111 protein-coding genes and 3 pseudogenes (1 of these 114 only partly in view) are annotated in these 113,894 nt (G+C 56.2%); 69 read left to right on the plus strand and 45 right to left on the minus strand.

What is annotated here, in order from left to right:
- Positions 1 to 73 precede the first annotated feature (73 nt).
- The 9 genes and pseudogenes from H8K03_22015 to H8K03_22055 all read left to right on the plus strand — a co-directional run bounded on the left by H8K03_22015 (position 74) and on the right by H8K03_22055 (position 7,205).
- Positions 74 to 583: a hypothetical protein gene (locus tag H8K03_22015; GenBank protein ID UVT22754.1), complete on the plus strand. Its 510-nt coding sequence runs from the start codon at positions 74 to 76 to the stop codon at positions 581 to 583.
- 136 nt (positions 584 to 719) lie between these two features.
- Positions 720 to 1,619 carry a DUF3179 domain-containing protein gene (locus H8K03_22020; protein UVT22830.1) on the plus strand — a complete coding sequence of 300 codons (900 nt, stop codon included), beginning with the start codon at positions 720 to 722 and terminating at the stop codon, positions 1,617 to 1,619.
- 247 nt (positions 1,620 to 1,866) lie between these two features.
- A complete protein-coding gene (locus H8K03_22025) occupies positions 1,867 to 2,547 on the plus strand; it encodes a tetratricopeptide repeat protein (protein UVT22755.1) in 681 nt (226 codons plus the stop codon).
- A gap of 79 nt (positions 2,548 to 2,626) precedes the next feature.
- Positions 2,627 to 3,353: pseudogene (locus tag H8K03_22030) on the plus strand (NAD(P)H-hydrate epimerase).
- Positions 3,354 to 3,512: 159 nt separating this feature from the next.
- Positions 3,513 to 4,166, plus strand: a complete 654-nt coding sequence (locus H8K03_22035; GenBank protein ID UVT22756.1) for an acyloxyacyl hydrolase — start codon at positions 3,513 to 3,515, stop codon at positions 4,164 to 4,166.
- 16 nt (positions 4,167 to 4,182) lie between these two features.
- Positions 4,183 to 4,959, plus strand: coding sequence for a TVP38/TMEM64 family protein (locus tag H8K03_22040; GenBank protein ID UVT22757.1), 777 nt, complete (start codon positions 4,183 to 4,185; stop codon positions 4,957 to 4,959).
- 268 nt (positions 4,960 to 5,227) lie between these two features.
- Positions 5,228 to 5,428 carry a DUF2934 domain-containing protein gene (locus tag H8K03_22045; protein UVT22758.1) on the plus strand — a complete coding sequence of 67 codons (201 nt, stop codon included), beginning with the start codon at positions 5,228 to 5,230 and terminating at the stop codon, positions 5,426 to 5,428.
- Positions 5,429 to 5,632: 204 nt separating this feature from the next.
- A complete protein-coding gene (locus H8K03_22050; GenBank protein ID UVT22759.1) occupies positions 5,633 to 5,935 on the plus strand; it encodes a hypothetical protein in 303 nt (100 codons plus the stop codon).
- Between the two features lie 172 nt (positions 5,936 to 6,107).
- Entirely contained in the window at positions 6,108 to 7,205 is a 1,098-nt protein-coding gene (locus tag H8K03_22055) for a transporter (GenBank protein ID UVT22760.1), read from the plus strand.
- Positions 7,206 to 7,302: 97 nt separating this feature from the next.
- On the opposite strand, the gene H8K03_22060 is transcribed toward H8K03_22055, so the two are convergent.
- A complete protein-coding gene (locus H8K03_22060) occupies positions 7,303 to 8,004 on the minus strand; it encodes a Crp/Fnr family transcriptional regulator (GenBank protein ID UVT22761.1) in 702 nt (233 codons plus the stop codon).
- A gap of 383 nt (positions 8,005 to 8,387) precedes the next feature.
- Between H8K03_22060 and H8K03_22065 the strand changes: the two genes are divergently transcribed.
- The 3 genes from H8K03_22065 (at position 8,388) to H8K03_22075 (ending at position 11,570) form a co-directional block, all read left to right on the plus strand.
- Positions 8,388 to 9,116: a TVP38/TMEM64 family protein gene (locus tag H8K03_22065; protein UVT22831.1), complete on the plus strand. Its 729-nt coding sequence runs from the start codon at positions 8,388 to 8,390 to the stop codon at positions 9,114 to 9,116.
- 76 nt (positions 9,117 to 9,192) lie between these two features.
- Positions 9,193 to 10,746, plus strand: coding sequence for a mercuric reductase (locus H8K03_22070; protein UVT22832.1), 1,554 nt, complete (start codon positions 9,193 to 9,195; stop codon positions 10,744 to 10,746).
- A gap of 113 nt (positions 10,747 to 10,859) precedes the next feature.
- Complete coding sequence (locus H8K03_22075) at positions 10,860 to 11,570, plus strand: DUF3047 domain-containing protein (protein UVT22833.1); 711 nt, start codon at positions 10,860 to 10,862, stop codon at positions 11,568 to 11,570.
- Positions 11,571 to 11,626: 56 nt separating this feature from the next.
- On the opposite strand, the gene H8K03_22080 is transcribed toward H8K03_22075, so the two are convergent.
- On the minus strand, positions 11,627 to 12,067 hold the full coding sequence (locus H8K03_22080) for a helix-turn-helix transcriptional regulator (GenBank protein UVT22762.1): 441 nt from the start codon (positions 12,065 to 12,067) through the stop codon (positions 11,627 to 11,629).
- A gap of 118 nt (positions 12,068 to 12,185) precedes the next feature.
- Between H8K03_22080 and H8K03_22085 the strand changes: the two genes are divergently transcribed.
- The 9 genes from H8K03_22085 to H8K03_22125 all read left to right on the plus strand — a co-directional run bounded on the left by H8K03_22085 (position 12,186) and on the right by H8K03_22125 (position 18,084).
- Positions 12,186 to 12,611: a DUF1761 domain-containing protein gene (locus H8K03_22085; protein UVT22763.1), complete on the plus strand. Its 426-nt coding sequence runs from the start codon at positions 12,186 to 12,188 to the stop codon at positions 12,609 to 12,611.
- Positions 12,601 to 12,921 (plus strand): TfoX/Sxy family protein, encoded by a 321-nt coding sequence (locus H8K03_22090; protein ID UVT22764.1) that lies wholly within the window; start codon positions 12,601 to 12,603, stop codon positions 12,919 to 12,921. Before H8K03_22085 ends, H8K03_22090 begins: the two co-directional genes overlap by 11 nt.
- A 257-nt stretch (positions 12,922 to 13,178) precedes the next feature.
- A complete protein-coding gene (locus tag H8K03_22095; protein ID UVT22765.1) occupies positions 13,179 to 13,496 on the plus strand; it encodes an SRPBCC family protein in 318 nt (105 codons plus the stop codon).
- 374 nt (positions 13,497 to 13,870) lie between these two features.
- Positions 13,871 to 14,449 carry a TetR/AcrR family transcriptional regulator gene (locus H8K03_22100; GenBank protein UVT22766.1) on the plus strand — a complete coding sequence of 193 codons (579 nt, stop codon included), beginning with the start codon at positions 13,871 to 13,873 and terminating at the stop codon, positions 14,447 to 14,449.
- A gap of 81 nt (positions 14,450 to 14,530) precedes the next feature.
- Positions 14,531 to 15,400: a hypothetical protein gene (locus tag H8K03_22105; GenBank protein ID UVT22767.1), complete on the plus strand. Its 870-nt coding sequence runs from the start codon at positions 14,531 to 14,533 to the stop codon at positions 15,398 to 15,400.
- 79 nt (positions 15,401 to 15,479) lie between these two features.
- Entirely contained in the window at positions 15,480 to 16,040 is a 561-nt protein-coding gene (locus tag H8K03_22110; GenBank protein ID UVT22768.1) for a carboxymuconolactone decarboxylase family protein, read from the plus strand.
- 79 nt (positions 16,041 to 16,119) lie between these two features.
- Positions 16,120 to 16,800 carry a DUF2461 domain-containing protein gene (locus H8K03_22115; GenBank protein UVT22769.1) on the plus strand — a complete coding sequence of 227 codons (681 nt, stop codon included), beginning with the start codon at positions 16,120 to 16,122 and terminating at the stop codon, positions 16,798 to 16,800.
- Positions 16,801 to 17,195: 395 nt separating this feature from the next.
- Complete coding sequence (locus tag H8K03_22120) at positions 17,196 to 17,798, plus strand: hypothetical protein (GenBank protein UVT22770.1); 603 nt, start codon at positions 17,196 to 17,198, stop codon at positions 17,796 to 17,798.
- Between the two features lie 64 nt (positions 17,799 to 17,862).
- Positions 17,863 to 18,084, plus strand: coding sequence for a DUF2892 domain-containing protein (locus H8K03_22125; GenBank protein ID UVT22771.1), 222 nt, complete (start codon positions 17,863 to 17,865; stop codon positions 18,082 to 18,084).
- A 194-nt stretch (positions 18,085 to 18,278) separates the two neighbouring features.
- On the opposite strand, the gene H8K03_22130 is transcribed toward H8K03_22125, so the two are convergent.
- The 4 genes from H8K03_22130 to H8K03_22145 are packed head-to-tail and all read right to left on the minus strand — an operon-like array spanning position 18,279 to position 20,758.
- The gene (locus tag H8K03_22130; protein ID UVT22834.1) at positions 18,279 to 18,761 is read right to left on the minus strand and encodes a DoxX family protein; all 483 of its coding nucleotides are present in this window, start codon (positions 18,759 to 18,761) and stop codon (positions 18,279 to 18,281) included.
- A 47-nt stretch (positions 18,762 to 18,808) separates the two neighbouring features.
- Positions 18,809 to 19,585, minus strand: a complete 777-nt coding sequence (locus H8K03_22135) for a putative DNA-binding domain-containing protein (GenBank protein UVT22772.1) — start codon at positions 19,583 to 19,585, stop codon at positions 18,809 to 18,811.
- Positions 19,569 to 20,414, minus strand: a complete 846-nt coding sequence (locus H8K03_22140; GenBank protein ID UVT22773.1) for a DUF692 domain-containing protein — start codon at positions 20,412 to 20,414, stop codon at positions 19,569 to 19,571. The genes H8K03_22135 and H8K03_22140 overlap by 17 nt, the downstream gene beginning before the upstream one ends.
- Before the next feature lie 11 nt (positions 20,415 to 20,425).
- Positions 20,426 to 20,758, minus strand: a complete 333-nt coding sequence (locus H8K03_22145; protein ID UVT22774.1) for a DUF2282 domain-containing protein — start codon at positions 20,756 to 20,758, stop codon at positions 20,426 to 20,428.
- Between the two features lie 361 nt (positions 20,759 to 21,119).
- On the opposite strand from H8K03_22145, the gene H8K03_22150 reads away from it, so the two are divergent.
- Positions 21,120 to 21,932 (plus strand): sterol desaturase family protein, encoded by an 813-nt coding sequence (locus H8K03_22150; GenBank protein ID UVT22775.1) that lies wholly within the window; start codon positions 21,120 to 21,122, stop codon positions 21,930 to 21,932.
- Positions 21,933 to 22,023: 91 nt separating this feature from the next.
- On the opposite strand, the gene H8K03_22155 is transcribed toward H8K03_22150, so the two are convergent.
- From H8K03_22155 to H8K03_22180, 6 genes are all read right to left on the minus strand, one after another.
- On the minus strand, positions 22,024 to 22,791 hold the full coding sequence (locus H8K03_22155) for an SDR family oxidoreductase (protein UVT22776.1): 768 nt from the start codon (positions 22,789 to 22,791) through the stop codon (positions 22,024 to 22,026).
- A 164-nt stretch (positions 22,792 to 22,955) separates the two neighbouring features.
- Positions 22,956 to 24,203, minus strand: a complete 1,248-nt coding sequence (locus tag H8K03_22160; GenBank protein ID UVT22835.1) for an ABC transporter substrate-binding protein — start codon at positions 24,201 to 24,203, stop codon at positions 22,956 to 22,958.
- Between the two features lie 99 nt (positions 24,204 to 24,302).
- The gene (locus H8K03_22165; protein ID UVT22836.1) at positions 24,303 to 24,902 is read right to left on the minus strand and encodes a pyridoxamine 5'-phosphate oxidase family protein; all 600 of its coding nucleotides are present in this window, start codon (positions 24,900 to 24,902) and stop codon (positions 24,303 to 24,305) included.
- Positions 24,903 to 24,974: 72 nt separating this feature from the next.
- Complete coding sequence (locus H8K03_22170; GenBank protein ID UVT22777.1) at positions 24,975 to 25,349, minus strand: DsrE family protein; 375 nt, start codon at positions 25,347 to 25,349, stop codon at positions 24,975 to 24,977.
- A 44-nt stretch (positions 25,350 to 25,393) separates the two neighbouring features.
- Positions 25,394 to 26,197 (minus strand): isochorismatase family protein, encoded by an 804-nt coding sequence (locus H8K03_22175; protein UVT22778.1) that lies wholly within the window; start codon positions 26,195 to 26,197, stop codon positions 25,394 to 25,396.
- 63 nt (positions 26,198 to 26,260) lie between these two features.
- Entirely contained in the window at positions 26,261 to 26,830 is a 570-nt protein-coding gene (locus tag H8K03_22180; GenBank protein UVT22779.1) for a carboxymuconolactone decarboxylase family protein, read from the minus strand.
- A gap of 239 nt (positions 26,831 to 27,069) precedes the next feature.
- Here H8K03_22180 and H8K03_22185 point away from each other — a divergent pair, with 239 nt between their 5' ends.
- A complete protein-coding gene (locus H8K03_22185; protein ID UVT22837.1) occupies positions 27,070 to 28,641 on the plus strand; it encodes a sigma 54-interacting transcriptional regulator in 1,572 nt (523 codons plus the stop codon).
- Positions 28,642 to 28,710: 69 nt separating this feature from the next.
- Here the strand turns inward: H8K03_22185 and H8K03_22190 are convergent, their stop codons facing one another.
- The 4 genes from H8K03_22190 to H8K03_22205 all read right to left on the minus strand — a co-directional run bounded on the left by H8K03_22190 (position 28,711) and on the right by H8K03_22205 (position 30,048).
- Complete coding sequence (locus tag H8K03_22190; protein ID UVT22780.1) at positions 28,711 to 29,274, minus strand: carboxymuconolactone decarboxylase family protein; 564 nt, start codon at positions 29,272 to 29,274, stop codon at positions 28,711 to 28,713.
- 28 nt (positions 29,275 to 29,302) lie between these two features.
- Positions 29,303 to 29,524 carry a 4-oxalocrotonate tautomerase family protein gene (locus H8K03_22195; GenBank protein ID UVT22781.1) on the minus strand — a complete coding sequence of 74 codons (222 nt, stop codon included), beginning with the start codon at positions 29,522 to 29,524 and terminating at the stop codon, positions 29,303 to 29,305.
- Between the two features lie 83 nt (positions 29,525 to 29,607).
- A complete protein-coding gene (locus H8K03_22200; protein UVT22782.1) occupies positions 29,608 to 29,805 on the minus strand; it encodes a hypothetical protein in 198 nt (65 codons plus the stop codon).
- Positions 29,806 to 29,835: 30 nt separating this feature from the next.
- Positions 29,836 to 30,048: a hypothetical protein gene (locus H8K03_22205; protein UVT22783.1), complete on the minus strand. Its 213-nt coding sequence runs from the start codon at positions 30,046 to 30,048 to the stop codon at positions 29,836 to 29,838.
- Between the two features lie 252 nt (positions 30,049 to 30,300).
- Here H8K03_22205 and H8K03_22210 point away from each other — a divergent pair, with 252 nt between their 5' ends.
- Positions 30,301 to 30,657, plus strand: coding sequence for a DsrE family protein (locus H8K03_22210; GenBank protein UVT22784.1), 357 nt, complete (start codon positions 30,301 to 30,303; stop codon positions 30,655 to 30,657).
- Positions 30,658 to 30,692: 35 nt separating this feature from the next.
- On the opposite strand, the gene H8K03_22215 is transcribed toward H8K03_22210, so the two are convergent.
- The 9 genes from H8K03_22215 to H8K03_22255 form a co-directional block, all read right to left on the minus strand.
- Positions 30,693 to 33,785 (minus strand): efflux RND transporter permease subunit, encoded by a 3,093-nt coding sequence (locus H8K03_22215; protein UVT22785.1) that lies wholly within the window; start codon positions 33,783 to 33,785, stop codon positions 30,693 to 30,695.
- Positions 33,786 to 33,836: 51 nt separating this feature from the next.
- Positions 33,837 to 35,564 (minus strand): efflux RND transporter periplasmic adaptor subunit, encoded by a 1,728-nt coding sequence (locus tag H8K03_22220; GenBank protein UVT22786.1) that lies wholly within the window; start codon positions 35,562 to 35,564, stop codon positions 33,837 to 33,839.
- Between the two features lie 16 nt (positions 35,565 to 35,580).
- Entirely contained in the window at positions 35,581 to 36,870 is a 1,290-nt protein-coding gene (locus tag H8K03_22225; protein ID UVT22787.1) for a TolC family protein, read from the minus strand.
- Between the two features lie 147 nt (positions 36,871 to 37,017).
- Positions 37,018 to 37,392, minus strand: a complete 375-nt coding sequence (locus tag H8K03_22230; GenBank protein UVT22788.1) for a hypothetical protein — start codon at positions 37,390 to 37,392, stop codon at positions 37,018 to 37,020.
- A gap of 44 nt (positions 37,393 to 37,436) precedes the next feature.
- Positions 37,437 to 37,976: a hypothetical protein gene (locus tag H8K03_22235; protein ID UVT22789.1), complete on the minus strand. Its 540-nt coding sequence runs from the start codon at positions 37,974 to 37,976 to the stop codon at positions 37,437 to 37,439.
- Positions 37,973 to 38,377: a carboxymuconolactone decarboxylase family protein gene (locus tag H8K03_22240; GenBank protein UVT22790.1), complete on the minus strand. Its 405-nt coding sequence runs from the start codon at positions 38,375 to 38,377 to the stop codon at positions 37,973 to 37,975. The genes H8K03_22235 and H8K03_22240 overlap by 4 nt, the downstream gene beginning before the upstream one ends.
- 47 nt (positions 38,378 to 38,424) lie before the next feature.
- On the minus strand, positions 38,425 to 38,778 hold the full coding sequence (locus H8K03_22245) for a heavy-metal-associated domain-containing protein (protein ID UVT22791.1): 354 nt from the start codon (positions 38,776 to 38,778) through the stop codon (positions 38,425 to 38,427).
- Positions 38,779 to 38,873: 95 nt separating this feature from the next.
- A complete protein-coding gene (locus H8K03_22250; protein ID UVT22792.1) occupies positions 38,874 to 39,263 on the minus strand; it encodes a mercury transporter MerT in 390 nt (129 codons plus the stop codon).
- A gap of 105 nt (positions 39,264 to 39,368) precedes the next feature.
- Positions 39,369 to 39,809: a heavy metal-responsive transcriptional regulator gene (locus H8K03_22255; protein ID UVT22793.1), complete on the minus strand. Its 441-nt coding sequence runs from the start codon at positions 39,807 to 39,809 to the stop codon at positions 39,369 to 39,371.
- Positions 39,810 to 40,086: 277 nt separating this feature from the next.
- Here H8K03_22255 and H8K03_22260 point away from each other — a divergent pair, with 277 nt between their 5' ends.
- The 9 genes from H8K03_22260 (at position 40,087) to H8K03_22300 (ending at position 47,452) form a co-directional block, all read left to right on the plus strand.
- Positions 40,087 to 41,274: a methyltransferase domain-containing protein gene (locus H8K03_22260; protein ID UVT22794.1), complete on the plus strand. Its 1,188-nt coding sequence runs from the start codon at positions 40,087 to 40,089 to the stop codon at positions 41,272 to 41,274.
- Positions 41,274 to 41,642 (plus strand): winged helix-turn-helix transcriptional regulator, encoded by a 369-nt coding sequence (locus H8K03_22265; GenBank protein UVT22795.1) that lies wholly within the window; start codon positions 41,274 to 41,276, stop codon positions 41,640 to 41,642. Before H8K03_22260 ends, H8K03_22265 begins: the two co-directional genes overlap by 1 nt.
- A gap of 44 nt (positions 41,643 to 41,686) precedes the next feature.
- Entirely contained in the window at positions 41,687 to 42,724 is a 1,038-nt protein-coding gene (gene arsS / locus H8K03_22270) for an arsenosugar biosynthesis radical SAM protein ArsS (GenBank protein ID UVT22796.1), read from the plus strand.
- A 35-nt stretch (positions 42,725 to 42,759) separates the two neighbouring features.
- Entirely contained in the window at positions 42,760 to 43,608 is an 849-nt protein-coding gene (locus H8K03_22275) for a phosphate ABC transporter substrate-binding protein (GenBank protein ID UVT22797.1), read from the plus strand.
- Complete coding sequence (gene pstC, locus H8K03_22280) at positions 43,565 to 44,443, plus strand: phosphate ABC transporter permease subunit PstC (GenBank protein ID UVT22798.1); 879 nt, start codon at positions 43,565 to 43,567, stop codon at positions 44,441 to 44,443. Before H8K03_22275 ends, pstC begins: the two co-directional genes overlap by 44 nt.
- A complete protein-coding gene (pstA, locus tag H8K03_22285; GenBank protein UVT22799.1) occupies positions 44,436 to 45,299 on the plus strand; it encodes a phosphate ABC transporter permease PstA in 864 nt (287 codons plus the stop codon). Before pstC ends, pstA begins: the two co-directional genes overlap by 8 nt.
- On the plus strand, positions 45,299 to 46,135 hold the full coding sequence (locus tag H8K03_22290) for a phosphate ABC transporter ATP-binding protein (protein ID UVT22838.1): 837 nt from the start codon (positions 45,299 to 45,301) through the stop codon (positions 46,133 to 46,135). Before pstA ends, H8K03_22290 begins: the two co-directional genes overlap by 1 nt.
- 117 nt (positions 46,136 to 46,252) lie before the next feature.
- Positions 46,253 to 46,975 carry a winged helix-turn-helix transcriptional regulator gene (locus tag H8K03_22295; GenBank protein UVT22800.1) on the plus strand — a complete coding sequence of 241 codons (723 nt, stop codon included), beginning with the start codon at positions 46,253 to 46,255 and terminating at the stop codon, positions 46,973 to 46,975.
- Between the two features lie 87 nt (positions 46,976 to 47,062).
- Positions 47,063 to 47,452 carry an inorganic phosphate transporter gene (locus H8K03_22300; protein ID UVT22801.1) on the plus strand — a complete coding sequence of 130 codons (390 nt, stop codon included), beginning with the start codon at positions 47,063 to 47,065 and terminating at the stop codon, positions 47,450 to 47,452.
- A gap of 259 nt (positions 47,453 to 47,711) precedes the next feature.
- Here the strand turns inward: H8K03_22300 and H8K03_22305 are convergent, their stop codons facing one another.
- Genes H8K03_22305 through H8K03_22325 form a run of 5 tightly spaced genes read right to left on the minus strand, consistent with a single transcriptional unit; the run spans position 47,712 to position 51,193 of the window.
- Positions 47,712 to 48,434 (minus strand): hypothetical protein, encoded by a 723-nt coding sequence (locus tag H8K03_22305; GenBank protein UVT22802.1) that lies wholly within the window; start codon positions 48,432 to 48,434, stop codon positions 47,712 to 47,714.
- Positions 48,435 to 48,445: 11 nt separating this feature from the next.
- Positions 48,446 to 49,336: a nucleotidyltransferase gene (locus H8K03_22310; protein ID UVT22803.1), complete on the minus strand. Its 891-nt coding sequence runs from the start codon at positions 49,334 to 49,336 to the stop codon at positions 48,446 to 48,448.
- A 6-nt stretch (positions 49,337 to 49,342) separates the two neighbouring features.
- A complete protein-coding gene (locus H8K03_22315; GenBank protein UVT22804.1) occupies positions 49,343 to 49,849 on the minus strand; it encodes a hypothetical protein in 507 nt (168 codons plus the stop codon).
- 1 nt (position 49,850) lies between these two features.
- Entirely contained in the window at positions 49,851 to 50,318 is a 468-nt protein-coding gene (locus H8K03_22320; protein ID UVT22805.1) for a hypothetical protein, read from the minus strand.
- Positions 50,315 to 51,193, minus strand: a complete 879-nt coding sequence (locus H8K03_22325; GenBank protein UVT22806.1) for an AAA family ATPase — start codon at positions 51,191 to 51,193, stop codon at positions 50,315 to 50,317. Before H8K03_22325 ends, H8K03_22320 begins: the two co-directional genes overlap by 4 nt.
- A gap of 112 nt (positions 51,194 to 51,305) precedes the next feature.
- Here H8K03_22325 and H8K03_22330 point away from each other — a divergent pair, with 112 nt between their 5' ends.
- Together H8K03_22330 and H8K03_22335 are read left to right on the plus strand one after the other, a co-directional pair.
- Positions 51,306 to 52,403: an ImmA/IrrE family metallo-endopeptidase gene (locus tag H8K03_22330; protein ID UVT22807.1), complete on the plus strand. Its 1,098-nt coding sequence runs from the start codon at positions 51,306 to 51,308 to the stop codon at positions 52,401 to 52,403.
- Positions 52,384 to 52,893, plus strand: coding sequence for a hypothetical protein (locus tag H8K03_22335; protein UVT22808.1), 510 nt, complete (start codon positions 52,384 to 52,386; stop codon positions 52,891 to 52,893). Before H8K03_22330 ends, H8K03_22335 begins: the two co-directional genes overlap by 20 nt.
- A 137-nt stretch (positions 52,894 to 53,030) precedes the next feature.
- Here the strand turns inward: H8K03_22335 and H8K03_22340 are convergent, their stop codons facing one another.
- Complete coding sequence (locus H8K03_22340; protein ID UVT22809.1) at positions 53,031 to 53,459, minus strand: Tn3 family transposase; 429 nt, start codon at positions 53,457 to 53,459, stop codon at positions 53,031 to 53,033.
- Between H8K03_22340 and H8K03_22345 the strand changes: the two genes are divergently transcribed.
- The 13 genes from H8K03_22345 to H8K03_22405 all read left to right on the plus strand — a co-directional run bounded on the left by H8K03_22345 (position 53,458) and on the right by H8K03_22405 (position 77,290).
- A complete protein-coding gene (locus H8K03_22345) occupies positions 53,458 to 54,441 on the plus strand; it encodes a WYL domain-containing protein (GenBank protein ID UVT22810.1) in 984 nt (327 codons plus the stop codon). The two genes, H8K03_22340 and H8K03_22345, sit on opposite strands and share 2 nt — an antisense overlap.
- 129 nt (positions 54,442 to 54,570) lie before the next feature.
- Complete coding sequence (locus H8K03_22350; protein UVT22839.1) at positions 54,571 to 55,035, plus strand: hypothetical protein; 465 nt, start codon at positions 54,571 to 54,573, stop codon at positions 55,033 to 55,035.
- A gap of 2 nt (positions 55,036 to 55,037) precedes the next feature.
- Complete coding sequence (locus H8K03_22355) at positions 55,038 to 55,238, plus strand: hypothetical protein (GenBank protein ID UVT22811.1); 201 nt, start codon at positions 55,038 to 55,040, stop codon at positions 55,236 to 55,238.
- 356 nt (positions 55,239 to 55,594) lie between these two features.
- A complete protein-coding gene (locus tag H8K03_22360; protein ID UVT22812.1) occupies positions 55,595 to 58,225 on the plus strand; it encodes a PD-(D/E)XK nuclease family protein in 2,631 nt (876 codons plus the stop codon).
- Between the two features lie 3 nt (positions 58,226 to 58,228).
- Entirely contained in the window at positions 58,229 to 61,372 is a 3,144-nt protein-coding gene (locus tag H8K03_22365; protein ID UVT22813.1) for a UvrD-helicase domain-containing protein, read from the plus strand.
- 311 nt (positions 61,373 to 61,683) lie between these two features.
- Entirely contained in the window at positions 61,684 to 62,298 is a 615-nt protein-coding gene (locus H8K03_22370) for a DUF1819 family protein (GenBank protein UVT22814.1), read from the plus strand.
- Positions 62,295 to 62,909 carry a DUF1788 domain-containing protein gene (locus H8K03_22375; GenBank protein ID UVT22815.1) on the plus strand — a complete coding sequence of 205 codons (615 nt, stop codon included), beginning with the start codon at positions 62,295 to 62,297 and terminating at the stop codon, positions 62,907 to 62,909. Before H8K03_22370 ends, H8K03_22375 begins: the two co-directional genes overlap by 4 nt.
- 12 nt (positions 62,910 to 62,921) lie before the next feature.
- Positions 62,922 to 66,503, plus strand: coding sequence for a BREX system P-loop protein BrxC (brxC, locus tag H8K03_22380; protein ID UVT22816.1), 3,582 nt, complete (start codon positions 62,922 to 62,924; stop codon positions 66,501 to 66,503).
- Positions 66,504 to 66,526: 23 nt separating this feature from the next.
- Positions 66,527 to 70,045 carry a BREX-1 system adenine-specific DNA-methyltransferase PglX gene (gene pglX, locus H8K03_22385; GenBank protein UVT22817.1) on the plus strand — a complete coding sequence of 1,173 codons (3,519 nt, stop codon included), beginning with the start codon at positions 66,527 to 66,529 and terminating at the stop codon, positions 70,043 to 70,045.
- Positions 70,045 to 72,675 carry a BREX-1 system phosphatase PglZ type A gene (gene pglZ / locus H8K03_22390; protein ID UVT22818.1) on the plus strand — a complete coding sequence of 877 codons (2,631 nt, stop codon included), beginning with the start codon at positions 70,045 to 70,047 and terminating at the stop codon, positions 72,673 to 72,675. Before pglX ends, pglZ begins: the two co-directional genes overlap by 1 nt.
- Positions 72,665 to 74,713: a protease Lon-related BREX system protein BrxL gene (brxL, locus tag H8K03_22395; protein UVT22819.1), complete on the plus strand. Its 2,049-nt coding sequence runs from the start codon at positions 72,665 to 72,667 to the stop codon at positions 74,711 to 74,713. The genes pglZ and brxL overlap by 11 nt, the downstream gene beginning before the upstream one ends.
- A gap of 104 nt (positions 74,714 to 74,817) precedes the next feature.
- Positions 74,818 to 75,237, plus strand: a complete 420-nt coding sequence (locus tag H8K03_22400; protein ID UVT22820.1) for a hypothetical protein — start codon at positions 74,818 to 74,820, stop codon at positions 75,235 to 75,237.
- Positions 75,238 to 75,853: 616 nt separating this feature from the next.
- Positions 75,854 to 77,290: an IS1182 family transposase gene (locus tag H8K03_22405; protein UVT22821.1), complete on the plus strand. Its 1,437-nt coding sequence runs from the start codon at positions 75,854 to 75,856 to the stop codon at positions 77,288 to 77,290.
- 189 nt (positions 77,291 to 77,479) lie between these two features.
- Here the strand turns inward: H8K03_22405 and H8K03_22410 are convergent, their stop codons facing one another.
- The 7 genes from H8K03_22410 to H8K03_22440 all read right to left on the minus strand — a co-directional run bounded on the left by H8K03_22410 (position 77,480) and on the right by H8K03_22440 (position 84,936).
- Entirely contained in the window at positions 77,480 to 79,318 is a 1,839-nt protein-coding gene (locus tag H8K03_22410; protein ID UVT22822.1) for a DUF262 domain-containing protein, read from the minus strand.
- 123 nt (positions 79,319 to 79,441) lie between these two features.
- Positions 79,442 to 80,044, minus strand: a complete 603-nt coding sequence (locus tag H8K03_22415) for a Fic family protein (GenBank protein UVT22579.1) — start codon at positions 80,042 to 80,044, stop codon at positions 79,442 to 79,444.
- Complete coding sequence (locus tag H8K03_22420) at positions 80,041 to 80,376, minus strand: hypothetical protein (GenBank protein UVT22580.1); 336 nt, start codon at positions 80,374 to 80,376, stop codon at positions 80,041 to 80,043. The genes H8K03_22415 and H8K03_22420 overlap by 4 nt, the downstream gene beginning before the upstream one ends.
- Before the next feature lie 423 nt (positions 80,377 to 80,799).
- Entirely contained in the window at positions 80,800 to 81,885 is a 1,086-nt protein-coding gene (locus tag H8K03_22425) for a DUF3800 domain-containing protein (GenBank protein UVT22840.1), read from the minus strand.
- 331 nt (positions 81,886 to 82,216) lie between these two features.
- Positions 82,217 to 83,788, minus strand: coding sequence for an SAM-dependent DNA methyltransferase (locus H8K03_22430; protein UVT22841.1), 1,572 nt, complete (start codon positions 83,786 to 83,788; stop codon positions 82,217 to 82,219).
- 2 nt (positions 83,789 to 83,790) lie between these two features.
- Entirely contained in the window at positions 83,791 to 84,753 is a 963-nt protein-coding gene (locus tag H8K03_22435) for a XamI family restriction endonuclease (protein UVT22581.1), read from the minus strand.
- A 6-nt stretch (positions 84,754 to 84,759) separates the two neighbouring features.
- On the minus strand, positions 84,760 to 84,936 hold the full coding sequence (locus H8K03_22440) for a hypothetical protein (protein UVT22582.1): 177 nt from the start codon (positions 84,934 to 84,936) through the stop codon (positions 84,760 to 84,762).
- Positions 84,937 to 85,086: 150 nt separating this feature from the next.
- On the opposite strand from H8K03_22440, the gene H8K03_22445 reads away from it, so the two are divergent.
- The 4 genes from H8K03_22445 to H8K03_22460 all read left to right on the plus strand — a co-directional run bounded on the left by H8K03_22445 (position 85,087) and on the right by H8K03_22460 (position 92,249).
- Positions 85,087 to 86,550: a toll/interleukin-1 receptor domain-containing protein gene (locus H8K03_22445; protein ID UVT22583.1), complete on the plus strand. Its 1,464-nt coding sequence runs from the start codon at positions 85,087 to 85,089 to the stop codon at positions 86,548 to 86,550.
- Positions 86,547 to 88,076, plus strand: a complete 1,530-nt coding sequence (locus tag H8K03_22450; protein UVT22584.1) for a hypothetical protein — start codon at positions 86,547 to 86,549, stop codon at positions 88,074 to 88,076. Before H8K03_22445 ends, H8K03_22450 begins: the two co-directional genes overlap by 4 nt.
- A 331-nt stretch (positions 88,077 to 88,407) precedes the next feature.
- Positions 88,408 to 90,396: an AAA family ATPase gene (locus H8K03_22455; GenBank protein UVT22585.1), complete on the plus strand. Its 1,989-nt coding sequence runs from the start codon at positions 88,408 to 88,410 to the stop codon at positions 90,394 to 90,396.
- Positions 90,393 to 92,249 (plus strand): ATP-dependent helicase, encoded by a 1,857-nt coding sequence (locus tag H8K03_22460; protein ID UVT22586.1) that lies wholly within the window; start codon positions 90,393 to 90,395, stop codon positions 92,247 to 92,249. The genes H8K03_22455 and H8K03_22460 overlap by 4 nt, the downstream gene beginning before the upstream one ends.
- A gap of 27 nt (positions 92,250 to 92,276) precedes the next feature.
- On the opposite strand, the pseudogene H8K03_22465 reads toward H8K03_22460, so the two are convergent.
- Positions 92,277 to 93,425, minus strand: a pseudogene (locus H8K03_22465) (IS3 family transposase).
- 291 nt (positions 93,426 to 93,716) lie between these two features.
- Between H8K03_22465 and H8K03_22470 the strand changes: the two are divergent.
- The 3 genes from H8K03_22470 to H8K03_22480 all read left to right on the plus strand — a co-directional run bounded on the left by H8K03_22470 (position 93,717) and on the right by H8K03_22480 (position 95,468).
- A complete protein-coding gene (locus tag H8K03_22470; protein UVT22587.1) occupies positions 93,717 to 94,292 on the plus strand; it encodes a tyrosine-type recombinase/integrase in 576 nt (191 codons plus the stop codon).
- A gap of 373 nt (positions 94,293 to 94,665) precedes the next feature.
- Complete coding sequence (locus H8K03_22475; GenBank protein UVT22588.1) at positions 94,666 to 94,944, plus strand: DUF1778 domain-containing protein; 279 nt, start codon at positions 94,666 to 94,668, stop codon at positions 94,942 to 94,944.
- On the plus strand, positions 94,941 to 95,468 hold the full coding sequence (locus tag H8K03_22480; GenBank protein ID UVT22589.1) for a GNAT family N-acetyltransferase: 528 nt from the start codon (positions 94,941 to 94,943) through the stop codon (positions 95,466 to 95,468). The genes H8K03_22475 and H8K03_22480 overlap by 4 nt, the downstream gene beginning before the upstream one ends.
- A 284-nt stretch (positions 95,469 to 95,752) precedes the next feature.
- Here the strand turns inward: H8K03_22480 and H8K03_22485 are convergent, their stop codons facing one another.
- Positions 95,753 to 96,943, minus strand: a complete 1,191-nt coding sequence (locus H8K03_22485) for an ATP-binding protein (GenBank protein UVT22842.1) — start codon at positions 96,941 to 96,943, stop codon at positions 95,753 to 95,755.
- A gap of 260 nt (positions 96,944 to 97,203) precedes the next feature.
- The gene (locus H8K03_22490) at positions 97,204 to 97,497 is read right to left on the minus strand and encodes a helix-turn-helix domain-containing protein (protein UVT22590.1); all 294 of its coding nucleotides are present in this window, start codon (positions 97,495 to 97,497) and stop codon (positions 97,204 to 97,206) included.
- A 577-nt stretch (positions 97,498 to 98,074) separates the two neighbouring features.
- Between H8K03_22490 and H8K03_22495 the strand changes: the two are divergent.
- A pseudogene (locus H8K03_22495) lies at positions 98,075 to 99,289 on the plus strand (IS256 family transposase).
- 149 nt (positions 99,290 to 99,438) lie between these two features.
- On the opposite strand, the gene H8K03_22500 reads toward H8K03_22495, so the two are convergent.
- Both H8K03_22500 and H8K03_22505 read right to left on the minus strand, forming a co-directional pair.
- On the minus strand, positions 99,439 to 99,609 hold the full coding sequence (locus tag H8K03_22500; protein UVT22591.1) for a hypothetical protein: 171 nt from the start codon (positions 99,607 to 99,609) through the stop codon (positions 99,439 to 99,441).
- An 8-nt stretch (positions 99,610 to 99,617) separates the two neighbouring features.
- Entirely contained in the window at positions 99,618 to 100,790 is a 1,173-nt protein-coding gene (locus tag H8K03_22505; GenBank protein ID UVT22592.1) for a hypothetical protein, read from the minus strand.
- A 211-nt stretch (positions 100,791 to 101,001) separates the two neighbouring features.
- Between H8K03_22505 and H8K03_22510 the strand changes: the two genes are divergently transcribed.
- The 5 genes from H8K03_22510 to H8K03_22530 all read left to right on the plus strand — a co-directional run bounded on the left by H8K03_22510 (position 101,002) and on the right by H8K03_22530 (position 104,751).
- Complete coding sequence (locus tag H8K03_22510) at positions 101,002 to 101,964, plus strand: tyrosine-type recombinase/integrase (protein UVT22593.1); 963 nt, start codon at positions 101,002 to 101,004, stop codon at positions 101,962 to 101,964.
- 195 nt (positions 101,965 to 102,159) lie between these two features.
- Positions 102,160 to 102,717 (plus strand): DNA repair protein RadC, encoded by a 558-nt coding sequence (radC, locus tag H8K03_22515; protein UVT22594.1) that lies wholly within the window; start codon positions 102,160 to 102,162, stop codon positions 102,715 to 102,717.
- 43 nt (positions 102,718 to 102,760) lie between these two features.
- Entirely contained in the window at positions 102,761 to 103,522 is a 762-nt protein-coding gene (locus H8K03_22520) for a zinc-ribbon domain-containing protein (protein UVT22595.1), read from the plus strand.
- A gap of 109 nt (positions 103,523 to 103,631) precedes the next feature.
- On the plus strand, positions 103,632 to 104,351 hold the full coding sequence (locus H8K03_22525; protein UVT22596.1) for a hypothetical protein: 720 nt from the start codon (positions 103,632 to 103,634) through the stop codon (positions 104,349 to 104,351).
- Positions 104,352 to 104,463: 112 nt separating this feature from the next.
- The gene (locus H8K03_22530; protein ID UVT22597.1) at positions 104,464 to 104,751 is read left to right on the plus strand and encodes an HU family DNA-binding protein; all 288 of its coding nucleotides are present in this window, start codon (positions 104,464 to 104,466) and stop codon (positions 104,749 to 104,751) included.
- Positions 104,752 to 105,494: 743 nt separating this feature from the next.
- Here the strand turns inward: H8K03_22530 and H8K03_22535 are convergent.
- Positions 105,495 to 106,409, minus strand: a complete 915-nt coding sequence (locus tag H8K03_22535) for a nucleotidyl transferase AbiEii/AbiGii toxin family protein (GenBank protein ID UVT22598.1) — start codon at positions 106,407 to 106,409, stop codon at positions 105,495 to 105,497.
- Positions 106,409 to 107,017, minus strand: coding sequence for a type IV toxin-antitoxin system AbiEi family antitoxin domain-containing protein (locus tag H8K03_22540; protein UVT22599.1), 609 nt, complete (start codon positions 107,015 to 107,017; stop codon positions 106,409 to 106,411). Before H8K03_22540 ends, H8K03_22535 begins: the two co-directional genes overlap by 1 nt.
- A gap of 909 nt (positions 107,018 to 107,926) precedes the next feature.
- Here H8K03_22540 and H8K03_22545 point away from each other — a divergent pair.
- The 8 genes from H8K03_22545 to H8K03_22580 all read left to right on the plus strand — a co-directional run.
- Positions 107,927 to 108,451 (plus strand): hypothetical protein, encoded by a 525-nt coding sequence (locus H8K03_22545; GenBank protein UVT22600.1) that lies wholly within the window; start codon positions 107,927 to 107,929, stop codon positions 108,449 to 108,451.
- Between the two features lie 25 nt (positions 108,452 to 108,476).
- A complete protein-coding gene (locus tag H8K03_22550) occupies positions 108,477 to 108,932 on the plus strand; it encodes a hypothetical protein (protein ID UVT22601.1) in 456 nt (151 codons plus the stop codon).
- 2 nt (positions 108,933 to 108,934) lie between these two features.
- Positions 108,935 to 109,123, plus strand: coding sequence for a DUF2997 domain-containing protein (locus H8K03_22555; GenBank protein ID UVT22602.1), 189 nt, complete (start codon positions 108,935 to 108,937; stop codon positions 109,121 to 109,123).
- A gap of 486 nt (positions 109,124 to 109,609) precedes the next feature.
- Positions 109,610 to 109,966: a hypothetical protein gene (locus tag H8K03_22560; GenBank protein UVT22603.1), complete on the plus strand. Its 357-nt coding sequence runs from the start codon at positions 109,610 to 109,612 to the stop codon at positions 109,964 to 109,966.
- Between the two features lie 114 nt (positions 109,967 to 110,080).
- On the plus strand, positions 110,081 to 110,467 hold the full coding sequence (gene ssb / locus H8K03_22565) for a single-stranded DNA-binding protein (GenBank protein UVT22604.1): 387 nt from the start codon (positions 110,081 to 110,083) through the stop codon (positions 110,465 to 110,467).
- 696 nt (positions 110,468 to 111,163) lie between these two features.
- Positions 111,164 to 111,994 carry a hypothetical protein gene (locus tag H8K03_22570; GenBank protein UVT22605.1) on the plus strand — a complete coding sequence of 277 codons (831 nt, stop codon included), beginning with the start codon at positions 111,164 to 111,166 and terminating at the stop codon, positions 111,992 to 111,994.
- A 275-nt stretch (positions 111,995 to 112,269) separates the two neighbouring features.
- Positions 112,270 to 112,632, plus strand: a complete 363-nt coding sequence (locus tag H8K03_22575) for a hypothetical protein (protein UVT22606.1) — start codon at positions 112,270 to 112,272, stop codon at positions 112,630 to 112,632.
- A 52-nt stretch (positions 112,633 to 112,684) separates the two neighbouring features.
- Positions 112,685 to 113,894 carry the 5' portion of a hypothetical protein gene (locus H8K03_22580; protein UVT22607.1) on the plus strand. It continues 404 nt past the right edge of the window, so only the first 1,210 of its 1,614 coding nucleotides appear in the window; the start codon lies at positions 112,685 to 112,687; the stop codon falls past the right edge of the window.

A 113,894-nucleotide genomic window follows, 5' to 3' on the forward strand; every position in this document is an offset into this window, starting at 1 on the left:
GGTGTGCCGAAGAAAGAGTGGTTACTCCGAAAAGTAGGGGAGTGGACTCAGCTAGACCAGTAAAAGGTTTGCGATGACCGGTGTACCCCTTCATGTGGCGAAGGCTATGGTACAACACAGCACAACGACCGAACACGCTGAGCGAGCTGAATGCGGTGCTGAACGATCCCGCCGCCTGGCCGCTGAGACAGTCCTCGTAGACATTACCGAGACCTTCGGCATTTCGTTTGTTCCCGACTTGTTTGCCGCGCTTCAGGCGAGACCAGCCTATCTCGAGGCGGCCTGGGAACTATTCAGGGACGACGTCGACCTTGATGTCCTCGATGCTCGAACCAGGCGAATCGTGGCATTGGCCATCACCACAAATGCGAGTGGACTATACCAGATCGCCGCACTACCACATGCCTTCTGTCTGAGTGCTGTGGGCCCTCGGAGATGCGAGGCCATTGTGTCGACGATTCGAATTGTTCAAACCTTTGACCGATATCTGTCCGACCGTGTGCCTCTTCACAACACCCCTGCAACGATACTATCGGGAACGATGACCGTGCTCACTTCTCCTGCTCTGAGACGACCGATATGAGCCACGTATTCAGCTGGCAGATCGCAGTGCACTTATGACTTTCGCGTCGCCCGTGAACACGACCTGGTGGCACCGTCTCACCTCTCCGCAGTGGCGCTGGGTGCTGCTTCTCGCAGGTGGTGCCCTGTTGATCCTCATGGCCTGGCTGGGATTCAGAAAGATCCCGACCACCACCTTTGATCTGTCACGCCACAGCGTTCCACTGGACCAGTTCGTTGACGGGGGGCCTGGGAAGGACGGCATACCGGCCATCCTGACTCCTAAGTTCATCTCGGGCTCAGATTCCACATTTCTCCGTGACGACGACCGAGTGCTCGGACTCACAGCAGGCTCGGAGGCCAAGGCGTATCCGATAAAAATCCTCAATTGGCATGAAATCGTCAACGACATGATCGGGGGGAAGGCCGTCGTCGTTACCTATTGCCCCCTCTGTGGCACCGGCATGGCCTTCGAGGCTGAGGTGCAGGGACGGAGACATACCTTCGGCGTCTCCGGCCTGCTCTATCAAAGCGATCTGCTCATGTACGACCATCAGACGGAGAGCCTCTGGTCGCAAGTCGGCATGCATGCCGTTTCCGGACCGCTGACGGGAGAGAAGCTCAGGCCGATGTTCATAGAACATACGATCTGGAGGGACTGGCGCACCGCTCATCCCTCTACCGTCGTCCTCTCGGCACGAACCGGGTCGTTCCACAACTACGATCGCGATCCTTACGCAGGGTATGGCGAAAGCTCCGAGCTGTTTTTCGACATTACCCATGTCGATTCCCGCTACCACCCCAAGGAATGGGTGGTCGGTCTCGAGATTGATGGCGTCACTAAAGCCTATCCCTTTCTGGAACTGAACAAGGTGTCGTCACCCGTGGCCGACCAGGTGAACGGACAGCGAGTGACCGTACGTTACAACGCAGCGTCTCGCAGCGCCTCGGTGGTCGACGAACAGGGGAAGCCAATCCTCTCCGTGATGGCCTTCTGGTTCGCATGGTACGCGTTTCATCCGGACACACAGGTATTCACTTCTTACTATGCGGGTTAGGGACACTGCTCAAACGACGTCCGGAGCAGACACCAGCGATCACCCCGTGTATCAATCAGACGATCAGCCATTATGTCCTTTGTCATGTGAACGGAGTGAGAAATCTTGAAACGGGAGTGCAGAACAGATTTCTGCTGGTCGAAACGGCACAGAACAAAAGTCATTGTTTCCACTGCGGAATCCGGGATTATTTAGCAACTCGAAGAAATCTGGCTTAGTTCAGGCAGGTGACCGACAGGAGTTCGATATGATGAAACTTCACATTGTTGCATCGGCGTTTGCGGGACTGTCTCTGATCAGTGTCGGGTGTGCAACCCGCTTGGACATATCAAGCCCCGACCAACTCGTGACTCAGCGTGGGGAGACAAACGTCATCTACAGCCCACACGAAGTAGCCAACTTACATAACAAACTGGGGGCGCTGCTGTTTTTGCTGGGAGATCTCCCCAAAGCCTCCGAGGAGCTTCGAACGGCGATTCGACTCGATCCGAAAAGCCCTACCCCACATAATTATTTTGGGATGGTCCTGTATGTCCAAGGGAATTACGTTGGTGCTATTGGGGAGTTCTCCACCGCCGTCCGTTTGAGCCCGAACAATGCCGTAGCCAAGAGCAATCTCGGGTTCGCCTTGTTCGAACATGGGGAATTGGAGTCTGCCATCGTGCAATGGCAGACCGCAGTGAGCCAGGATGCTTCCATTGCCAGTGCCTGGGCTGGCCTGGGGCTAGGATGCTTCTCCTCTGGCTCCGTCGACAAGGGACTCCAAAACTACCGCCAGGCGATTCGCCTGGATCCTAGCTATGGGGATGTGAATTATCTTCGGCTCGTTCGTCGTTGGAACGGAGGGCTACTGAGGGGTGCTGTTGCCATTATGCATCTCCTAGAGACGCGACAGACAATCTCTGCGGAAACGGCGGTCTCTGAATGACACGAGCTTGGGGAATCTTCATCCTGATCATCGGCGCGCAGCTGCTGGTCTATACAGAATGACGGTCACAACGAACACCATGCGATTCTTCACGGACACGGGAGTCGAAGTTCCCGCGGTGACGGCGGAGCAGATGCGGGAAGGGGACCGCCTCGCCAGCGAAGCGACCGGACCCAACCTGTTTCAAATGATGGAGAACGCCGGGCGCAACCTGGCGCTGCTCGCCATCGCGCATCGTCGTGCTGACTGGGAGTGGAGGCAATGGCGGAGGAGGAATCTGCGCCGCTCGCCACCTGGCCAATCACGGTATCAACGTCAGACTCTGCCTCGCTGAGCCTGACCGCCTTGAAGATGTTCCGGCATTTCAACGAACAATCTTCCGGTCCACACAGGGCAGAGAAATCGACGACGCCTCCTTGAGCGCGGAACCGGTCGATCTGATCCTCGACGGCCTGATCAGATACGGACTCCGTTCCGCCCCAAGAAGTCCGGTCGCTGACTTGATTCGGTGGTCGAACGGCACGGGCATGCCGATTCTGGCGCTCGACGTGCCGTCGGGATTGGACGCTACAACCGGTCACAGGCCTGGAGACTGTATCCAGCCCCATTGGACCATGACGCTGGCTCTCCCCAAGACCGGTCTGCTGCCTGAACGAACTGGACAGCTCTTCCTAGCTGACATCGGCATTCCAGAGCAGACGTATCGTCGTCTGGGATGGTCCTATGTCAATCCGTTCGCAAAGGGTTTTTGGGTTCCGTTGATCTGCCGGTCATGCCCGCCCGTGCCGGACTCGGCTCAATCCTGACCACACCTGCTCTGTAAGACACATCACAGACCTGCGACATGAATGTGCCGTACCATGCCATCATCCAATGAGGGATAAAAAGTAGGCGTGAATGGCCATGCGAATGAAGACCCTGTTGTATGGGTGGAGCTACGTTGTGGCTGCGCAAGGAGCGTAATAATGCTGAGACATGAGCGGCGTCGACAAATCGGCGTCTTGTTATCCATAGTGACATTCGTCGTCGTTACATGCGGTGTCGAGAGCCGTGTAGCGAGCGCGCAATCTTCCTTCGAAGCGCACGATGTGATGACCAAAGGCACGGTAGAAATCGGCGGGGCGCTGGGCTATGCGCAGGGCACGACCGTCGTTGGAAACGGCCCCTCCGCGAACCGGAGCGCCGTCTTTGTGATGCCGCGTCTCGGGGTGGTCTTGACCGATCCCCTGGGAACCGGCTGGTGGCAAGGCAACGTCGAATTCTTAGTTCAACCCGTGTTCGCACGCTTTACCGAACCGTTTGCGGCGGAAGCGGCAGGAGGGTCGTTCCTCCTGAAATACAATTTTCTGTCGTTTGGGCGATGGGTGCCGTTCTGGGATGTCGGCGCGGGCATGATCTGGACCAATTTGGCGCCGCGGATTCCTGAACAGAGCACACAGTTCGAGTTCATCTTGGAGACCGGCCCGGGGGTGCATTATTTTGTGACGGACCGGATCACCTGGACCATGGGCGTGCGGTTGCACCATATCTCTAATTCGAATCTCGGTGACCGAAATACCGGGATCAACGGAGTGCTGCCCTATGTCGGGCTTTCATTCTTCACACCTGGGCTCTTTTGACGGAAGGGGAGACCGCATGGCGGCCACAAGAACCGGTTGGCTGAAACTCGGAGCACTTCTCGCCGTCCTGGTCGGCATCTACGCGGTGGCATCCTGGCTTGATCTCGGAGAACTGCTGAAGCCTGAGCAAGTAGCCGACCAGCTACGCACAGCCGGCCCCTTCGGACCGCTCTTGTTCATGGCGCTGATGACGACCTCTGTTGTCATCAGCCCGCTTCCCGATCTCCCCCTGGTTATCGCTGCTGGCGCCACTTTCGGAACGATACTGGGAACAACCTACTCCGTCATCGGTGCAGAGATCGGCGCGATTGCGAGCTTTCTCATCGGACGCACGTTGGGGCAGGAGATCCTCACCAAACTGCTGCGGACCAATGTTGTATTTTGCGAACGATGTTCGGACCGCCATCTGGCGATCTTTGTTCTGCTGGCCCGGCTGGTCCCGCTCTTCTCGTTCGACGTGATCAGTTACGGCGCCGGCTTGACGAACATGTCCCTCCGGACCTTCGCCCTGGTTACTTTCGTGGGGATGATTCCGCCGACGTTCGCGCTGACCTATGCCGGCAGTCAAGTGATTTCAGGCGCGTGGCTGATGATTCTGTCGGGGACGGCCATGGTGACGGTGATGCTGCTCCTGCCGAAGCTGGTGCTCCGCTACCCCACGGCGCGCTGGGTTCGTTTGCTGCGCGGCGACATGCCGGTGGCGGCTCACGTCCATCTTGCACCCGGCCAGCCGGGATGTCCTGTTGTAGACGGTGCCCCACGATGCGATTCCTGTGGGGGACCACTGACCTAGGGGTGTCAGTGGTCTTGGTTTCTGCTTTATCCAACAATCCTGACCGTGCTCGCCGCCGTCACCACTTCCCCGCAATGCAGGCCCTGCTCTCAACAGCCATCGATTCGGCACGCTTCTCTATCATCCGCCTCGCCTCAGCCCCTGGGCCCTACCATGGTGCAATCTCTCGATGATTGTGAGGTACCTTACAGCCAGCAGATTGAAAAGGCTGGTAAAAGGACGGGTAAGCTGGAACATTCGGTCCACCTTACACAAAGAAGGAGGGTGTATGAGCAAAAAGAAAAAAGAAGCCAACAAAGGAAACTCGTCCGAGACAAACCGTGAGGCAGCGCAAGAAGACATCCGCGCTCTCGCCTACCAGCTCTTTTGTGAACACGGATGTGAACATGGACACGATGTGGAGCATTGGTTGGAGGCCGAACGACGGATACTCACACGGGATCAAGGAAATGGAGAAGGAATCTCGTAGCTCTTCGCTCCACTAGACAATACCCGCGCCACTCCTTCCCAGCTCTTGCATGGGGGTGCTAATAGGTTGGGGCTGGTTGCAAACTGTAATCCACCTCACAGTTCTTTTCTTCCATCTCTCGTAGAACGGCGCCAGAAACGACAAGAAGCCGATGGATGCCCTTATCGTGGATACGGCTTCTTTGACTGAGGAACCTCTCCGTCTATGTGCGCTCCATTCCGATTGCCTCTCATGATCGTGCTGGCAGGGGTGCTGTTCGCCTCGACCGTCTTGGTCGGCCCTCACCTGATCGTGCACGAGTTCGAGCACGGGAACCATCACTCGAACAGCCATTCGAATTCTCTCTGTGCCTGGTTCTGTGCAGCCGGTCAGGCCATGAATACCTCCTTCTCCCTGGCCGGCGCTCAGCTTGCAGAGGCAGCGGTTCTCGACTGCAACCATCCGCCCCCAAGGCGGAATGTCCCACCGTCTCACTCGTTCACCCGAGGACCGCCCTCCGAGGCCTGACCGGTTTCAGCAACAGATCGTTCGTCAGCCCGAGTGCGACCTCGCGTGGACTGGTATCCGTGCCCCTGGCACGTCCACCCAGGGAGGATCACGGGCGGGCGCTCTCGTCATTCTCTCGGGACGTCTTCGTTTCGGCGGAAGACGCGAACCGACCATTGAAGGAGCTCGTACCATGCGATTGACTCGACACGTGTCATTTCTTTTCTTCCTGGCACTCCTCACCGTGTTTCTCCGATCGGAGGCGCTGGCCTCCTGTGGCGCCGTGAGCTGCTTTGTGGTGATCGGAGCACAGCAACAGGTCCCGCAACAAGGCGTGCTGACGGTGAGTGGGATCTACAACTATACTCCGATGCGGTTGCTGAGCGGCGCCACAGGGATTATTCCGGCGGCGGATCAGGCGCAGCAACGGTTGATTCTAGATCACCACCAGGAAATTCGAACCATCACCCAGACCTATACGCTCGACTTGAACTATGGCCTCACGGACCGGCTTGCTCTTCAAATGACCGTGCCCTATCTCAAGCGAACGCATCTGCACATCGATGGGCTCGGCGAGTCGGCAACGGAGGCCGGCGAGCCCGTCAACTTTTCAGATAACGGCTTCGGCGACGTGCGGATCACGGCCAAGTACAATGTGTTGCCGGCGCTTCGCCACGCTATCGTCATGGGGTTCGGCCTGGAATTACCGACCGGAGACACCCAAGCACGGGACAGCTCAGGGCAGATTTTGGAATCCCCGGGGCAACTGGGGCGTGGCCAGGTTGGTCTCATCGGTTCGATGTACCAAACCTATGAGCTGATTCCCCACCGGTTGAGCCAGTTCGCCTTCGCCAGCTATCGCCATACCTTCCGCAATCGGGATGGGTATCAGTTTGGAGACGAATATCAGTTCAATGCCGGCGTGAATCTGGTCACGACCCCCTGGCTGGTGTTGTCTCAGCAATTCAACTTCCGTTATCTCACGCACGACAACGTCACGGCCAATCTGGAGCAATCGGCCGCACCGTTTTCAGGGGAGGAACCGATCGTGATTGACTCCCGCGTCCTCGATCGACGAGTCCCGAATACCGGATCGACCTACTTGGCCTATACGCCAGGATTCCAACTCGATATTGGACAACTCTTCAACTCTCGATATACGGAAGCGACCTCATTGTATTTTATGGCCCAAATTCCCTTGGCACGGGATGCCAACAACAACCTTGCGCAGGGAACCAGTTTTGTCTTTGGCATGACCCGTTCGGTTCAACTTGTGAAACCGAAATCCTAGGCTTGGGCAACGGGTCTAGGTCCTTGCAGGTGATGGGAACAGCGTCTGATCCCATCGCCCGCAAGAAGCCGGCTGACTGAAGGGCGGAAGACAATGGTCAGGAAGCGAGGCGAGAAAGTGTGTCTGGTTTCAGAAGGGTGATCGTTCGTCCGTCCATCTGGATGAGCCTTTGATCCCGAAACTGTCCGATGATGGTGCTCACGGTTTCGCGGCTACAGCCGATCAGGTTCGCCATTTCTTGGTGGGTCAACTTTGCCTTCAGGCGAATCCCCTGCTGGTCTGTCACGCCATCGGTCTTGCTCAACTCTAATAGGAGATGGGCCAAACGCGCCGGGACATCCCGAAAGACGAGGTCTTCGACGCGGCTCTGGATTTTTCTCAGCCGTAGGCCGATAAGCTTGGTCAACTTCACCGTTACGTTCGGACGCATCGCTAGATACTGGTCGAAGTCTTTGCGTGGGATCACGCAAATCAGTGTGTCATCAAGGGCCTCCGCTGAGGTCGAGCGGGGGGTATCTTCCAACACCTCCAACTCACCGAAGACTTCGCCAGGCTCCAGGATTTCAAACGTGACCTCTTTCCCGTTTGGCGCCGTGTTGGCAATTTTGACGCGTCCCTTTTTCAGCAAATACACACTGCTGCTCGGATCACCGGGAAGATAGAGAGGCTGCCGTTTCTTGACTTCCTCCATACGCGTAATCTTCTCCATCTCTTGCATGTCAGACGAAGAGATCCCGTCGAACAAGCGAATGTGCTTGAGGTACCACAGCTTATTCGTGGATGAGGAAGGCTGTTCCATGTGCTCTACCGCCGGTTCAGACCGAAAGTCTAATGATTTCACCTACCATAAGGCAAGACATCTCTTGATGCCACAGTCCTTCGGTGGCATCGTCTGTTCGAAAAGGGTCTGTCATCTACCTGACACATTCGTGCGAAAGAACAACGACATCGTGCCGTGTGATGGGGCTGTTCTCCTGGCCGTCCTCAACCTATCACACTGTGAACTGGCTCACAGAATCTCAACGGCACGTCGGTTATTGTGAAGTCATGTTGAGAGGTGATACTTCCGGAAAGCCTGATGTGCAGGAGAACCTCCATCAGGTTTCGCTCAGCCACACGAAGGGAGTCCAGTCCATGGAAACACAGTGCGTAGACGAGCCTCAGAATGACACACCCCATCCGATGCCCCCTTTGAATCAGGGCACGTTACCCGTTACGCCCGCTAAGGCGCATCCTTCGGGCAAGGTGATCATCGCTCTGGTGATCGGACTGGCCATCGGGGCGTTCTTCTATTTTGATCTTGGACGGTTCTTATCGTTAGCTGCCCTGAAAGACAATCGGAACCATCTGCTGGCATTTACGGACTCGAATTATGTCGCAGCGGTCGGTATCTTCATTGTCGCCTATGCGATCGTCACCGGCTTATCGCTGCCTGGTGCGGTCATTCTCACGTTGGCTGGAGGGTTCGCGTTCGGTGCCGTCCTTGGTACGCTGTTCGTCAATCTCGGGGCGACAACCGGCGCCACCCTGGCGTTTCTGACCGCACGGTATGTGTTGCGGGACACCGTGGAGCAGAAGTTCGGGAACTCGCTGAGACCGTTCCAAGAAGGCTTCGCCAAGAATGCGTTCAGCTACCTGCTGACCCTCCGGCTAATTCCACTCTTTCCGTTCTTCGTGGTCAACCTCGTATCCGGGCTGACTCGCGTCAGCGCGGGAACCTATATCGGAGCCACCGCGCTCGGCATTATTCCTGGTTCCTTCGTCTATGCCTATGCGGGACGCCAACTCGGCACCATCAACTCACTGAAGGAAATCGCATCGCCCAATGTCATCGGCGCCTTTATCCTCTTGGGACTGCTGGCCCTCGTGCCGGTCGTCTATAAAAGGTTTGCGACCAAACCGGCGTCATGAAGAGGTCATCGATCAACCGATAACTTATAACAAATGGGGCTACGCGATGATGAAGCCTGTCTCAGAAACCGTTGCAATGAGTGCGCATGGACAGTCGTTGGTTCTTCCCCATGACGAGTACAACCAGCAGCTCGTCACCAATGTGCATCCTGCCGATTGGGTCAACCCAGAGCCGACCGGTCGCTACAACATGGTGGTCATTGGAGCCGGCACGGCGGGACTCATCACAGCGGTCGTTGCGGCAAGCCTGGGGGCCAAAGTTGCGTTGATCGAAAAGCATCTCATGGGCGGAGACTGTCTGAATGTGGGATGTGTGCCGTCGAAAGGGGTGATCCGAGCCGCCAGGGCCTGGGCCGACCTCCGGAAAGCAACGGAATTCGGTCTGCATATCCCAGCCGGCGTGACATATGACTTCGGCGCAGTCATGGCGCGCATGAGAAAGTTGCGCGCGCGGATCAGTCACAACGATTCAGCTCATCGCTATACCACACTCGGCGTGGACATCTACATCGGCAGCGGGCGCTTTCCCGGTCCCGATACCATCCAAGTCGAAGGACCGGCGGGTGATCGGACCCTGACGTTTGTGAAAGCCGCCGTCTGCACCGGCGCACGAGCATCGGCTCCTCCAACACCCGGACTGCAGGAAGCTGGCTACCTCACGAACGAAACCGTCTTCTCTCTAACTGAGTTGCCACAGCGAATCGGTGTGATCGGAGCCGGTCCCATCGGATGCGAACTGGCCCAGTCGTTCGCCCGCTTTGGAAGTCAGGTCTATTTGATCGAGGCGGCCCATGGCATCATGCCGAACGAGGACCGCGACGCGGCGGACCTTGTCGAGCACCAGATAGTGCGTGATGGAGTGAAGCTGCTGTGTTGTGGAAAACAGTTGCAGGTCGGAAAGACCGAGGGCGGCAAACGCCTAACGGTCGGGTCGCATGGCCAGCAGTACGATGTGACCGTCGACGAAATTCTTGTCGGGGTCGGACGCACACCGAACGTGGAGGGGATTGGGTTGCAAGCAGCGGGAGTCGCCTATGACAAGAACGGGATCACGGTGAACGCGCGATTGCAAACGACGAACCCCAAGATCTTTGCGGCCGGCGATGTCTGTTCACGCTACAAGTTTACCCATGCAGCCGATGCCATGGCACAGATCGTCATCCAGAATGCGTTGTTTCCTCATCCGTTTGGGTTGGGCTACGCCAGTGTCGACTCGCTCGTCATGCCCTGGTGCACGTTCACTGAACCGGAAGTCGCCCATGTCGGGATGTACGAGCAGGATGCAAAAGAGAAAGGCATCGAAGTCGAAACCTACACCTACAAGCTCGACGAGGTTGATCGGGCGATCCTGGACGGAGAGGACGAAGGCTTTGCGCGGATTCACATCGAAAAGGGGACCGATACGATCCTTGGCGCGACGATCGTGGCCAGCCATGCCGGCGACATGATCAGCGAATTTGCCGTCGCCATGAAGGCAGGAGCAGGGGCCAAGACAATCGCGGCGACCATCCATCCTTATCCCACACAGGCTGAGGTTACCAAGAAAGTCGTCAATCTCTGGCGAAAAGCGCATTTCACGCAGAGGACCAAAGATCTCTTGATCAAATTGTTTACCTGGATGCGGCGATAGCGTGGCGTACCGTGAACAAGGATGTTTCACTTCATCACGTGAAAAGGATTCACCCTATGGCACCGTCTATTTCTTCCGTGCTCGTCGGTCTCGCGTCGTTCGTGGTGGTCGGGATGATCCTCGGCGATCCGAACCGGCTACAAGCCGGATCCTCCGCCACCGTAGAGGTCGGTCCCTTTTCGACCACTGCTCCGAGTGGACCCTGGCCGGACGGCTGGAAACCACTCACCTTTCCCAAAATTCCCCAACACACGACCTATAGCCTGGTACGCGATGGGGAGCGCGTCGCCGTCAAAGCCGCCAGTCATGCCTCCTCGTCGGGGTACACGAAAGAAATTCTGATCGATCCGAAGGAATATCCCATCCTCCAATGGCAGTGGAAAGTGTTGAACACCTTGAACGCCGGCAATGTGGCGAAGAAAGAGGGCGATGATTATCCAGCCCGCATCTACGTCACCTTTCAATATGACAGCGCGAAAGTAGGCCTCTTTGGCAAGGCGAAATACGAAGCGGCCAAACTCATCTATGGGCGCTATCCACCGCTCGGCGCCCTCAATTATATCTGGGAGAGTCGGGCGCCGGTGGGGACGGCGGTGCCCAACCCCTACACCGAGCAAGTGCACATGATTGTGGTGGAAAGCGGGCCGACCAAGCTCAATACCTGGATGACTGAAGAGCGCAACGTCTATGACGACTACAAACGGGCATTTGGAGACGAGCCGCCGATGATTTCCGGTATTGCCATCATGACGGATACTGACAACACTGGCGAATTTGCAGAAGCCTACTATGGAGACATCGTGCTCAAGAAACTGTCTCCCTGATCTGCAGCGTGTTCTTCTGCTGTTTCTTTAGCTGCGAATGGCATGTCACACCGGAACTACTTCGACTCTTTGGGCTGTTTGGCTCGTAACTGAGCAAGCGTTTCTTGTATCACGGCTGATCGATCAGACTTCAGCCGATCAATGAAGGCCTTGGGGGCTGCGGACTTCGGGTCATACGTGGCTCCCCAAAGAATTACCTCAAGGAGCACCGGTAACAGATCCTCCCCTTTGTTCGTCAGCTGATAGAGATACTTCTTCTGATCCTTCGGATCGACCCGTTTGGACACAATCCCCTCAGACTCAAGACGACTGAGTCGATCGGCGAGCACATTGGTCGCAATACCTTCGCCTGAGTCCAAGAACTCGCCATAGTACCGTTTCCCCATAAAGATCAGATCGCGAATGATCAGCAACGTCCACCGATCTCCGAGGACATCGAGAGTGAACGCGATCGGACATCCAGTGTGTCGGCACTTCTTGGATGACGGTTTAGGCATGGCCTCCACCGCAACCATATACTTGCAAAACACAAGTAATGGTGCTACCCTCCCAATACTTGCAGTTAACAAGTAATCTGTCAACGGCGTTCTCGCTCCACACAACAGAGGAGGGCTTATGACGAGGACATTTCTGTTGGCCACATTTGTCTATGCAGCGATCACGCTCGTTTTGGGCATGACATGGCATTTCATCCTGTTTAAAGATCTCTATGACAGCTTGGGGATCTACAATCGGCAGGAGCCGATCATCCCGCTGGGATTTACCTCCATGCTCCTTCAAGGCTTGATCATCGCCTATCTTTACCCATCGTTTAACAAGGGTGGTCACCCGATCGGCCAGGGGATCAAATTCGCGCTGCTGATGGGTCTGTTCATGTTCAGTGTCTCGACACTGGCGAACGCAGCGAAGATTCACGTCGCCTCCATGTCCACGTGGCTGATGGTGCAGACTGCCTTTCACCTCATTCAATTCACAGTTGTCGGGGTTGGGATTGGGCTGATTTACGGTCCTGCCCCACGGGAGCACGCACATGGCCTTTGATCAGGATCTGGCCATGCGCGTTCGTCGACTCCTGGAGAAACAGGATGGGATTTCAGAGCGAAAGATGTTTGGTGGGCTGGCGTTCTTGCTGAAGGGGAAAATGTTCTGTGGTGTGCTCGGTCACGATCTCGTCGCGCGGCTTGGAGCTGAGCAAGCGCAATCGGCATTGAAACGATCGTATGTGCGGCCAATGGATTTCACCGGACGCCCTATGAAGGGATATGTCTATGTGGTCCCCGACGGGTTAAAGACGGATCGCGCACTCCAGACCTTTCTCCGTCACGCCATTCGCTTTACCTCTTCCTTGTAGAGAATGAACGGGCTTCCGATAGAAGGGGCATAGCCTGGCATCGGTGAGACGTTCAAGCCGGCCTATTTCAGGGAGCGGAAGGAGGTGGCAATGCTGGATTTGTCACTAGTCCTTCATCGGCAGCCAGTCCCTTCCCTTCCCTCTCATCGGACCGTTGCGGGGAGTGGAATGATCGTTCCGCAACAAGGACCCGGCAGACGCGTGATTGGAATTGGTCGAGGTGTTCTTCAACGAGTGGGAAAAAACGGAGGGATCAAATGAGTGAACACTCTGAAACCTGGGTCGTACAAGGGGCAGACGAGATCGTCATCAACGTGGCTCCTGATCACATCTGGGGTATCCTTGGACACTCGCAACTCCTTCCGCAGTGGATGCCTGCGGTACAGCATACCAATGGTCACCATGAGTCTCTTGGAACGGTACGAAGATGCGACGTAAACCTTGAGGGGCAGTGTGGACATGTTGTTGAACGGTGCGTCGCATATGAAAAACCGCACCGGTTGGGTTGGCTCATGATCGAAGATTCTCTCGGTGTTTCCAGATGCTCAAACACTTTAGGTTCGACTTCGCGCTGAAGCCGGTAGACCCCCAGAGGACTGACCTCGTCCATACGTCCTACTTCGAGCCGCAGAATTAGTTTGCCCGCATGATGATTGCGCTCATGATTCGTAAGAAGTTTCAATCCTTGCGGCAAGAAGTCTTGATAAACATCAAGCGGCTTGCCGAAACAGGACAAGCGTAACCCACGGCCATGAGGAGTTGAACATGAGCCATTTTGGGGTAAGGAGAAATAGGCGCAGTCACTTGAACTGGCATTATGGCGGAACGTTCCTTGATGGAAGATCTCAGAGAGCCTCAGTCCTGTCCGCAATCTTGGGGACGGTGCACCGAGAAGCCTCCTTCGACGGAAGGCTTGCAATACTAGAACGATCATTGTATATTGTGCCCCATGGGACGGACCAAAGAATATGATCGGCGGGGCGTGTTGAACCGGGCGATCTCCGTGTTCTGGAAGAAGGGCTTTGAAGCCACATCGATGAGTGAACTCATCAAGACAACGGGGCTGAATAGCGCCAGCCTGTACAAAGAGTTTGGAAGCAAGGATGGGTTGTACGAAACTGCTCTGGAGGAATATCGCCAACAGGAGCTTGAGCCCTTCATTAGACCGCTGATCGACGAGCCGAACATGCAGGGCATCGAGACCTTCTTGCAAGGCGTGATCAAGAATGCCACGAACCCTGATTTTAACGGTTGTCTCATGATGAATACCCTTGTCGAGAAGGAAGTGGTCAGCACGGGAGCCGTCAGGCGTGTGGAGAAGTTTTGCACCAGGTTGGAAACCATCCTTGAAGGGGCCATACGTGCCGCGCAGAAAGCAGGTGAGATCCCGGCTAAGAAAGATCCGGTGGCGCTCGCACACTATCTCCTTTGTCTGATCCAAGGCATGGTGCTGTATGGACGGGTCGAGGATCATAAGCCGCACATCGAAGCGGTCATAAGGACCGTCAAGCAGACGCTTATGGCATAACTTTTTTTGCCACAATATAGAACGATCGTTCTACTATATAGGTATTTCCACATCACACTTCACCGCCCGACGGAGGTTCTTATGAGAAGGGGTATTACGACATGTCTCATCCTGGCCGTAGGCATTCTGTCTGGTTGTCTCGCTGATATCAGGCCAGATTCCCTCAAATCGACTACGAGGCTTGACGCCGACGCACGCGGGCGACAACTCCTAACGGAAGTGATCACCGCGCACGGAGGCCTCGATCGCTGGAAGCAGGCCAAGACGGTGGAAGTGACGGCGCGGGACCATTGGGAGCATTGGATGGGAAGGCTGATGTTCATGCCGCAGAAGGAGAGCGGACAGTTGATGCGTTGGCAAACGAGTCTCGGGGGGGACCAGGTGTCTATCGAAATGCAGGAGGGCCCCAACAAGGGTGAGAAATGGGTGATGCAGGACTGGCCCCTGTATCGAGCCGCCCTTGGCGATCAGCCTGACTATGGAGCCGGGAAGAAGATTCATTTCTATGTTGCCACGATGAATTATGCACTGCAGCTGCCGTTCCGGAGCGCCAATGCTGAGGTCATCCGCTATGGAGGGCAAGGCTCGCTACGGGGGAAACGATATGACCTGATCTACACCACCTGGCATACGGCAGAGCCGCAGAAAGACACGAATCAGTATGTCCTCTGGGTCGATCCCCTGACCCATGAACTTGCCTACCTCCAATTGACCGATCGCGAGCTGATGAAGGGAGCTGCCGGCATGATGGGATTCAGCGACTGGAAAATGATCGATGGGCTCAAAGTTCCGTCTCAGATCACGTCCTACCACAATGCGGAAAAGAACGTCGTGCTGCATGACCTGCGCATCGAGTCCGTGGTGTTTGGCGTTGACCTGCCCCGTGAGGCACAGGCGAGCGCGCCTGCCTCGATCTCAAACGAATTTGGCGAGAGGAAGACACGCTTTTGAATGGCTTGCGCGATGTGAGAAGCACCATGATCGCGTTATGCGTGTCTGGACCTGCTGAAATAGAAAAGGAGAGCCAGGTATGAGTCTCTTTACGAAACACACGGATGCAACTGCGCCGAAGGGCGCAGCCGCAGTGCTGGCAAAAGCAAAGGATCGATACGGATTTATCCCCAATCTCGCCGCCACCCTCGCGGAGAGTCCGGTGACGCTCGACGCTGTGCTGAATCTGAGCGGTGCGTTCGATAAGACCTCGTTCACAGAGGCCGAGCGGCAAGTCATCCTGATCACGAGCAGCGTGGTGAACGGCTGTAACTATTGCAAGACCGTCCATGCCGCGCTGGGTCGAAAGGCGGGAATCGATGACACGACACTGAAGGCGCTTGTAGCACTCGCTCCGCTTTCTGACGCAAGACTTAATGCGCTGCGGGATTTCACCAAAGCGATGGTCGAGCAGCGAGGCCGGATTCACGAGCAGCGAGTCCGGCAGTTTCTCGATGCTGGCTATACGAACGCGCAAGTGTTCGAAGTGGTGATGGGAGTCGCCCTCAAGACGTTAACCAATTACAGCAATCATCTGACGGGTACTCACCCGAATCCCGAGTTTGTGGCAATGGCCGAACCGGGCGAGAAAGTGGCGTGATTCTTTGGAGGGAGACTTTTCTGGTCCCTTCATTCAGTACGTGATCGAGACACGTTGAGTCTTAGAACGTGAGGACAAGATGCCGACAAACCAGACGGGATTTCTGGGGTTCCCGAAAGAAACCTTCTCATTTCTTTCCAACTTGTCGTCTAATAATCGGAAAGCCTGGTTTGATGCGAACAAGGATCGATTCCGACGCGTGGTCGAACAACCGGTGCAGGAATTCGTTTCTGCCCTGTGCGCTTGCCTGATTCATACGTTCAAGGACATCAAGCATCTGGAAGGCAAGGTCTTCCGGATCCATCGAGATATTCGGTTCAGCAAGGACAAGAGGCCCTATAAGACCCACATTGGCATTCGCTTCAGCAACAATGCCTCGAAGAACTGCATGGCGCCATTTTTCTATGTTCAGCTGGAGGCAGAGAAGCTTCTCTTTGCTATTGGGCAAAAGGAGTTCGAAGGTACTACCCTAGATCGGTATCGTGCGGCGGTGATGGATACTGAAACGGGCCGAGTCCTCGATGCTGTGGTGAAGAAGATGCGACGCGACGGTGCAAGTTTTCAAGGAGAACCGTTGCAGAAGGTGCCTCGAGGATACCCCACCGACCACGTCAGAGCCGATCTCTTGCAGCTCAAAGGCCTATACGTCGAGAATTGTCTGCCTGTAACCACACAGGTTTATGGCCCGGAATTTATGGGAATGTGCCTTGATCAGTTTGCGAAAGGAAAGCCGCTGTACGATTGGTTGAAAGCACTTTGAATATCGCTTAACCGTGCATCGGCGGACTTTCGAAGGCAACACAGCAGGGAGATCCTTGTGATACAGAGCAAGGGAGAAGCCGCTATGTTCAGCGTCCTGGCAGGTCTAGCCTTCCTGTTCATGGTTGGCACGGCATCCAGCGAAGAATTCCGAACAGATGATCCGCTGAAAGCGTTTGTGTACGGAGAATATCCACTTGGCGATGATTACTTTATAAAGGGGAACGCTGACACACAACTATTCCGGTGTATCCTAACGAAAGCAACAGATGGATTTGAAGGCATCGCGCTGTCGGAAGTTTCGATCTGGGGGTATCGAGGACCGTGGGAGATATTCCGGAAAGAACCAACGGGTTCATATCTATATGCGGGGACGGACCATTTGAGGAGCACTGCATGTCTCGAGTCATGCCAATCAAACACCTACCTACGAACCGGTCAGTGTCAGTGGCGGCGCGGGTGGCCTCAGCAGTAGCCATTGGTTGCCTCGTGGCTGCCGGAATTCTTGAGTGCTCGGAGCGGAGCTACCAGTTGTTCATGGCATCCCATGACGCCATTCGTCCGGGCATGACCATGGGCGAAGTATTTGGTTCCGGTTTAGCCGACTACATGGTCGACATGGGGGTCAAAAACGTGCCGGGCGCAACGCAGCCTGAGAATCAGCCGGCCAGCGCAGCCTGCAAGCGACATGTGCTCGACGTAACTTATGTGGCGGGTTTCCCTGCTTCCCCAGTGTTCCGGATCCGGCTCTATTGCAACATGAACGAACCATCGGCTGGACAGGTTATCCCAGAACATTCGTTCAAGACCAAGCAGGAGTTTCTAGAGGCGCTCGACTCGATGTACGCTTCTTGGGCAAAATATATGGAATTCAGAATCGAGTCGCCTCCCTTGGAGGCATTTGGAGCTTATGACCACTATCTCTTTACCACCGATCAGCAAGGACGGGTCGCTACGGTGTCACCCATCCTTCTGGCTCAATCCAAGAAGCAACAATAACAACCTTCTCCTATTGAATTGAAACGTGCAATCATCAACGGAGAGCTTTACGGGAGGATGGATCATGAACCACACCAAGAGACGAATCCACGATGGGATCGTCGGGGCGGTGATCACCCTTGGTATCACATTGGGCTATAGCCTGCATCCGGCTTGGCTATTCCTACCTGGCGCGATCGGAGTCACTCTGATTCAGAGCGCATTCACCGGGTTCTGCCCCGTGCATTTCCTGCTGGAGAAGGCCTGTGCGCCGGAAACAGAAGCCGGCGGCCTCCGAGGCATGTAGAGGCAAGCACCCGAGGACCCGTGTGACACTCAGTCCGAAGGAACTCCCTAGACCCATTAGTTGCCTCCCACGGAACTACTTGAGCTTAGACGTGGTCCGAGGATCCAGCCCACCCAACCTTCCCTGTTTCACACGTAGCCTGCCCGGTTATCCCTACATGGCAAGCCCACCTTCCTCTCTGCGTCCGATGCATTCTAGACACGGTGAGGAGCAGTCTGTTCGGAAAGATCGGACTCGGTATTGCTCTTCGAGTGCCGACGTCGAATGAGGTGGCTCAACAGCCTGTCGGCGGAGAGCAGTCCTGGTCCATGTAGGACGAAATATAGGAACAAAATCCCGACATAGAACGCTTCTTGGAGCGCAGCATCAGACAATTGTCCGTACGAGATTGAAGCGACGATATTGAGGCCGAACAGCGAGAGGGCTGCCCACCGACCTGCCAGGCCGATGGCCAGCAGGAACGAGCCGCCCAATTCAACGGCGGTGGCCACGTAAGCGGCCATCTCCGGCGACAGCAACGGCACATCGTAGACCATGGTGAAGAGCATCACCGTGGACATCCAACTGGAGAGCTTGACCATCCCGCCCTTCCAGAAGATATGCGCCAGGTACAGACGGACGGACAAGTCGAAGAACGGGAGCAAGGCCTCCAGCCCCCAGACCAATCGACCGTACATCAGAGCAGCACGATTGACCGTCCATGCAAAGAATCCGTCGTCCTCTTTCATAAGCGCACCTCCGTCTCAATGCTGCTCAGCAGGCCTAGCGCGAGGACGGATGCCATGAAGCGATTGAAGTCAAACCGGGGATCGCACTGTGTGGCGATCTGCTCGATCTCGGCCACGGTCTTTCGATCGGCCATGGCTTCGACCAACCGGTAGTCGAGATCAGCGAGCGTTTCCACGCGGATTCTCCCTTCGGCCCTTACGACCACGACGCAGGTTTCCTCGTCCGGCAGCGGCAGGTCGACTCCGATGTCCGTCGGAGCGTCCGGTTGCAATGCCACCCACACGCGTTGGATCGGCAAGGAGAATCGATGCAGTCGCACAGCCGCGTTCAGACGGAACGTCACGTCCGACGGATCGGCCGATGCGATGGCATCGAGTTGGTTATGGGAGAGCGGTGGAGCATCGGCAGCCTGATACGCTTCATGGCAGGCCCATTCCAGTCGTACCAATTCGATCAACAGGGGAGAAAGCTGCAACTCGCTGAGAAACGCGGGAAAGTGGCACCCGTAGAGAAACAGATCACCGGTGGTCGAGGGAGAGCACCTGACATAGCCTCTCGCCAGGATGTGGAAATAGGCGTCGCCGATGAACCGACGCAGCACCGGGTAGGTGATCGTGAGCGTGTGGACGTAATTGTTCCTGATGAGTCGTCGGTAGAGGGCCAGGCTTCGCCGGGCCATCCTATCCAGTACCAGCTCCGCCGCGACTGGAGATGACGTCCCTTCCGAAATCGATGCCGCGAACGCGTGCTGGAGTTCACGCAGTGAGGACATGACAGGCTCCTACAACGGCATCGGCGTGGATGGCTTGTTCCACTAGCACCGAGAGCGGGGGGAGATTCGTATCCCATTCAATCAGCGTCGGACGCGGACCGACGTGGTGGATGGTCCACTCATAGAGACTCCAGACTTCCGGATAGACGGGCTGGCCATGCGTATCGACCAGGACACGCCCGGACTGATCGAAGCCGGCCAGATGGATTTCGTGCACCGCCTCGCGCGGCAGCGCATCCAGAAATTTTACAGGATCCAGATGGAAGTTCACGGCATTGACATAGACATTGTTGAGATCCAGCAGAATCCCACAGCCAGTTCGCCTGACGACTTCGGCCATGAACTCACCCTCCGGGATTGTGGAACCCCGCCATGTCAGGTACCGGGTGATGTTTTCGATCAGGAGGGTCCGTTGCAAGACAGTCTGAACTTCGTCAATCCGTGAACAGACATGTTTCAGGCTTTCCTCGGTCGAGGGCAAAGGGAGTAGCTCGTTCAGGAAACGCCCCCCAACGGAACTCCATGACAGATGTTCGGAGACAAACGTCGGTGCGAATCGATCGATCAAGAGTTTGAACTTACCCAGATGGGCGCGGTCGATCGGATCGGTGGAACCCAACGAGAGCCCGACTCCGTGAAAACTCAATGGGTAGTTGGCTCGAATCCGCTCAAGGATGCGGAGCGCGACGCCTCCCTCGCCAAAATAGTTCTCCGGATGGGTCTCCATCCAGGCCACTGGCGGCGGCGATTCCAATATCTCGCGATAGTGATGCGACCGCAGTCCGATCCCGGCTCGAGCCGGGATCGGGGCGGAAGATTGAAAAGACATCGGGTGTCGTCCTACATCTTCTTCATGTCTTCTTTCATCTTGGCCATGTCTTCTTTCGTGATTGTCAGCACGGTGCTCTTCGCAACCTTGGCGCACAAGCCTTTCGGCAGGAACACATACGAATCAGGCTCGTTGTCGCTCTTGGCCATGCCTGCACAAGAATGGAGACTGGTTCTGACGGCACAGTCGTTCATGCCCGCCTTCGCGACCCCGCCGCACGCTTCCCACCCAGCCGGCAGTTGTGGGGCCTTGGGCTCGGCGTTGGCAGCCTGGGTCCCGGCAAAACTCAAGGCAATCAACAAGGCTGAATGGATCACGGCGTTCTTCTTTGTCTTCGCGTTCATGTGATACTCCTGTTAAAAGTGTTTTGTTGACACGGCTCTCTTGTTGACCTCGCGCACCTGCTCTCCGTCCAACCGTACGTCACCACAGGCTTATCGAGTTCCCTCCTTTCTGCAATACGAGAATATCGTATTCCCGACCGAGTGTGGTTTCACGGCACAGTGGCACACTCACATCCTACTGATCGAGCGAATACCCCGCTGTGAGGCAGCTTACAGTTCGGAAAAAGAGTCGAGCGATTAGTTCTCTTGATTCGAACTGCTCCGTCCGCCTGAATCCATTCCCCGTTTCATGCCTCTGACTTCCTAGAACGGGTGGATGATCGCCTGGTGCGTAGAGTGTGATCGGGAGGAGGGGAAACCGATGGAGTCTGTGGATCTCATTCGGATTGGATCGTACGTGTCCGTCCTCGGGGTGATGGCGACGTGGGAAGTGTTGGCGCCGCGGCGGAAGCTGACGGCATCAAAGCTCTGTCGTTGGGGCGGCAATCTGACGATCGTGGTCTTGAATACAGTCCTCGCCCGTCTGCTGTTCATGGGCGGTGTCGTGACAACAGCGGCGATGGCGCAGGACCATAGCTGGGGACTCTTGAACTGGGTCGAAGGGCCGGCCTGGCTCGAACTCGCCCTGGCGATTGTAGCCCTCGATTTCATCATCTATTGGCAGCATCAGGTCTTCCATAACGTGCCGATCCTGTGGCGCTTTCACATGATGCATCACTCCGATCTGGATCTGGATGTGTCCAGTGGGGTGCGTTTTCACCCGGTGGAGATCATCATCTCGACGGGAATGAAGGCCCTGTCAGTACTCGTGCTGGGAGTGGCTCCGCTTGCGGTCGTGATCTTCGAGATCGTCCTCAACAGCACAGCCCTGTTCAACCACAGCAATGTCCGAATGCCTGTAGCCCTCGATCGGATGCTCCGGTGGTTCATCGTCACGCCGGACATGCATCGGATTCATCATTCGACGGATGTACGAGAAACCAACAGCAACTACGGATTCAACGTGCCCTGGTGGGATCGCCTGTTCGGCACCTATTGCCCCCAACCGGCCTTGGGGCAGACGGGCATGACGATCGGCCTGGAGCATCTCGGTCCGCCGGTCTGTCTGAACCTGTTCATGATGCTCCGCTTCCCATTCGTGACGCAGTTAGGGCGTGATACAACCCGCACATAATCGTGACTACTGTTCAGGCCGGCATCACTGCTGGAGGGAAAATACCAGTGAGTTCTCCAGTCCGAACAGGGTCCTTCTTTCCCGCCGCTGATTAGTTGCGTCCCGCCATCACACCGCCGTCGACATCCCAAATCGCCCCGGTCACCCACGCAGCATCGTCGCTCAGTAAAAACTGGATGACCCGCGCCACGTCGTCAGGCGTCCCAATCCGGCCGAGTGGGTGAAACCCGTTGAAGGAGGCCAACGTCTCGTCGACTTGACTTGGCTCGATGAACGCCTGGTAAATCGGAGTGTGTACCACGGCCGGTGACACGGCATTGACACGGATGTTGTGGCCCGCCAGCTCCATCGCCATGTGTTGGGTGAGCGCATGCAGTCCTGCCTTGGCCATCGAATAGGCAGAGGACGGCGTTGCCTTAATCGCTTGTCGCGCCCACATGGATCCGATATGCACGATCGAGCCACCGCCGTTGGCCGCCATGTTCGTGGCGACAGCTTGCGAAATGAAGAAGAGGGCTCGATTGAGATCCAAATATCTATTATAGTCTTCGTGTGTATGTTCGAGGAATGGGGTGGGCTTGAAGTACCCTGCCGCATTCACCAGATATTTGATATGGCGGCTGTGGTGCTCGGCAAACGCAATAATACGCCGGACATCGTCCGGTGCGTACAAGTCAGCGAGGATTCCTTCAACGGTCCCGAGCGCCGACAGCTCGCGTAGCGCCGTTTTCAGTTTATCTTGCGACTTGCCGACCATCGCGACGGGGATGTGACATTCCAATACGCGCTTCGCGGTGGCAAGCCCGATTCCGCTGGAGCCTCCTACAATGAGGGCGATGGGGTGATTCGACGGTTCCATTGATAACCTCCCGTGAATAGAGTCTCAGTCAAGAGGCAACTCGAGACCGTGACGTACGATGCATGATGGACTGCTAAACCACGAGGGAGTTGAACACATGGCAATTCCGACCTGTTCTTGTTCGCCCCTCCTTTGAGGTGTGGATGCATCGTCATAATGGGAGCTCACGCCACCCAACAGCCCGGCTGATTGGGCGTGCCTGCAACCGCCTCGCCCGGGACTGTGGCCAGCAGTTGGTAGTGGCCCAGGCCCAGCTCCTTACCATAGGCTTTCCCCACGAGCACGTCCTGCACATGTTGGTGATCCGAGGCGCGGAAGTAGGAGCGGCCCTCCTTCAGCCCGTCGAACTCATGGCCCTCCAGCGCCCTGATGACCGCCTGCGTGTCGGTCGTGCCGGCCCGTTGGATCGCTTCCAGAATCTGCGTCATCGCCGCATAGCCGTGGTAGCAGCGGGAGGTCGGAGTATGTTGATACTTGTCGATCACCCCTTGGATAAATCGTCGAGAGCTGTCGCTCGGGACTTTCGGGTCCCAGATCAACCCCCAAATCCCCGCGTTGTGGGCATAGCCGAGCGGGCGGCCAATCTGTTCGCCGCTGATCATTCCACCGACACCGATGTGCTCTTTGGCTAACCCTGCTGTTGTGTAGGCCTTCAGCGCGTGAACTAGATCCCAGCCGTAGAGATTCAGAATCACGGCGCTGGGGTTTGCAGATTTGGCTTGAGCCAACGGTGCGGCGAAGTCGGTGGACCCGAAGGGTGTGCTGACCGAGCCAAGCACGTCGCCCCCTGCGGCCAGGAGGGTGTCGGCCATGGCCTGTTCTGCGGCCCGCCCGTCCATCGTCTCAGCCGTAACCATGAACCAGCGATTCCCGTAGGTCTTCACGAGATGGGGCGTGATGGCCCTGGACAACATCCGGGCACTCGGCATGAAGACGAACGTGTGCGAGTTGCACCCGGCCCCTGTCAGCTCCTGCACATGCGCGCCGGTCACCATGAAGAGCGTATTCTCCTTCTTGGCCAGGTCAGAAACGGCGAGTGCGACCTCTCCATTGAAGGTGCCCATGAGGACATCCACGCGGTCTTCCTTGATAAACGTGGTGGCGGCTTTCAATGCGGTCTGAACGTTCGAGGCGTCGTCGGCTTCCAGAATCGCGATCTGACGTCCTAACACCCCGCCATCCTTGTTGAAGCGATCCACTGCCACGGTCGCCCCATGAACGTCGTGGACCGAGGAGGTGTTATAGGGGCCGGACAGCGGGTCGAGGATGCCGATCTTGATGGATTCGCCTGCGTAAGCGACGCGTGGTCCGGGTGGCAGTCCCAACCCCTGCGCGGCTAGATTGCCGAACGCGAGTGTGCCGCCGGTCGCCGCCGCCAGCTGCAAAAATTGCCTGCGAGACATCGTATCCATGGGTCATCGCTCTGATTGTGAGGCGCGGTTGTGTACGCATGCAGAACCTGTATATGCCAGCCCGCCCGGATCACAAGCGGGCTGTCGCGCCGGTGCCGTTCATGTGTTATGGGCTCGCAGTTGCGTCTCGAGTTCGAGTATCCGCTTTCGCAGCGGCTCTGCCAGTTCTTCGACCTCACCAATCGAGTAGCGGGGTGTGATGTATTTCGGGCAGTTCCAGTCGAACGAGACGACATCGATAAAGACCAGGCGCTCCACGCTCGACCGCATGGTCGAATCGGCGATCTGCGCGACGAGTTCCAAATGGAGGCGGGCGTCCTCGACGCGGGCATGACCAAGGATTTTCAGCCGCGCGCGGTTCTTGTAGTCCATGAGAAACAACGCGACGCGGTCGTTCACGGAGACGTTGCCGGTCGTGAGCAATTGCCGATTTCCTTTGTAATCGGCGAACGCCAGAGTTGTTTCGTCGATGACTCGCACAAATCCCTGAGGGCCCCCGCGATGCTGGATGTAGGGCCATCCGCTTTCGCTGATGGACCCCAGATAGAAGCTGTCTCGCGTCGCAATGAACTCGACCTCGGCCTGGCTGAGCGGGTCCCGTTCGGGTGCGCCGGTGATCACGCCCGTGCGCCCATAATACTGCTTCTGTGCGCGGCACACTGAATCCGTAAACATCAGATCGAGATATTTTGTTGCCATCATTTTCCCCCTTGCAGGTATCAGCCCTCTGGCGGCCAAGAGTCCGCTCCTGGCCGCCTCACAGAGCGAGTCTCAAAATACGATCGTCTGCCACCCGTCCGCCATATATTGGCGCAGGCTCAAGAGTCCGGACGTTCCGGCTAGGGCATTGTCTTTCTTCAGCGGCACACCGCACGCCTCCACACCGTCTTTGGCCCCAAAGACATCTGCGCATCCGCAGGAGGCACCCTGCACGACGTCACGCACCGCGTTATAGAGGCCGTTGGCCGGGTGCGTCAGCTTCGTAAGTTCCGCCGGCCACCGCGTGCCGGCACCGTTGAACATCACGGCCACCTCGTCTCCCTTCTGTTTGCTTTCGGCTGCGAGCGCCAGCGCGTTAAAGACTCGCCCGAGCGCTTCCTCTGAGCCGCTCTTCGGATCCGACACGATAATGATGGCTGTTTTCATGGGTTCTCCTTGGTTAGAGATGGTGAGACTATTGATGCGAATCATTACTTGAGCGCCGAGAGAATCTTGACCGTCTGCGCTGTGCTCCATACATCACTTGCAATCAAGCGGAAGTTCACAAATGCCGCTTCATAGCCATCGAACCCTGGCAGCTTGGCGGCTGCCGTGGCATCGGTGACCACGACGACCGCGAATCCCTGTTCCAGCAGTTCGCGCAGATGCGATTCCGTGCAGAGATTCGCCGACATCCCGGCGAGGATCACTTGGCTGATATCGGCTTTGCGGAGTTGCAGAATCAGATCGTTCGTCTCGGGCCCGTACACTTTGTGCGGGCTGGTCACGACCGTACGGCCGTCTTCGATATAGGGTTTGTAGCGGTCCAGCCAGTCGGCGCCCGATCCGGCCAACCCCTCCTGCGTCAACGCTCCCTTACGATCGAACATCCCGATGTTGTGCATGAGTACTTCCAAGGCGCCGCCGAACTTCCACTGGTGGTCATGCGGATAGTAATAGTGCGGGCTGACGAAGACCGGCACGTCGCTCGCTTTGGCTGTTTTGAAGAGACTCTCAATGTTCTCGACCGTGTGGTTCTCCTGCACACTCTGGCCGACGACGCCCCAGGCCACTCCCTTCGGGCTGAGGAAATCGTTGTGGGGATCGGTGATCACCACGGCCACCCGGCCCTTCTTGGGTGTCAGGCCGGGCCGAGGGATCGGTGCATCCTCCCGTGGCCCGGCATAGTGTGACACGGTCGGTGTCGGGTCCTGTGCGTACACAGCGGATGGTAGGGGAAGACTCACGACAACAGCCGTGAGGGACGAGATGATTAAACCAATGAACGGGGTCATGATGGCATCCTTTCTAGGTATTGATGAAGGTACATTCCTTGACACGCGACGCATTTTCCGCCTCTAGCTGCAGGCGCCAGAAGAAGCGGCGCACCCGCTCGTGAGCGTGACCTCCGGGAAGTCGATGACGGTCCCTGCCACATGATTGATGTAATTGCTGAAGATATTCAGCGCGACATGGGCGACCGTTTCCACGATCTCAGCGTCGGTCAGTCCGGCCTGACGCGCTTGTTTGATCTCTGCCTCCCCGAGTTCTCCCCGCTGCACCACGATGCTCTGTGCGAGTTTCAAGATGGCATCGGTGCGCGGGTCCACAGCCGCAGCCAGCCGGGCATCGGCGAGGTCCTGCTGGGTCAAGCCAAGCTTGCCGCCAATGAACGAGTGGGCGCTGAGACAATAGGCGCAGTGATTGGTCTCGGCGACCGTGAGCGCAATCTGTTCGCGAAGCTTTGGGGAGAAGCTTCCGTCCGCGAGCGCGGCATTGAAGCTGAGGTAGCCTTGGAGCGCAGCTGGAGCGTTCCCCAAGACTCGAACGAGATTGGGGACCACACCCAACTTTTTCTGGACGCCCTCGAAGAGCGCCTTGGCAGGTCCGGTGGTTGTCTGTGGGTCAAGTTGTGCGATGCGAGTCATGATGCCTCCTTGGGTGGTTGCTAAGTTCGACCGCGTCGAGATTGTCGCGGTTCACCTTGACTTGAGCAGATAGGATGCCATGATGGCCTGTGGTGATAAGCCTCTGATAAACAATGATTAGCATAGATTCAGACCAGCGTTGATTCGTTACGAGTATTCGTAATCTACGAATACTCGTTGCTTCTTCGGTTGAGATTTCGTAGTGTCGTCCCATGGACACACAGCAACTTCCTCAGGTCATGGTCGCGACAGCGCGTCAGCGCGGTCTTTGTGATGTACTCAGGACGATCACCCATGGGATCGCCCAATGCCCCAACACAGTCCTGATCCGCATCTGGCTTGCCGAGCCAGATATCCTCTGCGACCTGTGCCGAAGTCGGGAGGATGCCTCCGAAAGTCAGCGATCTCTGCACCTCGTCGCCAGTGCCGGCATTCCCCGTGATCCACAGGCCGACTATGGCCGTCTCGACGGCTCCTTTCACCGGTTTCCTATCGGAGATCGCAAAATAGGGCGCGTGGCCGCAACAGGAGAACCTCTCTGGCTGGCCGGGCTGCAGGGCAACGAAGAGTGGATGGCGCACCCGGCTTGGTTTACGCGAGAGGGTGTCAGGACGTTTGCGGCGCAGCCCTTGATCTTCCAGGACGAGATCCTCGGAGTCCTGGGGCTCTTCGACCGCGGCTTGCTCAACGAGGAAGCCTTCGAGTGGCTCCGCATCTTCGCCGACTACGCGGCGGTGAGTATCGCGAACGCCAAGGCGTATGAAGAGATCGATGTCCTGCGGGCTCGTTTGGAAGAAGAGAACCTCTATCTGCGCGAAGAAGTGACCGCCGCCCTTGGGATGGGAGAATTCGTGGGCGAGAGCCAGGCCCTGCAGCACGTCCTGCGTCAGGTGGAGTTGGTCGCTCCCACTGACGCAGCGGTCTTGATTACCGGTGAGAGCGGGACGGGCAAGGAACTCGTTGCCCGCGCAATTCATGACCGCAGTCCACGCAAGGACCGGGCCCTAATCAAGGTGAACTGCAGTGCCGTACCGGATGCCCTATTCGAGAGCGAATTTTTCGGTCATGTGAAAGGCGCCTTTACCGGAGCGCTGGCCGATCGCCCGGGCCGTTTCGAAATGGCCGATCATGGCACCCTCTTCCTCGATGAAATCGGGGAGGTGCCGCTCCCGATGCAGGCAAAGCTCCTCCGCGTGATCCAAGAGCGCGAATTCGAGCGTGTCGGCGACACCCGCACACGCCACGTGGATGTCCGAATCCTCGCCGCGACCAATCGAGACCTGAAGCACGAGGTCGACGCCGGTCGCTTTCGCCAAGATCTCTACTATCGACTCAGCGTCTTCCCGCTTCACATTCCTCCGCTTCGTGAACGCCGTGAAGACATTCCGAAGCTGGCGGCCCATTTCATCGCTCAGAGCGCCAAACGCATGAACCGCCGTGTCCCGCGCCTGACTCAAGGGGTCTTGAGCCAACTGGCCGCCCATAGCTGGCCGGGAAATGTGCGCGAGCTCCAAAACGTCGTTGAGCGTGCCGTCATCCTTTCCCCAGGCCGCACCCTGGACATTCATCTCCAATCCGCTCCCTCCCGTGCCCCTGGGGCGCCATCCGCCCCGGCTCCCTCAGCAGCGCAGATAGCGACCCGACAAGAGTGGAGGGGGCACGAGCGGGAGAACATCGCGCAAGCCTTGCGCCTCACCAAGGGGAAGATATTTGGAACACACGGTGCCGCCGCGTTGTTGGGCATGAAACCGACGACGCTCGCATCGCGCATCAAAGCGCTCGGGATCAAGAAAACGAAACCGGATCTCTGATCTCCCAATCTCCGACCTGTGCGGCAACAGTCCGCAACGGCTTGGTTCCTGTTCAGCGACGTACGCGTCTCAGCCGACGGTCTTGGCCTGCGCCTTCCATGCTTGCGCTGAAAATTGTGGATCAAGCGGCGTGTGCGCGATGTGATTCACATAATTGCTCAACGTCTTGAGGGCCACGATCGTCAACACGTCTAGCAGCTGTCGCTGTCCGTATCCCGCTGCTGCGAAGAACTCCAGATCGTCCTCTGGTACCCAACCGCGATGATGCAGAATGGACAGCACCAACGTGCGAAGCGCATTGAGTTTCCGGTCGGAAAGCGGGTGCTGCGAGCGCAGCGCGTCAAGCACATCCTCGGGCATGTGGACCATCTGGGCCACCGTGGAATGGGCTCCCACACAGTAGGCACAATCGTTCGCGGCGCTGACGGCCAGCGTCACGACCTGCTGTTCCACCGGCGTGAGGGCGCTCTGCTCCAGCGCCTTGTTGATGGCCGCGTAGGCCTGGACCGCCGTGGGTGACTCGGCCAGCACGCCGTACAAATTTGGCACAAATCCGTATTTCTTTGCGGTGGCTTCGAGTGTCGCCCGCGATGCCTCCGGTGCCGTCTCCTCCGTATGAACCTGAAACTTCATGATGACCCTCCTTCGTGGTATTAACCGGTTACTTCCCCTGCGCAGCCATGTGTTTCAACGCCTCAGTCGTGACAGGTGAGCCGCCGACACCCCACTGACCCGACGGAACTTCCTCTACGATGACCCACGTGACGGGCCGCACCCCTTCTCCCTCTACGGAGACGATCGCGTCCGTGACCTTGCGGATCAGCTCCTGTTTCTGCTCCAGACTGAGAAACCCGCTGAGCCCTTTCAATTGTGCAAGTGGCATATGGTCACTCCCTTCTCTTGATATGTGAGCTTCTTGTTCTACAGCCCATGATTCCAGAGGTTTCGCAAAGCGGGACACTCGTATTACCCGTATACCGGCACACTGCGATGGTCGAGATGATACCGCGTCCGGCACGCAAGGCATCGCACGATCCAGAGACATCCATCGGGGTAGTAATCGCACTGGAGCATCGGAACCAGCTCGTGCACGCCGCAGGCCGGACAGGGCAGTTCGTGAAGTTGAATGCGCAATGCCATGACCGTGTCGTCTTGGGCTGTCATACGCCACCTCCTCAATGTGTCCGTCACATCTCATGCGGTCACGAGCCGTGGCATGCAAGGACTGGAACCCGTGAGCGGCGCGCACGCATTCGTCAAACGGCGTCTGTTTTCGAGAATCGCCGTATCGACAATGTCACCGCAGAGCAGGCAACGATAGCCATCTGCGCAGAGATCACTGCTCATCCCTTGAAGATCGACAATCCGCTCGCTGACCATCAGACCATTGCATCTCGTGCAAGTCATGGCGCACCTCCTTGTGAGCGATAGATATGTTCGCATCCTGAGCGTGATCCTATGCGCAGTCTCGCCGATCTTCTGTAAGGCGCCTTACGAGTTTCCGCAATATTCATCCGTTTACTTGTAATCCAGCCCACAGATCCTCTGGGTAGGCCTACAGTAGAGTGGAGATCATCGCAGCATGAGGCCGCTTTCTCACCACTCATGAGGCGGAGATCGTTCTCGTGATTCACCTGTTCGTGATGAAAGGAGTGCCGCATGTCCAAAGTGGCGATTGTGGTATTAGCCGACACCGACACCCATGAAGGATTGGGGCGTGTGGTGAACGCGCTGGAAGCCGTCAAAGAGTTCAAGGACGGCCACGATGACGTGCAACTCATTTTTGATGGAGCAGGCCCCAAGTGGATTCCGGAACTGGAGAAGTCCGATCACATGGCACACAGCCTTTATGTTGCAGTGAAGGACCGGATCGGAGGCGCATGCGAGTTTTGCGCGGGAGCCTTTGGCGTGAAGGAAAAAGTGGTTGCCTGCGGCGTGAAGCTGACAGGGGAGTATGACGGACATCCGAGCTTCAGGAAACTCGTGGCGCAGGGGTATCAGGTCATCACGTTCTAAGCTGGCCTGTCCGACGGGTATGCCTCGGACTTTGGCTACCGCCCGCGCCACAAAGCATAGAGAACTGGAATCACCAGAAGCGTCAGAATAGTTGAGCTGACCATACCGCCGATCATCGGCGCGGCAATCCGTTTCATCACATCGGCGCCGGTGCCGGTGGTCCACATGATGGGGAGCAAGCCGCCCATGATCGCAGCCACCGTCATCATCTTCGGCCGCACTCGTTGAACCGCACCCTCCATGATGGCGTCGCGAAGGTCCTGAGCCGTTGTCATTCGACCTTCGCGCACGCGCCGATCATACGCTTCATCGAGATAGACGAGCATCACCACGCCCGTCTCCGCCGCCACACCGGCCAGTGCGATAATGCCCACCCAGACCGCCACGCTGAGATTGTAGCCCAGGTAATGGAGATACCAGATCGCTCCGATCCCAGCGAAGGGGACAGACAAGAGCACGATCAGTGATTTCGCGAGCGATCGGAAATTGAGATACAGGAGCAACAGAATCACGGCGAGGGTCACGGGGATCACCAGCTTCAGCCGCTCTTCCGCGCGCACCAGATGCTCGTATTGACCGGTCCAGATCAGCCGATACCCAGAGGGGAGTGTGACCAGTTCGCGAACTGCTCGTTGGGCATCATGCACATAGCCGCGCAGATCGCGGCCGTTGACCGACACCGACACCAGGCCAGCGAGCGATCCCGCCTCATCCGCGATCGACGGGGGCCCCTGCGTGATCACCAGCTCCGCGATTTGTCCAAGGGGGATCTGCGCCCCGCTCGGTGTGGGAACCAACACCCGTTTAAGCCGGTCCGGATCATCACGTAATTCGCGCTTGTAGCGCACATTGACTGAATACCGTTCCCGTCCCTCGACCGTAGTCGTGACGGTCTCGCCGCCAATGGCCGAGGTGATGACAGCCTGCACGTCTCCCACCGTCAGACCGTAGCGGGCAGCTTCACGTCGATTGACGGTCAAATCCAGGTAATAGCCCTCGTTGAGCCGTTCTGCAAAGGCGCTCTTGGTGCCAGGCACAGTGGCCAAGACTTGCTCGATCTCCAAGCCGATTCTCTCGATGGTCTTCAGATCCGGTCCCAGGACTTTGATGCCGACCGGGCTGCGCACCCCGGTGGTGATCATCTCGGTGCGAGTCTGAATCGGCATCCACCAGATGTTCGGAAATCCGGGAATGCGGAGCTTGGCATCCATCTCGTCCAGCAAACGATCCCAGGTCATGCCGGGCCGCCATTGCGATTCAGGTTTGAGGGTGACTGTAATTTCTGCCATGCCGACAAAGGCCGGATCAGTGGCAGTCGGAGCCTTGCCCATTTTTCCGAAAACCCGTTCCACTTCCGGGAAGGTCGCGAGCAACTGATCCTGAACCTGCAGCACCTTGGCCGATTCAGGAATGGAGAGACCAGGGACGGTGGTCGGCATGTAGAGAATGGTCCCCTCGTTCAGTGGCGGCATGAATTCTGCGCCCAAACGTGAAAAGATCGGCGTCGTGAATCCGAATATCACGACCGCCAGACCGAGTGTCAGCCACCGGACCCGTAACGCACCGGCGAGGATCGGCCGATACAAAGCGACGAGCAGCCTATTCAGCGGATTCTTGGCTTCCGCCCGGATGCGCCCCCGGATCAGGAGAACCATTAGTACAGGAGCCAAGGTTACCGAGAGTGCGGTGGCGAACAGCATCGAGAAGGTTTTGGTATAGGCCAAGGGCGTGAATAACCGGCCCTCCTGCGCCTCTAGTGCGAAGATCGGCAGGAACGACACGGCGATCACCAAGAGCGAGAAGAACAATGGACGGCCGACTTCTTTGGCTGCTGCGATGATGGTTTCAATCCGGTCCGCATTCGGTCCTTGTTCCAACCGCTTGTGCGCGTTCTCCACCATCACGATGGCTGCATCCACCATCGCGCCGATGGCAATGGCAATTCCTCCGAGCGACATGATGCTGGAGGTGATGTTCAGGTACGCCATTGGGATGAACGCGAGCAGCACTGCTACGGGCAGGATGAGAATCGCCACCAGGGCGCTACGCAGGTGAAACAGAAAGACGACCGCGACCAGGCTGACAATAATAGACTCCTCCAGGAGTTTCTCGTGAAGTACTGCAATAGCCCGATGAATGAGATCAGACCGGTCATAGGTGGGGACGATGCGGACGCCGTCGGGTAGAGCCGGCGTGATCTCTGCCAGCCTGGCTTTGACCTGCTCGATCACGGCAAGCGCGTTTTCACCGGCCCTCATGATCACGATCCCGCCGACTGTTTGGCCCTTGCCGTCCAACTCGGCAATACCCCGACGCTGGTCCGGTCCGATTTGGACATGGGCAATATCCCGGATCAAGATAGGTGTGCCCCGCCCATCCGTCCCGACAGGGATCAGCTCGATATCATCAATAGAACGCAGGTAGCCACGCCCACGAACGATGTATTCCGTGCCAGCCATTTCCAAGACACGGCCACTCACTTCAGCATTGCTGTTCCGAACTGCTTCGATGACCGTCTGAATCGGCAGCCGATAAGCCGCTAATGTGTTGGGGTCCACTTCGATTTGATACTGCTTGACGAATCCGCCGACTGCCGACACTTCTGCCACCCCCGGCACACTTTCCAGTTGGTAGCGCAGGTGCCAATCTTGAAGACTGCGGAGCTGCGCCAGATCGTGCGCGCCAGACTCGTCGACCAATGCATACTGATAGACCCACCCAACACCGGTCGCGTCGGGACCTAGAGTCGGTGCGACTCCGGCTGGTAACTTCCCGGTCAGCTTCTGCAGGTATTCCAGCACACGACTGCGTGCCCAGTACAAGTCCGTCCGGTCTTCGAAGATCACGTAGACGTATGAGACCCCGTATTCTGAGACTCCTCGAACCCGTTTGACTTTCGGACCGGCCAGCAGAGAGGTGACGATCGGATAGGTGACCTGGTCTTCAATCAACGTCGGGCTGCGCCCCTGCCACTCGGTATAGATGGTCACCTGGACATCGGACAGGTCCGGCACCGCATCCAGCGGAACCTTAAAAGCCGTCCACAGGCCCCAACCTGCCAGCAGCAACACACAGAGGATGACGAGGACTGGATTGCGTGCACTCCCTTCGATGAGTCGTGCGATCATTGTTTTTCACCCCTCCCATCCCGCGGGTGCCGAGACGCCCGCTTTTCCCAACTACAGGCCTCCCGCTACGACCGAAAACTGAAACTTCTCGGCAATGGGCGACCGTCCTGGCACTGCCACATTGACCGTTACTAGCCAAGTTCCGCCCATGCCGAACATCACCGTGCTTTCATAGAGTCCGTCTTTGGTATGGTGCGCCGTCACCTTGGAATCAGTCATGCCTGGCATCGGCATGGTATAGACGAACAAGACTTGCGCAGTGGTCACCGGCTGGCCGGTCTGATCTGTGACCTTGAGCCTGAGGAGAACCTCACCGACCTTGGGTGTTTCGGGAAGGGTTGTGAAGGTCAGAACATATCCTGCTACCTTGCGAGCTTCGGAGGTGGCTTTGGCTGAGTCCGAAGCCATGCCAGACATTCCGCTCATCCCTTTCATGCCCTCCATCCCTTTCAAGCCTTGCATGCCTTCTATCCCTTCCATTTTGCCTTCATGGGCACCGCGCATTTGCCAGTCAGCCATGCCAATTTGGCCCATCATGGCCTGCATACTCCCGGCCGAGGCCAGCTTGCTCTCGGCGTCCAACAAGAAATTGGCCGAGGTCACAACACGATCTCCTTCTTTGAGACCTTCGAGAACTTCCACGCGATCCTGGCTCTGTCGGCCAAGCTTGATCGGATAGGGCTGATAGATCCCTTGGTCTCGATCGAGAAACACCAGTTGCCGGAGGCCGGTATCCAGCACTGCCTCCTTCGGCACGACCAACGTCTTGACCGCAGCCGTCTGCAAGATCACGTTCCCATACATGCCTGGCTTCAGCTTCAGTTCAGGATTCGGAAATTCCGACCGTACCCGCACGGTGCGGGCTTCGGTATTCAGGGTCGGATAGACATAGGCGACCTTGCCGTGGAACGCCTCTCCCGGATAGGCGGCAAAGGTAACCGTTGCCGGCTGACCGACCTTTGTGGCCGCCACTTCTGATTCATAAATATCGGCGTAGATCCAGACCGTGGAGAGATCTGCGACCTCATATAGTGTCGTGCCCGGCTCCACATATTTCCCCGGCAAGGCCTCCCGTTTCATCACGATCCCGGAGGAAGGAGCGTACACCGTGAGCACCGGCTCTGCTTTGCCACGACGCTCCAGCGCGGCGATTTGTGCATCGGTCACATCCCAGAGGCGAAGCCGTTCTCGTGCGCTCACGACGAGGGCGGCGGCATTCTCCTTTGCGTCGGCCAGCAGACTGGCAGCCAATTGAGCCTGCGTCCTGACTGCCAACAGGTATTCCTCCTGGGTTGTAAGGAGATCTGGCGAGTAGATGGTAAAGAGCGGTTCGCCCTTGCGCACCGGCCGGCCGATCGAATCAACAAAGACCTTGCGGATCCATCCTGAAATTTTGAGAGTGACTTGGGTAAACCTACGTTCATCGTAGTCGACCGTCCCGACCGTGCGAATCTCTTGCTCCAATGTCGCGTAGCTCACCGGAGCACTGCGGACGCCGATCAACTGTCTCGCCACAGCCGGAACAGCCACAGCCCCGGACGGAGCGTCGGACATGCCTGGCATCGGTTCCAAGTCTCTCGTGGGCTTTGCGCCTTCCATCGACATCCCCTTCATGGACATATCTTCCAACTCATGGCCCTTCATCTCCCCACTTCCCTTCATCCCCGACATATCGTTCATCGCCCGATGCGCGGCGAAGAACCCGGCGACGACTCCGACGAACAGGCCGGCTACTGCGACACCGACAACAAGACTTTTTCTGCCTATGGCATGACTCATGGCGGATTCCTCCCTATTAGCTGTTTTCGTTCAGGTCGGTTCCGATCACTTGTTCAAGTTCCGCGAGTCGGTTCTCCCGCTCGACAAGCGCCCGGTAATACTCCAGCTGAAATCCTCGCAAGGATCGCTGGGTGTCAATAAGATCCAAGAACCCTCCTTTTCCCGCGCGATACCCCACTCGCGCCGCTTCCAAGTGCTGCACGGCCTGCGGCAGGATCGTGGTGTGATACAACGTCGCCACCTGTTCACTCGCCCGGACCTTGGCCAGGAGGTCGTTGATCTGAAACCGGGTCAGGTTTTCTAAGGTATGTTGCTGCGCCCGCGCGGCCGAGACCGCTGCCGCGGCTTCCTGCACGCCTGCGTCATACTTCGGCTTGGTCCAAAACGCGAACGGGATGCTCATCGCCACGTAGGCGCCGAATCCGTTGTTGGCCTGATAGTTCTGGAAGCGCTGAAACGCCACGTTGAAGTCCGGGTAGTACTGACGCTGGGCCAGCTCGTGGGACTGCTCGTTCCGCAGCACCGTCAGTTCAGCGACTTTCAGCTCCGGCCTGTCGTTCAGCGCGAGGCGGTGCAGTTCCTCGATGGTCTTGTCGAACGGCTTCTGAGACGGCTCTGGAGCAATTCCCAAAGGTGATGCAGGATCCCGATCCAGGAGCGTATTCAGCAACGCTTCGGCGGTTTCGCGGCGCTGTTCCAGGACAGGAAGCTGCTGCTGGAGCAGGGATAGCTCGACGTGGGCCTTGAGGACATCGGCCTGCGATCCCTTTCCCGTGCGGAACTTCGCGTTCGCAATCTCTACGAATTGTCTGACCAGATCCACCTGTTCATGATGGATCTGAACCGCTTTTTGCGCGAGAAACAGTTCGTAGTAAGCCTGCTTCAGGCGGGCGACCAGTTCTCGTTCCTTTGCACGAACCACCTGCGCGGTCATGTCGGCTGAACGGCTTGCCACATCGCCTTTGAGCGCAAGTTTGCCAGGGAATGGGACATTCTGCGAAAAGCCGAAGATCGTGTTGCCCGTTTGCGTGACGTTGAAGGTCTGCGGGAAATTCCACAACTGAACTGACAGGATCGGATCGTCCAATGACCGAGCTGGCGTAATCCGATTCGTGGCAGCTTCCCATTGCTTGCGCGCCGCCACAAGTTCAGGATTTTTGGCCAAGGCTTCCGGGATCAAGTCTGGTAACACCAAGGACGGTTGCGCAGTGTGTTCGACGGCATGGGCGATATGGCGCGCATTTATCGCGAAGGTCATGCTCACAACTGTTATGGTCAGCAGCCAAAACCGAATTGATAGAGTCATGTGATGGCCCTCCCAAAAACTTTCCCGTCCACGATTGCCGCGGATCTCGGGCCCTGTCTTGCTCCAGAAGGAGCAGCTGAGTGAATCGCGGTCCGGCGTCGGGCCGGGAACGCGACGATGAGACAGTTGAAGGAAGAACCGAGGAGATCAGATACGAAGCACGGTGCTTGCGAGAGACTGATGCGGAGGAGAACTCGATTCGAGAGACTGAGATGGGTGGAAAATACTCTTGAACTGGTAGCTCACGGCTGGGAGTGCGACCGGAGCATGATCTGCCGACCAATGATGGTCCATGAGTAACGAAAAAGACTGAGAGGAGGACCCGACTCCTAGAGTTTTGAAGGCGTCGCACAACTGCCGAACCGGTTCCTCCACGGGAGTTGAACAGCCGTTTGCCATCGAGGCATCGGTGGTCCCCGATAGTGGCAGGAGACAGGCGTAGGCGTTGAAACTGAACGCCAGCAGAAACACCACGATCGTTGCGGCAAGAAATGATCGGGAGTGATAGGAACCTAATCGCATAGCGTCAGTCTATCCCTCGTCCAGGTCAAGCGTCAACGGTATCTCTAATACACAATCACTCGGTCAGCGGATGCGAACATCTCCACCATGTTGGTCAGCGAAACAGGGGTCACTGAAGAGGCAACTCGCGCAGGATCGATGTTGTAGAGGAGCATCATGGTCTGATTTCCGTAGATTTCAACGCCCAACTTGTTCTTGAGAACATCGAAGTACTCGCCATAGTTGTGCGGCACCTGCTCCAGCGGCACGCCCATCTGCTCCGACAGGCTTTGTCGTTCTCGCTCAGGCAGGCCAGCGCGATCCAGCGCAGTGGACTCGGAGCCGACGAGCTTCCTGAACCATCCGAATCCCTTGGTCACTGACGTGACGGCGCTCGCATCCACCAGAATCGTGACCTTGTGGCCCGCTTTCACCGCAGCCCAGGCCACATTCGGCACGGCACAAATTTGCGCATCATCCAGCCCGAGGGATGTCTTCATATGGATCAGTAAGTTGGCTGCGGAGGCTTCTCTTACCCCTAATCCAACGCTTACCATGAGTGCCATGAACATTCCGATGACGAAGAACATAATTCGGTGATTCATGATGCGCTCTCCTCACTCTTATGGCTCATAGATTGGTGGTCGCAGCAACCCGACGCGGCCGAAGCCGGCCTACTATCGAGGCATTCCTTGTAAGCAGCAAAGGCCTTCAGCGCCCACTCCTCTCCGGGGCAGCCCTGCATGGTCATGGCGACTTCGAGGAACTCGATCAGTTCCTCCTGCGTGATGCCTTTGTCGTACGCCATCTGCACGTACGCACGAATGCAGGGTTCGCAGCGGATCGCGATTGAAATCGCCATGGACGAGAGCAGTTTATACTTCGCTGGGACCGCCGCGTCTCGATAGGCTTCCTGGCGCATACGCAGCAGTCCGCCAGTGACTTTCGGACTCAACTTCCTGAGTTCGGCGAATAGTCCAGCTTCAACATTGGTTGTCTGATCCATGATGTTGTCTTCCTCCTCCCGCGCACCGCTCACCTCCTGCCCCTCGCCTACTTTTCGAGCACCCGCGCCTTGTATGCCGACAGCGGGCTACCAGCCCCTTCGATGGCCTTGACCAGCGCCTCCGTACCCACTTTGTTCGCATCGAACGTCACCGAGGCTCGCGTATCCGAATAATCGGAGAAAATGACCCACTTTGTTCCCACCCTGAACTCGACCGTGCTGACGCCCGGAACCTTGGCGAGCGCTTCCTTCACGTCCTTGACGCAAGCCCCGCACGTCATGCCGTCGATCTGCAAGGTCACCGTCCGAAGCCTCCGGTTCTCAGCCGCAAGACCATGGAACTCCGTCAGCGGAAGCGTCGCCACCCCAACAAGAAGACACGTCCGAATCACGTGCCACATGCCTGATCACCTTCCTCCAAGAGATAACTCAGAGCGAATAGTCGTGCCGGCCGCATCAGACCGATCCCTCACTGATCACCCGTCACCTCTCCCTCTCACAGAGCTAACCAATACGGTGCCAAGACCAACAGCAAGGCCAGGGCTGCTATCAGCCACAGCCACGTCCGGTTCGGCCCACTCGCTGATCGAGCAGCACTTCCGACCTCTGTCGCGCACGCGGCCGAGGGGTTCCGGTACGCGTAATAGAAACTCATGCCAAGTAAGAGCAAGGTCAGGCCGATAAACCACGGCCTGTAGGGCAACAAGGCTTTCAAGGTTCCGGCTGTGCCGGCCAGGAACCCTGTGGCCCCCACACCCACACCGAGTGCTGCGAACACCACCGGCCCGATGCAGCAGATCGAGGCGAAAACCGAGGCCACCAGCCCGCCAATCATCGTTGCCGTCCCGCCTTTCGTCATGTAAACAGCCTTCCGATCAGCGTCCATACCTGACTCACCACCGCGAACAGACAGAACCCCGATCATTCTTCATACGGACACATGGCCCTCACCTCGTTCACAACGCCGTCAATCGTCAGTATTGGCTTGCTCTCACTCATTCCCTGTACGACTTCTTCCTAACGCCTTGTCTTCACTGTCCAGGCTCGCCAGAATAGGGCATCGATTCGTCGGCCGTCTGGCCCGGCAGGTTCGGATCAAGTGTCGCAGCGCCGTCGCCAGCGCTTGCAGATCCCGCACTTTCGCCCCCACGTGTTTCAACTTGGCCTCGGCTTTTCGTTGAACATCACCACAGCGGGCTTTCGAGCTGACCTGAAGATCAAGCAGTTCCTTGATCTCATGGAGCGTGAAGCCCAACGCCTGCGCATTCTTGATGAACCGCAGCCGCCTTTGAGCTTCTCTGTTGTAGAGCCTGTAGCCGGATGGCAGCCGAGAGGTGGGGCCGAGTATGTGGCGTCGTTCGTAGTAGCGAATCGTTTCGATATTCACCGCAGCAGCTTTTGCGAATTGTCCAATTGTGAGTTCGGTCGGCATGTCCACCTCATCGATGACGATACACCCTGTACCATAGTACTGAGTCAAGAGGGCTGTGTGTCTTTCATCCTCTTCCAAGCCATAAGGATCTCTTTCACGGGTGACTTTCCTCGACTGCCTCCACGGTCCAGAGACTGGTAATGGTGTGACTGTAAGCTAGCTCACAGAAGCGAGAGGCTTTTCCCTGTATATGGACCTATACACGTATCTCGATAGACGTAGGATCGATATAAAAAGAACAGATCTTTCACGAAAAGTAGTGTCACAAGAGGAGACTATGCTGATCGATGACATCACCCAGAAAGTCAGTGACCGGTATGCGCGGGCTGCCGCGACAGGCGAGCAGATGTGTTGTCCGACGAGTTACGACCTCCCAGAATTGAAGTCGTTTATTCCGGACGAGGTACTCAAGATTTCCTATGGGTGCGGCACGCCAGCCGGTTTAAAGACCGTCCGTTCCGGCGAGACGGTCCTCGATATTGGTTCCGGTGGAGGAATCGACTGCTTCGAAGCCTCACGCCTGGTCGGACCATCCGGGCATGTGATTGGCATCGATATGACGGACACGATGTTGGAGATCGCGCGCCGCAATGCGCCGATCGTAGCAGTCAATCTGGGCTATGCCTCCACGAATGTGGAGTTTCGAAAAGGGATGGCGGACGCGATGCCGGTGGACGACAACGTGATCGATCTCATCATTTCCAATTGCGTCATTAATCTGGCACCGGATAAGCACAAGGTCTTCCGTGAGATGTTCCGTGTCACGAATCCAGGGGGACGTTTTACGATTTCCGATATCGTGTCGGACCAGCAGGCCCCGCAATACCTGATTCATGATGCAGAGAAATGGGGTGATTGTCTCTCAGGTGCGTTGACGCTCGCGAACTATATTGCCGGTATGGTGGAAGCCGGGTTTCTCGGTATCCATCTCGTCTCATTCTCTCCCTGGCAGGTCATCGACGGCATTCACTTTTTCTCCGTAACGCTGACCGGCTATAAACTCGCGGCGCAACCCACGGACCCGACCGCTTGTTACGCGACACTTCGGGGCCCCTTCAGCCGCGTGGTGGATGAATGTGGCATCAGCTACCCACGAGGGGTCTCACAGCCAATCGGGCCCGAGACGGCGCTGCTGCTGAGTCAGCCTCCGTTCGTCCCATATTTTGTGCTCTCCCATGAACCAATCTCGTTCGAACGATCCGATGCGCGCTGGTGGGCGGTGTTGCCCGCACAAGCCCCTTGCATGTGGAAAGGGGACTTCGCGCTATTCGCAGGACCGTTTCTCGAAGTGGCCGATGACGATCATCACGTCTATCGACGGGGAGCACCGCTGGAGGTGTGCTCCAAGACCCTCACGGTGTTGACAACCGAGGGGTACGCTCCGCATTTCGCGATCATCAATCGCGCTGGCCAACGTGTGAATGGCGGCGAGGTCACCTGTGCGCCCAATGGAGGCTGCTGCTGATGAAGTCCGACTCCACCGGAATTATGCTCACCGTGGACCAATGCGCCCTGACGCTCAAGGCCCTGGCGGACCACACGCGGTTGCGCATCCTGGAGTCGTTACTGGTTGAGGAGAAATGCGTGATGGACCTTGTGCGGTACTTACACTGTCCACAACCGCAGATCTCCCATCATCTCCGGATTCTCCGAGATGCCAGATTAGTTGAAGGAATTCGGGAGGGCCAGCAGGTGTGTTATCGCATTGCGCCACGGGTTCAACACGTGCTGGCCAATCGGCAAGGACGGGCGCTCAACTTCGGATGTTGCGAGCTGCGATTCCCGGACCCGGTGTTGAGCCATGGTAAGCATAGGACGCACCTCCTGACGTGATGGTGGATTTTCGAGGTGCTTCTCGCGTGCTCACGGAGACACACATGCCACTGACTTTACTCGGACGACAGAATCCTCTGGCCTCCTCCAATGAACAGCTCAAGGTGCTTATGAGCACAGGTGGTTGTCCTCCGTTCGAACGGCGTCTCGAGCAGGCCAGCCTCTTTCCGCTCCATGCCACGGGGATCACCATCCTTCAGATCAACGTCGGCAAACTCTGCAACCAAACCTGCGGACATTGTCACGTGGATGCGGGGCCGGATCGTACTGAAATCATGTCGGACGAGATAGCCGATCTCTGTCTCGCGGCGTTGGCGAGGACAGACATTCCCACCATCGATATCACGGGCGGGGCACCGGAGCTCAACCCGAACTTTCGCCGCCTGGTCAAAGGGGCCCGTGCGCTCGGCCGTCATGTGATGGATCGATGCAACCTGTCCGTGTTGCTGCTTCCCTCCCAAGCGGATCTGGCTGAGTTTCTGGCCGCCCACCATGTTGAAATCATTGCCTCGCTTCCGGCCTATCTTGCCAGTCAAACTGATGCGCAGCGGGGGAAGGGAATCTTTGAGAAATCCATCGAGGCCCTCACGCGTTTGAACAGACTCGGGTACGGGCGACCGGAGAGCGGCCTCGCCCTGAACCTTGTGTACAATCCGGTCGGCGCGTTTCTCCCCCCAAAGCAAGAGGCGATCGAAGCTCAATTTCGGAAAGAGCTCCGGAGGCGGTATGGTATCGAGTTTACCCGTCTCTATACCATCACCAACATGCCGATCAGCCGTTTTCTAGAGTTCCTGACCGAGAGTGGTAATTACGACGCCTATATGGAACGGCTGGTCACTGCCTTCAATCCTACCGCTGCGGCAGGCGTCATGTGCCGATCGATGATTTCCGTGGGGTGGGACGGCATCCTGTACGATTGCGACTTCAATCAGATGCTCACGCTGCCGGTCAAGGAAGAGATGCCGCGCCATATTCGCGACTTTGATCCGACCCGCCTCGGCACACGCAGGATTGTGATGGGCAATCACTGCTACGGGTGCACAGCCGGCGCTGGCTCGTCCTGCGGAGGAGCGGTCGCGTGATTCATTCCGCATCTCTATTACATGGAGATATCTACATGCTGACATGGTTATGCTCGATCGTCCCCAAGAAGTCCCTGTTCCTGGCCGCATACTCGATCGCTGGCCTTCTGTCTCTCCCGGCATCAGCCGCCGATCAACTGACCGGAAAGCTCATCATCACCGGATCGAGTACCATAGCTCCGGTCATTTCCGAGATTGGGAAACGGTTTGAATCGGTACACCCCGGCACGCGGGTAGACGTGCAAACCGGTGGCTCCTCACGCGGCATCGCGGATGCTCGCCAAGGACTCGCTGATATTGGAATGGTCTCGCGTGCACTGAAGGAGGACGAGGGAGACCTCCATGCATTTATGATTGCCCGTGATGGTATCGGGATCATTGTTCATAAGGAGAACCCGGTCCAGATTCTCACCGACGAGCAAATCATCGCGATCTATACGGGCAAGATCACCAATTGGACGGTGATAGGAGGGAAAGACGCGGCCATCACCGTCGTGAACAAAGCGGAGGGCCGATCTACACTTGAATTATTCTTGCATCACTTCAAGATCAAGAATGTGGACGTGAGGGCTCAGGTCGTGATCGGTGACAACGAACAGGGAGTTAAAACCGTCGCGGGCAATCGAAATGCCATCGGGTATGTCTCCATCGGCACGGCCGAATACGATGAATCTCAAGGCGTACCCATTAAACTCCTTCCGATCGGAGGAGTTGCTGCTTCCACCGAAAATGTGCGGAACGGAACCTTTCCCCTTGCCCGTCCTCTGCACATCATCACCCGGACTCCCCCTGTTGGATTGGCCAAGGCCTTTATCGGCTATGCACAGTCCAAAGCCGCGCATGACATCATCAAGGAGCAATACTTTGTCCCATTGGTCGACTGACGGTCTCCTGTGCTGGCTCTTGCGCGGCATTGCCACAATCGCCGGCGTGATCGTTGTGCTCATCGTGGCCTTCCTGATCGTGGAAGCGTTTCCCGTCCTCCATCACGTAGGTCTGCGACGATTCTTTACCGATCCTTCCTGGCATCCAGCCCAGGGCTTGTACAACCTCACGCCGATGCTGTGGGGTACCCTGTTCGCCATGGCTGGGGCGGTGATGGTCGCCACCCCACTGGGCATTCTCTCTGCCGTATTCTGCCACTACTATGCGCCGCCAGCCGTTGCCCGACCCTATCGGCGCCTGATCGAGTTGCTCGCAGGCATTCCATCTGTGGTCTATGGTTTGTGGGGACTCGTGGTGCTGGTCCCGCTGATTGGGGAGATACACCCCCCTGGACCCAGCCTATTGGCGGGTATCGTAATCCTCGCGATTATGATTCTTCCCACCATCGCCTTGATGGCAGACGCGAGTCTGGCTAACGTGCCGCCACATTACTTGCGTGGCGCGGCAGCATTAGGTCTGCCACGATGGGCAACGGTCCAAGGAATTGTGTTCCCTGCAGCGAAATCAGGATTGTTCACCGGAGTCATCCTTGAGACTGGTCGGGCCATCGGCGAGACGATGGCGATTCTGATGGTCTGTGGGAACGTGGTCCAGACTCCTTCCAGCTTCTTCGACCCTATCCGGACACTGACCGCCAATATTGCCTTAGAAATGGCCTATGCGCTCGGTGACCATCGTTCCGCGTTATTCGTCAGTGGGCTGGTCTTGATGGCCATGGTTGTGGCGCTTGCCGTCTCGGCGGAATGGATCAGTCGCGGGAGAATTTATGGCTGAGACTCTGAGCCAACCACAGAATTCCCGTGAATGGCTTGCATTCGTTCTCGTCTGGGGAGCGGCAGCGCTCGTGACCGCCACATTGTGCTGGCTGCTGGGGGACATCGTTCGGCATGGACTGAGCCACGTCTCCTGGACGTTTCTGACTGCCCCCCCGGAGAACGCTGGGCGCCGAGGCGGGATCGGCCCTATCCTGGTTTCGACATCCTTGATTCTGGGAGTCTGTCTCGCTGTATCCCTCCCCATTGGTATCGGCACCGCCGTCCTCCTCGCCGAATTTACATCGGACCAAAGCCTGTTCGGGCGGATGACCCGCCGTAGCCTCGACGTCCTGGCTGGTGTGCCGTCGATCGTCTTCGGCCTGTTCGGCAACGCGTTCTTTTGCAAGACGCTGGGGCTCGGCTTTTCGATCCTCTCCGGCGGGCTGACTCTGGCCTGCATGGTGTTGCCGATCTTGATCCGATCAACGGAGGAAGGGTTTCGCGCCGTGCCGACTAGTTACCGGATTTCCGCCGCGGCACTAGGACTGTCGCGCACCACAACCCTTGTTCACCTCTTGCTACCGGCAGCGGTACCCGGTCTCTTGGTTGGTCTGGTCCTTGGAGTCGGCCGTGCGATTGCCGAGACGGCTGCACTCATCTTCACAAGTGGCTATGTGGATCGGATGCCGGAGTCGCTGCTCGATTCCGGTCGCGCGCTGTCTATCCACATCTTCGATCTCTCCATGAATGTGTCCGGCGGAGACGCGAATGCCTATGCCTCAGCGCTGGTCTTAATTATCATGTTACTCGCCATCAACGGTACCGCCTCCTGGCTGGCAACATACGGGCTCCACCGAAAGGTCGTGACAGTATGATGCCGGTCGAACCCATTACAGGGTCGCGCCCCCGACATCCGCTCGAAGATCGACCTGCTTGCTGTGAGCCTCAACCCTTCGTTGCAATAGATCGGCTCAGCTTGCACTACGGCAACAAGCCGGTGTTTGAGGACGTGACGTTGGCGATCAACAAGGGATGCATCACGGCTCTCGTGGGACCGTCAGGATGCGGGAAGACTAGCTTCCTCACATGTTTGAACCGCCTGACCGATCTGATCGCCGGGTGTCGTGTAGCGGGACGTATCACCATTGATACCTTCGATGTGTTGGCATCGGAGACCGATGTCATCCGACTTCGTCGTCGCGTCGGCATGATCTTCCAGAAACCAAATCCCTTTCCCTTATCGATTCGGAAAAACCTCGAATTCTCTTTGCGCGAGCATGGGCTACGGAATCGAGAGCAGATGGCGCGGACGATTGAGAGCACGCTCCACGATGTCGGATTATGGGACGAAGTCAAGGATCGCCTGGACTCGCCGGCCTTGGCCTTGTCCGGCGGCCAACAACAACGCCTCTGTATTGCCAGAGCACTGGCCCTTTCACCGGAAGTGCTGCTCATGGATGAGCCGTGTAGCGCACTCGATCCGCTCTCCAGCGGCGTGGTCGAAGATTTGATTGTGAGTCTGCGGGGACGCTATACCATCCTGATCGTCACCCACAACCTGGCGCAGGCTCGACGCATCGCGGACTATGCCGCGCTCTTCTGGGTTCAAAACGGAACGGGACGGTTGATCGAGACGGGAACCGCCAAGCAGATATTTGAAGAACCCCGTGATCCACTGACTGCGGCCTATGTCAGTGGAATGAGAGGATAGCCGCAGGCTGCTTCTTCGATCAAGCTCTATCGAGTAGAGGGCGGCATGGGTAGCCTATCTGGGCGGCCTTCGGCAGAAGTCACGGGAGGATATCGATTACGTGGAGGCCTGCGTTGTATGAAAGCAACTAACAGAGCAAAATCCCTCGAGACGGTCGTCGCCTTCAAATCTCTTCAGATTCAGATAGTGGAGGACAGCAAGCGCTCGAAGACTGCTCAATTAACGTTCGATCGGGAGCCGGATAGTTCTCGTAAAGCACGGACTATGATTGTGAGAGAGAAATCTTTAGAAGCTTTCGATCCGGCCTCCCATGATTTTTCAACGATGGCGCACGTTGTCATGCTTCCCGTATTAGTTGCGGCACGCGAAGACTTGTCTGAAACGGAGGGAGGGAGTTCGGTTCAAATGGATTCTGGTTCAGGTTTCGATCAAGGTGGCATCACCACTCCAGTCAGTTCGGAGGAAGATTCGAATGGTCCCCATTCGGAACGGTCTCGATATGTCTATGGCTCCCTGATTCTTGATAGATCCCGGCATGAAGTGGTAGTACAGGGTCGGGAAATCGTATTGACCAGAAAAGAATTTGATCTACTTGAGTGTCTGCTCAAGTATCCAGGACATGTGCGACCCCGAGAAGTTCTGCTGAACGCCGTATGGGGGTACGACTACTACGGAACGACCAGGACAATAGACGTCCATATACGCCGACTCAAGCAAAAGATTCCCATGCTGAATCGAGCGATCGTGAGTGTGAGAGGTCTGGGATATAAGCTTACAGACAGAGCCATCAATGTTGGTACAGACCCATGGTGCTGTGCCTGCGGCGATCTGAAAGATTGAAAGGCATAGGAGAGTGCTTGAACTGAACACGATCAGCTTGTCCTAGGAACTACGTCAATCAGGGCGGGAGAAGTGTGATTCATATGAGTGGCCCGGTCTGGCCAGGAACTGTGGGAGTTGCGCGGGATCGCCGATTATCGGATCACCATTCTGTGGGGAACGATCTGGACGACCATCGGCGCTGGGCTTTCGGGATGGGTCGCCACCGCGATGGTGAAGACCTTCAGACAAGGACTCCTGGCGCCAGACACTCCTTCATCGCCCATCCTTGCAGCCGGCGTGCTGGCTGGCGCAGTCCTGTGGGAGCTGGTTGCTTCAAGGAACGGTTTGCCTGTTTCCACCGCCCATGCACTAACCGGCGCGATCGTCGGGGTAGGCCTCCTTACATTTGAGGCTGAGGGTCTAATGACGCGGGAGTTCCCCACCTGGGAGGGTGGGGGTGTGAGCGGGGAGCCGTCTGTTGGTCGCACGGTTTAGACGACTGACTGGTCACAGGCGCTAAGTCATCACTCGTTCAGCATGTGCCGGCTGATGGCTACAGACTTGCCTCAAGAAAGACTGCCTCTGACGGGTAGGTGTTCGGCCTGTTCAGACCGTCACGGTTAGGCTTTGGAAAGCACCCAATTTCAATCCATCGGGAAGGACAGTATCGAGTTTTCAACAGAGGCATCGAGATGTGAGACTGCCCGAGGTATTGAACTGTTCTTTCTGTGGAGAAAAGCGATCAACTGTCAGTTCACATCGCGAGCCATTTGGCATAGGCCCGGACATCAATCATCGGAACGGTTGCGCTACTCTGAAGCCGTGCAATGAGCTCCAGCAGGAACGCGGTTGCAGGTTTCCCCTGGGGCGTGATGGTGTAACACCCAGCCCTGTCCAAACCAAATATCCCATGCGCCGCCACACAGCCTAGATCCAAACGGCGATCCCCTTGGCTTCGCTCCAATGCGTCGGTCAGTGGCTTCCCAAGGGCCGGGCTCCAGTTGCTCTCAAAGGTCAACAGTCCGCCCAGAATATGCGGCAAGGGTTTCGGTGGATAGACCCCGCCGGCGTGAGGAATTGGCAGGCTGGTTCGGTGGAGTTTGCGCACGCTTTCAACCTTAATCTGAGCATACTCCACCTCGCCCGCGTTGATGGCCTGCTTCGCTTCGAACACGCCATAGACGCTTTCTGCAGGGACAACGATCTGACCTTCGTAGTCAAAGATAAATGGCGAGTACTGCCGGTCAAAGATCACGATGTCCATCTGCTGACTGAAAACCCCCTCGCTGTCGACGACGTGAGACTTCTTGGCCTGATAGCGCTGGGGGAGATATTTTTGTAGCAGCTCAAGCCACACGTGCTCGCTGGCATCACCCTTGGTCGTCGAGTGCCCGAACGACTCCCGGGCGCGCGCGAGGCGATGTTCGATGTCGTCGTGGAGATTCGCCAATAGTTTCGCAAGGGACCAGGTGTTCATTCATCCACCCGTTATGAGAGGGGAAAATATTCCCCGAGAATCTCACGCCAGATACGTAGACTCTCGCCCTGGCGGCCGCTTTCCTCTGCTCGTCGCGCAATCGTAGCCTTGCGTTGCGCCTCCTGCAGCGCTTTCCTCGCGGCGGCACTAAGGGTTGGTGTCATCTGGTCAGACACAGGAGGGCCCAGACCGGCTGGATCCGGCCACGGTCGACCGATGTTGGCCTCTAGCGCAGCAAAGAGGTTGCGGATCTCGTCGGGATAGTTTGAGAATGGCGCTTCCACGAGCTCCAGGGCCATGACCTCAATGAGGAACGAAGGCTTAATCGGCTTACCACTCGTTCGGTTCCAGCCTTTTGCCATCTTCACGAGCGGCACCCAGCGCCCGCTTAGTTCCTTGTTCTTGGCCGTCGATCGTTCCTGGTGCACTTCTGGATTTGTCTTAATCCAAGTCCCCGTGATCTTGTCAGGGATTTCGTACTCGTCTTTACCGGACTGAAATGCAGGGACCGAGTCGATGCTCAGCACCTTACCGTCATGTTCCTCGGGATAGTAGCTCTTCGCGAATTCCACCGTAACTGAGCGTCGCCCGATCTCCACCTGCCCCGGTTCGACGTACTTCTGCTTCAGGCACTTCTCAAACGCCTGCAGCGTGTCAATCGGAGGCTTTTCACGCCGCCAAAGTTCCGCTGGACCGAGGACAAACAGCACGTCCACGTCTTTCAGCGGTTTGGTCTTGGTATGGCGGCTGTACGAACCGGAGAGAAAATCTTGTGTCAGGTCAAACGATGACCGAATGCAGTTCCGCACATCCTGTTGCCGGTTTGCGGCATCGTTTTTCTCGGTCTCACTCAGCTCGAGGCGTTGCCGGAATTTGTCGAAAGCCTGCGTGGTAGTCAACATGGCTCCCTATCTCCAGTACGTGACGCCTGCAGTCATATGACCTGTGGCGATCACCGTGCCGGCTTGTCGTGCCGAAAGATGGCTCGTTGACAGGAAAGCGCAATCACAAAGGCCGTCCACCCAGGGTGCCCTATCGCTTGTGCAAAGCACAATACGATAGACGCAGTCGTTCGTAGGTCGACTGGCCTTCGCGATGAGTTGCCGGAGATAGTTCTTGTCGAGCCACATATCGTCGTTAATCCCTGAGCCAGAGTAGCCAACAGGAAATTCCCAACGTGCGGCGACTGCCGTCGCGCCTGGCCTATAAAATTCGACAACGACGTTCGTCAGATGCCCGCTGCGCAGCCACGTCCGGATACCACGTTCGATCGTCTCCCAATCCTGCATCAGCTTTTCAGGGCTGAGGCCATTCTCGCGGATCACCTCGCGGAGCGTGTTACGAAGGTTGTCGCTGAGAAAGACGATGCTGTGGGTCTGCGTATAGGTCGTGGTCTGTGCATACGCGACGGTCATATTATCCTTTCAGGTGCCAATCAACGACGATGGGACTGCTCGCTTTACTAGTTACACTGAATTCTTCGGTCTCGGCCCACTCTTCTTCAGCCACGTCGAACACCCGTATGCGAGGCGACGTCTTCGCCAGTGACGCTGTGACCCATGCCATGTCCTCGCGGGCGCAGGGGACGTGCATGGTCCAATCCCCGGCGGTTGGGTTCCAGCCTAAAGAATCCACCGCACTTCCTTCCTCGATCGCCGCCATGCCATACCGGCAATAGATACGAAGCTGCGGGCCAACTCCCTCGAGCACAATGGGACGAGCCGCCGGATGCTCGTCGGTGATGAGCGAGCCCATGACTCCGCTAACGGCCTTAAGCTGCTGGATGTCGCGCGAATCCACACCAGTAACGAGACCAATAATCTGCTGCCATGTCTCGGTCGCGGAACGGTGAGGGATGGAACTGATGTCGCGCCGTACTCTCATTGGCTTATTCCCTTCTGGACTTTCAGGGCCTGCCGGAACGAGGATTCAATCTGCGAGACCGTGAGCCGGTTGGGGTCTTTGGCGGTCTCAAGATCGGAGGCCATTGCGGCGAAAATCCCCTTGCGGATGCGTCGGCCATCAAGGCCATCAGCTGCTTTCGCCAAACGGTCTGCCTGCCCTTCGAGAGCCTTCACATTTCTCCACACACTGCCGACCGACCTCAGCGTATCGGCGATGATCTCTGAACGGGCGATCGCGTTTGGAAGACCGATCTCCTCCACATGGTCGGCGCGAGACAGCACCGCGGCGTCGAGCGCGTCCGGAAAATTTGTCGTTGCGATGAGCAGGATGTTACGGTGGTCGCGTGTGAGCCGGTCCATGCCAGCTAAGGCCGCATCTGTGGCCCGGTGGACATCGATGGGATTGGCCTCAAGGCTGAGGCGATGGCGGGAAACGGCGAGGGTCTCCACCTCGTCCAGCAACACAATCGCAACGCCATCCATCCCCAGCTCGGGAATCGTCTGTTCGAACAGCTTGGCGACAGCCTGTTGACTGCGACCGAGGGCTGAGCTGGTCAGAGCGTGCGGATCAATCTCAGCAAATGTGGTCTTGGTTCCTGGAAGGCGCTCGGCGATCTGATTGGCCAGCCCTCGACCTAGCGTCGTTTTGCCTGTCCCGGGTGCGCCGGTCAGGAGGATCAGGCCGTGGATCGGGGCCTCGGCGAACGGGAGTTGCTGGCGCACCGTGAGTGCAAGGAGGGCCTGCGCGAGCAGGCGTTCGCGGACGCCTGCCTCCAGTTTGATCGATGTCCAGGCTGGAGAGAAGTCTTTATGAGGCAGCTGACACTGACGCGCCACGCCTACAGGATTGCTCATGTGGTGCGCTCACTCATAGCGTAAGAATGCCCAGCTTGAATCCACTTGCATTGCTTATGGTGGCAGTTTACAATACATACGGATTATATGCAAGTGTAAACTGGGAGGTAAGATGATCGGAGACCGCATCAGAGTCGCCAGGAGAAAAGCTGGCCTCTCGCTCCGTGCCCTCTCTTCTGCGATGGGGGAGAAGGTCACGGCGCAGGCCATCGGCAAGTACGAGCGGGGCGAGGACATCCCAAGCTCTGGAGTTCTGCTCGCGCTTGCCGTAGCTCTCAAAGTGTCTGTGGCCTATCTGCTCGACACGCAGGGTATCCAACTAACCGGCGTCGAGTTTAGGAAGAAGGCTGACACCACTGTACGCGATAGGGCACATGTGGAGACGGAAGTGCTCGAATGGATCGAGCGCTACTTGCAGGTAGAATCCATCCTGGAACTCGATAGTACGCATTGGCAAACCCCCATCTCGCCCCCTCAAAAGCTCAGGAGAGTGGAGGACGCAGAGCAGTTGGCCCGCGACGTGCGCAACGCCTGGAAGCTCGGTCTCGACCCGATTCCCAACATGACGGAGTTGCTTGAGGAGAAGGGCCTCAAGGTGCTGGTGGTCCCGCTTTCGAAACGCATCTCCGGGTTCACCTGTCTAGTGGGACGGGCTGACTGTGAGCGGAAACTGCCCGTCATCGTGGTGAACAGTTACTTTCCGCTCGAACGCAGACGCCTGACGCTGGCGCATGAACTGGCGCATCGACTCATCGACCCTGAGAGCCTGTCGGATAAGGAGGAGGAAAAGGCTGGTACGATCTTCGCCGGTGCTCTCATGATGACGCGCGAACACCTCTTGCTTGAGGTCGGCAAACATCGCCATGCCCTAGGATACCGAGAACTGATTGATCTGAAGCGACTGTATCGCGTCAGTGGTGCCGCACTCCTCATGCGACTCTACCAACTGAACGTCATTAACGAGTCCACGCTGGTCTATGCGTTTCAGGGAATTGCGCGCGGGTGGCGAACGCACGAGCCGGAGGAGCTTGAGCTCGAATCCCAACGTGGGCAATGGGAGCGGCCTCGACGCTTTGAGCGCCTGTGCTACCGCTCCTTGGCGGAAGGATTGATTTCACTGACGAAGGCTGCCGAGTTATTGCGGCTTCCCGTCCCTGATGTGGAGGCGGGCCTGAAGGGGCCGCACGCGGATGAGGATCATCGTCAGTGACAGCAGTTGTTTGATCGACCTCAGGAAGGCCTCATTGCTCAATGCGTTCTTGAGCCTACCATACGAGATATGTATCCCTAATACACTGTTCGAGGAGGAGTTGCTCAAATTTACCGCCGCTCAGAAGGAAGCCCTGGTCCAGGGTGGGTTAAAAGTGATCGATATACCAGGTCCAGGTGTGCTGCGCGCGCAGGAAGTCATTCGCGCCAAGCCACGCCTCTCCATTCATGACGGGTTTGTCTTTGCACTGGCCGAGAGTCACCAGGAATCCATCTTGGTAACCGGTGACGGCGGTCTCAAGGCACTCGCTATACGACACGGCATTGAAGTTCACGGCCTGCTCTGGGTTGTGGATCAAATTCATATCCATGGGTTTCAAAACGCAACAGCACTGGCGACCACATTGCGCGTACTTGCGGACGATACTTCTGTAAGACTTCCGCGTCGCGAGTTGTTGGCGGCGATCCGGCGCTATGAGAGCAAGGGATAAGAGTTGCTGCAAAAATGAGATTCCTCCCCTCAATTGAGCTGACCCCCAATCCTTGGAAGAGTCAGATTCGACAGGGTAGCTTGCTGCTGTCTGGTTTGCCATTCCTAATCCGGCGAGCGGTTCCCATGCGGTAGGGGTCATTCGCCGATTCTGCCAAAATTATACGCTGACGGTTGAGTAGAGAACCGGGTAATTCGTGTATCGGTCTGATGGTCGGGCTTGACACCTCTATCTGTGGGCCAAATGTAATCTCCGGTCAAACTGATATGGGACCACGCCAGCGGGGACAGGTGAGTGGCCCGTTCTTCTAGAAATCGCAGTTTGAGTGCGTGCAGCTTCTCCACGGCGTGTTCGAGATAGACGGTATTCCACAGCACAATCCCCGCCACCACGAGATTGAGGCCACTGGCCCGATAGCGCTGATCCTCGTAACTGTGTTCACGGACTTCCCCGAGACGATATCCCGCCTCTGCGGGGATAGTACGGTCGAATGAATTGTGGCAAGGTAAGGCCCTACGGGGATCATCCAGGTCGCTGGGGATCGAACTGCGCCGAGGAGGGGCCATGCCACGCAACGATCAAGTCACGCGCCAGTGGCACTTGCTGCAGCGGCTGAGCGGGGCACGTCACGGGCTTACGCTGGCTGAGCTTGTGGACGCGATCCCGCCGGACCTCACCCGGCATCCTCGCACAGTCCGTCGGGATTTGGCCGCCCTCGAAGCCTCGCACTTCCCCCTCCTCACCGACCGGGTGAACGGGGAGGTGCGTTGGCGCTTGCTCGACGGCTTCAAGAATATTCCGAGCCTCCGCCTGTCCCCGCCGGAATTGATGGCCCTGGCCTTCAGCCGGCAGTTGCTGACGCCACTCCAAGGGACGCTCATTGCGGCCTCGCTCAATTCCGCGCTCACGAAGATCACCGCAGCCATCCCGGCGGGGGCCACTGAGTATCTCCTGCGGCTGGACCAGTGGTTTTCCGTCGGGCTAGGTCCGCACAAGACGTACCGCCACCATCGCGAGACGATCGATAGGCTCTCCCAAGCGATCGCTCATCACCATACGGTGCAGATGCGGTATTTCTCGGCAGGACGCCACGCGACCACCCGGCGCGAAGTGGATCCGTACCGGCTGCGATATGTTGACGGCGGGCTCTACCTGATTGCCTATTGCCATTGGCGCAAGGACGTGCGGATGTTTGCGGTGGAGCGGATCAAGTCGCTCACCATGACGGACCATCCCTACCAAATGCCGCTCCACTTTGATCTCGATGCCTATGTCGAAGACACCCTCGTCGTCATGCGGGGAAAGCGGATCACGGTCGAAATCAAGTTCGATAAGGCCACGGCCGCCTGGGCGAAAGACCGCATCTGGCATCCCAGCCAGCAGGCGACGCCGCTTAAGAACGGCCAACTGCTCATGACGCTCTCAGTGGCGGACACGAGAGAACTGCTTGGATGGATCCTCAGCTTTGGCAGTGGGGTTCAAGTCCTGAAGCCTGACCATCTCCGGTATGCCGTTAAAGAGGAAGCCCAAAAGCTCCTGGCCCAGTGACCTCAGATGTCACACCGCGGCTGATGACGCTGGCAGCCTGGTCCGTCTAACTCACAGTGCTGCCAGGGAATTTTGCCAAACCCGCTTTGACCTGCCTTGGGACCTCTCCTGTCCTTACCTCCTCGTAAGATGTGCGCGATCAAGCCCAAGCAGGAGGTGTCCATGACACTCGCGTTGATTCTGCTCCCGGTACTGATGCTAGTGACAAGCGAGGCCCATGCTGAGGATCTGGGCAATTTGAGTGCGAATCCGTTTCTCTTCGAGTCCACGGCCAACTCGCTGGGGCAGGGCAGTCCCTTTGCGCCAAACGGTGTGAACAATCCGTTCAGCCCCTACGGCAGTCCATTCAGTAACCAATCGGCGACCAACCCTTTCGCGACCGACGCGCCCAGGCTCTATGACCAACAGGGAAATTACCGGGGTAAGCTGAGCGCGAGTCCCTTTGATCCAGATTCCACGAGCAACCCGTATGGCCGATACGGTTCACCCCTTTCGCCGGACTCGTTGAACAATCCCTATGGGGCCGGGAGTCCGTTCAGGCCCGATTCCCCGAAGAATCCGTATGGGCAGGGTTGGCGAATTGAAGGGAACTGATCGTGTCGGATGCGGAAGAGAAAACTAGGCGACCGTTCATTCGAGGCGCGATTCTCGGCAGGCTTATCACGGGCGGGCTTACGGTGGCCGGCACCTTCTATGATTTCAAAGGCCAACCGGCGGCACCCCGCGGCAGTGCCCAGCAGTTCGACGACATCCGGCAGCGGCAGCACCAATTGGACATCACGCACATGCGGGAGTAACAGGACCGAGAGGCGCTCGATCGTAGACGTGGTACAAACCCATGCTGAGCAATCCCGCATGCGGTGGAGACGTCAGCGCAACGGCGGTTTGTCGCGAGGATCACGTTCGAGGCTGTCTGGCTAAGGTGCCCAAGATGGACAAGGTCCCGATGAGCGCTTGGAAGGATGACTGCAGCTCGGAAGGCGAAATAGCGAATGACTGCGGTTGTAAACAGAGGTATTCTGCGATGTGAGGCGCGCGGTGCGCAGGATATCCGATGCGCGAAAGGAATGCCGTGGTCGCCGGTTTGTGTCACCGGCGGAATTTGGTAATTGCGTAACGTGAACACGCACTTCTATCTGAACGAGTTCATCACATGAAGGTTGTGTTTGGACTTCAATTAGATGGGGAACATGGCTGGCGGCCGGCCAATCGATTGGGAATGCCAGTCCTTGGCCCGCTCGGGTTCCTGAACCTGCTTGAGACCAGGCTTGGATTGCTGCGAGCGGAATGTAGCCAGGCTCAACGAACAACTCAGTATCGAGAATGTCTCACTCGCGGCGACACCCCCGATCGCTTCTACCATGCCTCGTTTCAGATTGATCCTATCGGAGTCTCTGCAGCACTCCTGTCATGGCGTGATACGTGGCATCTCCATGGATGGACCGGCACGGCGCCTACTGGAGCGGGCAATCGTCTTACCGATCTGGCTGCCGTGGAAGAGACCGCCCATAATCTCCTATTTCCATCGATTGGAGAACGACTGGCTCAAGTGACCGAGTCTCTCTCGAAACAACAAGCGAAGATCGAACACATTGAGTTAGCCGATCCCATCGAGGCATTCCCGAAGCGCTGGCGGGAAGTCCTCGCAAAGTTGCCGGTCCAATCTCGACGAACCTATGAACCTCAAGCGTCCGAACACACCGTTCTGGGGAAGCTTCAACGGGTCCTCACGGTGGCCCATGAGGGCAAGAATCCCAATGGGAAGGTTGCCTGGTCGGACGATGGGAGTCTCTTCGTGGTGCGCGCTGAGACCAGTCTGCTTGCTGCACGGTGGGTCGCTCAAAGACTTGTCGCGCACCAGCAGGAGGTGGCGATTGTCGCCGAGCATGACCGCTCCTTACTGGATGCTACGATAGACGCCACGGATGTAGCCCGGCAGGGATTTCAGGATGCGAGCCCGTTGGCCCCGGCGCTTCAAGTGTTGCCCCTTGCGCTCGCGACAATGTGGGAACCGCTGGATGTCTACGCCCTCCTTGAATTGCTCTCTCACCCCATAGGACCTGTCCCAGGGTATCTCCGAGGGCGATTGGCTGAGGTTCTTGCGGAAAGCCCTGGAATCGGTGGACCGCATTGGCGGGACGCGGTCGAACACCTTGAGCGGCAGTATCCGGATCGTGTTGCGGATATGCGCGAGGCCCTGGCCGTGTGGGTCGAGCACCCTCGGTATCGCCCTGCGGAGGGTGCGCCTTTCGCGATGATCCTCGAGCGCACCCGGCGCGTTCGCGACTACTTTCGGTCCGGCCTGTACGATCAGAACTCTGTTCTCAGTCAGGCGCATGCCAGTGGATACAGGCAAGCTATGGCGGTGGCTGCCGCCCTTGAAGCGTTGGTTGCTCAAGGGGAAACCTCCATCACACCCGTTGCGGTTCAAACACTGGTGGCTCAATGCACAGGGCGCGGCGCACCAAACTTCACGATGGATGCGCAGGTCGGCTGTGTGCCTTCTGTCTTTCACCCTGCCGCAGTGATCGAATCGTTTGATCAGGTGGTGTGGTGGCAGATGGGAGCACCCTCGCTGCCTGACCGCTATCCGTGGAGCCGCAGCGAACTGGACATGCTCTCGCGCACCGGAGTCGAACTGCCGCCTCTTGATACGGTTCTGGCCCATCAAAGCCAGGAGTGGCTTCGTCCCATCCTCAGCGCCCGAAACCAGTTGGTGCTGGTACTGCCTCCTCCCGGTGCGGAATTGCACCCGATTTGGCTCGAAATGCAGGGGCTCATCAGCGATCTCCGGCCGGAACTGCTCGAAGCCCTGATATCTAGTCAGGCAGGAAGAGACCTACAACACGTGGCCCATGCGCCGCTCCCGCAACGGAGGCGATGGTGGCAGCTCCCACGTGAGGTCACCATTGCGCGTCGGGCCAGTGAGTCCTATTCAAGTCTCAACCTATTCCTCAATGCGCCCCACCAATGGGTCTTGAAGTACGCGGCTCGACTCAATCCATCGAATCTTCTTGCCGTGACGGATCGGAATCGGCTCTATGGGAATCTCGCGCATCGAATCGTTGACCGATTCTTTCATGTCGGGAATGCGCATGAGCTGTGTGGGGATGCGCTGGCAGGTTGGTTGTCACAGGAATTCGAGTCTGTTGTGGCGGAGGAGGGTGCGGTCCTCCTGATGCCGGGCCGTCGTATGGATCGAGAGCGACTTCGCGCAGCGTTGGGCCGCGCGCTCGAAGAGATCCAGCGACAATTCTCTGCCGCTGGCATTGTTGAGGTCGAGTCCGAGCGCAGTTTGACCGGCACGTTTGCTGGAGGCAACCTTGAAGGGCACGCCGATCTCGTCGTGCGGAAGCCAGGGGGCGGCCAGGCCATTGTCGATATGAAATGGGCTGGTGCCAATACACACAAGGACCGCCTCGCCAGCAATCGGCATCTGCAGCTGGCGCTCTATGCAGAGCTGTTGCGACAGGAAACAGGAACCTGGCCGGAGGTGGCCTATTTCATCCTTGAGGCGGCACGCCTGCTCGCGCTCGATGCAGCATTCTTTCCGCAGGCACACACGGTGCAATCCAACTCCACAGGGGGCACCCCGTACCTGTGGGAACAACTCGTTGCGACCTGGAGATGGCGCCGTTCCCAAATCGATGCAGGACACATCGAGATTGCCGTTGAACAGATCGCGCTGACCCCGGAATCGGAAGCACCTCCAGGCGCCCTCGTGCCGGAAGCGCTGTCTGAAGAATATGATGAGTTCCGCTGGTTGGTTGGGTGGGAGAACTGACTGATGCCTGGCAGGATCACCTTTGTCAGTGCCGGCGCAGGAAGCGGGAAGACCTACCGGCTGACGCAGATCCTTCATGACAAGCTGAGTTCGGGGCAAGTCTCGCCCAGTGGTGTCATGGCGACGACCTTTACACGGAAGGCGGCCACGGAACTGCGCGAACGAGTCCGGATCGCGCTCCTTGAGAAGGGGGAATTCGCCCTGGCTAATTCCATGGGTCAGGCACGCATCGGCACGGTCAATAGTGTGTGCGGGGGACTGCTGGAGCGATTTGCCTTCGAGGCCGGATTAGCTCCAGTGCAACGTGTGCTTGAGGAGGCCCAAGCTGGCGCACTCGTGCGGGAAGCGCTCGATGCGGTGTCCGACTCCGAGACGGTACAGAAGATCAACTCGCTCGCTCGGAGACTGGGCATAGACAACTGGGATGAGGAACTCACGTCGCTCATTGCCCAGGCCCGCGCAAACGATATCGCACCAGACCGTTGTGCAATCTTTGGTGCCCGCAACGCGATGGATCTGCTCGCGCACTTTCCCGCCCCGAGCGCGGAGGATCTTGATGCGGCGCTTGTTCGAACCATTGAGCGCGTGCTTCCCGACCTCGAACAACGCGCAACCGGCAAAAAGAATACCGCCGAATACATCGCGCTGGCGCGCGACACCATACGTGTTGTGAAAAACGGTCACGCGGTCTGGGCCGATTGGGTCAAACTCTCCAAGAAAGCCCCCGAGGCAGGACTCAAGACACTGGCCCAACCAGTGACGGACATTGCGAGTCAATTTGCCGCCCATCCGCAACTGCGGCAAGAGATTGCGGCGTATCTGGCTGCCATCTTCGCGCTCGGGGCAACGGCGCTGAAGGCCTACGCCCAGAGAAAACGGGAACTGGGGGTCATCGACTTCGTGGATCAGGAGCATCTGTTTCTTGGGTTGCTGGAACACCCCTCCGTGTGTGCCGTGCTTTCTGAGGAGTTGGAACTCCTGCTGGTGGACGAATTTCAGGACACCAGTCCTATTCAACTCGAAATCTTTGTGCGGCTCTCACGCCTTGCGCGGGAAACAGTGTGGGTCGGGGACGTGAAACAGGCGATCTACGGATTTCGGGGCAGTGACGCCGAACTGATGAAAGCCGTCATTGGACATCTGCCCAGTCTCGGAGGCACCAAAGAGATTCTCGGACAATCCCGCCGCTCTCGACCTTCGTTAGTCCGATTGGTGAACGCTGCGTTCAGTGCGGCCTTTTCCCCCGGACTCTCACAGGAAGAAGTAGCGCTCATGCCCGTTCGGGAGGAGCGCGTCCCCGATCCGGCCTTTGCGGTGTGGACACTCAATGGCAAGAACGTAGAGGAAAGAGCGGCCGCCCTCGCCGAAGGCATGAAAGCATTGGTCGCCTCGGGTTATCGCATCGTCGATCCCAAAACAGGCAGTCCCCGAGTCGCGCATTTTGGCGATCTTGCCGTACTCTGCAAGACCAATGATCGCGTACAGACGGTGGCGGAAGCCCTTCGCGCCGCCTCCGTGCCATGGGCCACGCAACAATCCGGACTACTCTCGACCCCTGAGGCCGTACTGGCTCTTGCCTGCCTTAGACGGCTGAATGATCCGAGGGACACCGTGGCCAGTGCTGAGATCCTGTCGCTGGCAGACTGTGAGGAACCGGAGACCTGGCTGGCCGATCGGTTGCGATATCTGGAACACGATGGGGACAAGGCACGGTGGCGGGATGGGGGCAAGGACGGGCATCCGCTGCTGACGAGAATTACAGAGTTGCGTGCGCAGGCACCCTTGCTGTCGCCGTATGCGGCGATGGAGCTGGTCATCACGCAATGTGATCTCGCCGGCAGGGTCCTACGTTGGCGGCGGGACGAACTTGTGGCGAGAGTGCGTCTGGCCAACCTGGAGGCGTTGCGAAATATGGCACGATCCTATGAGGAGACCTGCCTGGCACGACGCGAACCGGCGACCTTGTCCGGCCTGATCCTCTGGTTCGGGGAGCAAGCACAGATGGAACTCGACATCCTCGCCGAGCCACCTGTTGATGCGGTGAAGGTCATGACCCATCATGCGGCCAAAGGTTTGGAGTGGCCGATTGTCATTCTCCTGGATGTGGAGAAAGACATTCGGGATCGGCTGTGGTCGGTGAGTACTCGGTCTGATACAAGCCTTGATGTGGGCGCCCCGCTCAAGGACCGGTGGATCCGCTATTGGCCCTGGCCGTTTGGGGCACAAAAGAAAGTTGAGATAGCCGAGGCGATCGCTCAATCCCCGGACGGGATCCGTCTACGAGCGGAAGCGATGGATGAGGCCAAGCGTCTTCTCTACGTGAGCATGACCCGGGCGCGGGACTTCCTCGTGCTCGGATTTCCGGAAAAGAGAGGAGATTGCGAATGGCTGGGAGCATTGAATGTGCCGTGGCTCGCACCAGAGAGTGCGAGAGACTCGGTTGATCTGCAGGATGGCTCCACGATTCCATTTCAGTACCGGAGTCTTCAGGCTCCTAGTGTGATGACAGCCACGGTGGAACCAGATGTGGCCCTTCGATGGTTTCCCGTTCCTGCCTCGAGCACGGAACGCCTGCCGGCCACCTTTGCCGCGTCGGCTTCCGTCCGTCACCCATGCACAATTGTGGAAACCCTGCCACTTGGAGAACGGCTCAAGCTGAAGGCGGGAATCGACATGACGGCATTGGGCAATGCCATTCATGCTTGCATGGCAACCGCATTCACCGACCCAGACTGCCCAATCGACGAGACTCGGGCAGCACGCATCCTCAATGGTTTTGGCTTATCCGGTGCGGTCGATCCTACCGAGCTTGTGCGGCAGATTGGCGCTATTGATCAGTGGATAACCGCTCGTTGGCCTGATTGTCGCCGACATGCAGAGATGCCCATCGAGTCAATTCTCTCGAACGGTCAAATCATGCAGGGGCGAATCGATCTGTTGCTGGATGGACCAGATGGGTGGGTGGTGTTCGACCATAAGGCCAATCCAGCATCCAGAGACAAATGGAATGAAGTTGCCACCGAACACAGTGGGCAATTGTCCATGTACGCCAATGCACTGGTCCGTACGACCGGACGCTCAGTCAAAGAAGCCTGGATTGTTCTGCCGGTCGCGGCCGGAGCAGTTCGAATATCGATAGGCGAGTGATGTGCAGGAACGTAATCTGAAGGCATGAATATATATAACGGATGCGGTGGAAACATCCGAGCAGCGGAGGTTTGTGTGCAGGAACGGTTGTCGCCCAGTAGGCGCGGGGTTCAAGAGCACCAAGCATCCAATGGCCGTGTGTAACGAAAGTTGACGGGAAAGCGAAATGGCAAGTGACTTCGCTTGCGAATGGAGGTATTCTGCGACGAGGTGATCTTGCAACGATATCAAACAGTTCCATATAGGGGTGACCAGATCTTCCTATCCCATGCCATTGAATCTGGTAGTGCATGTTGACCATAGCTGATTCGATGAAAACGGCCGAACTTACTGAAAGACACTATGGAGCAGAACTCACAGCTGGGTCCTTAAAAGTTCCAGAGAGTCGGATTATTGCAGATCTGCTTCTCCGAGGCGTCGCGCCAGAAGAATGGCAGGAGACACTCTATAAACAGAATGCACTCCAAACCCGTAACCTTGAGACAGCGAGGCGACTGGGCCGACTGATCCGACAAAGACTGGAGTTGATGGATGCCGAGCTCTGGCGGCTTATTCGTGATGGCTCAAAGACCGTGGCTACGCACGCGTGTCTCGCGGCTGCCATTAAGCATAGTGCCTTGCTGGGAGACTTCTTAGATTTGGTCATCAGGGAGCAATACCGACTCTTTGCCTCAACACTCTCACCAACACTCTGGGAAGGGTATCTGAATGACTGTCGAGGCCGTGACTCTCTGATGCCGCTCTGGAACGACTCGACGAGGAGACGCTTGCGATCGACAGTGTACCAAACCCTTGCACAGGCAGGATTTCTAGACGGCACACGAACGCTACGGCTTCAACCAGTCCATATCGCCTCCGAAGTGCTTGGTTATTTGCGGGACCACCATGAAGAGTATGTGCTGCGTTGCATTCAGGTGTCTCCGTGAGTGATCTGCTGACCGACCGGCTTAACAAGATTCTTCCACGGATCATCTCAGATGACTTCCTGAGCGGCAGCGGCATCGGGAACGAGATTTCTTTCTACATTTTTGACTACCCGCCTGAAGAGGAGCTCCGAGTACGAGCTCACCTTCGTTTCTTAGTAGACCACATTCCCAAACAAAAACCAGAGCTTCGTTTCACGCACATCAACCTGTTCGATCTCGTGCTGGACCACCTCAAGCGCCGGAAATTGCTCGAGAAGGCACTACAGATACAACGGGAGAAGGGTGACGAAGCTCTCAAGGCGGCGTTGGCTGGCCCCCTCCATCCTGAGAAGCTCGCATCGATCTTTTGTGAAGTGGCCAGGCCGGATCAGATCAAGCTTGTCCTGGTGTCAGGTGTCGGAAGCGTGTATCCGCTACTCCGAACCAGCGGCTTGCTCAGTAATCTGCAGAATGTGATGGGACCCATTCCTCTCGTGCTGTTTTATCCAGGAAAGTACGATCAACTGACCCTCAGACTATTTGGGAAGCTGAGCCTGTCCGCACACTTTGACGGTGTAGCAAAGAGCAAGAAGCCGGAACATTATTACCGCGCCTTCAGATTAGTGCCCTAACAGAGGCTGACTATGAACATTCAGAATCTCTTCGAGCGAGACCTGTTCCGCTCCATCAACGGAGTCGTCAAGGCGGATCAGTTGGACGAATCGTCCGTCTGGCAGGAGTTGGACGAATTCGTGGTGACAAGAGAGCTCGATCAGCATCTCCGCCGCTTTTTCTCGACGTATGGTGATGCGATCAAGCATCCCCAAGATCCCGATGTCGCAGGGAAGATTGGCGTGTGGGTGTCAGGCTTCTTCGGGTCCGGCAAATCACACTTTATTAAGGTTCTTTCCTACCTTTTGCAGAACAAGACCCATACGCATCAGGGGCAGACTAAGCGGGCGGTCGAGTTCTTCGAGAACAAGTTCAAAGATGCCATGCTGTTTGGTGACATCAAGCGAGCGATTGCCTCGAATACCGATGTCATCCTGTTCAACATTGACAGCAAGGCCGACCACCGCATTGGGCGCGATGCCATTCTTGCCGTGTTTCTCAAAGTACTGAACGAGATGCAAGGCTATTGCGGCGATTATCCTCAGATCGCGCACCTGGAACGCCATTTGGAAGGGAGAGGTAAGCTCACACAGTTCCATGACGTCTTTCGCAAGGCGACGGGTAGCGAGTGGGTGGCAGACCGTGACGCCTACCATTTTCACCGGGACGAAATCGTAAAAGCGCTCGGCGAAACGCTAAAGATGAGCAAAGAGTCGGCGGAGAAGTGGGTCGATGGGGCGGAAGGCAGTTTTGCCTTAACCGTCGAAAACCTCTGTAAATGGGTCAAGGAGTATCTGGACTCGAAGGGAGAAGAGCATCGTCTTATTTTCTTGGTCGATGAAGTGGGGCAGTTCATCGGGACAGATTCCCACCTGATGCTGAATCTTCAGACCATTACCGAAGAGCTGGGAACTATCTGCAAGGGGCGTGCATGGGTCGTTGTCACTTCCCAAGAAGATATTGATGCTGTGCTAGGGGAAATGAAACAGAGCAAGGCCAACGACTTCTCGAAGATTCAGGGACGCTTCCGGACGCGCCTCTCACTCTCAAGTGCCAACGTCGATGAAGTGATCCAGTCTCGCCTTCTGGCTAAACGTGAAGAGGTCAAAAGCGACCTCCAGGAAGTCTTCCGAAAAAAAGGGGACATTCTCAAGAATCAGCTCACGTTCACCAATTGCGGAATGACCTTCAAGAACGTCAAAGATGGCGAGGATTTCGTCCAGAACTATCCATTCGTGCCGTATCAGTTCCAGCTCGTCCAAAAGATTTTCGAGGCGATCCGAAGAGCGGGGGCCACCGGTCTGCACCTATCCCGCGGCGAACGATCAATCCTCGATGCGTTTCAGTCGGCTGGCAAGGAGGTTGCTCTCAAAGAGGTCGGTATCCTAGTCCCTCTCTATCGGTTCTACCCTTCGATCGAAAGCTTTCTTGATACCGTCGTCAAGAAGACCATCGATCAAGCCAAGGACAATCCGAGTCTGGAGCATCCCTTCGATATTAGCCTTCTGCAGGTATTGTTTCTCATCCGCTATGTCGAGGAGATCAAGGGGAACGTCGATAACCTGGTGACCCTGTGCATCGCCGAGATTGATGCTGACCGACTGGCGCTTCGTCGCAAGATCGAAGGGAGCCTTCAGCGTCTCGAAAAGGAAACGCTCATTAATCGAAGTGGTGATCTGTATTTCTTCCTGACCAACGAAGAACGGGACATCAATCGGGAGATCAAGAATGTCGAACTCAGTAGTGGCGAGGAAGCCAAGCTCCTTGGAGAACTCATTTACAACGATGTCTTGAAAGAACAGCGAAAGCATCGCCATGCCGAGAATAAGATGGATTTTGCCTTCAATCGCTTCTGCGATTTGCTTCCGGTTGGAAATCGTCTCGACGGCGTATTACAGCTCTCGGTTATTACGCCACTGAATGATGAATACGGGTTGTACGACAATGCCAAATGCCTTCTGGACAGCTCTACCGAAGGCGGCAGCATTCTGGTCCGCATGGGCAATGACGAGACTCTGGGCCGCGAGCTTCGGACATACCTTCAGACTGAGAAGTATGTTCGCCATAAGAATGATGGCACACTTCCGGAGTCGGCGAAGCGCATTCTCCGCGACATATCCGGAAACAACCAAGACCGCCGAGCCCGTCTAGTCACACTCTTAGGCGAGATGTTCGCCGGAGCCGACTTCTATGCTGCCGGCCAGCCCTTGAAGCTGAAAGCCTCCATGCCATTGGCCGCACTCGACGAGTCGCTGGGGTATCTCGTCAAGAACACCTTCAATAAGATGGGGTACCTGAAGCGGCTGTCTCAGGAGCCATTGAAGGAAATTCAGGCCATCATTCGGAGTAACGACATCGGTCAGCAGACGCTGGTCATGGCAACCGAGGAGGGGAACAAGCAGGCGATAGATGACCTACGCAATTATGTTGCCTTGATGTCATCCAATAATAAGCAGGTCGTACTCCAAGACATGATCGACAAGCGGTACTCCCTGCGTCCGTATGGGTGGCCGGAAGAAGAAGTGGTGATCCTGATAGCCCGTCTCATGGTGCTGGGCGAAATCAGTCTCATGATGGATGGGACACTGGTTCCGCTCGATAAGGCCTACGACGCCATCACGACCCCTGCAAAACGTCGAAAGATCGTGATTCTCAAGCGGCAAACCACCGACCCTAAAGCCATTCAAGACGCCCGCACACTGGGGAAAGAATTGTTTCATGAGATGGGACCTGATGGCGAGGATGCCCTGTTTGCATTCCTGCAGAACAAGCTCAAGAGCTGGCAATCATCCTTGATGACCTACAGGCCGTTGGCGGAAACCGGCGATTACCCCGGAAAAGACCAGATCGCCGACGGGCTCCTGCGTGTGAAGAAGCTGCTCGCTTCCGATAACAGTTATAAGTTCATCCAGCAACTCAACGAACAGAAGAATGAACTTCTCGATTTCGCTGATCACTTTACCAATCTCGAACAGTTCTACGAACACCAAAAGTCCACGTGGGAAAGGTTACGGAAGGCGCATGGCCGTTTTCAGCGAAATCGCCTTGAGCTTGAGAGAGATGCGCTGGCTGGAATGGCGCTCAAACGGATGCAGCAAATCCTGAACGCGTCGAGTCCGTACAGCCTGATCAAAGAGACCGAGGGGCTCATTGCCACAGTCAGTACCATTAATAGCGCCCTCGTGGCTGCAGCTCGCCAGCAGGCTCTTGCCAAGATTGACGTGCATCTCGTCACAGTCACCAGGGATATTGAGGCAGCCAAGGGAGACGCAGGACTTCGCGCTGCCTGCATGAGGCCACTGGAAGAACTTAAGGGCGCAGTCCAGTCTGAAGAGAGTCTGGCTCACATCACACAAATAGAGACGGAGGCTCTGAAAGAATTCGATCTTGCAACCTCTCGGATAGAAGAATCTGTTCGGAAAGCCACAGAGCAGCCCAAGGAAAAAGGAGAGCAGCCCAAGCCTATTCTCAAGAAGAAACGGGTAGTGGAGCCGGCCAAGCTGGTCGCATCTCCCTATTTGGAAACGCAGGCGGATGTCGAAGCATTTCTTAAGACACTGCGATCGGAGTTGGAGCAGGCACTCACTAAGGACGAACGCATCGAGATCCGCTGAGAAGAGATCATGAGATTGGCAATATGAACCGCACCAAGCTCAAGACCTACGCCCCACAAGCTCGCCGGGATTTCATCCAGGCTGTCACAGATCGCGCTGCCTTCTATGGTCTGACTGAGAAGAAGATCGAACCCATCACCGAGAACGGCGACGTGGCTATTATCGGTGGCCGCGCCTTTCCTCGCGCTATTGCGAGCAAACGCAAAGCCTTGGAAGAACGGATTGCCCAATACGGCTTCGGGCAGACCATGGACGCAATTGCCTACACCTGGTTTAACCGCTTGGTCGCTATCCGGTACATGGAACTGCATGGGTATCTTGACCATGGCTACCGGGTACTGACCCATCCCGACGCATCGAAGTCGATTCCTGAGATCCTCGAACAGGCCGAACATCTCGATCTGCCGGGCTTGGACAAGCACAAGGTTATTGAGCTGAAATTGGAAGGCAGCAAAGAAGCTGAGCTGTACCGGATGCTGCTACTCGCTCAGTGCAACGCGTTGTACAAGACGATGCCGTTTCTCTTTGAGTGGATCGACGACGAAACAGAACTCCTCTTGCCCGATAACCTGCTCCACACAGACTCGCTGATCCGCAAGCTCGTCGGCGAGATCGACGAAAACGACTGGCAGGAGGTCGAGATCATCGGCTGGCTCTACCAGTTCTACATCGCCGAGCGCAAAGACGAAGTTATGGCCCGCAAGAGCGCCGTGCCGACGGAAGACATTCCGGCCGTCACCCAGCTCTTCACCCCGCATTGGATTGTCCGTTACCTTGTCGAGAACTCGCTCGGCCGCCTCTGGCTGCTGAACCGCCCCGGCTCCCGGCTTCGTGAGCAGATGCCCTACTATATCGAGGGGGAAACTGAGACCGACTTCCTCAAGATCACCAAGCCTGAGGACATCCGCCTGTTAGACCCCGCGTGCGGAAGCGGGCACATGCTCACCTATGCCTTCGACCTGCTCTTCCGTATCTACGAGGAAGAAGGCTACGTGCCAAACGAGATTCCTGCGCTCATCCTGAAGCACAATCTCTATGGTCTGGAAATCTGCCCCCGCGCGGCGCAGCTCGCCGAGCTGGCCCTCGTCTTCAAGGCCCGGGAAAAATCACGGCGCTTCTTTCAGCCCAGCACTCTTGTTCAGCCCCACATTCTTGCATTGCAAGACATCCGCTTCGACGAAGGCGAACTCCGCGACTACATCGCAGCGCTCGAACTCGGCACTCTCTTTAATGAGCCCATGCTGAAACTCCTACATCAGTTCGAGCAAGCCACCACCTTTGGTTCGCTCATTCAGCCCTGCCTGGACGAACAGAACATCACCTTTGCCCGTCAGGCCATGAAGACCAAAGACCTCGGCGGCCAGCTCTTTCTCCGTGAGACTCACGGCAAAGTCCTCCGCGTCTTGGAACAGGCGGAGATGTTGTGCCAGAGGTATCACGTTGTCGTGGCCAATCCGCCATATATGGGCGGGGGAGCGATGAATCCTCTTCTCAAAGAATATGTGAAGAAACATCTGACTTTGAGTAAACAAGACCTAATGACGTGCTTTATGCAGCGGGCAACAACGTTGGCAGTCCCCTTTGGCACGATAGCAGTAATTAATCTTCCCTCTTGGCTTTTTCTTTCTTCTTTTGAAGCCTTCAGAATCTACCTCATAGCAAATGAGACCATCTCCAGTTTGCTACATCTTGGGCGCGGTATATTCGGCTCAGATTTCGGGACGGTTGCGTTTGTGCTCAAGAATTGCCCGGCAAACGGACGCAAGGGGATTTATCGAAGGCTTTTTGAACGGCATGTTGAGGTCGATTCAGTGAATGAAATAGAGGCTAAGTTTCTGAATCAATCCTTCGGCAGGTTTGTTGCCGATCAAAGAGACTTTCTACAAATCCCTGGTGCGCCCATTGCCTATTGGGTCACTCCTGCAGTCAGGCATATTTTTGCTACTGCCACTCCATTGAAGGACATTGCAAAGCCAAGACAAGGTTTGGCTACGACCAACAATTCTGCGTTTCTAAGAATGTGGTATGAGCCGGCACTTGAGCGAATTGGATTTGAAATGACGTCTGAGAATGAGGCGGAGCAAAGCAGGCAAAAGTGGTTTCCTCTCCAGAAAGGAGGATCATTTCGGAAATGGTATGGGAATAACGAATATGTGCTGAATTATGAGCGCCGGGGGCAAACCATCTGTGACTATATCGACAACACACCTGGGGTGCGAGTTGGTTCCAATGGAAGAGTAATCAACCGACAATTTTACTTTCGAGAAGCAATCACCTGGTCGAGTCTCTCAATTTCGGCGCTTTCAATGCGCTATATGGGCAAAGGCTACATCTTCGAAACAAAAGGTTCTGCCTGTTTCTGTGATGACAGACTACTCTTGATGGAACTCCTCGGATACGCCAACAGTACTTTGGTAAATCAGTTTTTGCAGGCTCTATCTCCAACACTGGATTTCCACGAAGGGCCGATAGGCAATTTGCCGGTCATCCCGATTAGGTCTCATGCTCAGCAGAATCTTGTCGCTGAGTGTATTTCCATCTCCCGCGCCGACTGGGACAATTTCGAGACCTCCTGGGACTTCCGCGACCAGCCGCTGCTGCGGCCGGGGATGAAAGGCGCAACGCTGGAGGCGAGTTGGCGGAATTGGGCGGCGCATAGCACCGCCGCCATTCGTCGAATGAAGGAGCTGGAGACGGAAAACAACCGGCTCTTCATCGATGCCTACGGTCTCGCGGATGAGCTGACGCCAGAAGTCCCAGAGGACCAGATCACTCTCGCCCGCGCTGACCAGCGCAAGGACATGGCCGGCTTCCTCTCTTATGCCGTTGGCTGCATGATGGGCCGCTATTCGCTTGACAAGCCTGGACTCATCCTCGCTAACGCCAGCGACTCCCTGCGTGAGTTTCTAGCCAAAGTGGGACGGTCGCAGGATCAGCTCACCTTCGCCCCCGACGAGGACGGCATCATCCCCGTGCTCGATGGCGAGTGGTTCGAGGACGACATCGTGGCCCGTGTACATGCTTTTCTGCGAGCTGCCTTCGCTGAGACTACACTGGAAGTAAATCTAGGCTTTATTGAGGAATCGCTGGGCAAAGATCTGCGCAAATACTTCCTTGCCGACTTCTACAAGGACCACCTCAAAACCTACAAGAAGCGTCCGATCTACTGGCTGTTCTCCAGCGGCAAGGAGCGCGCGTTCCAATGCCTCGTCTATTTGCACCGGTATCAAGACGGCACGCTGGCCCGTATGCGCACGGAATATGTCATTCCGTTGCAAGGCAAAATGGCCGCTCGGATTGAACAACTGGCTTCCGAGACCCAGAAGGCATCTTCCACTTCCCAACGTAAGACACTGGAAAAGGAACGAGACAAGCTTCTGAAGCACCAAACTGAACTCCGGGCATTTGACGAGAAGCTGCGGCACTATGCCGATCAGCGGATCGCATTGGACCTCGACGACGGGGTGAAGGTCAATTATGGGAAGTTTGGCGATCTCCTCGCCGAGGTCAAAGCCGTGACAGGCGGAACGGACGAGGACTGATGGATGCTCGTCAAATTCAGGACACGCTCGACCGCATATATAAGGAAGAGGGAGCCAGGATTGTCTTCTGGAACGATCCCGACAAAGAGTTCCAGACTATTCTGCCTGCGCTGAACCTCGACGGGGTGAACATCATCCAGCTCAACGAGCTAGGCGCGCTCGAAGTGAAGATTCGTGTGGAGCGGGAGGACCCCACAGGGCGGTATCTGCTCTATTCCCCAAGTGAAGAGCCCGATTACGAGAACGATTGGCTTCTCGACGTGCGCCTGTATAGTCGCCCATTCCGGGCCGACCGCGCTTCGATTCTCCTCAATGAGCTTGGTTTGAAGAATCTCCACCTTCGCCAGTATTTGTCAGACCGCCGGAAGTTTTTTGACAACAAAGAACGGCTCCAAAAGCTGAAGAGCTTGGTTGAGCCCAATGATCTAGCCAGCGACCTGGACCGCAAAATGATCGCCACGGTCGTGAAGGCAGAGCAGCCGGAATGGTTCAACATCATCCGTACGCTCTACCATGCCTATACTGACAACGACGATGAGATTGACTTGCAGACGGAACCGGCAGCTTGGGAACAGATCGAGAAATTTGATTTAGACAAGCCTTTCTGGGAGATGGCCAAGACTACGTTCGGCTATTCGGAAGAGACTCCGACGCTTAAGAATCTTCTACTCAGACTCTTTGTGACCGACTACGTGCATCATCTGAAGGCCGCTCCGCCAAGTGCGCTTCTGCATTTAACTCTCCCGACACAGGGGCGCTCGAATGCCGTCGTCTGCCTTGGGCAATGGCGCGACAGCAGCAGCAAAGGCAGTAGCTATGACCGACTCTCCGAGGAAGTGGCGGCCCTGATTCACGTAGAAGATTACTTGCTCGGCTTGGAGATCACGGATTTGCTCGATGTGATGACGTTCCTTGTGGTGGAACGGGGGATCGCCAGCCGTCTGCGGGAGCGCGTGCATCAGACGGCGGACATGATCAACCCCGATGAAGTGCGGTCAATCGTCACCCGCAGGCAGGCTGGACACTGGGCTTCGCTCATGGTGAACGGTTCCCAGACGGTGCCGCGACGGGCGCTCCATGCGGTGTATGACGCGCTGGTTGCTGCCGCTGATTTCTTTGCCCTGCGGAACCAACATCGAGACGGGTTCGCCTTTCTCGATGCGACGGCTCTCTATCGGGCCTACGAGGGAAAGTTATTCCGTTTTGACCAACTGTATCGCCATTTCTGCGAAGCCGCTGATCATGCCGAGGCACAAGGCTGGAACATCCTGAAGCCGTTGCGGGAGTTGATCGAGGATTGTTATGCGAATTGGTACGTCCCGACGCTCTCATTAGCCTGGGGAAACTTTCTTGATCCCCAAGGCACGGCCCAACTTCTTAGCAAGTGGCAGCTCGAACAGATCCCCAGCCAGCAAGAGTTCTTCAACCGTCAGGTGCGTCCTCGTCTGGAGGAAGCGGAGAATCGGAAGGCGTATGTCATCATCAGCGACGCGTTCCGCTACGAGGCGGCCCAGGAACTTACGCAAGAGCTTAATGGCACATACCGCTTTGAAGCGACATTGGCTTCGCAGCTTGGTGTCTTGCCCTCATACACCGCTCTTGGGATGGCGAGCTTGCTCCCTTACAACACGTTGTCGTTTAAGCCAAATGGCGACGTCTTGGTGGATGGGAAGTCCACCTCTTCGACAGAACTGCGGGGGGAAGTCCTAGGATCAGTTGAGGGGGTAGCCTGCAAGGCCAGCGAGTTGGTGTCGATGAAGAAAGAACAAGGTCGTGAATTTGTGAGCGGTAAACGGGTTGTCTACATTTACCACGACACGGTCGATGCGATTGGCGATAAGGCTGCGACAGAGGAGAAAACATTTGAATCGGTACGAACGGCGATCGGCGAACTGGCTTCTCTCGTGGCCTATGTCATCAACAGTCTGAATGGCAACCATGTGGTCATTACGGCGGATCACGGGTTCCTTTTCACAGAGTCTTCACCCGGTGAGCCGGAAAAGAGCAAGTTGGATGAGAAGCCAAACGGGACCGTGCGAGCCAAAAAGCGCTATGTGATCGGGCATAACCTCCCTGATCATGAGTCCGTGTGGCATGGCAAGACCGCAGTCACTGCTGGTGCTGAGGGCGGAATGGAATTCTGGATTCCCAAGGCAGCCAATCGTTTCCACTTCACTGGCGGTGCTCGTTTCGTGCACGGGGGCGCCATGTTGCAAGAAATCGTTGTGCCGGTGATCACGGTCAAGCACAAGAAAGATAAGTCCACTCGCGAAGACACCAAGGTCAAGTCCGTAACCGTGCATGTGTTGGGAGCCAGCCACAAAGTCACAACGAACCGTCATCGCTTCGAACTGATCCAAGTGGAACCAGTCAGCGAACGGGTGAAGCCGATCACACTGAAGGTGGCGATCTACGAGGGAGATAACGTCGTCACGAATGTCGAGACCGTGACGTTTGATAGTACCTCAGATAAGATGGACGAACGTAAGAAGTGGGTTCACGTAGTGCTGCAAGATCATCAGTATCACAAGAACACCGCATATCGGCTCGTCCTGCGGGATGCTGACACTGGAATTGAGCAACAGAGTGTACCGGTGACCATTGATAGGGTGTTTGCCGATGACTTCTGACAACAAAGCGATTGATACCAGCCTCGACGATCTCCTCAATTGGCATTTTGCCGGCAAGGTCGTTCGCAAAGATCTGACCAAGTTGGTCAAAGAGGGGGCGAATGTCCCCGTATACGTGTTGGAGTACCTCCTGGGCACCTACTGCGCATCCAACGACGAGACCATCATCAAAGACGGACTCGTTACGGTAAAGAATATTCTGGCCGAGAACTATGTGCGTCCTGATGAAGCGGAGAAGGTCAAGTCCACCGTTCGCGAGCGTGGAAGTCTCAAAATCATCGATAAGATCACTGTGACGCTGAATGAAAAACGAGACGTCTATGAAGCCCTCCTCGCGAATCTTGGTGTGAAAGGGGTTGAGGTCAGCACCAGCTACGTCAAAAAGTTTGAGAAGCTGCTCGTGGGAGGCATCTGGTGCATTGTGACGCTGCAGTATTTCTATGAGGAGAACCAGAAGGGCTCACCATTCGTCATTCAGGACCTGAAGCCGATCCAGATGCCGAACATGGATCTGGAGGAGCTCTTTCAGGGACGGCGGGCGTTCACAGAAGAGCAGTGGATTGACGTCTTATTGCGATCAACAGGTATGGAACCCACGAATTTCAGCCAACGCGTGAAGTGGCACTTATTGGCCCGCATGATCCCTTTGGTGGAGAACAACTACAACATCTGTGAACTAGGCCCACGAGGGACCGGCAAGAGTCACATCTACAAGGAAATCAGTCCCAATAGCATTCTTGTCTCCGGTGGCCAAACGACCGTTGCGAATTTGTTCTACAACATGGCGCGACGGACCGTTGGACTCGTCGGCGTCTGGGATGTCGTGGCTTTTGATGAGGTCGCTGGGATTACGTTTAAAGAAAAAGATGGCGTCCAGATCATGAAAGATTACATGGCCTCAGGGTCCTTCTCTCGTGGACGGGATGCCATCAATGCCTACGCCTCTATGGTGTTTGTCGGGAATATCAATCAGTCCGTGGACACACTGGTAAAGACCAGTCATCTCCTGGCCCCCTTCCCGGATGACATGATCGACAGCGCCTTCTTTGACCGGTTCCATGCCTACATTCCAGGCTGGGAAATTCCCAAGATGCGGCCGGAATTCTTCACCAACCAGTACGGCATGATCGTGGATTACCTCGCTGAATGGATGCGTGAGATGCGCAAGCGAACATTTGGCGATGCCATCAGCAAGTATTTCAAGCTCGGCAGAGATCTCAATCAGCGAGATACGATCGCTGTTAAGCACACCGTATCCGGGCTCTTGAAGCTGCTGTATCCCAATGAAGAATACAACAAGGACGCCGTTCGTCGATGCCTCGAATATGCCTTAGAAACACGTCGGCGAGTAAAGGAGCAGCTGAAGAAGATCGGCGGAATGGAATTCTTTGACGTGCACTTTAGCTACATCGACCTAGAAACGTTGCAAGAGAAGTTTATCAGTGTGCCCGAACAGGGCGGAGGCACACTCATCCCTGACGGTCCCATGAGCCCAGGAGCGTTACACACAGTCGCCACTGGGGGAGCAGGTCACTTAGGGTTGTATCGACTGGAGACTCAAGTAACGGCTGGAAATGGGGCGCTGAAGACTTCCGGCCTGGGATCGAACAGCGCAGCGAAAGAAGCTATCAAAGTCGGTTTTGACTTCTTCAGAGCGAATGCCTCTCGCGTCAGTGCCTCAATTAAGGCTGGCGATCATGACTATCACCTTCACATCGTGGAGCTGCACAATACCGGGCCTACCAATGCCTTGACCCTGTCCGCATTTGTCGCGCTGTGTTCGGCTGTCTTCGGAAAGCCGATTCAGTCTCAGATGGTTGTCCTCGGTAGCATGAGTCTCGGTGGCAACGTGATTCCGGTTGAAAACCTGGCTGAGTCTCTTCAGATGGCCTTCGACTCTGGAGCGAAGCGTATTCTGCTCCCCATGGCCAGTGTGCGTGATATCCCAACCATACCTGGCGAGTTGTTTGCCAAGTTCCAGACGAGTTTCTACGCAGATCCCACGGATGCCGTGTTTAAGGCGTTGGGGGTCGAATAGGGCGTGGTTACATAATCGTTGGTTTCTGTTTTGCTACGTTCACTGTAAAAGTGCTGAATGCTGAGTCAAGTGGCACTGCTTCAGACTGAGCGAAGAGGCTCGCCATGCTGGTGTTTTTTCTCCTCTTGCTTCTACCTCTCTCCGTCCACGCGGAAGACCTCGGCGAGCTGAGCGCGAATCCCTTCAATCCTGAGTCCACAGCCAATCCGTTCGGGGCCGGCAGCCCCTTCAAGCCGGACGGCATCAACAATCCCTTCAGCCCCCATGGCAGTCCCTTCAGCAATCAATCGGCCACGAATCCGTTCGCTACCGATGCGCCTCGCCTGTATGACCAGCAAGGAAACTACCGCGGCAAGCTCAGCGCGAACCCCTATGATCCTGATTCGACCAGTAACCCCTACGGCCGCTACGGCTCTCCGTTCTCACCGGACTCGATCAAGAATCCTTTCGGCGCCGGCAATCCCTATAGTCCCAACAGTCCCACGAATCCCTACGGCCGCGGCCTGAGGATCGAAGGGAAGTGATCCATCCGCTGACCTGCTCCCCCTGATCTCGTGGCTGCTTGCCACTTCAGCCCTACACCGCGGCGCAGAGCTGGTTATCATTGCCATCCCCGCAAGTGGCCGACTAGCTCACCCCTCCGAGGCGCAACGCTCGCGCCAGTGTCTCTGTCACTCCCGCTGCTAATTCTCGCCGACAACGACCTCTGCTTTATTGTTCTGGAGGGGATCATGTGCAATGACCGGACGGTCATTGCACGACAAGCGGCGTTGGACTTAGCTTCCAAGCCTTCCTAGAATGCGCCTCCCTGCGAGGTCCCCATGTCCCTCTCGTTTCGCTCTTATCGTGGTTTCCCCTGTGTAATGCGCTGTGACGAACAACTCTGGTACATGCGTCAAACGACCGCTTTCGACCGAGGCTGTGTGAAAACGTGGGCCGCATCCGTACGGGACAGTGAGTTCTTGTCCACCTCACATACTTCAGTGACCGAGTGGACTGTAGCAATGCATTCGGGAGTCGGTTGCCATTGCGATGCCGCTCGATACGTTGTATTTTCCACCACATGATCACGCGTCCCATGGTGACGATGCTACGACGGATCTCATCGGCACAGTCCACTCGCCTGACGAGGTGTCCCTGATGAAGCGCTTCATTTCAGGGCAAGACCGGTCGCAACACACCCTGTTTCCGGAGTCACTTGAGGACTACATCGCCGAGGACAATCCCGTTCGTGTGGTTGACGTCTTCGTCGACGGGCTCGACTTGGCCAAGCAGGGGTTTGATGGCGTACAACCGGAAGCGACCGGCAGACCGTCCTACCATCCCGCCGTGCTGCTCAAGCTCTATATCTACGGATACCTCAATCGGATTCAGTCCAGCCGGCGCCTGGAACGCGAGTCCCAGCGCAATGTCGAGCTGATGTGGTTGCTCACCCGGTTACAGCCGGACTTTAAGACCATTGCGGACTTCCGGAAAGACCAGGGCGCGGCGATCCGTCGCGTCTGCCGAGAATTCGTCCTGCTGTGCCGGCGGCTCAACCTGTTTTCCGACGCCCTCGTCGCCATTGACGGCAGCAAGTTCAAGGCCGTGAACAATCGCGACAAGAACTTCACCGACCGGAAGCTCCACGCCCGTCTCGAGCAACTCGAAGCCAGTATCGCACGCTACCTCACCGAACTGGATCGAGCCGATCGCGATCCCGCGTTGGTGCCCGAGGCCCGGGTGCATCATCTGAAGGAGAAACTGCAGACCGTCAACACGCAGATCCAGCGCCTGAATGAAATGGGTGCGCTCATGCGTGACGCGCCCGATGGCCAGATTTCACTCACCGACCCGGACGCCCGCTCCATGGCCACGAGTGGTCGCGGCACCGGCATGGTGGGCTACAACGTGCAAATCGCCGTGGACACGAAACACCATCTGATCGTGGCGGACGAGGTGACGAACCACGGACACGACCGGCAGCAGCTCGCGCCTGTGGCCCAACACGCGGCGCAGGCGACCGGCCATGCACGCCTCACGGTGCTGGCCGACCGAGGCTATTTCAATGGCGAGCAAATCCGGGAATGCGAGCAGCAGGGGATCGCCACCTTGGTGCCCAAGCCGCTGACCTCCAACAACAACGCAGCAGGCCTGTTCGACAAGCGCGATTTCGTCTACCTCCCCGAGCGCAACGCCTACCGCTGCCCTGCCGGGGAGCACGCGATCTATCGCATGACGAGCCTTGAACGCGGCCTCGCGCAGCACCGCTACTGGTCCTCGGCCTGTCCGCGCTGCCCGCTGAAAGCGCGCTGCACCACGGGCGACTACCGGCGTATCTCGCGCTGGGAACATGAATCGGTCCTGGAAGCCATGCAGGATCGGCTGGATCGAACGCCGAACGCCATGAAACTACGCCGGCAGACCGTGGAACACGTCTTCGGCACGCTCAAGGCGTGGATGGGGGCGACGCATTTCCTGATGAAGACGTTGCCGAAGGTCAACACAGAGATGAGTTTGCACGTGCTGGCGTACAACCTGAAGCGCACCATGCGAATCTTCGGCGTAAAACCCCTGATGGCGGCCATGACAGGGTAGCAAGCCCGGTCTTGTTGCGACACTGAACGGCATGTCCGTCACGCCAAGTCAAACGTAGCCGCAATGCCACAGGTACAAAGATTTCACTCGCTCTGCATTTCTATTTTCACACGGCCTCGGTCGAGACCTGCCGGTCACCGGGCATGTGTTCTGACACTACCCGCCAGATCAAATCCAAACACCTACACTTTATGCAACGTCAAGATCTGAAAGCTTCCAGATATCTTTCACCAAGCCGATCAGCATAGTTTGCCGCCTGTCAATTTCCTCAGGCGTCCAGTTATCAAACGACAGGAGTTTTTCGTTTATCCGTGTTGTCGAGGTGTTTTTCCCAACCTTGGTGATACCGGCAATACTGCTGGTTAGGTAGCACTTACATTTCGCGTATTCCGGTTTTTTAATCTCGAAGAAATCGTTACCTATGACGATATTAATGGGTTTTTCCAGCAGCGTAAGATTGCCTAGTTTGTTCTTAATCAGATTGTAGTCAAAGCCCGAGTACTTTTGGGCAAACTCCGTAGCAAATGCCTTTTTCGGCTTGTCTGGCAAAATATGTTCGATCTGAAGCTCTATATAATCCTCCAATGATCGTTCCGTCTTGATGCCTTTATAGGCCATGTCGACGTGCTGGCTTATTTTGGCCAACAGGTAGCGTGTCCGATATTTCTGCATCGAGCCCAGTGAATATCGCTTCATACTGTCTGTGAGGTCAGCAGCCTTGGCTGACATGCTCTTTTGGAAACGTGTGTTAATGAAGGCATTCAATTTTTCTCTTTGGGCTTTCTTGTTCTTCTCGTTCCCAATTTCTCGCAGCTCGTCTGCCCATACTGAGAAATTGCGCTCGAGTTCCTTTGTGGGCGTTTTGGTAAAGATATAGTAGAAAAGGAAACTCTCGAGTTGTGTAACCAGATGGTCGAACAATGCCTTGGGAAAATTGCTGGCTGCCAGTAGGAGGACAAAGTGTAAACTAAAGGCCGGGCCGCAAAGAAGCCCAAGGTTCTTCATTGCGACATTATCTCTGCCGTCATTACCATCGCCTTTGTTAAAGGCCAGGTAGTGATTGACGCTCTCGATGATTGTTCTCACAAACTGGAAAGGTTTCTCTTCATATTCGCAGTCAGCGGCATTCTCCTTCTTCGTAAGCCAATCATAAATTTCATCTTCCCGTACAATATAATCGCTGCGGTCATTCTGAATTTTGTAGCTTGCCATCAGAAAGTAGCGCAGAAATCGTAAAGGCTTTTGCTTTGCTCGTTCGAGCGGCTTGGTAATGTTTTTCCATTCGCTTTTCAATCGACCAAATTCCTGTGCTTCAACATTCGTGAATAGCAGGTTTTTCAGCAGGTCCATAGAATTCAGACCAACACCCCGCTCGTTGATCGTTTCAAATATCTTTAAGGCATTGCCGAGGTCGGTTGAGATCTGGATGAAGACAACGTTGTTGGCCAAATAGCCCCAGTATTTCTTCAATGCGGCCTTATCCGCGTGTTTCTTGAGCAAATGGGCGTAAATCGTGCTGTAGGCGTTCAGAAGATTCTCCAAAGAACCGAAACTGGCGATTCCGGAGGCCTCAATGCCATTGCGGGTCGCTTGAGGTTCATCTTCCATCTCCACGATTTTCGCCATTACTTCGCCGGCGTTTTCATAGCGCGGCTCTAATTTCAGGCTTGTCTTTGTCTCGCCTTGATTCGATGTGTAGCTGGCGGATATCAGGCCATTGATCGTCTGATATTGAGGTTCTCCGTGAAATAGTTTCTTCAGAGTGCAGAGGAGAAGGAAAAATGTTGTCAGCCTTTGCTGGCCATCGATCACTTCAAATGTGTTTTTCTGTGACGACGGCGACACAAGCACCATGCCAATGAAATATTCCTGGTTGGCTCTGCCATCAATCTGTTCATCGATGTCGTCGAGGAGTTGCTGTACTTCTTTGTCTTGCCAAACATATTCGCGTTGATAATCAGGGACGATATAAAAACAGTCGCGGAATGCTTCTTCAACGCTGTATTTATGATTTTCAATTTTGGCCATATTTACCCCTGGAGTGTTCTTAAACGACAGATTATCAGGAGATTCATGAGAGCCCAAATCCTATCTTCACTGTCAATATGGTCTGTTCGTGCATTTTGATCGCCCCTTGCCGTATGAGGCTGCTTACCGTTCCCGGCCTTCGTCGCGGGATCTGACGCGCGCGGGTTCAATGATGGCGCTGCGTATGAGCTTTTCCATGTCGTCGTGTTTGCCTTGAAAACCCTGCACGGAGGCCTGGTGCCAGGTTTCCGGTGCGATGCGTTGCAGGTCTAGTTTGTGGCCAGCCTGTCGCGCAAGGATTTTGAGGAACTGGCGTTGCGCCCGGCCGTTGCCTTCGCGGAACGGGTGGATGGCGTTGATCTCGCCGATATGTTCGGCGGCGCGTTTGGCGAATTCGGCGCGGCGTAAACCTTTCAGCTTGTTTTCCTTCTGGATCATCTCAAACCGCTTCTTCATTTCCGTGTCCACGTGGTCGGGCGGTCCGAAAAACGTGCCTCCCTTGGCCATTGAGACGGTGCGCGATTCTCCCGCCCAGTGATAAACATCCTGAAAAATATGCTTGTGGATCGCTTTGTAGCCTTCATACGTCATCGGTATATCAGGCAGAGGCTCCTGCATGCGCTTCATACTCATGATGCGCTCGAAGCGCTCAAGCTTGTCGGCTTCGCGGATATTCCTCTTGTTGTTGAGAACATCGGTGCCGGGATAGACGTAAGGATCGCTCATGCGGGATCGGGCAGGGGGATGCCGTAGGTGCGGTGCATCCACTCGTCAAGAAACTTGTCACGCTGTTCATAGCTCAGGCCGAGGCGATTCATTTCCGCGAAGGCGGCATCTTCTTCGGGCGTGAGGAAAATTCCTTCGCATGCGAGGGAAGCCTTGGCTTCCTTGCCGCGTTCAATCAGAGCTTCCAGCTCCTTGCCGGTGATGGGTTTATTTCTGTCAACGGTCATATGTCTATTATAGAGGAATGCCTGAAGCTGCGCCACGGGAACAAGGTCTGGGAACGCAAGCGAAGGGGGAAAAGAGGGAGAAGGCGGCGGCACTTTGGTAACCATGATCCAGTTTCCTTAATCACAAATGTTAATCGAGAGGATAAGAGAGTTTTTTCCCCGCAGCTATTCCCGGGCGCTCCCGGAATGCGGGCCGGGATAGCCGGCAGGTCACATGGGCTACACGGTTTTTCGGTGCGGGCCGCCCATTGACCTGACGGCGCGGCCAGCCATGTGGCGCCAACCGGGAATCAGCGGGAAAGGGGTCTGACGAGACCGAGGGGAACAGGATACGGCCATTTCCGCAGTGTGCTGGCTCGGACTCCGGTACGCTGTGGGGGCGTGGATCAAGGGCCAGGGGTGAATTTGCGGAGTTAGGGTTTTGCAAGCGGATGAGGTGCGGCGGAGTTCCTCGTGTTTGTTGGCGAGGATCCTCGCACCACGCATCACCGCTTTCGGCTTAGTCTCAATAAGCTCCAATCTGCCCTTTCATTCATACGCGCTTCCGCGAGACCGAAGAAATACGTTCATCTTGCCAATTTCATTGGCGCTGGTAACGTGATCTAGGAACGCAATATTGGCCTCATGTGAGGCGTCGATGATGTCGCGTAGCAGTTCCGCGTTCTTCAGGCTGGTGCCAATCAAAGATGCACGCGCGGCAGAAACCTCATCGCGCGTGGTTCCTGCGAAGTAGCTGTACATTTTGCCGATTAGTCCCACCACGATGTCTGATACCTGTATGCCCGGCTCGGATTTGGAATCGGCAAACCGGTAATTCTTTACTGGCTGCCCGCCTGATACCAGCTTCATAGATTGCAAATCATCGCGAATGGAATCTTCCATATCAAGGATGTGGGTTGAATGTTTGAACAGCGCAATCCGTTTCAGATAGAAGATGGTGAAGCTCTCTATTAAAAGGTGAGGTGTGCACCCTTCAATGAAGTCGAGGCTAGGAAGATCGCGTCCCGCCTGCAACATGCCCTTGAGCATCATCGAATTAAATTCCGGCAGCACATCATCGCTCTGCTCCAGCATTGAGATGAGTTCGTTCAGAAAGGGCTTGCGGTTCTCCGGAGCCAGGTCTGGATAGTTATAGCGGTAAAACAGACTGGTCGTTTCGGGCAGGTTGGCTCGAAGGAGTGCGGTCAGGTCCGCCTTTAGCCGAATATGAAGCTCCATTAGGCGCGGTTCGCCGAGCCTGTAAAGTATCGAGTCCATAATATCGACGAGCGACCAGAAGAGCGGGTCGAGCGCATGATAGTGGACAAACAGGTCGTTATCGGAAATCCACTGTAGAAAGGTGGTCAATTTGTCTGACGTCAACAGATCGAGAAATTCGCCCTTGGCAACATGCTTGAGCTTGAGTTCGCCCGCGCTCCTTTGAATGTGCATCGCATTGCGCAATGACTCTGGGTCAAAACTCCGAGGCGCACCGTCATGCACAACGCCGCCCAGCACAAATACACCAGGCTCCGTAACATTGAACCCCTGCACACCAAGGCGCAGCTTTTTAATGTTGTTCGTTTCGTCATGATAAAAGACATATTCTGCATCAGCCTTGGTAAGGCCATGCATGGCTAAATGCGCGTCCCGTATCTCATCTATGTCTACCAAAGCACAAACCTCCGGATCAGCCACTCTACTCTATTGATTCATCGTGGTTGACGTAAGGCAATTTTAAGTTCTTTCCCCATAGCTCCACAAGCCAATGGAAATCAACAGGAGGGTTGTTATGCCGCCTCCTTCTGGTCGCCGGGCTGCAGGCCGTGCAGGAAGTCAGCGGCGCGTTGGGCGTGGGCGGCAACGCGGCCTGTGCGCCACCGATGGCTGAAAAGCCTGCCCGGCCTACCGCGGGTAAAAACCGGCATTCGTCCAACAGTCAATGACGGATAATGGCGTAGGGTTTTTAAACGGCGTGAGCGAGTAAGTCGGTCTGTTTGAGGGGGCGGGCGTGATCTGGAAGGATCGCGGCGATTTCGGAGACAGGGACGTTGGCAAGTTCCTTGGGTTCGAGTTTATGAAGGCCCCCGCCGTAAACCCTGCCTTCTGCCAAGAGGCGGTTTGGAGTGATCTGGTTGAGAAGGTGCCAGACGCGGCGTATCAGGTTCTTGTCATGGGCCATTGCGCGGGCAAGAACAGGAGTTGGGTACATGGCCAGATAGACATTGGCAACGGTGGCGCGTGATGTGTTCAAGAGAAACCGAAACGGCTTTCCGTCTTTGGTATCGGAACGTCCAAGGTAAGTGCAGACGATGGGCGCAGGCGGGCGGTTCTCTTGCGCGTACCAAAGTGAGCGATGTTGGCATAGATAGCGGTGATGAAGGCCACGGGCCTTCCCATCCTCAAGGTAGCGGTGCAGGGCTGGGAAGCGGCGTTTGATTTGATCTTCGGGAAGTTTGGTATCGAGAAGAAAGCGGGGGCGGTCGATTTTGGGGTTGCCGTACCGGTCTGCCTTGATCTCGTTTTCAGGGAGGTAACGCGGGCTTGGCAGGATCGGGGTGAATAGCTCCATCGGAAGGTTGCGGGCTTTGATTTCTTCTTCCGTGAGAATGAAAAACTCGTTGTTGCCGGTCGCCAAACCGCGTTTGATCTGGAAAAAGTCTGAGATGGTCGGGATTCCTGTTTCGGTTCGGATGTCTGCGGCAGGAAACCGCGTCCATTTCGGCTCATGCGCGAGTGCTTGAGCGGATATGGTGCGGGATAGCTTGGGGGCCAGAAGTGTGCCGCCGAACGTAAATTGTACTGCGTGGTTTTTTGGGGGCGCAGTATTGCGGAACCAAACCACGGCAGAAGAAACAAGAGCGTCCGCGAATTGTATGTCGTTCGGGTCGAAGCGGTGAATGTGGAGAAGTGTTACCCCTTCGAGAAGGTAGCGCTTGACGGCTAGGCCGTAATTGACGTCCATGAATTCGCTCGGGATGAGCCAACCAGCAATAGCTCCCACGTCCATCCATGCGTGAGATAGGCCAAGAAAGTGGCAGTAAAGACCGGCAAGGCCGCTGATTTTTATGCCGCTGGCCTGTTGGGTTCGCATTTGGAGGCGGGTTTTGTTGCCGTTCTCAAGGTGGTGGTGGCGCACATACGGCGGATTGCAGATGATGAGATTGAAGCGTGGTGAAGGCTCTGCCTTAGTGAAGTCGGAAAGCTTGATGGAAAGTCCGGTGTTCTTCCAGAGGTGTGTGGCTGGCTTTCCGTAGTGAGGGTCAACCTCGAAACCAAGAGCCTGTTGAATGCGTTTTCTGGGAAAGACGTTGAGGAGAGCGGAATAGAAGGCTCCGGTTCCGATTGCCGGATCGAGAAATCGGACTTTCTCGTGCGGGGGGAGGATCGTTTGAGCGTATCTGAGAATTTCCTCGGCAAGCGGTGATGGGGTCGCAAACTGACCGAGGCGGTTGCGCTCGGTTTGTGTCTTGTGGCTATCGAGGTCGGCCTGTAGCTGGCGGCGCATGGTTTCGAGACTGACGATAGTGCGTGGCATGGTCATATTCCAAAATGCATCAAGTCGTCGATGCGGTGTTCCCATACCCAGTCGATGCCTTCGGCGGCTTCATAGCCAAGGTAGCCTGAGTCGAAGTATCCGCAGAGAAAGAGGTTGAATTTGACCTTGGTGCCGTAGGTGCTGCGAAGCTGTGACATTTTGACAGCTTCTTCTTTGCGGCGCTTGTTGGTGTTGGTGAAATCACCAGCGGATTTTGCCTCGAAGAAAACCGGGAAGTCTCCGGCCTGTGCTGACTTCGGCATAATGACGGCGTCGATGGGAATGTTGACGGTTTGAGTGCCGCCTTCGAGTGTGACCGGAACATTCATGCGGAAGCTGAATGTTCCCGGGGTCATGGTGTCATACGTGGTTCCATCTCCTTGAGGGAGCTGGCTGTAGCCGCGTTGTTCGAGCCAAGCCTTGATAGCGGCCAGTTGGCGCTTTTCCTGTGCATTGCGGATGATGGGATTGGCAACTGCCCCGCAAAGGCGGTCTGCCACGATGGTGGCTGCGCGGTGAATTTCTGTTTCTGTCGGCAGGTCTTTCCGTCCAAGCCAAACGAAAATATCAGGATCGGCCATTTTTTGAATGATGGCTGAGATTTTGGCGAGTTGTTGATCGGCTTCGGTAACGCTCATTCGCATAGGGAGCTTTTTCTCAAGTTCCATGTACTTGACCAGATTCGGGGACACTCCGGCCAAGCCGATAAGCCTGTCGACGGCAATGGGCGGGCAGGTCGACATGCGCAGCGTGGGCAGAATTTCAGGATGCTGCCGGATTACGGATGGCTGGATCGAGAGAAGGTTGCCGGTTGAGGCAAGCGCAGCTTCTACGTCCTTTGTGGTCTGGATGCGCGTGGTGCGAAAAGCCTGAGGCGCAAATTTCATGAACCAGTCATTGTACATGTCAACGGACTGAGCGATGTCATTTTTCCATTGAAGGGTTTTGTCGGAGTTAACGGGCATTCTTCCTCACGCGTGTTTGGTGTTCTTGTAGATTGTCCATAGCTCGGTGAAAAGCTTGCGGAGGGAAATGTTGCGGCGGGCCGCTTCAACTTTCACTTCAGCGGCAAGATCAGGGGGAAGGCTGAATCCGACAATCTGGCGTGGCTGCAGGGTCTTGCGAATCGATGGCGGTTTATTCTTCATGTGAAGATTATGTCGACATGTCGACAGCCTGTCAATAGTGATCTGATGGCTTGCAAGCCGAGGAGAAAAAGCACTGATTAGAGAAGGTTGGTTTTATACGGAGCAAGGAGTACAAGATATGATTCTAAATACAAGGAAAGCGACATTCCGATGAAACCCAGACCGGCCATTTTTATCAGCCACGCGAATCCCGAGGATAATGACTTCGCGATTTGGCTCGGTTCACACCTGAGCGGCGCAGGATACGAGGTTTGGGCAGATGTCCTGAAACTCCGCGGTGGAGAGGATTGGGCGCGAAAGCTTGAGAAGGCATTGCGAGAGAGAGCTTTCAAGATGCTTCTAGTCGGGACACCGTGGGGTGTTGAGAAAGACGGGGTGCGGAATGAAATCCAGATTGCTACAGAGGTGGCAAAGAAAATAGAAGACGGAGAGTTTGTTATCCCGCTGCGGCTGCAACAATTCGACTCTCCTTTCCAGATTGTACGGGCTCAATACATTGATTTCATGAATGGTTGGGGGCGGGGGCTGAGTGAACTGTTTAAGACCTTGGAGTCTTATAGCGTTCCGCGGACGCCTTCAGCGAATAGTGATAGTCTTGAGAATTGGCGGGGCGCCTTCCTTGTGAAAGCAAAGGCGGTTCGGGACCAGCCCGAGGAGCTGATTTCCAATTGGCTGGCGATTACGGAATTGCCGAACGCGATTGCATATTTTGAGTTTCTGGGCGCGGGGGCGGAGGAGCGAGCCGCAGCTTTGAAGGCAAGTTCGCGGTGGCCTGTCGCACTGCATGGGCATGGTTTTTTCTCCTGCGCGAAAGAGACAGATTTTCAGTCAGAGCACGGATGCGCGTTGCCAATCTCGCGCGAGAAAGAGTGGTGGTTCCCGCACTTCCTTGAGAATGGGGATGAGATGCGGTCCATAGGCAGGAGAGAAGCACAGAACATTGTGACTCAACTGATAAAAAGCGCGCTGGAAAACAAATTACGGGAGAGCAAATTGTCTCGGTACGGCTTTTCCACAGGGGTTTCTGGGTGGTGGGTGCATTCAGGATTAATTCCAGAGGACAAGGTAGCCTTTAAATGGAACGATGGGCCGAGTGGCAGAAGACAGCTCGTAGGGGATGCAAGTGTTGGGGTATCGAAGTACAAATGGCATTTTGGTATCTCAGCGAAGATATGGATTGGCGAGACCCCCCACGTAAAGCTGATTCCCCGAATAATACTGTCCGAGGATGGCAGCACAGCGCTTGACGATGCTAAACGGATGAATCGTCTGCGGCGATCCGTGACAAAATCGTGGCGGAATCCTCGATGGAGGGACATGTTATTAGCACTCTTGTTCTGGCTGGCGAAGGGAGAACGCTGCATCTGGCTGGAGACCGGATCCGAATCAGGATTGTCGTTGGAAGTGCCACCCATGTCGATGACTTCCGGCGTGTCCATCTTCGAGGGAGAGGGAGAGACAACAGGAACAGAAGAGGTGGAAGTCGAGAGTGATGACCCTGCCTTTGTGGAAGAGTACGAGGACTATGAGGAAGAGAGCCCTTCCGAAGGGGAGGGGGATACTGTGATTGAGGACAAAATCGATCCGGGAGCGACCGGGAGTTTGAGTCCATGAAGCTAGATTACATCAAAGAGCCGAAGCTGGAGTTTTCATTCGGCCAGCACGAAGAACACCCCCGGGACGGACTGTTTCTGTATGGTCCTATCAAGGATAGCGCGGCGCCGGAGACGCTACGTTATGGAGTGATCGGTACACCGAAGGGAATTGAACGGTTCAGCAGGTGGTCTCAATCGATCAGCGGCTATATCAAGCGATTTGAGCCAAGGCTAAACCCTGAGGCCCAGCATCACACATCGTTTCCGGGGTTCGAGAGCGTCTTTCGATCGAAATGGCCATCTGAGCCATTGGCAAGAATTATTGTGCCGGATACCGAGATCGAACGTGCCATGAGAATCGCCAATCGCTTCGAGGCGGTAAAGCGTGCCGTAGACCTATATGTGGATCCATTGATCAAGTATTCACAAAAAGAGGAGGCGGAGCCCGCATTCTGGTTTGTTGTAATACCTGAGATCGTCTACCGGTTGGGGAGGCCGACCTCGAAGGTCCCGAAAGGCGAAGCGATTCAAGGCAGTGTGATCATTTCTCAAAGAAAGGCGAAATTAATAAAGATGGCACCAACGCTGTTTGGATTGGATGAAGAAGAAGCGGAAGTTTACCTTTATGCTAAGAATTTCCGGCGGCAACTCAAGGCAAGGCTGCTAAAGGACAAGATTGTCACGCAAATCGTTCGTGAAACGACACTAGCCCCGGAAGACTTCAAAACTTCTTTTGGTGGGCTTCAGCGAAAGGTGGAAGATCCTGCGACGATAGCCTGGAAGCTGTGCACCGCAGCCTATTATAAAGCGGGCGGGAAACCGTGGAGATTGTCAGGTGTGCGCCCCGGGGTTTGCTATGTAGGCTTGGTGTACAAACAGACAGATCCAGACGGTGATGATCCCAATGCCTGCTGCGCAGCGCAGATGTTTCTTGCGTCCGGGGACGGAGTCGTATTCAGAGGTGCTGTTGGTCCTTGGTATACGGCTTCGAGCAAAGAATATCATTTGAAACAGAGCCCGGCAGCGCAATTGATGTCTTTGGTTGTCTCGGAATATAAGCGCTTGCACGGCAATGAAGAGCCAAAAGAGCTTTTTATCCATGGACGATCGCGATTCAACGAGGAGGAATGGGCAGGGTTTCAATCAGCCGTGCCATCTGCGACGAATCTGGTCGGTGTTCAAATTCGTGATGCAAAATCCGAACTAAAGTTGTTCAGGCCGGGAGCATTTCCGGTGATCCGGGGAACCGCGCTCAAGGTTTCTGATCGAGCGGCGTATTTATGGACGAGCGGATATGTTCCAAGACTAAACACCTACCTTGGACCTGAAACACCGAACCCGGTTTTTGTGAACATTCAGAAAGGTGATTGTTACCAGGACACGGTGTTGGCGGATGTCATGAGATTGACGAAGCTTAATTACAACACATGCCTGTTTAACGACAGGCTGCCGGTTACGATAAAATTCGCGAATGCGGTGGGAGAAATTCTGGTGTCCGCTCCGCAGACGGAAGAACCAAAGCTTCCTTTCAAATTCTATATTTGATCAAGGTCGATCCATTGTGATCGACCCAAGGCTAAAGTGTCGTTTGGTAGAGCGTGGAGGAGTATTAATCGCGGCATAATTCCTATTCCCGGGAGGAGACAATGGTTAAGCGAAGCTCATATATGCAGTACAGTGAATACGTCGAATTGGGAGTAAAACCCATCCGTTTCTGGGCATACGACAAACGTGGAAAGTTCGTGTGTCGCGTTGAATTGAATTCCGCTGGAGTAGCTGTCTTTTCTGGAGTAAAGGGGAGAAAGCGCATTGTCGACATGAGCTGGGAGAGTTTTGTGAAACAACTTAAGCGATGACGAGTCCTCGGTGATCGATCATGAAAATAGAAAGCATTTCCCTTCAGAATTTTCGTTGTTTTGGACCAGAGAAGACGAGCATCGAACTCGAGTCAGGGGTTACAGCGTTTGTGGGAGGGAACGGGTCTGGGAAGACAGCTGTATTTCAGGCCTTAGCGCGTCTTTTTGGATTGACGGAGGCACAGCGGCGTGTCCGTCGTCAGGATTTTCATGTGCCGGCTGATCAAGAAGAGATCACTTCTGGGGCATCTTTACGCATAGAGGTGATCCTATGTTTTCCTGAACTCGAAGGTGTGGCAGAGGATGACCGAGAGGATGCAGTGGCGGAGTTTTTCCTTCAAATGGCTGCCTCGGGTGAGGGGGAACCGCTTAAATCGAGGATTCAACTGAGAGCTACGTGGACTGATGACGGCACACCGGATGGGAATATCGAGGAAGAGATAAAGTGGGTCCTTACGTTGGAAGATGACTTCGAAGAGGATGAATGCAAGAGAGTCCTCCCTGCGCAGCGAGGATCAATTCAGCTTGTGTATATCCCTGCTACCAGGGACGTCGGAGCACAAGTAACATCTTTCTTGAAAGGTCGTCTGTGGCAAGCTGCGCGGTGGTCAACCAAGTTTCGGAACTCCGCTGCCAGGACAGCAACTCTCATACAAAACCGTTTTGACCGGGAGGAGCCAGCGAAATTCGTACTCGAACGCCTTGAACGACGGTGGCGCCAGGTTCATGAGGCTGATACTGATACTACTCCTCTTCTAAGGCTTGTCGACAGGCGATTCGATGAATTCGTTAGAAACGCCACATTCATGTTCTATCCTGATGAATCAGGACGTGACCGAGAGCTCGTTGATTTAAGTGACGGGCAACGGTCCCTTTTTCACATAGCTCTCACAGCGGCAACCTTGGAGGTCGAGAGGGATGCTTTTGCGGTGACTCATAGTGATGGCGCTTTCGATGTGGCGAAGATGCGGAGAGCGCACCTGACGATCCTCGGAATCGAAGAGCCTGAAAACAGCCTATCGCCATTTTTTCTATCCAGAATTATTGCACAGTGCCGGGAGATTGGCAGTCTGCAATCGGCACAGGTTGCTGTTTCGAGCCACTCGTCAGCGATTTTGAGCAGGATCGATCCAGAGGAGGTTCGATATTTCCGGATTGAACGTGGGAGTCGAAAATCGTCAGTGAAAAGGCTTAGCCTTCCCGCTGGTGATGAAGAAGCCAGCAGATACGTGCGGTTAGCGGTGAAGGCATATCCCGAACTGTACTTCGCTCGCTTCGTGGTTCTCGGCGAAGGGGAATCAGAACGTTTAATCATTCCCAAAATCGCAGAGGCTATGGGTATGGAGATGGACCCCTCGTTCGTTCCGATTGTCCCTCTGGGAGGAAGACATGTGGCGCATTTCTGGAAGCTGCTGAATGATCTGCGAATCCCTCATGCGACATTATTGGATCTAGATCTTGGACGTCGCCACGGAGGAGCGGAGACCGTGCGGACGGTCGTGGAAACCTTAAGGGCAATTGGCAACGACCTTTCAGCGAACCGGTGTGTTCTGGATGGTGAGATCGCGGTAGAAGAGCTGACGGATCTTGATCACGGGGACCTGTGCGATGGTTGGGAGAGTAATACATGGTTACAAGCATTAAAATTGGAAGGGGTATATTTCTCCTACCCTGTCGATATTGATTTTTCGATGCTCTCCGCGTTTCCAGTGGCCTACGAGCATCCCAGGTCTGGAGGTCATGGGCCTCGGGGAGATGCTATGGCCATTAAAGAAAAGAAAGCCGTAACGCTAAAAACCGGCGGCGATCCAAGTCTCTTTGATGTTAGCTATGATGATGCTTTCAAATGGTACCCATACCTGTTTGTGAGTTCGAGTAAGCCCGAGACGCATCTCTCGGCCATCAACCGGATCGAGGCTTCCGAGTTGGCAGATGGGGCTCCTGCAGAGTTGAGAGCGCTTATCGAACATGTCAAGAAGGCGTTGGCGCTCAGAGGCGATGAAGAATGATGCTTATGAGTCCTGAAGCCTGGCGACCGCATGGCATTGATGATCTGGAACCGCGCGCGTGGGAAGCATTGCGGGAAACGAGTCAGAGCGTTTGCGTTACTGCAGGAGCGGGATCAGGTAAAACTGAGTTCCTTGCACAAAAAGCGACTTATCTTCTTCAGACAGGTCTTTGCCGCGATCCCAAACGGATACTCGCGATCAGTTTCAAGCGGGATGCTGCTTACAATCTGGCGGATCGGGTGGCCAGACGGTGCCCACCGGAACAGGCGCGGCGGTTAGATTCATTTACCTTCGATGCTTTTACAAAGGGGCTATTGGATAGATTCCGGCTAGCGATTCCTGAGTTTTTGCGTCCGCCGCTAGACTATCAAATAGTATTTCACCAACGTAGAGATTATGAACAGTTTCTTGAAAGGCATGGCTTCTACGGCTTGCAAGCGGGAGAGCTAGAATCTGCCTTGGCGACGACTCGTCTCCCACTAAATGAAAATGAAGGCACCGGGGGAGTGTACGCGGCAGTCACCGCCTATTGGCGGGAGCAGTACAGGAATCCCGCAGGGGTTGGACTTACGTTCGCGATGATAAATCGTCTCGTAGAGTTGGTTCTCCGGATACATCCTGGTATTCGCGGCGCGTTTCAGATGACTTATCCATTCATTTTTCTTGACGAATTCCAAGACACAACCTCGGCTCAGTTTCAGCTTCTCACGACAGCGCTGGATGGGAGCGACTCAGTGTTGACGGCGGTTGGTGATGACAAGCAACGGATAATGGGGTGGGCGGGAGCAATGCCGGATGGTTTTTCTCAGTTTGAGACTACTTTCTCTGCCGGTCGAGTGCAGCTATTGTCAAACTGGCGTTCGCACGAAGATCTTGTCCGCATTCAGCATGTGATCGCGTGTCGCATTGACCCAGAGAGTGAATGCCCTGAAGCCAGGGCCGAGCGTGAGGTTCATGGAGATGTCGCCGCCATTTGGGAGTTTGGAGATCCCGAGGCGGAGAGAAGCCGTCTGGCTGATTGGATCGCGGAGGAAGTGGAATCTGGAAACGTTGAGCCGCATGACATAGCGATTCTGGTTCGAAGCCATGCCGATCGGGCTGAAGAGGATTTAGCGCCGGCCCTTGCACGCCGGGGTATCAGGTTAAGAAATACGGCCAGGTTTGTCGGTGACATAGATATCCAAAGTCTTCTAGGGGAGGAACTCACCGCGATATTGATGCCCCTTCTTCGCCTAGGAGCGAAGATGAGGAGTCCGGAGGATTGGGACCGAGCTCAACAAACGATACAGTTTCTCGAAAGCCTTGACCCGGATGACGGACCTGATCAGGAACAGCTACAGACAAGACTCGGTGATTTTGTGCGCGCTTTGCGTCGCTCTATGAGAGAGGTGGATCTCAATCCAGATTCAGCAAGTGAGATGGTAAGGCGAGTTCTTGATTTTGTGGGAGTGTCGTTGGTCCGGCAGAACATTCCGGCATATAGACGCCAGCACGACTTCGAACGGGTCTGGAACGGGTTTGTTGCGCTTCTCCGGGAATGCGCACAGGGGGCTAGTTCGTGGGATGAAGTGCTGAATGAGTTCGAGGGAGTTGGTCAAGTTGTTCTTATGACGATTCACAAAAGTAAAGGGCTTGAGTTTCATACGATGATCTTTTACGGGCTTGATAACCAAACATGGTGGAGTCTTACGCCAAATCAACGGGAAGAATTGAATTCCTTCTTCGTCGCATTCACCCGCGCCAAGCAACGCGCATTTTTTACGTTCTGCAGTGAGCGTGGGCAACCCATAGCTTGGATTGAGAACTTGCTAGCGCCGGCTGGTCTGCGTCGAATACAGAGAGGGACAGATTGAGCTGGCCCAGGTTTCGTGGACACCAGGTTAAGACTCACCGAGCCGTCGTTCGAACTCCAGCGGGCTCAGATAGCCGAGGCTCTGATGCAACCGCTGGCGATTATAGAATCCTTCAATAAACGCGAAAATCTCTCGTCCGGCCTCGCCGTGAGTCTGATACGTCTGGTGATGAATCAGTTCATTCTTCAGCGTACTGAAGAAGCTTTCGGCCACGGCGTTGTCATAGCAGTTCCCTTTCCGGCTCATGCTTGGCGTAAGGCCGAGGTCCCTCAGGCGTTGTTGATACAGCCGCGCACTGTACTGCGCCCCCTGATCGGAATGATGAATGAGTCCCGGCTGAATCTGCCGTTGACGGACGGCCATCGCCAGGGCGTCGAGCGTGAGTTGTTGGTCCGGCTTGTTTCGCATGGCCCAACCAATCACCCGCCGTGAATACAAGTCCAACAAGACGGCCACATACAGCCACCCCGCCCGGGTCGCGACCATCGTGAAGTCCCCGACCCAGACGCGATTCAGCCCCGTCGTTTCGAAGCGCTGCTGTAAGACGTTGGGCGCCGGCGGCGGGAGTTGATGATGCTCGACACTGACGCGGAATCGGCGGACCCGTTTGGCCGCCAGGCCGCCGAGGATTCGGAGGCGTGCGACCCGATGGCGGCCACAGCGGAGTCCTCGACCGCTCGCTTCCCGCCAGAGTTTGATGGCCCCATACTCCTCCCGCATCTCCTGATGAATCTGGCGGAGTAGCGGCAGCAGCCGCTGATCGTCGGCGGTGCGGGCACTCACCGGCCGATCCCGCCAGGCATAGTAACCACTGCGGCTGACGCCCAGGACTGTGCAAAGCCGTGACCCGATGAAGGCGTTCTTGAGTCCGGATGAACACGTACTTCACGCGGACTCCCTCGCGAAGTACTGCGACGCTTTTTTTAAAATGTCTCGCTCCTCGGTGACCCGCGCCAACTCACGCTTGAGACGCGCCAGTTCAGCAGCGGGTTCAGCTTGCCGCCCTGACCCCGGGAAGGCGCCGCCGTGGACGGCGACCGCTTTCTGCCATTTGTAGAGGCGATTCCGCGGAATGCCGAGCTCACGAGCAATCTCGGCAGCAGGCCGTTGCCCGGCATTCAGGAGTTCTACCGCGTGTCGCTTAAACTCGGGAGTGAACCGTCGTCGTTGGCCCATGTCGCACCTCCGTCGGGGCTATCGTGCCCCCATTTGAGGTGTCCGTCAAACCCGGGCTAGTTCAGATCCCAATAGTGATGCGTGACTGAATTGGTGAGGTATTACTGTTCGAAGGCGAATGAACCCTTGGATTTGTTCAATTTTTGCTTTAGATAAAAGCCAAAATAGAATAACATTATAAAACAAGGCTTTACATTACTTTCAGTATATGCTATTTTTGCTTTTGTGAGTAAAAAGCAGAAAGCCAAAATTGAGAATGAGCCCTGGAACAAGGATAAAGCCGTTGGTCAGATGGCACCATTCGCGCCAGAACAATGTGCCCTGATCCGCACCCTGCTCGCCGCAGAAAAGAAAATTCGGGATCTGGCGTTGTTCAACACGGCGATCGATACCATGCTCCGCGCCTCCGACCTGCTTCCCTTACGAGTCATCGATGTCACGGATCACAACGGCGATGTCGTCCATGAATTTACGATCCGCCAGAAAAAGACCGGTGCCGGCCACGTCGTGGCGCTGTCGCCGGAGACTCGGAATTCGATTGCCGACTGGCTGCTGGCATCGGACAAAAACAAAGACCCGGAAGCGTTCCTGTGGACCAGTATCGGCAATCGCAAAACCGGCCGTCATCTGACCCGCGAACAATATGCCAACCTGGTCAAGAAATGGTCGTCTCTTGCCCGCGTAGATCCCCGGCGGCACAGCACACACTCGATGCGCCGGACGAAATCGGCGGCAATCTATGACAAGACGCAAAACCTTGCGGCCTGCCAGCACCTGCTGGGCCACAAGAGCATCGGCAGCACGGCGCACTATCTGGGAGTTGATCAGCGCAAGGCGCTCGATCTGGCAAAGAGGATTAAAATCTGAAAGGAGGATGGACTGGTACAGGGGGCGTTCGCCCGACATGGTACGCATGGACCGCATGGGCCCACAACTCAATACGTTCAACCATTTCACAGTCGAGCGGTCTGAGGATGTCTTGACAAGACTGCCCTCTCGTACGCTGTTGGGTTGCCAACGTCTGCGCACATCGTCGCGTACACGTGTGGCAGCATCGGCGAACGACTCCAAGGGCAATCATCGCGACGGTTGTTCCTGTGACGAGCCGAGATGCGTTGTGTGACTCGGGCCTGAGCGTGAGAGGGACCAGCAGGGAGGCGTACGCATTCAAGGCTCACGCATTGACATCTGCGCGGAATTCGAGTACTCTTTCAATGTGTACACACTAAGGAGAAGAGCCATGCCCCGGGTTGCGATCGACGATAACAAGCGGATGAATCTCCGGGTGCGGCCGGAACAGAAGGCCACGCTCGTGCGGGCGGCGGCGTTGAGCAACACGGACCTGACGAATTTCGTGCTCCAACCGGCCTTGCGCGAAGCCAAGCGGGTGATCGAAGAGGCCGAGCGCCTCATGCTGTCGGAGCGGGACAGCCTCACAGTGCTGAAGCTGCTCGAAACGCCGCCGCCGCCGAACGCCCGGCTCAGGAAGGCGCTCGCCTCGTTAGCGACAGAGCCATGAGCGTCCCGGCTTGGCACGAGGAGCCGATCGCGAAACACCACGACCGCAAGGCCTTTGACTGCGGCGATGCGGCGATGAACGAGTTCCTGCATCGATACGCCCGCCAAAGTCACGACGCAGGCGGCGCGAAAACCTTCCTCGCGATCGACAATGCCGACAACACGACGGTCCTTGGCTTCTACAGCCTCGCGCCCGGCGCGCTCGCGTATGCGGACACGCCGGAGATGGTGCGGCGTGGCCTCGCACGTCACGATGTGCCGGGCTTTCGGCTCGCGCGTCTCGCGACACACGTGCGGCTGCAAGGGAAGGGCTTGGGTGGCCAGCTCCTTGCGGCAGCCGGCCGTCGCTGCCTGCGCGCCGCGGCCAGCGTTGGCGGCGTGATCCTTATCATCGATGCGAAGAACGAACGCGCCGCCGACTGGTACACCGCGTACGGTGCCGTGCCCTTAGCCACGACGCCGCGCACGCTCGTCATGTCCCTGGCGACGTTTGCACCAGCATTGAAGGCCAAGGGCCGGGGATAACGCCTGTCCGCACGATGACGGGATGAGGGGCTCATGCGCTTGGCGTCGTACGGCATACACGATCCCGTGTTCTGAATGGGCATGCAGGCTTTTCCGCCGCTTGATCTGAAGCCATAGAATTCAACGGGAACGAATTGGATCTGTGGCCAGACCTTCGGGGATGAGCAAGGGCCGCACCATGACAAAACCGATGCGATCATGTTCGGAGAAACGAACATTCCGGTGTCGGAGTGAGTGTGAGGTGACCCGGTCGGTTCAGGCGATCGGTCTCCTACTCTCCTGCCCTATGTGGTATTCGTCAGTTCTTGCAATGTTTCCATTACATCGACCAACGGAGCAACAGTCAGATGTTCAGACAGAGAAAACGTGTCCTTGCCGGGATACACGACGAATCGGTGCGTCGCGTGGATATCCTCACATCCTATATAAAATCCCTTCGCGGGTTTGGGCGCAAGTGAGCGTTTGATTTCGATGGCGATCCGGCGACGTGTGCCTTGCTCAATCACCAGATCAATTTCAGCGCCCGCTGCTGTGCGGTAAAACCACGGAAGCGCATCATCAGGCAGCACGCTCAGAAGATTCTCAAGCGCAAAGCCTTCCCAGCTTGCTCCCGCGATGGAATGACCGAGGATATCTTCTAGCGTTGAAAGTCCCAGCAACGTATGCAACAGGCCACTGTCACGAATATAAATCTTTGGCGCTTTGACGAGCCGTTTCCCGATATTGCCGTACCAGGGCCGGAGCGTGCGAACGAGCAGCAAATCCTCCAGAAGCTCTACATAGCGTTTCGTTGTACGTGACGACAGGTCAAGGCTGCCGGCAAGCTGGGCAATATTGACTTGTCCGCGCTGATGATGCGCCAGCATCGTCCAGAGGCGGCGCAAAGTCGATGCAGGAATACGCGGGCCGATTTGTGGAATATCTCGTTCAAGATAGGTGCGAATAAAAGTCTTGCGCCACTCAAAACTTTCAGCGTCCGAGGTAGCCAGGAGACTGGAGGGGAACCCGCCGCGCACCCATAGCATATCTGCGGACAGTTTTTTATCTTGTGCGCCCTCCCAGGCTGTGATGCCACCCAGTTCTCTGTAAGCAATCCTGCCGGCGAGGGACTCAGAAGATTGCTGCAGCAGGTCAAGCGATGCAGAACCCAGAATCAGAAACTGGGCGGATTTTTCCCCGGCACGGCGTCGGCGGTCGATAACACCTCGCAGAGTAGTAAAAATCTCGGGCAAGCGCTGAATTTCATCAAGAATAATCAGCCGCCCCTCATGTGTTTTGAAGTAATACCTGGGATCACTCAGTTTGAGGCGATCTCCTTCATCTTCAAGATCGAGATAGATCGGTTCTGGGCGCAGGGTGTTGGCGATCTGGAGTGCCAGTGTCGTTTTTCCTGCTTGCCTCGGCCCCAGTATGCCAACAGCGGGAAAAATCTGGAGCAGGTTCATGATCTTGTCTTGAGCATGTCGCTTAATCATCCTAGCAATATAGGCATAAAGTGCCTGAACTGCAAGGCAAGTATTCGAAGGCGGCAGAAGCGCCCTACCTTGTTTGACGCCAACGGGCATGGTTTGAGGTACTGAATAGGAAGCCCCTGCCCGCTCGTTTACGAGGTTGTTGAGGGCCTGCCGGGTGACGCGCAGATATTTGGCCGCACCGGTCACGGTAAGACCGAGGGGTCCAAGGCACTCCTGCCGGGGTGTGAGGAAATCTTGCGGGCGGTTTTTTCATCACAGGTCTAAAGCGATTGAAGCGCTCTTTTCACGGCTGACGGGTTCTTGTCGATAACCATGAGGTAGCCTTTCGCGGGGCCTTCCGGCACGCGCTTCCCGACTTCCCACTTTTTCAGGGTCGGGATGGGAATGCCGAATGTTGCGGAGAAATCCTGCTGAGTCATTTTGAGGCGGCTGCGGATTTTCCGCACGTCGATGTCCGCGGTGCGGATGGTGTGCACCCTACCGGACGCGTTCCCGTGCAGCATGTCGAGCGCGTCCTTTGCGCCGGTGATGATGTGTTTGCCTGCCTTGGTCATGTTCTCATCTCCTTTGTGATCAGTTGCACGATTTTGTAGAGTTCGCGCAATTGCCTATTTTTACCGTACGGGTAAAGAACCCCGCCCTTCCAGGCGGGGCTTTTGTAAACCAAGAGGGAATTTACCTCCGCTTCGCTACGGGCTGCCATTCATCCCCGCCCTTCTGGGCGGGGCATTCTGGCAGGCTTTCGTAAAACAACCGATCAGGTAAAAGTCTGTCAAGCCTTCTGCTTCCAGGTCACAGGGAGTGAGCAACGTAGGGCGATGTCCCCGCAGTTGTTCTCACGTGGTTTCTGTGCTATTGGGCAAGTCTGTACTTACTGAATTGTGCACATCTAACCAGGACCGGTAGTGATTCAGGTACGCCTTAGCACGTGTCTGGGCATTCTCACCGGGGGTCGATGTTCTGATGTTTTGTACTCAACCAGCACGTCCTGTTCAGACCCAAGATGATCAGGAGCCCTCGTCCGGAGGTATCATCTTTAGGTGTGGAAATAGGATGAAGGCAGCGTACCCTTTCGGTTGGACATCAACCAACCACGCCTCCGTTGAAGCGGAGGGGAAAGGATACGCCACCATGAAGAAGAGAACCAGCACCGAGACCACCGAGTCAAGCACCGTGTGTTACGCCACGCTTGAGCAGTGGGCCCGTGGGCAGATTCAGGTCCAGCTGCAACAGCTCCTTGAGGAGGAAGTCACGACGTTCCTCGGCCGTGCCCCCTACGCGCGCCGCGGCATGGTGTCGCCGATTGATCCACCAATGGGGAGCCGAAACGGCTACGGCAAACCCCGCGCCTTCTCGATGATGAATGGGACGGTGACAGTTCGGCGCCCACGAGTCCGCGATCTGACCGACCGGTTTGAGAGCAAGGTCCTCCCTCTGTTTACACGGCGGACCCAGGAGGTCGGCGCGCTGCTGCCGGAGTTGTACCTGCACGGGCTATCCTCTGGAGACTTTGAGCTGGCGCTCCGTGGTCTGTTGGGCGAGGGGGCGCCGCTGTCGGCGAGCTCGCTGCAACGACTGAAGGCCCGCTTCGAGCTCGAGTACGAGACGTGGGCGAAACGGGATCTGTCGGAGCTGCAGATCGTCTATTGGTGGGCCGACGGCCTGTATGTGAAGGCGGGCATCGAGGACCGCAAGCGCGCGCTCCTCACCATCGTGGGTGCACTCCGCACCGGCGAGAAGATCGTGCTAGCCTGTGAGAGTGGCGAACGGGAGAGCAAGGAGAGTTGGCTGAAGATCTTGCGCGATCTCAAACACCGCGGACTCACGTTCCCGCGGCTGACGGTGGCCGACGGGCATCTCGGGATCTGGGCGGCCGTTGGCGAAATCCATCCAGCCGGCGAGGAGCAGCGGTGCTGGAACCACAAGATCACCAATGTCCTCAACGATCTCCCGAGGCGAGTCCAGCCGCAGGCGACTGAGCTGCTGAAGGCGATGCCGTATGCGGAGACGAAAGCCGAATGCGAACGGCGGCGGGATGAATTCGCGCAAACATACCGGAGGACGGAGAAGAACGCCGTCGATACGCTGCTGCGGGACTGGGACCGCATGGTCACGTTCTATGCGTTCCCACACGAACACTGGATTCACCTTCGAACGACGAACATCGTGGAATCCCCCTTCGCCTCGGTGCGGCTCCGTACGGACGCGTCTCGTCGCTACAAACGAGTGGAGGGGGCCCAGGCCATTATCTGGAAGATGCTCCGGGTGGCGGAGAAGTCGTGGAGAAAACTCAATGCGCCGGAGCTGTTGCCGCTGGTCGCCTCTGGTGTGCCGTTCAAAGATGGAAGGATAACCAGATCAGGCAGGGTGAACAGCGACGAGGACAATCAGTCCGAAAGGACCGCCGCTTGAACCCTATTTACACACCTCTTGACGGTGGCTCCTCGTCCGGACCAACTTGTGATCCTTAGGCAACAGGCGGCGAATCGGCGGGGTCATGCCAGACACAGCATGGACGCCAACGACCATTGCACCGTGATCACCATCCCACCACCAGGCTGGGAGTCCACCCGCAACACGTCCCCGATCTTTCTGGTCCGCGTGGTTATAGTGGCCAAGCCATAGCCCCTCGCTCGCCGATCGGCCGGGGCCTCGACATCCCTCACTCCTTCTCTCACTTCTGTTTGATATAGAAGCGCGCCAACGTCGGCAAATGATCGCTGACAGCTTCCTTGACCTCTTGCAGCACCTTCACCACAGCCTTATCTTTCATGGACCCGGCCCGCGCCAACGCTTCCTGAATGGGCACCCACTGCACCACCTTCGCAATCTGCTGATCCACAACCTGGTCGGCCGAGGCCAAGGTCACCGCAGCTAAATCGATCCGTGAGAGAAACCGATTGCTCCGGTTCGCCAGCCACAGATACGAGTAATCGCTCGGATCGTTAATGTCACGAAAATGCACAGGCGTTGCCGGATCATCTTCTAACGCATGAAACGGGGCCCATTCAGGTGCATCCGGCGCGGCGTTCCAATCTCCGAGAATCATCGTGTCTGAATCGGTGGCCTGCGCCGTCGTCGTCAGCCAGTTCGCCAAGATCGCCGCCGATTCTTTCCGTTGGGGCGCCCCCTCCGCCATCGCTTTGAGATGCACGCCGAGGACCTGAAAGTCGAACTTCTCCGTCCCCGGCGGCACGGGTACCGAGGATCCTGAAGGAATGCGCGCCGTAAAATAGCCGTAGAGGGGTGTTCGCCCAGCGAAGGGATCTTTCTTCCCGGGTTTTTGATGCTCTCCGCGGGGAAACAAATCTTCTACGTCTGCTTTCGACCGGAGCCAATCCCGATCCCACATCATCGCCACCCGCTGCTCGCCGCCTGCGGCCGTGTAATAGACCACATAGTCGCCGGCCCCGCGGCGATTGAGCTCCTCGGCGACCGCATCCAACACCCCCGGATACCGGCCGTCTTTCGAGGGGCCCGCGATTTCCTGAAAGACAAACAGGTCCGAATTGAATGCCTCCAGAATATCCACCACCCGGTTGAACCGTTGACGGTCCTTCGCCTGTGACTTGCCGGCGCCGAACCACTCAATGTTCCATTGCAGCACATCGATGTACTGCGCGGTATCCCGATATTCCTTCGGCACATACTCAGAAAATGCCCGGGCCGCGTGATCGTTTTCCGCAGTCAACACATTGAAGCGCTTTCGGATCTTCCCTGGCATCATCCCCTCCCTTCGTAATAACCCTGCGGCTAATTGTCCCTTCCCTCGCAGTCCGCGTTGGCTCCATGCCGCTTCGCCAAGCTGTACCGTCTCTTGTACTCCATCGCCCCTCATCTTGGGCACTGGCGGGGACGCCAGGTCACGCCTCCTGGATCTGAGCCTGTGTCGATACAAGGAAAGGCCCTGGTAGAGCACTCTGTACCGAGACAGTGAAGCGAAGGGTGGTCTTTTCCGGGTGCGCGGTGGGCTTGTAGGGGAATGGTAGATTTTGTTATACCAGGGCTCGATAGATACCCTATGCTAAAAACCCTTTCGCACAGTAGCGCGTGGATCTATGCCTGACCAGTCTGTCACCTCCCCTGCGGCTCCCCCATCGGCCCTCGATTATGACGAGGCTGCCACCTGGGTCGCACAGTATCTCTCGGCCTGTGAGGTCGAACTCGCCGCCGAGACCCTCGACACCTATCGGCGGAAACTCTCGCGGTTTCTCTCCTGGTGGGCGGGCCTCACCCCCCGTCCACTCTGTACCGCGCAATTGGCGTTTCGCTATGCCCGTCACCTCCAGGACCAAGCCGGCTCCAGTCGATCCCACAATCTCCATTTTGCCGTCCTCCGACGCTGGGGCTGGTATCTCGTCACGCAAGGACGTCTCGAGACCAATCCGTGGCAGCGGGTCGTGCCCCCACGCCAACCGGTCCAGTTGTCGACCGACTGGTTAGTCTTTCGGGAAATCAAACAGCTCTTACAGAGTTTCGACTGTGAGAAACTCAGTCAGCACCGTGACGCCGTCCTCTGCCGGCTGATGTTAAAAACCGGCGCGCGAGAAACGGAACTGGCGCGGGCCCGTCTCAAGGATCTCCGGCCCATCGGGCCGGATGGAACAGAAGCCTGGCTGACGCTACAGAGCAAAGGGAAGCAGACAGAGGAACCCGTGCTCATCGTGGCGTCGCTCAAACAGGATCTGGATGATTATCTGCGGCGACGCTATCCGAGCGGCGCCTACCCTCCCGACGCGCCCCTCTTCACCACGTACACGGACGACGACGAACGGCCGATGCCGCCGAGAGAAATGCGACGCCGCATCACGGCCGCCTTGCGCCGCGCCGGGATCAAACGGCCGGGCATTACGCCCCTCTCCCTGCGGCACACCGCCGGCAAGCAGGCCTTGGCTAAAAAAGCGCCGCCGGTGGCCGTCCAAGAGATGCTGCGGCATGAACATATCCGCACCACGAAACGCTTGATCGACCAGGAACATCGCCGCGCCACGGCCGCCGAACGGTTTCTCTCTCATTACTAAGCTTAGGCCAGAAAGCCCACGGCTTCAGTCGTGGGAGTGTCAATAAGCCACACGACACCCGTTGCCCATGGCCCGCTCGAGCACGAAGGGCCTCCGTCCGTCGCCGGCTAGACTCCTGGGCGAAACCTCTCCAACACGACTCCACGCCATGCCGAGTGCCAGTGATGTCCCATTTGCTGATCCAGCGAGGAATCGATGCCCTCAAGACGTTCCAGCCGATACACGATCACCACCGCCACTGCTGCTCTTTCCACGGCACCCCCGATGCCAGGTCCTCCATTGCCCGATCCGGTTCATCAGACCCGTATCCCCAGAATCAAGCTCATGGCCATTCGAGAAGCCTCGCTTCCGTACCCAGCTCGGCGGATCTCCCATAGCCAACACGTCTTCGAGTTGCTCCACGACTACTTTCACGGCCATGATCGTGAGGAAATGCTCGCGATCCTTCTGGACAGCAAGAACTGCATCATCGGGCTCCATACCATCTCTATCGGCTCACTGACTCTGTCCATTGTGCATCCGCGCGAGACATTCAAGGCAGCTGTCCTCATGAACGCCGCCGGTCTGATTCTCGCCCACAATCATCCCAGCGGGGATGCCACGCCCAGCTCAGAAGATCGCACACTCACCGCGCGACTCACCCAAGCCGGAGATCTCTTGGGAATCAGGGTGCTCGATCATGTCGTGGTCGGCGACAACCGCTATGTCAGCTTTGCCGACCAGGGCTGGCTCGTACCGACCTCGTCCGCTTAAGCGGAAAGGCCCGGCCTCGGATCGTAATAGCACTATAGGACCTATGCGGACATCCAACCCCCCACAGCGACGACGAGCCTCGCTCAGCGACCGGCTGCCCGAGCTGGCCGCGGAATGGCACCCAACCCTCAACGGAGCGCTCACCTTCGACCGATTAAGCACCGCTTCCACCATTCCCGTCTGGTGGCAATGCCTCCGGATGCCCACACACGTTTGGCAGGCCTCGCTCAAATCCCGCTATAGTAAGCACAGCGGCTGCCGACGCTGCCGCCTGGCTCTGAGAACCTATCAGGGCATCGCGTTTTGCAACCGGACGCTGGCCGTCACATCCCCGGCGATCGCCGCCACGTGGCATCCCACAAAGAACGGCGCCCTCACCCCCCACGATGTCACCCTCAATTCACGCTATCGGGCGTGGTGGCAATGTCCGATCGATCCGACGCATGTGTTTGATACCACCGTCAATAATCGACGGCGGAGCGGATGCCCGTATTGTGCCGGCCATCGCATCCGAAAAACCAGTACGCGACAGCGCAGCGCTGACCAGCTGCTCACCACACTTCCGCACCTGGCGAAAGAATGGCATCCGGATCTCAACGAGGATCGCACCCCGGCGAATTTCTCCACCGGATCCGCACTCATCGTCTGGTGGCAATGTCCTCGAGACAACAAACACACCTATCTCGCCAGTATCCGTTCCCGAACCCGCCTGAAGTTCCCGGTCTCCTGCCCCGAGTGCCGACGCATCAAACGCGAGCTGATCCGCCTCCATCGGGAAGCGCATACCCCTATGGTAGTGAGGTAATCAAACGTGCATGAACCGGTTTTTCGCTGTTGCAACCCCGAAGAACCCTCCGGTATAGTTTCGTCCGTGCACGTTTGATTACGTCTGTGAAATCGGCCACCGAGGCGAGATGCAAGCTCCTCCGATCTCGGATCTCAGTCGTTCTTCCACATCCGACACGCCGGGGTCCCCTGGCACCGCCATCACCCCGGCCTTTGTCCAAGCCCTCACGGCAGCCCGGCCACTCCATCCAAAACAGGTCCAACTCCTCGCCTTCCTGACGGCCCACCGGCATCCGCACACCCCTGAGCACACCACCCCGTTAAGCTATGCCCACATTCATCACGGAACCGGCGTTTCAATCGACCACATCCGGCGCAATGGCTTGCAGGGCTTGTTCCGGAGCGGGCTGATCAGCGTCGTCTCCCAGACCTTTGCCGGCACGATCTATCGCCTGACGTTTGACCACGCCACAACAGAGGCACTCATCACGCATCTGCAAGTCACGCCGGCGGGGTCCGGAAGTAGCCGGGCACCCCATCCAGGGCCAATGCCCCAAGACACGATGCCCTCCTTCCAGACGATCGAAGCCCACTTGATCCTGTTACAGCAGATTCATGAGCAACGCCAGGAGCTCGTACGGCAGGAATTTCTCTCGCAGCTGACTCCAGGCCAACGGCAATGGCTCGCCGCCCACGCCAAACGCACCGTTGATGCCCAGCACGATATCCGTATCCTTGGGCACCGTGTCCCTCACTATGAGGCACAGCGACGAGCGTTGATCGATGAATGGATCTCACGGCAACGGTACGGAGAAGATGTCCCTTCCCATGGGTCACAGATGGAATAGCTCCATACCCGCAGAGCATTCTCCTGAATACACCTGCTCGATTTGTTACGATCTTGACACCACCACCGCATCCCTATACAAGTACGACACACAACGCACGAGGAGTCTATCGATGGCAAAATCCTTAACCAAATCCCAAATCGCCGATCATCTTGCACAAAAGTCAGGCTTGACGAAAAAAGCCGTCATCCAATTCCTTGCTGACTACGCCGGGCTTGCCTATCGAGAAGCCAAAAATGGTTTTCCGATTAACGGACTAGGAAAGCTTGTTCTCCGTAACCGGAAGGCCAGAATCGGACGCAATCCTCAAACCGGTGAAGAGATCAAGATTCCGGCCAAGCGGGTGGTCAAGTTCCGTATCGCCAAGGCAGCCAAGAACGCCATCCTCGGCAGTAAATAATCCTCAACAAGCATACTCTCCATAAGAGAACCTACCCGCTGAATCATCGCTTGTCGGAAGTTCGTGTAGCCGGCAAAACAATGGCTCAAGACAGGATTCTCTGCAACCTTCCCACGGTCACAAACCGAGTGGTTCCACCCCTTTTCCCCCGGCACGGAGACCCCGGCCTTCAGACCGTGGCGGATGTCAATCCAAAGCACAGTCTATTCCCCATCCGTTTCACTCAAGCATGCTGAACGCTGAAGCATAGTTTTGTCGATCCGACTAAACTATGCTTCTAAACGGCCACGCAAGCATCCACTGAAACACTTGCCTACGTACTCTCACGACCGTCCGGCTGGAAGTCACCTGCATATTCCGCTGAATCCGGCCGCCGATTCCGAGCGAATCCGGCCACTCTTTAGCCCCCTCTCCACGACGCAGGACGTCAATAGTCTCTCTGTAGAGGCCAACCTCCGTGCGGCCTGTTGACCAGGGGGGTCGCAAAGAGGTCGGGATGGTTTTCTGACAGGCAGACCGAAGATTGGGGGAAGATCCTCATGCTCGACCGCCTTCATCTTGCTGCCAGAGCCCCTGCTGCTCACACCCTCGATCACCACAACAAACAGCTACTGCTGATTGGAAATCCTGCAAATGGCTCCCTTTTACATCGTTCCACTTGCATGATGTATGAAGCTCTTTTCTCGCCCGACACCGTCTCCATGATCTGTTCTGATGTGTGGCCCGAACGTTGAGCCACGACGTCACGTCCAAGGCCCGCCGGCTGGCCAATGACGGTGAAACATCGCCCTCTTGGCAACCGCTCGCATGGGAGGCAGGAGAAAGCCTCGAAGTAGTTCCACGACCTCACTGAGTGACACCTGTTGCGCCACAAGATGGCCTTTCCGGACAAAGGCCTTCCACTGCTGTTGTTTAATGGGATCCTTCACAAAGCGATCTGTCAAAGCGGTGGGGATTTCATCCGGAAATGTCGTCTGTCGCCGTGTGAACGTAGCCTCGAGCGCTTGGCTCAAGACAGAGCCATCAAATGGACGCGCGTTGGCAAGCAGCCAAATGTCATAAAAATCCTTCATGCGGCTATTCGCTGAATCCAGAATCACCATCGCCTGAAACTTCTCCGCGATCGCACTCTCAGGAGAGTACGCCAGAAGATGGGGTGACGGAAAATCCAGTAACGCTGGGAAATCAATCGGAATTGGCCCTGGAACGATGACGTCACCAAATCCTACATCCACCTGCATGTTGAGCCGCATCTTTCCGATATGGGCAATGAACGTGACACGGATGCCCCCGTACTGATCCTCAAGACGAATGGGCTGGACTCGCACGGTTGCGGCTTCGAAAAGGCATCCGTCATCCAGCACCTTTTGGACACACACGTCCTTGATGACCTGCGCCAGCTCTTCCTGGGATAGCGCCTGCCGCCCCATCAGATCGACATCGATCGTCGGGCGCGACAGAGGCGCATCCCAGAGCCGAAGCATGAGCGCCCCCTTGAGATAAAACCGGGTGGCATGCGGCGATTGGCTGAGGCGGAAGAGGAATCGTTCAATGGCAAAATACTGGAGCAACTCTTGAAGAGGCCGATCCTGCTCCTTGGCTTGATTGAGCAACCGCTGATGAATCGATGCCGGAAGATTGGACAGAGGTCCGGCCATTATGTCAACGCCTCCAGATACGGACGCATGACGCGTTCAACTCGGCAGAGACGGGCATACCGAAGCAGCCCACGGGGCGTTACGTGCTTCCGCTCACGAGCCAGTCGCAGCGCCTCGACGGCCACATCAATGCCGATTTTATTCCGAAACTTAAAGCAGTCCACCACTGTCTTTTCTGGGCCATAGACGCGAAGCGGGACCCCCTCGATGGAATGCGTTTCGACCCCTTCAGCGTACGCGGCCCCCGTCATCAGAAACACACGAAGCGGAGGGTGATCGAGCCGTGGATACCGGGTCCGCCGAGGCAGCGCAATGTGGACTTCGTGCGGAATTTGGGTGGTGAGATCATGGAAGGACAGCGCCGAGATGAGACAGATCACCGCCTGAGGGACTCGACGCGCTACGACCAGGAGATCCGGATGGCTCGGCTCCGGCAGTTCGGCCAGCCGGTACACTCCCCGGGTCACAGAGACAAGCCGCCCGGCGTCACGAAGGCGATAGAGAATGCGTGGATGGATCCCCAGCTTCAGCGCCTGAGAGGTCCGAAGCACACCTCGATGGCGGCGGAAAACAGCTTCAGCTCGACGTTCCAGGTCAACGCGCTTCATATGTCTGGATACTTATGCATGCACTTACAGCTAAATGCAAACAATTGTATCCGCCCAATCACCCGTCCGAAAGTCGCATGACATCAAGCAAGCGACCACGCGAGCTTGGCTATCTTGGATAATAATAATCCCATCTCAACCTTGAGAGAGGCTCACAACAAGCTCTGCCTTTCTGACCACTCATCCCATCACCCTGAACGTCATCCGATCAGCCAGCAGATCGGTTGTGCTTGCTACTTGCTAGAGGTATCCGACCGCTTTGAGTTGTCCATTGGGACATATTGTTATACGCCCCTGGTCTTCATCGTCTGGCACGTCATCTGATGGTACCTCTCCTCTCACGCGCTTACCCGGCAGAGACGAACGCCATTCGAGATATGGTGACTTCCAATAAGTAGCTGTCCCCATTCTCCAGACTTCACCATCATTCTTGATCATCCACATCGCTCAAAGACCCCTATCTCGATCGCCTCACCCGTTTCTGGACCCTGCATGACCGTACTCGAGTGACTCAAGTTCGACAGCGTACGCGTCAGATGAAACATGCTTCCATCTGGCAAACCAGCCAAAGCTCCGTCGCCGCCATACCAGCATAAGCGGCAGCAGCTCGCGTTCAAGACAGCTGATCTTCCGCTCCCACATCCAATAGTTGCCCCACCCAAGGAGATTTATTCATGTCCATGCCACGTTGCCCACGATGCAAAGGCCTCCTCGTCCTAACCGCACAAGAGGATAAACCAATCCGCTGTGTAAACTGTGCCGGCCGCTTTCATTACGTGGATGTGACGCGCCATGAAACCATGACACCAGAGCGGAAACGACGTGGGACACGCCCCGTGAAAAAACGGGGAGTACTCTCTCGGTCCATATAACGATCAGGAGAAACTACACCCTGGGAGACTCGGAGACATGACCGGCACCACCTATCGGCAATTCCTCAAGTACGCCCCCGGCCCCTTTGCACTCTACCTGGTCGACACAGAGTCCACTCCGCACCCGCAAGTGGTATGGCTCATCAAAACGAGTCACGCGCTCATTGAGACACTGGGCCCTCTGCCCTTAATCGGAGTCCGCAACGGATTATTTGACAGCTCTTCGGCCGTCGTAGTCCTGTCCATGATTAGCCTTGGAGCACCATCCACGAACACATTGTTCGAGTGCTGGATGAACGGCTGTAACCAGAACCATGACGGACTTCGGGCAATACAAGTCCTCCAATCCCAACCGAGTATTCTTCTCCATCTCTTTGATGAATCCGGCAATGAACGTCGAGCGCTTCGCATCGACAACACCTTTCAGACCTTCTTCCATCAATGCGAATGTTGCATCACAAGCCGAACACCTTGGGCCATGTCCACATTTGACACTGCCAAAGCAGAAATCTATCTGCGATACCCATCAATAGATGCCCTCTGGACGGCTCTGACCGCCTGACCACTCATAGGAAAGGAACCAGTTCATGTCACATACAGTCGAAATCAAAGATCTCCTCATCCGCGACCTGGCCGCGTTAGGCCGTGCGGCCACGCGTCTTGGTCTGGAACTCGTCATGGGTCAAACCAACTACCGTTGGTACGGGACCGTGGTCGGCGACCATCCGTTCCCCACCGGTTTCACCAACCAGGATATCGGGAAGTGCGAACATGCGATCCGAATTCCAAACCAACCGGACGCATACGAGATCGGGATCGTCACCCGACGAGACGGGCTCCCTGGCTATGCCCTACATTGGGACTTCTGGAAAGGCGGCTATGGTCTCACCGACCGAATCGGCCAGGACGGAGAACTTCTCCGACAAGCGTACGCTCTCGAAGTCACCCTCGGTCACCTGACGGCGATGAATCACTGTGTCCTGAATCAAACACAGTTGGAAGATGGGTCAATTGAACTGGAACTTGGACAGATTGGAGCCTAGAAATGACAACGATCCGCGTACTGATCAAGAAATCCGGCGCCGTGACTGTTGATGTCGTCGGAGGACAAGGGGCCGCGTGCAGCACCCTCACCAAACGCTTAGAAGACGCACTTGGGCAGCCCTCACAACAAACCATCAAGCCGGAATTTTATCAAGAAACAGTCAGCCAACATGACATCATACAGAGTTAAAATTACCCGAGACGGCCGCCTGCACTTTATCTACCATGACCTTCTTCAACCACTCTTTACCCTCGGTCACACACACATCACTCGAGCGTCTCATGTCGAACCGACCTCAAGCAACACATGGATGGCCGATCTTGGACCGACCCAAGGACCCATCCTGGGCCCGTTCCAGACCCGATCCGAGGCGATAACCGCCGAGCATGACTGGCTCATCGAGAATTGGCTGAGAACGACTTACACCTAATGAGGTCCTCATGACGGCGCAAGCCCTCCAACACTTGCAACCAGGCCAGCGCTACCGAGTCCGGGCCAAAGGACACCGAACCCACACCAGAATCTTTCTCTATCACGAGACACGCTTCGGGAACATTCCCTGCGCGGTATTCAGCGCACAAGTCCGAGGTCCGCTTGATGTCCAGGTCCTCGCGCCAGGCCGCATACGCTATAATGGGTCAACCCCTCCACGGAGCGAACTCAGCGTGCCCCATTATGACCTCGATTTCTGCGACCCGATCGGCCCGATCGGCCCTTGCCGGAGTGACCATTCTTCGTTATCATAATCGCATGGATCCTGGATCCCTCTTGATCCAACTCCTCTTAGTCCAACGCTTAGCCCAAGGCCCTGGGCATATCCAAAAAGTGTGCGCTCAAACAGCCGATCCCATCGCCTGCTACGATGAATGGCGTAACACCCGCGATCTCGGCGATGCCGTGATGATGGGAAATTGGAACGTGCTCCCCTACAAACCCGGATCGTTCTACCACTATCAAGATCCTGAACCATTACCCCCAGCCGTTCGTCCAACCTGCGAGCGCCGCTCGACTCCTCCGCAAGCTTGTTATTAACGTAGTGCGGCTCCTCGACACGGACACATACCGATCTCCGAGATCCTTTTCTTGGCATCGACGCCATCTCACGATTCATCCATTCCGTTTCACCTAATTTGAAAGGAGACTACAATGGCAGGATTCAACAAGACCGTGCTCATGGGCAATCTCACCAGGAACCCTGAATTACGATTCAGTCCATCTGGGACGCCGATCGCATCGTTTGGGCTTGGCATCAATCGTCGCTGGAAACAAGGAGAGGAACTAAAAGAAGAAGTCACCTTTATCGACATCGTCGTGTTTGGAAAACAAGCTGAACATTGCGGGCAATATCTGACAAAAGGAAACAGTGTGATCGTGGAAGGACGGATCCAACAGCGGCGCTGGGAAACTGAAGACGGTCAGAAACGAAGCAAACACGAAGTCGTCGCCCAAACCGTGACCTTCCTTCCCAAAGGAACCCACCAGCCAGAATCACATCCGGCGGAAGACCAAGAACCTGAAGAAGTCCCCGCCTAAGTGCGCATCACCCGACATGCCAAGCCAGGTCTTCCAGAACGAAACCATTGTCTTCACGCTGATCCAATTAAGGAGCACCTACGCCATCGGTGCCAGAGGGATCTTTTGTCTGCCGTACCTTCGGAAACTACATGCGGCCGGCACAAGCATCCCTATCGAGACTCTCCTTGGGATTCCCATCCCTCATGATGGCGAATTCTTTGAATGGTCCGGTAGTGTTTATGTAGAGTACGATGAACCAAATCTCCTGACACCGAATCGCCTAGAATGGTCTGGATCCATCAGTAAAATCGAACCGACCGTGATCGGGCACTACCTTCTGTCCACAGACGACACCATGGGGCCCATCGACCCCAACGCCACCGGATCCACACCCACATTCCCCTCCCACTGAGCGACTCCGTTCTACTTATGCATTCCTCCTACCCTACGTGGTTCCCATGCGTCCCAAACTCTGGCTTCTTCCGGTCTTATTTGTCATCCCAAGAAAGTCATCAGACGAACAGACGGTTGCTATCGTCCAAGCCAACGTCGCCAGCCAAGAGCTGGTCATTCAACGATTTGACCTACAGATCAGCCCTTCCCCATCCCCTTTCGGCAGAACGTAATAGGTTGTACCGATATCTACCGGCTGGGAGGTCAACTACCCCCGACTCATCCCCTGACTGAAGTCAGGGGTTTCCTTGCGGAGGATCTATGAACACGAAGATGGGGAACCACACAGAGACAGGCAGTCAGAACGGAACAGGCCCCCACCCCACCGAGGGGTCCCCAATTACTCTCGACCATATCCGCGATCTGCTGGCTGAATTGGAATGGTTCTACACCCGGGATTGGCCGAACATTGCCAGCGATCGCAAAGTCGCACAAGCCCTGAGTCGACGATCCACCCGCGCCGCCCTCTATGCCGAGGACATCCGGACCGATATCCTCATTCGGATCCAAGGAACCAACATCGGGACTGTCCCAGCCCCCGATGCCACCCCCATCGCTGCCCCCTCCCAACCGACCCAAGAACTACTCATCCCCACCACGGAACCTCCAGAGCAGGATGACCCTCCCTCCGTCACCACAATTCCGCTCAGCGTAGACCGAGTCGAAATCTTCGATTTCGGGACACCGCATGAGCATGAACATCCCCTTTATAAAGATCACAATGTCATGCACTTCTGTGCAGCCTTTTACCATGAAGAAGAATTCATTTTTTCCCGCGCACACCTCCAACTCTTACTCACGCCTGCGGGCATTCTGAATTGGTTAGCCGGCGCCAGGTCCGTCCCCATCGACCGTAACTTTCTCCCGCTGCCCTACCTCCCCGGAGGCGAACTGTTCAATATCCTCGGGCGCGGCATCACCCAACTCATCTATGCCAACCAAACTGAACTCAAACTGCGAATGAAGCAAGGACACCGATTCCCCTTAGACTACAAACTGACCGCAATGGTGATCCCAACCACGCCAGAACCCGGTGGCCACATCACAGTCAGGCAGCCAGAACGTCAACGCCCACTGTGGGTCAAAGCCTAAAGACTCAACTAGGATCATTAGTCCGCGCATTCCCCCTGCTAGGCGCAGGGATGCGAAGTATCCTCAGTGCCTGAGCACAACGCCAGGAGGGGGACAAGCGGACGGTATGGTCACGGTCCCCGCGTGAATCGAGACCCTCTGATCTCCCCTCACCCTCCCGCCTCGTTCCCCATCCCTTGCGCTTCCTGCATACCTCCGTCCAGACAAAGAGATTCGGCCAGGCGCTCCGCGCAGTCAGTCCTCCAGGATGATCTTCGTCAGGCAAGGAGGACATCATGAAAGACGAAAACTACTGCACGCTCGGCGGACGCATTACTCATCCACCAGGCATTTATTCGGCCAGGAACCAAGGCTGGCTCCTCTCCTTCTCCATCGCGGTCCATCTGTTGCACAGTAAAACGCCGCTCTTTATGGAGATCAAAGTCCCAGGAACAACAGACCAGGCCAAACTTCATGCATTCGCCGAACGTCTGCCTGTCGGCCGCAAGGTCACGGTGCACAACGCCGAACTGCAAAGCAAAACCTGGATCGATCCGGCGACCCAAACAGAGAAAGTCAGTTACCACCTCTTTTGCCGTCTCGATCAGATTTATCTGCATGAATTGCCGGCTGCAGGCACGGGCCGGGCAGCCGCATAACAACCAAGAATCGCGATCATTTCATTCGAATACACAGGAAAGGTCTACCCCCATGATTTGCCTCAACCAATATCGTGAGCCGATCGATCTCGAGGACAGCCCATTTCGCATGCCGACCACCGTCATTCTGGAACCCCATGACAAAGAAGACGTGGTCTACGACAAGCTCTCGGCGCGCTATGCGAAGCTCATCGAGCAATGGCAAGAAGAAGAACGCGACCGGTTCTACAAACGGGAAACCCGCTACGAGAACGATCACGAAGAACCCGCATTTCCCATCCTCATTTGCCGATGGGAGCAGTCCAAACGGGTGAAACCAGAGGTCGTCTTGTTGGACGGCCGGCGTGCCGTACTCCTCGATTCCAACCGCATTCAAACGCAATGCGGCATCCAAGTAATCATGTCGCTCGAACTCGCCCAAGGACTACGAAGACAACCCGGCCATACACGCTTCTGCCCCTCGTGCAAAGGGAAACATCTCCCTCCCCTTTCCGCGACATCGCTGAAACTCACACCCGTCAGTTCCACCATTCCCTGTACGAAATGTCAGGCCGACTTACGAAGCGCGAGTTACTGGGACGACTCCGACACCCTCGTCTGCCGGCATTGCGCCCAACGCTATGCACGGCCACTCCACGGACTGACCTCGACCGAGACGTCTGCCAACGAATCCGCGATATCCGACTGGGTCCTCTCCAGTCAGCCCACCGCGGATCTCCCTGTAGACAGTAGCGGCTCGGAATCTCGCGCTGGCTCTCAAGACCCGGATGACCACGAGGATCTGGAGATCGAGCAGGATCCCGGACAGGACCCTGAGGACCTCGGCCTCACCACCGAAGAACCCAGAGACCCCTCCATGTACGACGATCCGGTCACAATGAGCGAAGTGCCGGAAACAACCCCTCTCAATCTCGACGAACTTCACCAAGTCCTCCAGCTCGTTCAACACCCGGAGGCTCGGCATGCGAGCACGAACCATCCCATCATTGTCCAGCAGCTCATTGCTCTGGCTGAGCATCGAATGACTGATGAAGCGAGCGACCAGGAATTCCAAGAAACCTTCAGGGCTGTCGTCTCCGAAGAGATCTCGCACCTCAGCGATCTCTTGCACGAACCGGCCTATCAGCTCTTTCAGATGTCTCGTTCCCCAATGAGACAAACCTTGTTGGACCGCGCGTTACAAGCAAAGGATAATCCCACGACCCGGATGGCCGTCTGGGCCGCCGCGGGTCGACTCCTCAAGGAATGCAACCTCCCCTGGC

Source organism: Nitrospira sp. (assembly GCA_024760545.1).
Lineage (GTDB): Bacteria > Nitrospirota > Nitrospiria > Nitrospirales > Nitrospiraceae > Nitrospira_D.

What these genes read in the sequence shown, in the direction of transcription:
- brxC (UVT22816.1), top strand. Translation starts at nt 62,922, where the DNA reads ATGAACATTCAGAATCTCTTCGAGCGAGACCTGTTCCGCTCCATCAAC.
- H8K03_22350 (UVT22839.1), top strand. Translation starts at nt 54,571, where the DNA reads ATGTGCGCGATCAAGCCCAAGCAGGAGGTGTCCATGACACTCGCGTTG.
- pglZ (UVT22818.1), top strand. Translation starts at nt 70,045, where the DNA reads ATGGATGCTCGTCAAATTCAGGACACGCTCGACCGCATATATAAGGAA.
- H8K03_22245 (UVT22791.1), bottom strand. Translation starts at nt 38,778, where the DNA reads ATGTGGCACGTGATTCGGACGTGTCTTCTTGTTGGGGTGGCGACGCTT.
- H8K03_22415 (UVT22579.1), bottom strand. Translation starts at nt 80,044, where the DNA reads ATGAGCGATCCTTACGTCTATCCCGGCACCGATGTTCTCAACAACAAG.
- H8K03_22205 (UVT22783.1), bottom strand. Translation starts at nt 30,048, where the DNA reads ATGACTTGCACGAGATGCAATGGTCTGATGGTCAGCGAGCGGATTGTC.
- H8K03_22050 (UVT22759.1), top strand. Translation starts at nt 5,633, where the DNA reads ATGTGCGCTCCATTCCGATTGCCTCTCATGATCGTGCTGGCAGGGGTG.
- H8K03_22225 (UVT22787.1), bottom strand. Translation starts at nt 36,870, where the DNA reads ATGACTCTATCAATTCGGTTTTGGCTGCTGACCATAACAGTTGTGAGC.
- H8K03_22410 (UVT22822.1), bottom strand. Translation starts at nt 79,318, where the DNA reads ATGGCCAAAATTGAAAATCATAAATACAGCGTTGAAGAAGCATTCCGC.
- H8K03_22340 (UVT22809.1), bottom strand. Translation starts at nt 53,459, where the DNA reads ATGGCCCCTCCTCGGCGCAGTTCGATCCCCAGCGACCTGGATGATCCC.
- H8K03_22160 (UVT22835.1), bottom strand. Translation starts at nt 24,203, where the DNA reads ATGGATACGATGTCTCGCAGGCAATTTTTGCAGCTGGCGGCGGCGACC.
- H8K03_22255 (UVT22793.1), bottom strand. Translation starts at nt 39,809, where the DNA reads ATGCCGACCGAACTCACAATTGGACAATTCGCAAAAGCTGCTGCGGTG.
- H8K03_22345 (UVT22810.1), top strand. Translation starts at nt 53,458, where the DNA reads ATGCCACGCAACGATCAAGTCACGCGCCAGTGGCACTTGCTGCAGCGG.
- H8K03_22550 (UVT22601.1), top strand. Translation starts at nt 108,477, where the DNA reads ATGTCACATACAGTCGAAATCAAAGATCTCCTCATCCGCGACCTGGCC.
- H8K03_22330 (UVT22807.1), top strand. Translation starts at nt 51,306, where the DNA reads ATGATCGGAGACCGCATCAGAGTCGCCAGGAGAAAAGCTGGCCTCTCG.
- pglX (UVT22817.1), top strand. Translation starts at nt 66,527, where the DNA reads ATGAACCGCACCAAGCTCAAGACCTACGCCCCACAAGCTCGCCGGGAT.
- H8K03_22475 (UVT22588.1), top strand. Translation starts at nt 94,666, where the DNA reads ATGCCCCGGGTTGCGATCGACGATAACAAGCGGATGAATCTCCGGGTG.
- H8K03_22405 (UVT22821.1), top strand. Translation starts at nt 75,854, where the DNA reads ATGAAGCGCTTCATTTCAGGGCAAGACCGGTCGCAACACACCCTGTTT.
- H8K03_22420 (UVT22580.1), bottom strand. Translation starts at nt 80,376, where the DNA reads ATGGTTACCAAAGTGCCGCCGCCTTCTCCCTCTTTTCCCCCTTCGCTT.
- H8K03_22145 (UVT22774.1), bottom strand. Translation starts at nt 20,758, where the DNA reads ATGAACGCGAAGACAAAGAAGAACGCCGTGATCCATTCAGCCTTGTTG.
- H8K03_22140 (UVT22773.1), bottom strand. Translation starts at nt 20,414, where the DNA reads ATGTCTTTTCAATCTTCCGCCCCGATCCCGGCTCGAGCCGGGATCGGA.
- H8K03_22015 (UVT22754.1), top strand. Translation starts at nt 74, where the DNA reads ATGACCGGTGTACCCCTTCATGTGGCGAAGGCTATGGTACAACACAGC.
- H8K03_22085 (UVT22763.1), top strand. Translation starts at nt 12,186, where the DNA reads ATGACGAGGACATTTCTGTTGGCCACATTTGTCTATGCAGCGATCACG.
- H8K03_22370 (UVT22814.1), top strand. Translation starts at nt 61,684, where the DNA reads ATGAAAACGGCCGAACTTACTGAAAGACACTATGGAGCAGAACTCACA.
- H8K03_22215 (UVT22785.1), bottom strand. Translation starts at nt 33,785, where the DNA reads ATGATCGCACGACTCATCGAAGGGAGTGCACGCAATCCAGTCCTCGTC.
- H8K03_22360 (UVT22812.1), top strand. Translation starts at nt 55,595, where the DNA reads ATGAAGGTTGTGTTTGGACTTCAATTAGATGGGGAACATGGCTGGCGG.
- H8K03_22045 (UVT22758.1), top strand. Translation starts at nt 5,228, where the DNA reads ATGAGCAAAAAGAAAAAAGAAGCCAACAAAGGAAACTCGTCCGAGACA.
- H8K03_22020 (UVT22830.1), top strand. Translation starts at nt 720, where the DNA reads ATGGCCTGGCTGGGATTCAGAAAGATCCCGACCACCACCTTTGATCTG.
- H8K03_22185 (UVT22837.1), top strand. Translation starts at nt 27,070, where the DNA reads ATGGTCGCGACAGCGCGTCAGCGCGGTCTTTGTGATGTACTCAGGACG.
- H8K03_22115 (UVT22769.1), top strand. Translation starts at nt 16,120, where the DNA reads ATGCCGACAAACCAGACGGGATTTCTGGGGTTCCCGAAAGAAACCTTC.
- H8K03_22170 (UVT22777.1), bottom strand. Translation starts at nt 25,349, where the DNA reads ATGAAAACAGCCATCATTATCGTGTCGGATCCGAAGAGCGGCTCAGAG.
- H8K03_22155 (UVT22776.1), bottom strand. Translation starts at nt 22,791, where the DNA reads ATGGAACCGTCGAATCACCCCATCGCCCTCATTGTAGGAGGCTCCAGC.
- H8K03_22335 (UVT22808.1), top strand. Translation starts at nt 52,384, where the DNA reads ATGAGGATCATCGTCAGTGACAGCAGTTGTTTGATCGACCTCAGGAAG.
- H8K03_22440 (UVT22582.1), bottom strand. Translation starts at nt 84,936, where the DNA reads ATGAAGAATAAACCGCCATCGATTCGCAAGACCCTGCAGCCACGCCAG.
- H8K03_22195 (UVT22781.1), bottom strand. Translation starts at nt 29,524, where the DNA reads ATGCCACTTGCACAATTGAAAGGGCTCAGCGGGTTTCTCAGTCTGGAG.
- H8K03_22095 (UVT22765.1), top strand. Translation starts at nt 13,179, where the DNA reads ATGAGTGAACACTCTGAAACCTGGGTCGTACAAGGGGCAGACGAGATC.
- H8K03_22490 (UVT22590.1), bottom strand. Translation starts at nt 97,497, where the DNA reads ATGACCAAGGCAGGCAAACACATCATCACCGGCGCAAAGGACGCGCTC.
- pstA (UVT22799.1), top strand. Translation starts at nt 44,436, where the DNA reads ATGGCTGAGACTCTGAGCCAACCACAGAATTCCCGTGAATGGCTTGCA.
- H8K03_22325 (UVT22806.1), bottom strand. Translation starts at nt 51,193, where the DNA reads ATGAGCAATCCTGTAGGCGTGGCGCGTCAGTGTCAGCTGCCTCATAAA.
- H8K03_22060 (UVT22761.1), bottom strand. Translation starts at nt 8,004, where the DNA reads ATGGAACAGCCTTCCTCATCCACGAATAAGCTGTGGTACCTCAAGCAC.
- H8K03_22555 (UVT22602.1), top strand. Translation starts at nt 108,935, where the DNA reads ATGACAACGATCCGCGTACTGATCAAGAAATCCGGCGCCGTGACTGTT.
- H8K03_22470 (UVT22587.1), top strand. Translation starts at nt 93,717, where the DNA reads ATGGCACCATTCGCGCCAGAACAATGTGCCCTGATCCGCACCCTGCTC.
- H8K03_22575 (UVT22606.1), top strand. Translation starts at nt 112,270, where the DNA reads ATGAAAGACGAAAACTACTGCACGCTCGGCGGACGCATTACTCATCCA.
- H8K03_22510 (UVT22593.1), top strand. Translation starts at nt 101,002, where the DNA reads ATGCCTGACCAGTCTGTCACCTCCCCTGCGGCTCCCCCATCGGCCCTC.
- H8K03_22190 (UVT22780.1), bottom strand. Translation starts at nt 29,274, where the DNA reads ATGAAGTTTCAGGTTCATACGGAGGAGACGGCACCGGAGGCATCGCGG.
- H8K03_22040 (UVT22757.1), top strand. Translation starts at nt 4,183, where the DNA reads ATGGCGGCCACAAGAACCGGTTGGCTGAAACTCGGAGCACTTCTCGCC.
- H8K03_22200 (UVT22782.1), bottom strand. Translation starts at nt 29,805, where the DNA reads ATGACAGCCCAAGACGACACGGTCATGGCATTGCGCATTCAACTTCAC.
- H8K03_22570 (UVT22605.1), top strand. Translation starts at nt 111,164, where the DNA reads ATGAACACGAAGATGGGGAACCACACAGAGACAGGCAGTCAGAACGGA.
- H8K03_22540 (UVT22599.1), bottom strand. Translation starts at nt 107,017, where the DNA reads ATGAAGCGCGTTGACCTGGAACGTCGAGCTGAAGCTGTTTTCCGCCGC.
- H8K03_22055 (UVT22760.1), top strand. Translation starts at nt 6,108, where the DNA reads ATGCGATTGACTCGACACGTGTCATTTCTTTTCTTCCTGGCACTCCTC.
- H8K03_22310 (UVT22803.1), bottom strand. Translation starts at nt 49,336, where the DNA reads ATGTTGACTACCACGCAGGCTTTCGACAAATTCCGGCAACGCCTCGAG.
- radC (UVT22594.1), top strand. Translation starts at nt 102,160, where the DNA reads ATGCCCTCAAGACGTTCCAGCCGATACACGATCACCACCGCCACTGCT.
- H8K03_22545 (UVT22600.1), top strand. Translation starts at nt 107,927, where the DNA reads ATGACCGGCACCACCTATCGGCAATTCCTCAAGTACGCCCCCGGCCCC.
- H8K03_22130 (UVT22834.1), bottom strand. Translation starts at nt 18,761, where the DNA reads ATGTACGGTCGATTGGTCTGGGGGCTGGAGGCCTTGCTCCCGTTCTTC.
- pstC (UVT22798.1), top strand. Translation starts at nt 43,565, where the DNA reads ATGACATCATCAAGGAGCAATACTTTGTCCCATTGGTCGACTGACGGT.
- H8K03_22450 (UVT22584.1), top strand. Translation starts at nt 86,547, where the DNA reads ATGAAGCTAGATTACATCAAAGAGCCGAAGCTGGAGTTTTCATTCGGC.
- H8K03_22240 (UVT22790.1), bottom strand. Translation starts at nt 38,377, where the DNA reads ATGGATCAGACAACCAATGTTGAAGCTGGACTATTCGCCGAACTCAGG.
- H8K03_22135 (UVT22772.1), bottom strand. Translation starts at nt 19,585, where the DNA reads ATGTCCTCACTGCGTGAACTCCAGCACGCGTTCGCGGCATCGATTTCG.
- H8K03_22210 (UVT22784.1), top strand. Translation starts at nt 30,301, where the DNA reads ATGTCCAAAGTGGCGATTGTGGTATTAGCCGACACCGACACCCATGAA.
- H8K03_22065 (UVT22831.1), top strand. Translation starts at nt 8,388, where the DNA reads ATGCCCCCTTTGAATCAGGGCACGTTACCCGTTACGCCCGCTAAGGCG.
- H8K03_22290 (UVT22838.1), top strand. Translation starts at nt 45,299, where the DNA reads ATGCCGGTCGAACCCATTACAGGGTCGCGCCCCCGACATCCGCTCGAA.
- H8K03_22295 (UVT22800.1), top strand. Translation starts at nt 46,253, where the DNA reads ATGAAAGCAACTAACAGAGCAAAATCCCTCGAGACGGTCGTCGCCTTC.
- H8K03_22320 (UVT22805.1), bottom strand. Translation starts at nt 50,318, where the DNA reads ATGAGAGTACGGCGCGACATCAGTTCCATCCCTCACCGTTCCGCGACC.
- H8K03_22100 (UVT22766.1), top strand. Translation starts at nt 13,871, where the DNA reads ATGGGACGGACCAAAGAATATGATCGGCGGGGCGTGTTGAACCGGGCG.
- H8K03_22180 (UVT22779.1), bottom strand. Translation starts at nt 26,830, where the DNA reads ATGACTCGCATCGCACAACTTGACCCACAGACAACCACCGGACCTGCC.
- H8K03_22025 (UVT22755.1), top strand. Translation starts at nt 1,867, where the DNA reads ATGATGAAACTTCACATTGTTGCATCGGCGTTTGCGGGACTGTCTCTG.
- H8K03_22525 (UVT22596.1), top strand. Translation starts at nt 103,632, where the DNA reads ATGCAAGCTCCTCCGATCTCGGATCTCAGTCGTTCTTCCACATCCGAC.
- H8K03_22165 (UVT22836.1), bottom strand. Translation starts at nt 24,902, where the DNA reads ATGGCAACAAAATATCTCGATCTGATGTTTACGGATTCAGTGTGCCGC.
- H8K03_22120 (UVT22770.1), top strand. Translation starts at nt 17,196, where the DNA reads ATGTCTCGAGTCATGCCAATCAAACACCTACCTACGAACCGGTCAGTG.
- H8K03_22530 (UVT22597.1), top strand. Translation starts at nt 104,464, where the DNA reads ATGGCAAAATCCTTAACCAAATCCCAAATCGCCGATCATCTTGCACAA.
- H8K03_22235 (UVT22789.1), bottom strand. Translation starts at nt 37,976, where the DNA reads ATGAATCACCGAATTATGTTCTTCGTCATCGGAATGTTCATGGCACTC.
- ssb (UVT22604.1), top strand. Translation starts at nt 110,081, where the DNA reads ATGGCAGGATTCAACAAGACCGTGCTCATGGGCAATCTCACCAGGAAC.
- H8K03_22275 (UVT22797.1), top strand. Translation starts at nt 42,760, where the DNA reads ATGCTGACATGGTTATGCTCGATCGTCCCCAAGAAGTCCCTGTTCCTG.
- H8K03_22150 (UVT22775.1), top strand. Translation starts at nt 21,120, where the DNA reads ATGGAGTCTGTGGATCTCATTCGGATTGGATCGTACGTGTCCGTCCTC.
- H8K03_22485 (UVT22842.1), bottom strand. Translation starts at nt 96,943, where the DNA reads ATGATTAAGCGACATGCTCAAGACAAGATCATGAACCTGCTCCAGATT.
- H8K03_22480 (UVT22589.1), top strand. Translation starts at nt 94,941, where the DNA reads ATGAGCGTCCCGGCTTGGCACGAGGAGCCGATCGCGAAACACCACGAC.
- H8K03_22265 (UVT22795.1), top strand. Translation starts at nt 41,274, where the DNA reads ATGAAGTCCGACTCCACCGGAATTATGCTCACCGTGGACCAATGCGCC.
- H8K03_22125 (UVT22771.1), top strand. Translation starts at nt 17,863, where the DNA reads ATGAACCACACCAAGAGACGAATCCACGATGGGATCGTCGGGGCGGTG.
- H8K03_22250 (UVT22792.1), bottom strand. Translation starts at nt 39,263, where the DNA reads ATGGACGCTGATCGGAAGGCTGTTTACATGACGAAAGGCGGGACGGCA.
- H8K03_22080 (UVT22762.1), bottom strand. Translation starts at nt 12,067, where the DNA reads ATGCCTAAACCGTCATCCAAGAAGTGCCGACACACTGGATGTCCGATC.
- H8K03_22445 (UVT22583.1), top strand. Translation starts at nt 85,087, where the DNA reads ATGAAACCCAGACCGGCCATTTTTATCAGCCACGCGAATCCCGAGGAT.
- H8K03_22455 (UVT22585.1), top strand. Translation starts at nt 88,408, where the DNA reads ATGAAAATAGAAAGCATTTCCCTTCAGAATTTTCGTTGTTTTGGACCA.
- H8K03_22110 (UVT22768.1), top strand. Translation starts at nt 15,480, where the DNA reads ATGAGTCTCTTTACGAAACACACGGATGCAACTGCGCCGAAGGGCGCA.
- H8K03_22315 (UVT22804.1), bottom strand. Translation starts at nt 49,849, where the DNA reads ATGACCGTCGCGTATGCACAGACCACGACCTATACGCAGACCCACAGC.
- H8K03_22435 (UVT22581.1), bottom strand. Translation starts at nt 84,753, where the DNA reads ATGCCCGTTAACTCCGACAAAACCCTTCAATGGAAAAATGACATCGCT.
- H8K03_22460 (UVT22586.1), top strand. Translation starts at nt 90,393, where the DNA reads ATGATGCTTATGAGTCCTGAAGCCTGGCGACCGCATGGCATTGATGAT.
- H8K03_22560 (UVT22603.1), top strand. Translation starts at nt 109,610, where the DNA reads ATGACCTCGATTTCTGCGACCCGATCGGCCCGATCGGCCCTTGCCGGA.
- H8K03_22430 (UVT22841.1), bottom strand. Translation starts at nt 83,788, where the DNA reads ATGCCACGCACTATCGTCAGTCTCGAAACCATGCGCCGCCAGCTACAG.
- H8K03_22070 (UVT22832.1), top strand. Translation starts at nt 9,193, where the DNA reads ATGAGTGCGCATGGACAGTCGTTGGTTCTTCCCCATGACGAGTACAAC.
- H8K03_22220 (UVT22786.1), bottom strand. Translation starts at nt 35,564, where the DNA reads ATGAGTCATGCCATAGGCAGAAAAAGTCTTGTTGTCGGTGTCGCAGTA.
- H8K03_22400 (UVT22820.1), top strand. Translation starts at nt 74,818, where the DNA reads ATGCTGGTGTTTTTTCTCCTCTTGCTTCTACCTCTCTCCGTCCACGCG.
- brxL (UVT22819.1), top strand. Translation starts at nt 72,665, where the DNA reads ATGACTTCTGACAACAAAGCGATTGATACCAGCCTCGACGATCTCCTC.
- H8K03_22520 (UVT22595.1), top strand. Translation starts at nt 102,761, where the DNA reads ATGCGGACATCCAACCCCCCACAGCGACGACGAGCCTCGCTCAGCGAC.
- H8K03_22075 (UVT22833.1), top strand. Translation starts at nt 10,860, where the DNA reads ATGATCCTCGGCGATCCGAACCGGCTACAAGCCGGATCCTCCGCCACC.
- H8K03_22090 (UVT22764.1), top strand. Translation starts at nt 12,601, where the DNA reads ATGGCCTTTGATCAGGATCTGGCCATGCGCGTTCGTCGACTCCTGGAG.
- H8K03_22175 (UVT22778.1), bottom strand. Translation starts at nt 26,197, where the DNA reads ATGACCCCGTTCATTGGTTTAATCATCTCGTCCCTCACGGCTGTTGTC.
- H8K03_22035 (UVT22756.1), top strand. Translation starts at nt 3,513, where the DNA reads ATGCTGAGACATGAGCGGCGTCGACAAATCGGCGTCTTGTTATCCATA.
- H8K03_22105 (UVT22767.1), top strand. Translation starts at nt 14,531, where the DNA reads ATGAGAAGGGGTATTACGACATGTCTCATCCTGGCCGTAGGCATTCTG.
- H8K03_22230 (UVT22788.1), bottom strand. Translation starts at nt 37,392, where the DNA reads ATGCGATTAGGTTCCTATCACTCCCGATCATTTCTTGCCGCAACGATC.
- arsS (UVT22796.1), top strand. Translation starts at nt 41,687, where the DNA reads ATGCCACTGACTTTACTCGGACGACAGAATCCTCTGGCCTCCTCCAAT.
- H8K03_22535 (UVT22598.1), bottom strand. Translation starts at nt 106,409, where the DNA reads ATGGCCGGACCTCTGTCCAATCTTCCGGCATCGATTCATCAGCGGTTG.
- H8K03_22305 (UVT22802.1), bottom strand. Translation starts at nt 48,434, where the DNA reads ATGAACACCTGGTCCCTTGCGAAACTATTGGCGAATCTCCACGACGAC.
- H8K03_22260 (UVT22794.1), top strand. Translation starts at nt 40,087, where the DNA reads ATGCTGATCGATGACATCACCCAGAAAGTCAGTGACCGGTATGCGCGG.
- H8K03_22365 (UVT22813.1), top strand. Translation starts at nt 58,229, where the DNA reads ATGCCTGGCAGGATCACCTTTGTCAGTGCCGGCGCAGGAAGCGGGAAG.
- H8K03_22425 (UVT22840.1), bottom strand. Translation starts at nt 81,885, where the DNA reads ATGCATGGCCTTACCAAGGCTGATGCAGAATATGTCTTTTATCATGAC.